Origin of the sequence: Pseudomonas sp. Irchel 3A18, from assembly GCF_900187465.1 — a bacterium.
GTDB classification, from domain to species: domain Bacteria; phylum Pseudomonadota; class Gammaproteobacteria; order Pseudomonadales; family Pseudomonadaceae; genus Aquipseudomonas; species Aquipseudomonas cichorii.
In genome coordinates this window covers 1-109,435 of the sequence record NZ_FYDI01000017.1, presented here as the reverse complement: position 1 = coordinate 109,435, position 109,435 = coordinate 1, and the positions used below count along the sequence as shown (strand labels likewise).

At 57.7% G+C, this 109,435-nt stretch carries 107 protein-coding genes and 1 pseudogene; 41 read left to right on the top strand and 67 right to left on the bottom strand.

Features of this window, described 5'->3' with window-relative positions:
• Positions 1-115: 115 nt before the first annotated feature.
• The 13 genes from CKW23_RS23235 to CKW23_RS23170 all read right to left on the bottom strand — a co-directional run bounded on the left by CKW23_RS23235 (position 116) and on the right by CKW23_RS23170 (position 15,093).
• The gene (locus tag CKW23_RS23235) at positions 116-349 is read right to left on the bottom strand and encodes an NAD(P)-dependent oxidoreductase (RefSeq protein WP_095068418.1); all 234 of its coding nucleotides are present in this window, start codon (positions 347-349) and stop codon (positions 116-118) included.
• On the bottom strand, positions 346-1,521 hold the full coding sequence (locus CKW23_RS23230) for a DegT/DnrJ/EryC1/StrS aminotransferase family protein (RefSeq protein ID WP_201019958.1): 1,176 nt from the start codon (positions 1,519-1,521) through the stop codon (positions 346-348). The genes CKW23_RS23235 and CKW23_RS23230 overlap by 4 nt, the downstream gene beginning before the upstream one ends.
• Positions 1,522-1,573: 52 nt before the next feature.
• A complete protein-coding gene (locus CKW23_RS23225) occupies positions 1,574-3,454 on the bottom strand; it encodes a glycosyltransferase family 2 protein (protein ID WP_081741919.1) in 1,881 nt (626 codons plus the stop codon).
• Positions 3,455-3,518: 64 nt separating this feature from the next.
• The gene (locus CKW23_RS23220) at positions 3,519-4,724 is read right to left on the bottom strand and encodes a DUF1501 domain-containing protein (protein ID WP_025259291.1); all 1,206 of its coding nucleotides are present in this window, start codon (positions 4,722-4,724) and stop codon (positions 3,519-3,521) included.
• Positions 4,725-4,738: 14 nt separating this feature from the next.
• Positions 4,739-6,661 carry a DUF1800 family protein gene (locus CKW23_RS23215; protein WP_025259292.1) on the bottom strand — a complete coding sequence of 641 codons (1,923 nt, stop codon included), beginning with the start codon at positions 6,659-6,661 and terminating at the stop codon, positions 4,739-4,741.
• Between the two features lie 637 nt (positions 6,662-7,298).
• Positions 7,299-8,447, bottom strand: coding sequence for an acetylornithine deacetylase (gene argE / locus CKW23_RS23205; RefSeq protein WP_095068415.1), 1,149 nt, complete (start codon positions 8,445-8,447; stop codon positions 7,299-7,301).
• Positions 8,444-9,121 carry a DUF1028 domain-containing protein gene (locus CKW23_RS23200; protein ID WP_095068413.1) on the bottom strand — a complete coding sequence of 226 codons (678 nt, stop codon included), beginning with the start codon at positions 9,119-9,121 and terminating at the stop codon, positions 8,444-8,446. The genes argE and CKW23_RS23200 overlap by 4 nt, the downstream gene beginning before the upstream one ends.
• A gap of 11 nt (positions 9,122-9,132) precedes the next feature.
• Entirely contained in the window at positions 9,133-9,549 is a 417-nt protein-coding gene (locus tag CKW23_RS23195; protein ID WP_025259295.1) for a RidA family protein, read from the bottom strand.
• 40 nt (positions 9,550-9,589) lie between these two features.
• A complete protein-coding gene (locus CKW23_RS23190) occupies positions 9,590-10,891 on the bottom strand; it encodes an NAD(P)/FAD-dependent oxidoreductase (protein WP_025259296.1) in 1,302 nt (433 codons plus the stop codon).
• 126 nt (positions 10,892-11,017) lie between these two features.
• Positions 11,018-11,749: a class II aldolase and adducin N-terminal domain-containing protein gene (locus CKW23_RS23185; protein ID WP_025259297.1), complete on the bottom strand. Its 732-nt coding sequence runs from the start codon at positions 11,747-11,749 to the stop codon at positions 11,018-11,020.
• 58 nt (positions 11,750-11,807) lie between these two features.
• Entirely contained in the window at positions 11,808-12,641 is an 834-nt protein-coding gene (locus tag CKW23_RS23180; protein WP_095068411.1) for a transporter substrate-binding domain-containing protein, read from the bottom strand.
• A gap of 27 nt (positions 12,642-12,668) precedes the next feature.
• On the bottom strand, positions 12,669-13,541 hold the full coding sequence (locus CKW23_RS23175; RefSeq protein ID WP_095068409.1) for a phytanoyl-CoA dioxygenase family protein: 873 nt from the start codon (positions 13,539-13,541) through the stop codon (positions 12,669-12,671).
• Between the two features lie 31 nt (positions 13,542-13,572).
• On the bottom strand, positions 13,573-15,093 hold the full coding sequence (locus tag CKW23_RS23170) for an amino acid ABC transporter permease/ATP-binding protein (RefSeq protein WP_025259300.1): 1,521 nt from the start codon (positions 15,091-15,093) through the stop codon (positions 13,573-13,575).
• 519 nt (positions 15,094-15,612) lie between these two features.
• Between CKW23_RS23170 and CKW23_RS23165 the strand changes: the two genes are divergently transcribed.
• Positions 15,613-16,506 carry a LysR family transcriptional regulator gene (locus CKW23_RS23165; RefSeq protein ID WP_256590479.1) on the top strand — a complete coding sequence of 298 codons (894 nt, stop codon included), beginning with the start codon at positions 15,613-15,615 and terminating at the stop codon, positions 16,504-16,506.
• A gap of 50 nt (positions 16,507-16,556) precedes the next feature.
• Here CKW23_RS23165 and CKW23_RS23160 read toward each other — a convergent pair whose 3' ends face one another.
• The 5 genes from CKW23_RS23160 to CKW23_RS23140 all read right to left on the bottom strand — a co-directional run bounded on the left by CKW23_RS23160 (position 16,557) and on the right by CKW23_RS23140 (position 24,046).
• The gene (locus CKW23_RS23160; protein ID WP_236249344.1) at positions 16,557-17,054 is read right to left on the bottom strand and encodes an N-acetylmuramoyl-L-alanine amidase; all 498 of its coding nucleotides are present in this window, start codon (positions 17,052-17,054) and stop codon (positions 16,557-16,559) included.
• A 105-nt stretch (positions 17,055-17,159) separates the two neighbouring features.
• Positions 17,160-18,836, bottom strand: a complete 1,677-nt coding sequence (gene acpA, locus CKW23_RS23155) for an acid phosphatase (RefSeq protein ID WP_095068405.1) — start codon at positions 18,834-18,836, stop codon at positions 17,160-17,162.
• A gap of 109 nt (positions 18,837-18,945) precedes the next feature.
• Entirely contained in the window at positions 18,946-19,698 is a 753-nt protein-coding gene (locus tag CKW23_RS23150; RefSeq protein WP_025259304.1) for an ABC transporter substrate-binding protein, read from the bottom strand.
• A 235-nt stretch (positions 19,699-19,933) separates the two neighbouring features.
• A complete protein-coding gene (locus CKW23_RS23145; RefSeq protein WP_025259305.1) occupies positions 19,934-21,091 on the bottom strand; it encodes an MFS transporter in 1,158 nt (385 codons plus the stop codon).
• Between the two features lie 39 nt (positions 21,092-21,130).
• Positions 21,131-24,046, bottom strand: coding sequence for an aldehyde dehydrogenase family protein (locus CKW23_RS23140; RefSeq protein WP_025259306.1), 2,916 nt, complete (start codon positions 24,044-24,046; stop codon positions 21,131-21,133).
• A 713-nt stretch (positions 24,047-24,759) separates the two neighbouring features.
• Between CKW23_RS23140 and dnaX the strand changes: the two genes are divergently transcribed.
• The 3 genes from dnaX (at position 24,760) to recR (ending at position 28,075) form a co-directional block, all read left to right on the top strand.
• Positions 24,760-26,883: a DNA polymerase III subunit gamma/tau gene (gene dnaX / locus CKW23_RS23135; protein ID WP_025259307.1), complete on the top strand. Its 2,124-nt coding sequence runs from the start codon at positions 24,760-24,762 to the stop codon at positions 26,881-26,883.
• Positions 26,884-26,944: 61 nt separating this feature from the next.
• Positions 26,945-27,271, top strand: coding sequence for a YbaB/EbfC family nucleoid-associated protein (locus tag CKW23_RS23130; protein WP_025259308.1), 327 nt, complete (start codon positions 26,945-26,947; stop codon positions 27,269-27,271).
• A gap of 201 nt (positions 27,272-27,472) precedes the next feature.
• Positions 27,473-28,075 (top strand): recombination mediator RecR, encoded by a 603-nt coding sequence (gene recR / locus CKW23_RS23125; protein WP_025259309.1) that lies wholly within the window; start codon positions 27,473-27,475, stop codon positions 28,073-28,075.
• A 59-nt stretch (positions 28,076-28,134) separates the two neighbouring features.
• Here recR and CKW23_RS23120 read toward each other — a convergent pair whose 3' ends face one another.
• Together CKW23_RS23120 and fnr are read right to left on the bottom strand one after the other, a co-directional pair.
• Positions 28,135-28,683 carry an adenine phosphoribosyltransferase gene (locus tag CKW23_RS23120; protein WP_025259310.1) on the bottom strand — a complete coding sequence of 183 codons (549 nt, stop codon included), beginning with the start codon at positions 28,681-28,683 and terminating at the stop codon, positions 28,135-28,137.
• 63 nt (positions 28,684-28,746) lie between these two features.
• Positions 28,747-29,481, bottom strand: a complete 735-nt coding sequence (gene fnr / locus CKW23_RS23115; RefSeq protein WP_095068403.1) for a fumarate/nitrate reduction transcriptional regulator Fnr — start codon at positions 29,479-29,481, stop codon at positions 28,747-28,749.
• 151 nt (positions 29,482-29,632) lie between these two features.
• On the opposite strand from fnr, the gene CKW23_RS23110 reads away from it, so the two are divergent.
• Entirely contained in the window at positions 29,633-30,097 is a 465-nt protein-coding gene (locus CKW23_RS23110) for a hypothetical protein (RefSeq protein ID WP_025259312.1), read from the top strand.
• Between the two features lie 4 nt (positions 30,098-30,101).
• Here CKW23_RS23110 and hemN read toward each other — a convergent pair whose 3' ends face one another.
• The 16 genes from hemN to ccoN (CKW23_RS23030) all read right to left on the bottom strand — a co-directional run bounded on the left by hemN (position 30,102) and on the right by ccoN (CKW23_RS23030) (position 44,795).
• Positions 30,102-31,484, bottom strand: a complete 1,383-nt coding sequence (hemN, locus tag CKW23_RS23105; protein ID WP_025259313.1) for an oxygen-independent coproporphyrinogen III oxidase — start codon at positions 31,482-31,484, stop codon at positions 30,102-30,104.
• Positions 31,485-31,602: 118 nt separating this feature from the next.
• On the bottom strand, positions 31,603-32,286 hold the full coding sequence (locus CKW23_RS23100; protein ID WP_025259314.1) for a sulfite exporter TauE/SafE family protein: 684 nt from the start codon (positions 32,284-32,286) through the stop codon (positions 31,603-31,605).
• Positions 32,279-32,500, bottom strand: a complete 222-nt coding sequence (gene ccoS, locus CKW23_RS23095; protein ID WP_025259315.1) for a cbb3-type cytochrome oxidase assembly protein CcoS — start codon at positions 32,498-32,500, stop codon at positions 32,279-32,281. Before ccoS ends, CKW23_RS23100 begins: the two co-directional genes overlap by 8 nt.
• Positions 32,479-34,944, bottom strand: coding sequence for a heavy metal translocating P-type ATPase (locus CKW23_RS23090; protein WP_095068401.1), 2,466 nt, complete (start codon positions 34,942-34,944; stop codon positions 32,479-32,481). The genes ccoS and CKW23_RS23090 overlap by 22 nt, the downstream gene beginning before the upstream one ends.
• 72 nt (positions 34,945-35,016) lie before the next feature.
• A complete protein-coding gene (locus CKW23_RS23085; protein WP_095068399.1) occupies positions 35,017-35,544 on the bottom strand; it encodes a FixH family protein in 528 nt (175 codons plus the stop codon).
• 12 nt (positions 35,545-35,556) lie between these two features.
• Positions 35,557-36,972: a cytochrome c oxidase accessory protein CcoG gene (gene ccoG, locus CKW23_RS23080; protein ID WP_095068397.1), complete on the bottom strand. Its 1,416-nt coding sequence runs from the start codon at positions 36,970-36,972 to the stop codon at positions 35,557-35,559.
• Positions 36,973-37,162: 190 nt separating this feature from the next.
• Positions 37,163-37,615, bottom strand: a complete 453-nt coding sequence (locus CKW23_RS23075) for a type II toxin-antitoxin system VapC family toxin (RefSeq protein WP_025259319.1) — start codon at positions 37,613-37,615, stop codon at positions 37,163-37,165.
• Positions 37,615-37,866 carry a type II toxin-antitoxin system Phd/YefM family antitoxin gene (locus CKW23_RS23070; protein ID WP_095068395.1) on the bottom strand — a complete coding sequence of 84 codons (252 nt, stop codon included), beginning with the start codon at positions 37,864-37,866 and terminating at the stop codon, positions 37,615-37,617. Before CKW23_RS23070 ends, CKW23_RS23075 begins: the two co-directional genes overlap by 1 nt.
• A gap of 146 nt (positions 37,867-38,012) precedes the next feature.
• On the bottom strand, positions 38,013-38,990 hold the full coding sequence (gene ccoP / locus CKW23_RS23065; protein WP_095068394.1) for a cytochrome-c oxidase, cbb3-type subunit III: 978 nt from the start codon (positions 38,988-38,990) through the stop codon (positions 38,013-38,015).
• Positions 38,987-39,181: a CcoQ/FixQ family Cbb3-type cytochrome c oxidase assembly chaperone gene (locus tag CKW23_RS23060; RefSeq protein ID WP_025259322.1), complete on the bottom strand. Its 195-nt coding sequence runs from the start codon at positions 39,179-39,181 to the stop codon at positions 38,987-38,989. The genes ccoP (CKW23_RS23065) and CKW23_RS23060 overlap by 4 nt, the downstream gene beginning before the upstream one ends.
• A 5-nt stretch (positions 39,182-39,186) precedes the next feature.
• Positions 39,187-39,795 (bottom strand): cytochrome-c oxidase, cbb3-type subunit II, encoded by a 609-nt coding sequence (gene ccoO / locus CKW23_RS23055; RefSeq protein WP_025259323.1) that lies wholly within the window; start codon positions 39,793-39,795, stop codon positions 39,187-39,189.
• Positions 39,795-41,237, bottom strand: a complete 1,443-nt coding sequence (gene ccoN, locus CKW23_RS23050) for a cytochrome-c oxidase, cbb3-type subunit I (protein WP_025259324.1) — start codon at positions 41,235-41,237, stop codon at positions 39,795-39,797. The genes ccoO (CKW23_RS23055) and ccoN (CKW23_RS23050) overlap by 1 nt, the downstream gene beginning before the upstream one ends.
• A gap of 360 nt (positions 41,238-41,597) precedes the next feature.
• Entirely contained in the window at positions 41,598-42,548 is a 951-nt protein-coding gene (gene ccoP / locus CKW23_RS23045; RefSeq protein WP_095068393.1) for a cytochrome-c oxidase, cbb3-type subunit III, read from the bottom strand.
• Entirely contained in the window at positions 42,545-42,748 is a 204-nt protein-coding gene (locus CKW23_RS23040; protein ID WP_095068392.1) for a cbb3-type cytochrome c oxidase subunit 3, read from the bottom strand. The genes ccoP (CKW23_RS23045) and CKW23_RS23040 overlap by 4 nt, the downstream gene beginning before the upstream one ends.
• Before the next feature lie 3 nt (positions 42,749-42,751).
• Entirely contained in the window at positions 42,752-43,360 is a 609-nt protein-coding gene (gene ccoO, locus CKW23_RS23035) for a cytochrome-c oxidase, cbb3-type subunit II (RefSeq protein WP_095068391.1), read from the bottom strand.
• 10 nt (positions 43,361-43,370) lie between these two features.
• A complete protein-coding gene (gene ccoN / locus CKW23_RS23030; RefSeq protein WP_095068390.1) occupies positions 43,371-44,795 on the bottom strand; it encodes a cytochrome-c oxidase, cbb3-type subunit I in 1,425 nt (474 codons plus the stop codon).
• Positions 44,796-44,885: 90 nt separating this feature from the next.
• Here ccoN (CKW23_RS23030) and CKW23_RS23025 point away from each other — a divergent pair, with 90 nt between their 5' ends.
• Complete coding sequence (locus tag CKW23_RS23025; RefSeq protein ID WP_025259329.1) at positions 44,886-45,572, top strand: alpha/beta family hydrolase; 687 nt, start codon at positions 44,886-44,888, stop codon at positions 45,570-45,572.
• Here the strand turns inward: CKW23_RS23025 and CKW23_RS23020 are convergent, their stop codons facing one another.
• The 3 genes from CKW23_RS23020 to CKW23_RS23010 form a co-directional block, all read right to left on the bottom strand.
• The gene (locus tag CKW23_RS23020) at positions 45,573-46,031 is read right to left on the bottom strand and encodes a hypothetical protein (RefSeq protein WP_025259330.1); all 459 of its coding nucleotides are present in this window, start codon (positions 46,029-46,031) and stop codon (positions 45,573-45,575) included.
• Positions 46,032-46,120: 89 nt separating this feature from the next.
• Positions 46,121-48,022, bottom strand: a complete 1,902-nt coding sequence (locus CKW23_RS23015; RefSeq protein WP_038399773.1) for a hypothetical protein — start codon at positions 48,020-48,022, stop codon at positions 46,121-46,123.
• Between the two features lie 43 nt (positions 48,023-48,065).
• Complete coding sequence (locus tag CKW23_RS23010; protein WP_218250573.1) at positions 48,066-49,943, bottom strand: hypothetical protein; 1,878 nt, start codon at positions 49,941-49,943, stop codon at positions 48,066-48,068.
• Between the two features lie 702 nt (positions 49,944-50,645).
• Between CKW23_RS23010 and CKW23_RS23005 the strand changes: the two genes are divergently transcribed.
• A complete protein-coding gene (locus CKW23_RS23005; protein ID WP_236250081.1) occupies positions 50,646-52,538 on the top strand; it encodes an autotransporter outer membrane beta-barrel domain-containing protein in 1,893 nt (630 codons plus the stop codon).
• Positions 52,539-52,586: 48 nt separating this feature from the next.
• On the opposite strand, the gene CKW23_RS23000 is transcribed toward CKW23_RS23005, so the two are convergent.
• The gene (locus CKW23_RS23000) at positions 52,587-53,054 is read right to left on the bottom strand and encodes a hypothetical protein (protein ID WP_025259334.1); all 468 of its coding nucleotides are present in this window, start codon (positions 53,052-53,054) and stop codon (positions 52,587-52,589) included.
• Between the two features lie 564 nt (positions 53,055-53,618).
• Here CKW23_RS23000 and CKW23_RS22995 point away from each other — a divergent pair.
• The gene (locus CKW23_RS22995) at positions 53,619-54,296 is read left to right on the top strand and encodes a hypothetical protein (protein WP_025259335.1); all 678 of its coding nucleotides are present in this window, start codon (positions 53,619-53,621) and stop codon (positions 54,294-54,296) included.
• 77 nt (positions 54,297-54,373) lie between these two features.
• On the opposite strand, the gene CKW23_RS22990 is transcribed toward CKW23_RS22995, so the two are convergent.
• The 3 genes from CKW23_RS22990 to acnA all read right to left on the bottom strand — a co-directional run bounded on the left by CKW23_RS22990 (position 54,374) and on the right by acnA (position 59,663).
• Positions 54,374-55,939 (bottom strand): PAS domain-containing methyl-accepting chemotaxis protein, encoded by a 1,566-nt coding sequence (locus CKW23_RS22990; protein WP_025259336.1) that lies wholly within the window; start codon positions 55,937-55,939, stop codon positions 54,374-54,376.
• A 108-nt stretch (positions 55,940-56,047) separates the two neighbouring features.
• Entirely contained in the window at positions 56,048-56,839 is a 792-nt protein-coding gene (locus CKW23_RS22985) for a CPBP family intramembrane glutamic endopeptidase (protein WP_025259337.1), read from the bottom strand.
• Between the two features lie 79 nt (positions 56,840-56,918).
• Complete coding sequence (gene acnA, locus CKW23_RS22980; protein WP_025259338.1) at positions 56,919-59,663, bottom strand: aconitate hydratase AcnA; 2,745 nt, start codon at positions 59,661-59,663, stop codon at positions 56,919-56,921.
• A gap of 147 nt (positions 59,664-59,810) precedes the next feature.
• On the opposite strand from acnA, the gene rlmM reads away from it, so the two are divergent.
• The 3 genes from rlmM to pdxB all read left to right on the top strand — a co-directional run bounded on the left by rlmM (position 59,811) and on the right by pdxB (position 62,408).
• Positions 59,811-60,893 carry a 23S rRNA (cytidine(2498)-2'-O)-methyltransferase RlmM gene (gene rlmM, locus CKW23_RS22975; protein WP_025259339.1) on the top strand — a complete coding sequence of 361 codons (1,083 nt, stop codon included), beginning with the start codon at positions 59,811-59,813 and terminating at the stop codon, positions 60,891-60,893.
• A gap of 54 nt (positions 60,894-60,947) precedes the next feature.
• Positions 60,948-61,202, top strand: coding sequence for a sulfurtransferase TusA (gene tusA / locus CKW23_RS22970; protein WP_025259340.1), 255 nt, complete (start codon positions 60,948-60,950; stop codon positions 61,200-61,202).
• A 66-nt stretch (positions 61,203-61,268) separates the two neighbouring features.
• Positions 61,269-62,408: a 4-phosphoerythronate dehydrogenase PdxB gene (gene pdxB, locus CKW23_RS22965; RefSeq protein ID WP_025259341.1), complete on the top strand. Its 1,140-nt coding sequence runs from the start codon at positions 61,269-61,271 to the stop codon at positions 62,406-62,408.
• 67 nt (positions 62,409-62,475) lie between these two features.
• Here the strand turns inward: pdxB and CKW23_RS26730 are convergent, their stop codons facing one another.
• On the bottom strand, positions 62,476-62,652 hold the full coding sequence (locus CKW23_RS26730; RefSeq protein ID WP_038399774.1) for a PA1571 family protein: 177 nt from the start codon (positions 62,650-62,652) through the stop codon (positions 62,476-62,478).
• Between the two features lie 199 nt (positions 62,653-62,851).
• On the opposite strand from CKW23_RS26730, the gene CKW23_RS22960 reads away from it, so the two are divergent.
• Positions 62,852-64,630, top strand: coding sequence for an ABC transporter transmembrane domain-containing protein (locus CKW23_RS22960; RefSeq protein WP_095068389.1), 1,779 nt, complete (start codon positions 62,852-62,854; stop codon positions 64,628-64,630).
• 43 nt (positions 64,631-64,673) lie between these two features.
• Here CKW23_RS22960 and CKW23_RS22955 read toward each other — a convergent pair whose 3' ends face one another.
• Entirely contained in the window at positions 64,674-64,955 is a 282-nt protein-coding gene (locus tag CKW23_RS22955) for a pyrimidine/purine nucleoside phosphorylase (protein ID WP_025259343.1), read from the bottom strand.
• Positions 64,956-65,038: 83 nt separating this feature from the next.
• Positions 65,039-65,581, bottom strand: coding sequence for an exonuclease domain-containing protein (locus CKW23_RS22950; RefSeq protein WP_025259344.1), 543 nt, complete (start codon positions 65,579-65,581; stop codon positions 65,039-65,041).
• A 300-nt stretch (positions 65,582-65,881) separates the two neighbouring features.
• Between CKW23_RS22950 and CKW23_RS22945 the strand changes: the two genes are divergently transcribed.
• Positions 65,882-66,685: a substrate-binding periplasmic protein gene (locus CKW23_RS22945; RefSeq protein WP_371856593.1), complete on the top strand. Its 804-nt coding sequence runs from the start codon at positions 65,882-65,884 to the stop codon at positions 66,683-66,685.
• A gap of 10 nt (positions 66,686-66,695) precedes the next feature.
• Here CKW23_RS22945 and CKW23_RS22940 read toward each other — a convergent pair whose 3' ends face one another.
• Positions 66,696-66,863 (bottom strand): DUF2897 family protein, encoded by a 168-nt coding sequence (locus CKW23_RS22940; RefSeq protein WP_038399776.1) that lies wholly within the window; start codon positions 66,861-66,863, stop codon positions 66,696-66,698.
• 112 nt (positions 66,864-66,975) lie between these two features.
• Positions 66,976-68,340: an ethanolamine permease gene (gene eat / locus CKW23_RS22935; protein WP_025259346.1), complete on the bottom strand. Its 1,365-nt coding sequence runs from the start codon at positions 68,338-68,340 to the stop codon at positions 66,976-66,978.
• A 290-nt stretch (positions 68,341-68,630) separates the two neighbouring features.
• Here eat and pyrF point away from each other — a divergent pair, with 290 nt between their 5' ends.
• Entirely contained in the window at positions 68,631-69,329 is a 699-nt protein-coding gene (pyrF, locus tag CKW23_RS22930; protein ID WP_025259347.1) for an orotidine-5'-phosphate decarboxylase, read from the top strand.
• A 51-nt stretch (positions 69,330-69,380) separates the two neighbouring features.
• Here pyrF and CKW23_RS22925 read toward each other — a convergent pair whose 3' ends face one another.
• Complete coding sequence (locus tag CKW23_RS22925; protein WP_025259348.1) at positions 69,381-70,385, bottom strand: NADP-dependent oxidoreductase; 1,005 nt, start codon at positions 70,383-70,385, stop codon at positions 69,381-69,383.
• 196 nt (positions 70,386-70,581) lie between these two features.
• Between CKW23_RS22925 and CKW23_RS22920 the strand changes: the two genes are divergently transcribed.
• From CKW23_RS22920 to CKW23_RS27310, 3 genes and pseudogenes are all read left to right on the top strand, one after another.
• Positions 70,582-71,517, top strand: coding sequence for an LD-carboxypeptidase (locus CKW23_RS22920; RefSeq protein ID WP_095068388.1), 936 nt, complete (start codon positions 70,582-70,584; stop codon positions 71,515-71,517).
• A 224-nt stretch (positions 71,518-71,741) separates the two neighbouring features.
• A pseudogene (locus CKW23_RS27315) lies at positions 71,742-72,854 on the top strand (HAMP domain-containing protein); the annotation flags it as partial.
• The gene (locus CKW23_RS27310) at positions 72,831-73,712 is read left to right on the top strand and encodes a methyl-accepting chemotaxis protein (protein WP_371856592.1); all 882 of its coding nucleotides are present in this window, start codon (positions 72,831-72,833) and stop codon (positions 73,710-73,712) included. The pseudogene CKW23_RS27315 and the gene CKW23_RS27310, both read left to right, overlap by 24 nt.
• A 2-nt stretch (positions 73,713-73,714) precedes the next feature.
• Here the strand turns inward: CKW23_RS27310 and CKW23_RS22910 are convergent, their stop codons facing one another.
• Positions 73,715-74,908 carry a benzoate/H(+) symporter BenE family transporter gene (locus tag CKW23_RS22910; RefSeq protein WP_025259351.1) on the bottom strand — a complete coding sequence of 398 codons (1,194 nt, stop codon included), beginning with the start codon at positions 74,906-74,908 and terminating at the stop codon, positions 73,715-73,717.
• A gap of 50 nt (positions 74,909-74,958) precedes the next feature.
• On the bottom strand, positions 74,959-75,414 hold the full coding sequence (locus CKW23_RS22905; RefSeq protein ID WP_025259352.1) for a MarR family winged helix-turn-helix transcriptional regulator: 456 nt from the start codon (positions 75,412-75,414) through the stop codon (positions 74,959-74,961).
• 82 nt (positions 75,415-75,496) lie between these two features.
• Between CKW23_RS22905 and CKW23_RS22900 the strand changes: the two genes are divergently transcribed.
• The 3 genes from CKW23_RS22900 to CKW23_RS22890 are packed head-to-tail and all read left to right on the top strand — an operon-like array spanning position 75,497 to position 77,716.
• A complete protein-coding gene (locus CKW23_RS22900) occupies positions 75,497-76,663 on the top strand; it encodes a PLP-dependent aminotransferase family protein (RefSeq protein ID WP_025259353.1) in 1,167 nt (388 codons plus the stop codon).
• A gap of 37 nt (positions 76,664-76,700) precedes the next feature.
• Positions 76,701-77,303, top strand: coding sequence for a glutathione S-transferase family protein (locus CKW23_RS22895; RefSeq protein WP_095068386.1), 603 nt, complete (start codon positions 76,701-76,703; stop codon positions 77,301-77,303).
• A gap of 59 nt (positions 77,304-77,362) precedes the next feature.
• The gene (locus CKW23_RS22890) at positions 77,363-77,716 is read left to right on the top strand and encodes a lysozyme inhibitor LprI family protein (protein ID WP_371856591.1); all 354 of its coding nucleotides are present in this window, start codon (positions 77,363-77,365) and stop codon (positions 77,714-77,716) included.
• Positions 77,717-77,734: 18 nt separating this feature from the next.
• On the opposite strand, the gene CKW23_RS22885 is transcribed toward CKW23_RS22890, so the two are convergent.
• Complete coding sequence (locus tag CKW23_RS22885) at positions 77,735-78,106, bottom strand: glutaredoxin (RefSeq protein WP_025259356.1); 372 nt, start codon at positions 78,104-78,106, stop codon at positions 77,735-77,737.
• A 71-nt stretch (positions 78,107-78,177) separates the two neighbouring features.
• Positions 78,178-78,723: a GTP cyclohydrolase I FolE gene (gene folE, locus CKW23_RS22880; protein ID WP_025259357.1), complete on the bottom strand. Its 546-nt coding sequence runs from the start codon at positions 78,721-78,723 to the stop codon at positions 78,178-78,180.
• A gap of 233 nt (positions 78,724-78,956) precedes the next feature.
• On the opposite strand from folE, the gene CKW23_RS22875 reads away from it, so the two are divergent.
• Complete coding sequence (locus CKW23_RS22875) at positions 78,957-79,139, top strand: hypothetical protein (protein WP_095068384.1); 183 nt, start codon at positions 78,957-78,959, stop codon at positions 79,137-79,139.
• 40 nt (positions 79,140-79,179) lie between these two features.
• On the opposite strand, the gene CKW23_RS22870 is transcribed toward CKW23_RS22875, so the two are convergent.
• The 3 genes from CKW23_RS22870 to CKW23_RS22860 form a co-directional block, all read right to left on the bottom strand.
• Positions 79,180-79,737, bottom strand: a complete 558-nt coding sequence (locus CKW23_RS22870) for a Smr/MutS family protein (RefSeq protein ID WP_025259358.1) — start codon at positions 79,735-79,737, stop codon at positions 79,180-79,182.
• Between the two features lie 45 nt (positions 79,738-79,782).
• Positions 79,783-80,103 (bottom strand): hypothetical protein, encoded by a 321-nt coding sequence (locus tag CKW23_RS22865; protein WP_025259359.1) that lies wholly within the window; start codon positions 80,101-80,103, stop codon positions 79,783-79,785.
• A 136-nt stretch (positions 80,104-80,239) separates the two neighbouring features.
• On the bottom strand, positions 80,240-80,830 hold the full coding sequence (locus tag CKW23_RS22860; RefSeq protein WP_025259360.1) for a cysteine hydrolase family protein: 591 nt from the start codon (positions 80,828-80,830) through the stop codon (positions 80,240-80,242).
• 201 nt (positions 80,831-81,031) lie between these two features.
• Here CKW23_RS22860 and prmB point away from each other — a divergent pair, with 201 nt between their 5' ends.
• Positions 81,032-81,940 carry a 50S ribosomal protein L3 N(5)-glutamine methyltransferase gene (gene prmB / locus CKW23_RS22855; protein WP_025259361.1) on the top strand — a complete coding sequence of 303 codons (909 nt, stop codon included), beginning with the start codon at positions 81,032-81,034 and terminating at the stop codon, positions 81,938-81,940.
• A 38-nt stretch (positions 81,941-81,978) separates the two neighbouring features.
• Here prmB and CKW23_RS22850 read toward each other — a convergent pair whose 3' ends face one another.
• Together CKW23_RS22850 and CKW23_RS22845 are read right to left on the bottom strand one after the other, a co-directional pair.
• Positions 81,979-82,779 carry a hypothetical protein gene (locus CKW23_RS22850; protein WP_025259362.1) on the bottom strand — a complete coding sequence of 267 codons (801 nt, stop codon included), beginning with the start codon at positions 82,777-82,779 and terminating at the stop codon, positions 81,979-81,981.
• Positions 82,780-82,894: 115 nt separating this feature from the next.
• The gene (locus tag CKW23_RS22845; protein ID WP_038399778.1) at positions 82,895-83,890 is read right to left on the bottom strand and encodes an alpha/beta hydrolase; all 996 of its coding nucleotides are present in this window, start codon (positions 83,888-83,890) and stop codon (positions 82,895-82,897) included.
• A gap of 143 nt (positions 83,891-84,033) precedes the next feature.
• On the opposite strand from CKW23_RS22845, the gene aroC reads away from it, so the two are divergent.
• From aroC to CKW23_RS22815, 6 genes are all read left to right on the top strand, one after another.
• Positions 84,034-85,125, top strand: coding sequence for a chorismate synthase (gene aroC / locus CKW23_RS22840; RefSeq protein ID WP_025259363.1), 1,092 nt, complete (start codon positions 84,034-84,036; stop codon positions 85,123-85,125).
• A 31-nt stretch (positions 85,126-85,156) separates the two neighbouring features.
• Positions 85,157-86,329, top strand: coding sequence for an MFS transporter (locus CKW23_RS22835; RefSeq protein WP_038399779.1), 1,173 nt, complete (start codon positions 85,157-85,159; stop codon positions 86,327-86,329).
• Positions 86,326-86,940: a methylthioribulose 1-phosphate dehydratase gene (locus CKW23_RS22830; RefSeq protein ID WP_025259365.1), complete on the top strand. Its 615-nt coding sequence runs from the start codon at positions 86,326-86,328 to the stop codon at positions 86,938-86,940. Before CKW23_RS22835 ends, CKW23_RS22830 begins: the two co-directional genes overlap by 4 nt.
• An 80-nt stretch (positions 86,941-87,020) precedes the next feature.
• Positions 87,021-87,566, top strand: coding sequence for an acireductone dioxygenase (locus tag CKW23_RS22825; protein WP_025259366.1), 546 nt, complete (start codon positions 87,021-87,023; stop codon positions 87,564-87,566).
• A gap of 68 nt (positions 87,567-87,634) precedes the next feature.
• The gene (mtnC, locus tag CKW23_RS22820) at positions 87,635-88,318 is read left to right on the top strand and encodes an acireductone synthase (protein ID WP_025259367.1); all 684 of its coding nucleotides are present in this window, start codon (positions 87,635-87,637) and stop codon (positions 88,316-88,318) included.
• A gap of 275 nt (positions 88,319-88,593) precedes the next feature.
• The gene (locus CKW23_RS22815) at positions 88,594-89,316 is read left to right on the top strand and encodes a LuxR family transcriptional regulator (RefSeq protein ID WP_025259368.1); all 723 of its coding nucleotides are present in this window, start codon (positions 88,594-88,596) and stop codon (positions 89,314-89,316) included.
• 99 nt (positions 89,317-89,415) lie between these two features.
• Here the strand turns inward: CKW23_RS22815 and CKW23_RS22810 are convergent, their stop codons facing one another.
• Complete coding sequence (locus CKW23_RS22810) at positions 89,416-89,694, bottom strand: DUF3509 domain-containing protein (RefSeq protein ID WP_025259369.1); 279 nt, start codon at positions 89,692-89,694, stop codon at positions 89,416-89,418.
• Between the two features lie 300 nt (positions 89,695-89,994).
• On the opposite strand from CKW23_RS22810, the gene CKW23_RS22805 reads away from it, so the two are divergent.
• Both CKW23_RS22805 and CKW23_RS22800 read left to right on the top strand, forming a co-directional pair.
• The gene (locus CKW23_RS22805; protein WP_025259370.1) at positions 89,995-90,525 is read left to right on the top strand and encodes an ankyrin repeat domain-containing protein; all 531 of its coding nucleotides are present in this window, start codon (positions 89,995-89,997) and stop codon (positions 90,523-90,525) included.
• 84 nt (positions 90,526-90,609) lie between these two features.
• Positions 90,610-91,134, top strand: coding sequence for a hypothetical protein (locus CKW23_RS22800; RefSeq protein ID WP_025259371.1), 525 nt, complete (start codon positions 90,610-90,612; stop codon positions 91,132-91,134).
• Here CKW23_RS22800 and CKW23_RS22795 read toward each other — a convergent pair.
• Positions 91,131-92,057 (bottom strand): ZIP family metal transporter, encoded by a 927-nt coding sequence (locus CKW23_RS22795; protein WP_025259372.1) that lies wholly within the window; start codon positions 92,055-92,057, stop codon positions 91,131-91,133. The two genes, CKW23_RS22800 and CKW23_RS22795, sit on opposite strands and share 4 nt — an antisense overlap.
• A gap of 128 nt (positions 92,058-92,185) precedes the next feature.
• Here CKW23_RS22795 and CKW23_RS22790 point away from each other — a divergent pair, with 128 nt between their 5' ends.
• The 8 genes from CKW23_RS22790 (at position 92,186) to CKW23_RS22755 (ending at position 100,439) form a co-directional block, all read left to right on the top strand.
• Positions 92,186-92,377, top strand: coding sequence for a PLDc N-terminal domain-containing protein (locus CKW23_RS22790; RefSeq protein ID WP_025259373.1), 192 nt, complete (start codon positions 92,186-92,188; stop codon positions 92,375-92,377).
• Positions 92,378-92,615: 238 nt separating this feature from the next.
• Entirely contained in the window at positions 92,616-93,476 is an 861-nt protein-coding gene (gene speE / locus CKW23_RS22785; RefSeq protein ID WP_025259374.1) for a polyamine aminopropyltransferase, read from the top strand.
• A 275-nt stretch (positions 93,477-93,751) separates the two neighbouring features.
• Positions 93,752-95,845, top strand: coding sequence for an LTA synthase family protein (locus CKW23_RS22780; RefSeq protein ID WP_095068383.1), 2,094 nt, complete (start codon positions 93,752-93,754; stop codon positions 95,843-95,845).
• 141 nt (positions 95,846-95,986) lie between these two features.
• Positions 95,987-96,223 (top strand): hypothetical protein, encoded by a 237-nt coding sequence (locus tag CKW23_RS22775; RefSeq protein WP_025259376.1) that lies wholly within the window; start codon positions 95,987-95,989, stop codon positions 96,221-96,223.
• Between the two features lie 244 nt (positions 96,224-96,467).
• Complete coding sequence (locus CKW23_RS22770; RefSeq protein ID WP_025259377.1) at positions 96,468-96,809, top strand: ribonuclease E inhibitor RraB; 342 nt, start codon at positions 96,468-96,470, stop codon at positions 96,807-96,809.
• Positions 96,810-97,266: 457 nt separating this feature from the next.
• Positions 97,267-98,676, top strand: coding sequence for a circularly permuted type 2 ATP-grasp protein (locus CKW23_RS22765; RefSeq protein ID WP_025259378.1), 1,410 nt, complete (start codon positions 97,267-97,269; stop codon positions 98,674-98,676).
• Between the two features lie 12 nt (positions 98,677-98,688).
• Complete coding sequence (locus CKW23_RS22760; protein ID WP_025259379.1) at positions 98,689-99,645, top strand: alpha-E domain-containing protein; 957 nt, start codon at positions 98,689-98,691, stop codon at positions 99,643-99,645.
• A complete protein-coding gene (locus tag CKW23_RS22755) occupies positions 99,642-100,439 on the top strand; it encodes a transglutaminase family protein (RefSeq protein WP_025259380.1) in 798 nt (265 codons plus the stop codon). Before CKW23_RS22760 ends, CKW23_RS22755 begins: the two co-directional genes overlap by 4 nt.
• Before the next feature lie 84 nt (positions 100,440-100,523).
• Here the strand turns inward: CKW23_RS22755 and CKW23_RS22750 are convergent, their stop codons facing one another.
• Positions 100,524-100,895, bottom strand: coding sequence for a rhodanese-like domain-containing protein (locus tag CKW23_RS22750; RefSeq protein ID WP_025259381.1), 372 nt, complete (start codon positions 100,893-100,895; stop codon positions 100,524-100,526).
• A 615-nt stretch (positions 100,896-101,510) separates the two neighbouring features.
• Here CKW23_RS22750 and CKW23_RS22745 point away from each other — a divergent pair.
• Entirely contained in the window at positions 101,511-102,239 is a 729-nt protein-coding gene (locus CKW23_RS22745) for an amidotransferase (protein ID WP_025259382.1), read from the top strand.
• A gap of 47 nt (positions 102,240-102,286) precedes the next feature.
• On the opposite strand, the gene CKW23_RS22740 is transcribed toward CKW23_RS22745, so the two are convergent.
• The 6 genes from CKW23_RS22740 to CKW23_RS22715 form a co-directional block, all read right to left on the bottom strand.
• On the bottom strand, positions 102,287-103,258 hold the full coding sequence (locus CKW23_RS22740) for a magnesium and cobalt transport protein CorA (protein ID WP_025259383.1): 972 nt from the start codon (positions 103,256-103,258) through the stop codon (positions 102,287-102,289).
• 109 nt (positions 103,259-103,367) lie between these two features.
• Positions 103,368-104,057 (bottom strand): crotonase/enoyl-CoA hydratase family protein, encoded by a 690-nt coding sequence (locus CKW23_RS22735; RefSeq protein WP_025259384.1) that lies wholly within the window; start codon positions 104,055-104,057, stop codon positions 103,368-103,370.
• A gap of 217 nt (positions 104,058-104,274) precedes the next feature.
• A complete protein-coding gene (locus CKW23_RS22730; RefSeq protein ID WP_025259385.1) occupies positions 104,275-104,955 on the bottom strand; it encodes a bifunctional 2-polyprenyl-6-hydroxyphenol methylase/3-demethylubiquinol 3-O-methyltransferase UbiG in 681 nt (226 codons plus the stop codon).
• A 30-nt stretch (positions 104,956-104,985) separates the two neighbouring features.
• Entirely contained in the window at positions 104,986-105,279 is a 294-nt protein-coding gene (locus CKW23_RS22725; protein ID WP_025259386.1) for a DUF6388 family protein, read from the bottom strand.
• 140 nt (positions 105,280-105,419) lie between these two features.
• Entirely contained in the window at positions 105,420-106,298 is an 879-nt protein-coding gene (locus CKW23_RS22720; RefSeq protein WP_025259387.1) for a manganese catalase family protein, read from the bottom strand.
• Between the two features lie 223 nt (positions 106,299-106,521).
• Positions 106,522-107,031: a ferritin-like domain-containing protein gene (locus CKW23_RS22715; protein WP_095068382.1), complete on the bottom strand. Its 510-nt coding sequence runs from the start codon at positions 107,029-107,031 to the stop codon at positions 106,522-106,524.
• Positions 107,032-107,289: 258 nt separating this feature from the next.
• Between CKW23_RS22715 and CKW23_RS22710 the strand changes: the two genes are divergently transcribed.
• Entirely contained in the window at positions 107,290-109,011 is a 1,722-nt protein-coding gene (locus tag CKW23_RS22710) for a ShlB/FhaC/HecB family hemolysin secretion/activation protein (RefSeq protein WP_177434670.1), read from the top strand.
• A 24-nt stretch (positions 109,012-109,035) separates the two neighbouring features.
• Positions 109,036-109,435, top strand: a 400-nt coding sequence (locus tag CKW23_RS22705; protein ID WP_143499005.1) for a filamentous hemagglutinin N-terminal domain-containing protein, incomplete at its 3' end; no start/stop codon positions are given.

The window sequence follows — 109,435 nt, the reverse complement described above, 5'->3', positions numbered from 1 at the left end:
GGCTTGATGGTCTTGAATCGGAACACTGCTGCTAAGCTTATCCACAATTGCTGGGGCAAAAATCAGCAATCCGTCCTGGGTCAATTTTCAATCGGCAGGGTGGGTCAGTTTTAAATCAGCGCCAACAGGCCAGGTCCACCACGGCATCGACATGCTCAAGCAGAGAGGCCTCTATTTCGCGTATATCTCCCCGGATTACCAGAGTTGACGAAAGCTCAAAATCACCATTGCGCCTTCCGAAAAAGAAACGGTCAAACGCGATGACTTCATAACCGCTTTTAACCAGAAGCTGGCATAAGACAATACCGATATAACCGCCAGCGCCTGCTACCAGGATTTTTTTACTCATGATGCGACCCCTTGATGATCCACCACTGGAAGTCCTGATAAATAAAGCGTGTATAGCAATGCGACTATCCGATCGCATTCGGCTTCGCTCATGTCGTTATAGATAGGCAGTGCCAGGACACTGCAGGCGAGTTCCTCTGTCAGTTTCAGATCGGTTTGCAGGGGGGAGGCATACGCCGGCATCAAGTGGCACGCTGGCGAGTAATACTTGCGAACCATCACATTGGCCGTTGCCATAGTGTGTTGTAGTTCATCCCGATTCATTCCATAGTGTTCGGGGTCTACGCGTACCGGGAGGTATTGCCAGACCGGTTCCTGTTCCCCTGTCGGCTGGCATACATTCAGGCCAGGTATGCCTTCCAAACCCTGAATCAGACGCGCAGCAGCTTGGCGTCGGCATTTGAGTTGCAACTCCAGAGATGGCAACTGAGCCAAGCCGACAATCGCATTGATTTCACTCATCTTCCCGTTGAGCCCTACATATAGGCATTCGCCCTGATCGCTTTGACCAAAGTTGCGAATTGCCGCTACGCGGCTCATCAGTTCAGCGTCATTAGTGCATACGCAACCGCCTTCCAGAGTGTTGAATGGCTTGGTCGCGTGAAAGCTGAAAATCTGCCCATCGCCGAATCCACCAATGCGCTGACCCTGATAAAGGCTGCCAAATGCCGGCGCGCTATCGATGAACAACCGCAGCCCGTTCTGTTTAGCAAGTTTCTCCAGAGACTTGTAGTCGTTGGCATAACCGTAGACATCCACTGCTAGAATGGCTCCAGTGTTTTCGGTTATTTTTCGTTCTATGTCGCTCAGATCCGCGAGGGGGCAATCGAGGCTCTGGATTTCTGCGAACACAGGGATGGCACCTGCAATAACAATGGCATGCACCGAGCCGACAAAGGTAAAGGAGGGAACGATGACTTCCTTGCCTTTGAGATCAGCGGCCATCAGCAGCGCGATCAACGCCTGTTCTCCGTTGCAGAACGCCAGAGTCGGTACCGATAGATAGTCGCTCAGTCGAGCTTCAAATGTTTTGAGTTGAGGACCTCCATTGGTGACGACGCCACTGTCCATGCTTGATTTGAAACGGGGGGCAAGAATTTCAAAAGGAGCAAAAGTGGGTCGTACTATTCCCAGGCGTTTATCGGTCTCAGGTTTCAGCGTATAGGGATTCATGGTCATGACTCCAGTTAATGGATATTAAGTGCAGAATTAATAACGGGAAGGGTCAGGTTCTTTGACGTACCGCGTCGTAAGCCTGAGTGCATACACTTATAAAGGCCGCGATCCCGATGCGGACGAAAAATAATGAAAGAAGTTGTACGCAGACCATCCAGGATGACATCGGAACAGCAAGTAGAATCAAACTGGACAGCGCGACACTTGACAGAATCCAGATCCATAGCAATTGGTCACGTGTTCTCGACCAGCGTCGAGCCCTGTCAGGCGCTGCATGTTTTGATACCAGTCCCTTGGTGCCCCAACTGATGTCACTGATATTTGCCAGTGAATAAGAAGTCATATAAAGGTTGAAGACGGGCAGCAGTACAAGATAGAGACCAAACCAGCGGCCGACCTGTCTCAGGTGTCCCCAGGATTGGGCGACGATGGCGATGATCACGAACAGGAGTGTGGCACCTATGAAGTAAAGGCTTTGCAATGTGCTTCCCCAGAGTGTCAATGCCCAGCCGGACACCATGACAATCCCCAAGGTACAGATAGCGGTGATATGCCACCGTTCCCCTCTGCGACTTCCGATATTAATTTGTCGACTGATGAGCAATACACTGGCCCATAACAACAGGAATCCCGTGGCTGCCCAATAGCCGTTCGATTCGGCGACGTGCGCGGCAGTACCGATTTTCGTGCTGGTGTAGGCAACGCCTGTAGCCATTAATACCGTAATAAACACAGGCATCATCAGTTGTGTTGCAAACTGCATCAGCCCCCAACACAATGACAGTAATACTCCAGGAATACGCTGTGTTGAGATGCTGTGCTGCTTCATCATTTTCGGTAGTTGTTTTGCCGAACTCAGGCGGGCCGCCACCGTGCTATTGATCCAGCGCCTGCGTTGCCTGATAAGTTCGCCAAAGTCAGGACACAAGTCCGTTTCTACCTGCGCCTGCGGGCAATAACGGACGGTACTGCTATGTTGTAGGTTCTTGACCAGCTCAAAACCCATGACTCGATCTTCGGCCAAGAACAAATTGCACTCGAGTAGTCCTTGGGGTTCCAACCCTCTTAAATACTCATCAATGGGGGCCCGCTCCTGACTTTCAGGCTCACAGAAACTCTCCCAGCGAATCAGGCTGCATTGTCCTGGGACCACCTCCAGATAGCGGCACAGATTACCTACGGGCCAATCGCTGACTTTTTCCCAGAGATAATCGGCGTATTGCCAGTTTTGCTGGAGGTTCATGTTTTCAGGCACAGGGGTCAGAATGCAGGTGGTTACCGCACCGCACTCAGGTTCGTCGTGCATGTGTTGCAATAAGTGCTTAAAACAATCTGGAGCGGGAATAGACCCTGCATCCAGTTGCATTGCGAAGCGTGCCTTGACCTTGCTGCCAATGCCCCAGAAGAACCAGGCATGGCTGTCGAGTTTGCTGGCATTATGCAGCTTGGTAGCCAGTAATACGGTGATCGATGCACTGGACTGCTCGCCGACCCAGTCTTTCCCACAACGTTCGAGTAACTCATTGGCAGGCAGGTTTTTGCCTTGAAGTATTATCCTGTTTTCAGCTTCTGCCAGTGCTTCATCCATTGGTTGACGCCGGGGGGAGAGCCCCAGACTTTCAAGCAGCAGGGTGGTCGAAGCATCTACGCAGTGCATACCATCAAGTACTATACACACCACGATCCTTGGGACCGGTGCGGCCATGTATCTGGCAAGTTGAATCTGATTGCGTGCCACCCCTGCCAGCGTGTCAGCCACGGCTTGGGCTTGTTCGTTGTAAAGCGTCAGGCACACCAGAATATCGGCATCAGTGGTGGGTAATTCGCCAGCGATAATAGTATTCTGGCTGCAGAACGTCTTGCGCTGGAAGTGTCTTTTCCAACGTTCCACTTCTTCATTATGTTGTGGCTCGACAGCGGTTAGTTGCATATGAGGTTCCTCGGTTTTACGCCGACGCTTATCAGGCGCGTGGGCAGAAATGGCACGATTAAGTTCAGAGTTTTATGCCCAGTGCCGCGATAGAATCGGGAGCGTTACTACTGGCCGACAGCCCCCAAAAGTTTTGAATGATAGAAGCGTAAATGGCACGAAAATCGGTGGTGAATTTTAGGTTTCCATCGCTATCAAGATCTTGCAGCGAACTTTGCTGCCCCCATAAGCCTCCCGATACACTGCCTCCGCATAGCAGCACTAAACCACTGGTGCCATGGTCGGTGCCTGCCGAGGCGTTTTCCTGTGGACGACGACCGAACTCGGAATGCACCAGAATCAGGCTGTCCTTCCATGCACTCATTTCCATAAGTCCCTTGCGCAATGACAGCAGCAGGGTTTGCACTTTACCGAGTAAGCGCTCATGTTCGCCGCGCAGACCCGAATGTAAGTCGAAGCCGGATAGACTGAGTTTGAACAAAGGGGCGTTGATGTCGTTTTCAATCAGCCATAACAGTAGCGCCGCCTGCATGTTTTGAGGTTCCGTATAACCATCCTTTGTGAACCACGCATTAAAACGATTAGGTGTTTTAATTTTGCGACGTATCCGTTCCCGCAGAGTTGCACTTTGATCCAGCAATTGTTCAAGGTGGTGTGCTGCCGGGTTCTGAGTTCCGAGGGTTGTCGATATCACAGGCCGTGTCTGCGCACTGAGAAACGATTTGCTGTCTTGCAAGGTCAAGACTTGGGCACCCCTGCTTTGCATCAGGTCCTGATTGCCCGAAAGAATGATGCCGTCAGCATCTTGAGCGCTCATGTGGATACGGTGGGTCGAGATCACTTGGCCAGCCCATCCGGAATGTTGACCTGCTTCCAGAGATCCCGATGCCCATATCGCCGCAGAGCCGAAATGAGACAAGTTGGGCTGCGGATAACCGACGTCCTGAACGATTGCCAGTTCTCCACGTTGGAAAACCTCGGCGATATCCTTCCATGCCGCATTCAAAGCCAGCTCTGTCGACAACGGAACGATGTCACGGTTGTTTAACGCCAGGTTGGGTCGATAGCGTTTGTAGAGAGGATCCGTGTAGGGAACCAAGGTGTTGAGCGAATCATTACCGCCAAACAACTCAATCACAATGAGTCGTTTGTGGGGGGGTAACTTCTGGTTTTCGGTTGCCGACAACGATAACGGTAATGCGATTCCCGCCATTCCCAAGGTCAGACTTTTTAACAACAGACGTCGAGAAAACAAACAAGAGTCAGACATTAAGCCCCCTTTAGCTATTTCAGGTTGTAGGCCGGGTCGAGAGTCAGTGCTTTGACTGCTTGTAGGCCGGACTCCAGCAATGGCAGTTCGATTCGTAATGGCGCGCTTGCCAACACTGAGTTGAAAGATATGTTTCCGGCTGATGTCTTGAGGTTTGGAATGCGTGCGGCAGCTATTGGAAGGCAAGGTGTTACACGGCACTGGAGCTGTTGTCGTCCGGTACCATATTCAAGGTTTGAGTTGAGTGGGGCATGGCGGTCTTCCAGAGTTGCCTGTTCTGCTTGAATGGGATGACTGACTTCGAACACCAGGCTCAGATTGCAGTAGAACGAGCCCAGCGGTGAGTCAGCCTGGCAACCTGAGCCGGCGGTAGTGGACCAGCGAGCTTTTTGGGGGGAAAAGCGATAACCATCCAGAGCTATCCAGTTGACGAAAAGATTACTGCCGGTACTTTGTACGTCCATAGTCACTGTTACTGTATGGATATTTTCAGGCAGCTCTTTGCGTGGAATACTCACCCATTCCCACATGGGTTTCAGGTTTCCAGGTTCATTTGAACTCAATTCATGTTGGGTATTAGCACCGAGTTTCGCTTCAAAGGTCTTGATGATCTGATTGTTGACCGACACTTTAAAGCGCACAGGTGTGGTGGTGTATTCGGACGCAAAGCGCACCTGCAAGGCGTCGGCTTGTGGACGCTGTTCAAGGGTTTGCACCGCTTGCCAGAGGCGCTGTATGACACGTTCTCGATCAGTGAGAGTCTTGCTGCTCAACCACTCCAGCCCACCACGCCAGCCCTCGACTGAGGGTGCCATGAACGGTGCTTGTCCCAGGGCAGCAGAGTAATCGACCAGAATCTGCTGATCCGGTAGTACCAGTTCAAATGTGCGAGCGAAACCTATCACCAGTTCCAGTGGGGACTTAAGCAGTACGCCGCGATTGCGTTCATCCCAAAAAGCCGGACTCAATAATAGATCCTGAAGCAGAGCCCGAATGTCATAGTCGCTGTCGCGCAGAACCTGAGCCAGACGCTCGACCTCCTGCGGAGCTGGAGTCAAGGAGACGAATTCGTTATAAAACCGTTGTGCCAGACGCTTGGCCGTTTGTGGTTGTTGGAGCAGGATATCGACCAACTCGTCCAGCTCTTTGTCACTGTTGCCATTTATAGTTTGGCCGAGCACACGTTTTTCGGCACGGTCTGCTGTCTTTTCATCAAACCGATAACGCCATTGTTGTTCAAACGCAACACCATGTCCGGCCAAGACTCGGGCTACTTGTCTTACGTCCTCTTGGCTGTAAGTGCCAATTCCCAATGTGAATAGTTCAAGGAGTTCGCGTCCCAGATTTTCATTAGGACGGTGCTTTGTATTATGAACATTATCTAATCCGCTTAGCATCATTGGGTCTTGCAGTACTTGACGTGTCAGGCTGCGAAAGTTGCGATTGCCTGTATCCCGGAATAGCATTAACTGTTCTAGGAATGGTGCGGTGATGTGGGTTTTGTCGAAGCGTGAAACAAAAAGGTTATGCCAAAACAGGGTCATTCGATCCGCGAAAGGTGAGGGCGTTACAACCATTTCCTGTAACCACCACGCTTGCAGTTGATTAATTTCGTTGATACGTAGAAATGTGGTTTCGCGATCTTGCCATCCCTCGGCCCAATAGTTTGGGTGGGGTTGGCGTGTGAAGGCTGGTGGTTGTGTCCATAATGGAGCATCCAGAGACTCAAGCAAGCGTTCTACTGCCTGTTCGCGACTCAAGTGCTGATAGAGTTCCCTGTCGGAAGGGCTGGCACCAAAGCCGGTGCGACCCAGCAGGTGGGTTGTTTCATCTGGCGTCAGTGCATGAGCATTGCAGGCTATGATTGAAAGCAGGGTCGACAGAGCGACGGAGAATTTTTGTCCCGAAAGTGCTTTTGGTATGGAGAAGAAAGACATGGTGTTCCCCTGCTGTCTGGGATCTGCTGACGGGGAACATGGTTAAACTTATCGCGGCTTACAACAACTCGGAACGGTTCCCTAGAGTACGTATTGCTTGTTTTTAGTCGAAGTTGAATTTGAAAAAAAAACGCTATCGGCTGGATTTTTCTCAAAAAATCAATTTGAAACAAGAGATTTCGTTCTTTTTATTTTTAATGAGGATCTGACGAAAAATCCCAAAGGTTATTGAGATATTGACTTCGCTTTACTTGAGGGGCTTAAGTATTTTTGGCTGGCTTGTTTGGGCCTTCTTCAAAGGGTGCGAAGTTAAGGTCGGCTAGTGAGAGGTTTGAGATTTTTGCACAAGCGGTACACTAGGTGGCTATTAAAAATGCAAAGCTACGGTGCGTGTTCATTTGCCAGAAAATATCATTGATAGACTCGGTAATGAGATCGCACGCAGACTTTTTCCTGTACGGGGTCTATAAAAATCCCGTCCGCCGAAGCATGGTGAATGTTAACGGTTTTGTTTGTCGTTGGTCCCTTAGCGATGATCCAGCGCTCTCCAAATTCGGCAACAGGCGAGGGCGTAGAGAGATAGATATTTGAGCCTGGCCATACCCATAACCCCTCACCCAAAAAGTTATTGATGACCTTAACGCTGTGCAAACACCAGCACTTGCCTCAGCATCTCATCACACGCCTCAAGCTGTTCAACACTGATGAACTCATCCGGCTTATGCCCTTGTTCCATACTCCCTGGCCCGCAGACCACAGCCGGGATTCCGGATTGGTCGAACAGTCCTCCTTCTGTGCCGAAGGCGACGGTGCCGAATACCCGGGAGCCGCAGAATTGTGCAATCAGTTCCGCTGCCTGGCTGTGCATGGCGGTGTCCAGCCCTGGGTAGCTCGACAGTTCGGTAAAGCGGATATCGCTTTGTCCGCTCACGGCGCGCATGGCCGGCAGCAGGTTGTGTCGGGCGTAGGTGTGCATGGCGCTGACGATCTGTTGCGGATCCAGGGTCGGGAGTGAGCGGACTTCAAAGTCGAAGTGGCACTGTGCGGGGACGATGTTCAAGGCGGTGCCTCCGCCGATCACGCCTGTCTGCACGGTGGAGAAGGGCGGGTCAAAACGCGGGTCCTGTGTATCGGCTTTTAATGCCTCCCCAAGACGACCCAGTTCGCAGATCAGCTTTGCGGCGTATTCGATGGCGTTGACGCCGCTGGGTGCATGGGCCGAATGGCAGGCGGCTCCGTGGACTTCGCAGCGCACGGCGACTTTGCCTTTGTGCCCAAGCACCGGTTTGAGCTCCGTGGGTTCGCCGATCACGCACAGCAGCGGTTTTACTGGGCGGGTATGGAGCGTTTCAAGCAATGAGCGCACGCCCAGGCAACCGATTTCTTCATCGTAGGACAGCGCAATGTGTACCGGCAGGCGCAGCGAAGCTTGTGCCAGCGCCGGGACCATTGCCAGCACGCAGGCAATGTAGCCTTTCATGTCGGCCGTGCCGCGACCGTAAAGTCTGCCGCCATTTTCGCTCAGCTCGAACGGCGGGAAGGTCCAGGCCTGGCCGTCCACTGGCACGACATCGGTATGCCCGGACAAGACGATGCCCGGCACGTCGGCCGGGCCGATTGTGGCAAACAGATTGGCTTTGGTTTTCTGCGCGTTGTATATCAGTTCGCAGGCGACCCCGAAGCTGTCGAGGTAATCACGAACAAAATCGATCAGGGCCAGGTTGGACAGTCGGCTGGTGGTGTCGAAAGCCACCAGTTGCGCCAGCAGCTCGCGACTGGTGTTCATCGCTCATCTCCCGGTACGCCGTAGCCCGGTGCGCTGGCCGGGTTCAGGGCGCGATCGATGTAGTCCTGCATTTGTGGCTGGTAGGCCTGCCACAGCATATTCAGCGCTTCGATGGGGTCGTGGTCTGTCCAGTCCACGCGCAGGTCGATGATGGGCCAGGAAGGTTCGCCCACCACTTTCAGAGCTGCCGAATGTACCGGTCCGGCTTCGCCGCCTGCTGTCAGGCCTGCGCGCATGGCTTGCAGCAGGCGCTCGGCCAGGGGGCCGTTGCTTTGCTCGAACGTCTGGATCATGGCGTCTATGACCGACGGGCTCGCGAGCATATTGCCGGCCACCACGCACTGTTCTCCGCTGCGTGCGTTGTGGATTCCCAGTGTTTTGCTGCCGCTGAAGTGCGCGGTTCGTCCCAGGTGGTCGATGGCCGTGATCTGCCGATAGTCGCTGAAGACGTTACCTGCCAGAGCCTCTTCCAGTGCCTCGGCTGGCGACAGGTCCTGATCCATGAGGTCCAGTGTGCGAGGCCCCAGCGCTGGCAAGGTGATGTTCTGCGAGGACACTGCTCCGACGCCCGCGCTCAACCAGGGGCAACGTGCGCCCACGGCAATGCTCGATGAGCTGATGGCGATGCCCAGTTGGCCGGTTTCTGCGCAACGTGCAGCAATGGAAAAGGTCATGGCGGCAGTCCTTATTCGGGGATAACGGCGATCACGTCGATTTCCATCAGCCATTGCGGCTGTCCCAATGCCGACACCACCAGGCCGGTGGAGATGGGGAACACCCCTTTGAGCCATTTGCCCACTTCGTGATAGACCGGTTCGCGGTAGCGCGGGTCGATGATGTAGGTGGTGGTCTTGACGATGTGCGACAGGTCGCTGCCTGCTTCTTCCAGCAGTTGCTTGACGTTTTTCATCGCCTGATTCGCCTGTGCGGCGGGGTCGCCGAGGCCGATCAGGTTGCCGTCGAAATCGGTGCCGACCTGGCCGCGCACGTACACGGTGTTGCCGGCACGCACGGCCTGGCACAGGTCGTTGTTCAGGCTTTGGTTGGGGTAGGTGTCCTTGGTGTTGAACATGCGGATGCGAGTGTGAGTCGGGGTGCTCATGTGAAACTCCTGGGGAGCGATTCGCGCTCCTGTAAAGTGATCAGCCGTTGACGTTGCGCAACTGGACGACAGGGGAGGGCATGACACGTTTGCCCTGGTCGTACGATCGGTATTTGTGTTGAGTGGCGATCTGGTCAGCCACATGTTTGGCGTCGTGCCACACGCCCCAGATAAAGGCGGAACCGCGTCGCGATAGCCACGGCAGGCCGACGAAGTACAGGCCTTGCTCGCTGGACACGCCACGTTGATGGCGAGGTTTGCCCTTGGCGTCGAAGGCATCGAGTTGCAGCCAGCTGTAATCCTGGGAATAGCCCGTGGCCCAGATGATCGAGGTGACACCGGCGGTGGCCAGGTCCAGTTCCTGCAACGGGTGAGTGATGCAGTCGGCATCGGCCACGCGCTCGCGGGCCGAGGGCTCCAGTGGCAGGTCCAGGCCGTTGCGCTGCGCATAGGCATCGGCGGCATCGAGCAGTGACAGGTAGTTCTCGTCACCTCGGTCGAGGTTGTCGACGAGGTCGTTCTGGAAGCGCACCTTGCCATCGGCAAAGCTTTCGGTCAGGCCGGTCAGGGTCATGCCGGCCTGTGCCAGACGACGGAAGTCCACGGTGTAACCGCCACGCGCACCGCTGACCGCAATGGTCACGTGTTCCTTGCCGGGCTGTACGGTTTCGCTGTCCCACAGGCCCAGCACGCCCAGCCACCAGCAGAAGTCTCGGCCACGGTAGGCGCGTGGCGGACGGTCGTGGGGGCCGACCGACAGGTAGACCTGACGGCCAGCGAGCAGCAGTTCTTCGGCGATCTGTACGCCGGAAGAGCCAGCGCCGACTACCAGCACTGCGCCCTCCGGCAGTTGTTGGGGGTTGAAGTAGTGGGCCGAGTGAATCTGGTGCAGGGCGTCATCCTTGGGAGCAATCGCCGGGATGACGGGCTTCTGGAACGGGCCGGTCGCCGATACCAGGTGGTTGACCACGTAGGTGCCTGCGCTGGTTTCGACGGTGAAGCCTGCGCGTTGCCGGTTTCGGGTAACGCGCTTGACCTCTACGCCGGTCTTGATGGGCGCATCGAATTTGCGTGCATAGCGCTCGAAGTAATCGGCGACCTGTTCCTTGCCGGCGAACCCATCCGGGTCCATGTCGAATTCAAGGCCTGGAAAGCGGTCATGCCAGGCCGGGCCGTTGGCGACCAGCGAATCCCAGCGGCCACTGCGCCAGGCTTCTGCAACGCGGTGTTTTTCCAGTACCAGATGCTCGATGCCAAGGCGGCTCAAGTGCTCGCTCATGGCTATGCCAGCCTGGCCCGCGCCCACGACGAGTGTGTCGATTTCTGTGATTTTCTCGGTCATCCTGGCCTCCTTCAACAGGCCGTTTTCGACGTGTTGGTGCCGTAAAAAAGTAGCGAAACGTCAGGGCGCAGGCGCAAAGAGTCCTACGGCATCCGCAGACGTGTATCGAGTCAGTAACGGGTGTTGTCAGTCGACCAGCGAAGGGTCCTGCTGAATCATCAGCAGCTTCATTTCTTCAAAATGCTGGTGAGAGAAATCGGTGATTTTTTCCCAGTCACGGGCGGTTTTCTCCGCGACGTCGTCTGGCAGAATTTTCAGCGGCTGGCCTGTGGACCATGCCGTTACCAGAATCTGGCAGGCGCGCTCCAGGGTCCAGATATCGTCGAAGGCCTCGCCTACGGTTGGGGCAATGACGATCACGCCATGGTTGCCCATCAGCAGACGGTTCTTGCCTTCCAGCAAGCCGGTCAGGCGTGCGCCTTCGGCTGTGGTGTCGGCCATGCCGCCGTAAAGTTCGTCCACGGCTACGCGGTTGAAGTAGCGGGCGGTGTTCTGGTCGATTGCCGGAATGTGCGGCTTGGCCAGGCACGCCACGGCGGTGGTGTAGACCGGGTGCAAGTGCAACACCACGCGGGCATCCGGCAGGCGCTGGTGGATCTGCCCATGGATGGACCAGGCGGTGGCATCTACATCGGGCCGGTGGGCGGCTTCGGCATCATCGGCATCCAGCAGCAACAGGTCGCTGGCGCGCAGCCGCGAGAAATGTTTCCACTTGGGGTTGAGCAGAAACTTTTTGCCGTCGGCTGACAGGGCGGCGCTGAAATGGTTGGCAACGGCTTCGTGCATGCCCAGGTGGGCGATGATGCGAAAGGTCGCCGCCAGGTCGATGCGCGTCTGTTCTTCGAAGTTGAGGGCCATGGTTATTGCACTCCGGTAGAACGTGCCCGCAGTGACTGCCGGGCACGTTCATGGGCTATCAGGGTTTTGGCATCAGCGTGGCGATGTCGTCGGCAGTCGGGGCCTGGAACTTGTATTTCTCCAGCAATGCGGCGTATTCCGGGGTCTTGCTGTATTTCTCAAGGCCTTCGATCAGGGCGTTCTTGACCACATCGTTGCCCTTTTTCACGCCGAAGCCGTTGAGCACCGGGTAGATCAGGGTTTCAGAGGAGATCACCACCCGGTTGCCGAGTTTCTCCACCACGCCGCGAGCCACGGCCGCGTCGGTGATCTGTGCTTCAACCGCGTGGGCCAGCATGGACTGGGTCGTTTGCGGGTCGGTGCCGTATTCGCTGATCGCGATAGGTGGCAGGCCGTTTTTCACGCAGTACTCGGTGGAGAGTTTCTGCAGTTGTTGCAGCCAGGAGGTTGCTGCCATGGAGCCGATCTTGTGGCCACAGAAGTCTTCCGGGGTCTTGGGCTGATAGGCGCTGCCCTTGACCGCCAGGATGGACTCGCCGCTTTTGAGGTAGGGAATCATGTCGATGACTTTCAGGCGGTCGGCGGTGATGTACATCGACGAGTTGGTGATATCGAATTTGCCGCCCTGCAGGCCACCGATCAGGTTGGGAAAGCGGGTGTCGATGTTCTCTGCCGTCATCCCCATCACTTTCGCCAGCCCGTCGAGAAACTCGATGTCGAAGCCGGCTGGTTTGTTCTTGTCCATGTATTCATAGGGGAAGAACGTCATGTCGGAACCGGCGATGATCTTGCCCGGCTGCTGGAAAGCCGAGGCCATCGATGCGGACATGGCAAGCGCAGCGCCCAATACAGCCAGCGCAACGGGACGAACAATCAGGCTTGAAAGCTTCATGGGTATTCCTCGCAGAGTGGGTAGGGTTCAGGCAGTGGCGACGTCGTTTCCGGCTTGCTGCACGAAAAACGAAGCGCCCTTGGGTTTCTGTGGCAGGCGAATGTGGTGCACGGTGCTGCGAATCAGGCCGCTTTCCTCGCCCGCCACCATCAAGCCGGTGTGCTCGCTGGGCAGCGGGTTTTCACCGAAGGGCAAGGCGTCTTCGGCGGCATAGACGCTGATGAACAGGGTGCGTGGGAATTCGGTTTCATTGGGGCTTGAGGCGTGCAGCAAGCGGGTGTGCATGAAGCACACCGAGCCCGACGGGCCATAGCAGGCGACCGGTTGCTGGCAGTGCTCTTCAATGACGGTTTCTTCAACCGCACCGGTAAAGCGGCCGTTCTGCCAATGGGACCAGAGCTCTCCCTTGTGGCTGCCCGGCACTACGTTGAGCGGGCCGTTTTCCGGGGTCACGTCGCTGACCATCAGCAGGGCTGTCACCAGGTCGTCGTTGCTGTGTGGCGTGAACAGGAAGTCTTGATGCCACTTCACCTGCGTGGCGGTGTGAGGCAGTTTGGAGTTGATCTTGCTGTGATGAAAACGGGTGCCGCTGCCGCCGATCAGTTGCGCGGCAATGGTTGCCATGCGCGATTGAAATGCCGTCTGGTAGTACGCCTGCGAGATTTCCGTGGGTGAGGTCACGCGGCGCAGCGACGGGTGATCGGGGCGATGGTCGCTTTCCAGATCGAAACGTGGTCGACCATCCAGGGTCTGCCCCCAGGCCTTGTCCTGGCTGCGGCTGTTCTCTACCCACTGGTCGAAGTCTTGCTGTAGCGCGGCCACTTCATGGGCGTTCAGCACGTTTTCCACCACGAGAAAGCCCTGTTCGTGAAACTGGTCTATCTGCCATTGCTCGATCATGTTCTTTTCCCATCAAACAAAACGTTAAGGTTCAAGCCAACGAGACATCTTTCAGAAAAGCTTCAACACGCGGGTGCTGGCCGTTGCGCAGCGCCTGTGGGTTGTCGTCGCACACCACGCGGCCCTTCTCCATGAACACGATGCGATCGGAGACCTTGAAGGCGAAGTTCATCTCATGGGTCACGATGACCATGGTGATGCCCTCTTGCGCCAGGGTTTCGATGACCTGCAGCACCTCGTTGACCTTTTCCGGGTCCAGTGCCGAAGTGGGTTCGTCGAACAGCATGATTTGCGGACGCATCATCAAGGCACGGGCAATCGCCACTCGTTGCTGCTGGCCGCCGGACAACTGATGCGGGTATTTCCAGGTGTGTTCCAGCATGCCGACCTTGTGCAGCAGCTCGTAGGCCTGTTGCTTGAGCTCATTTGTCGGGGCCAGGCGGTGGTAACGCGGGGCCAGTAGCAGGTTGTCGAGCACGGTCAGGTGCGGGAACAGGTTGAAGCTCTGGAACACCATGCCGATCTTCATGCGGTGCTCGGTGTGTTCCACGTAACGCGGTTTCTGTGCGCCCTGGCGGGTCAGGTGAATGAAGGGCTGGCCATTGACCTTGATGTCGCCGTTATCAATCTGCTCAAGACCGTTGAGCAGGCGGATCAATGTGGTCTTGCCCGAGCCCGACGGCCCGATTACCGACACCACTTCACCGGGCTGGATCTGCAGGTTGACGGCCCCCAGCACTTCGATGTCGTTGTAAGCCTTGTGCAGCCGGGTCGCCTGGAGTGCAGGGCCTTCGAAGTCTGAGACGGGGCGGTCAATGGCGGCGCGCTGTTGGGTAGCGAGCTTGAGCATGTCGGCGTCCGGTTCGCGCACGACCTTGCGCTGCGTCACGTCCAGGTAGCGTTCAAGGCGTTTGAGCAGGAAGTCGAACACAGTAACGATCAGCACGTAGTAGAAGGCCACTGCCGCCATGGTTTCCATGACCAGGAAGTTCTGCGAGTAGAGGCGCTGGCCTACCATCAGGATCTCGGTCAGGGAGATCACCGACACCAGCGAGCTGAGTTTGACGATGGAGATGTATTCGTTGGTCAGCGACGGCAGCGCGACACGAAGCGCCTGGGGAATCACGATCCGCCATTGAGTGCCGACAAAGCTCAGCCCCAAGGCTCTGGCCGCTTCACTTTGCCCTTTGGCGATGGAGAGCAGGCCGCCGCGATGGATTTCTGCGACGTAAGCGGTTTCGCATATCACCAGGGCGATGAGGCCTGCCCAGAACGGGTTGGCCAGCACGGCCGAGGTGGCTGGCACGACCTGCGGCAAGTTATAAATGAATATCAGCAGGACCAGTAAAGGCAAACTACGAAATAGCCAGATATAGGCCCGGGCTGGCAAGTTGATCAGGGGCTGGGATGATTGTTTGGCCAGCGCCAGAACAAACCCCAGAACAATACTTATTACCCACGTCAATACACTGAGCTGAATGACGGTCCAGCTCGCCCTCCAGAACTCGGTATCGCTGAGCAGACTAAACATGTATTTCCAGTCAAACGTCATCGTCAGTTCGCTCGGCAAGTGAATAGTGATGGGCGACGTCCTGTCGAAGTTGATAGTGAACGCTCTCTGTTCTCCCTTCTGTGGCCATCATGATTGATGCCAAGTCCACTCGCCAAATAGTAAGTTTTGGCCCATAGCATAGGAAAATCCTAAGCAGATACTAGGCTGATAATGACAAGCGCCTCAGGGCTCTGAAGTTCGGAGCCTGAATAGCGGATTTTATGCATCTGAAGTGCGCACTTTTAGGGCGGTCAATCAAGCGCTCGGGCACGACTGCGCGCATTCAGTGCGCCGTCTGTCGTGCTGCGAGGCCCGTCATTACTGGGGTTTATCAGCGCGTAGCAGGCTGGGTTATCGGTAACAGGCGATGTGATTAATGAATTGACGCAAAACCTGGCCGCTGGCATGGTCTTCGCTAGGGTATAGGTAAAAGCTATTCAGGCAATGCGGTACAAAGCGGGGTAAGCAGTGACTCACTTTACATTGAAACAGCTCAAGTATTTTGTCACTGCAGTTGAAATGGACAGTATTGCCGAAGCCTCGCGACAGTTGCATATTTCTCAGCCTTCCATTTCAGTGGCTATCAAGAATCTCGAAGAGGCATTTGAACAGCCTTTGTTTGTACGCCACCATGCGCAAGGTGTTTCCCTGACGTCAGGTGGCGGGAAAGTATATGAGAAAGCTAAAGAACTCTTGCGACTTTCCGAAGAACTTGAACAGAACTCGCGCGCGGATAACAAACATGTCCGTGGCACTATCGCTATTGGTTGCTTTGAATCGGCTGCGCCACTTTATATGCCCCGGCTGGTTGCAGGTTTCAAGCGTTTATACCCCGATGTCACTATTCAACTGTGTGATGGCGAGCAACACGAATTGATGCACGGGCTGCACCGTGGCCGTTTCGATCTGGCGTTTCTGTACGATCTTGAGCTGGGCGCCACCATCAATAAAGAAGAGTTGAACGCGCCGCACAAGCCTTATGCACTGCTGCCGGCAGCTCATCCTCTGGCACAGAAAAAAACCGTCACGCTGCACGAGCTGAGCCAGGAGCCGATGATCCTGCTGGATGCCGTACCCAGCAGAACCTACTTCATCGATATCTTTACGGAAAAGGGCTATTCGCCCGTGGTTGCGTACAGTTCACCGTCGATTGAAATGGTGCGCTGCATGGTCGGCCAGGGGTTGGGTTTTTCGGTATTGGTCACTCGGCCCTGCACCAATATGACTTACGACGGCGAGCTACTGGCCCAACTGGATATTGAAGATGATATGCCAGCGTCGACGCTGGTCATGGCCTATCTGCGCAACAACCAGCCAACACGCGCTACCCGGCTGTTTATGGATTATTGCCGCACTGTCGAGCTGGCCCCGCCTGCCAATGTTGCAGCGAGGGTGATCGAACCCTGTGCATGAGGCAAGCAAGTGCTTGCCTCATGCAGCGGTAAGAGCTTTGCACTGATTGCTTAACGCGCGTCAGCTCGACTCGCCCACCATTCGCCTACATCAAACGAAGGGCACGCCTTGATGAACTCGTCAGGCGTGATCTTGCCGTCGCCATTGCGATCCGGCGACAGGTCGCGGTGGCCGAGGATGCGTGCAGCGGGGTAGCGGCCCTTGAGTTGCTGTAACAGGGTTTCCAGGGTCGCAAACTGTGCGGGGGTGAAGTTGTTTTCCGGTTTGTTGCCGGCATCGACGCCGCCTGCCAGGCAAACACCGATGGAGTTGCTGTTATGGCCACGTACATGGGCGCCGATGGTGCTTTCTGCGCGTCCGGTTTCCAGTTCGCCATTGCGGCGGATGACGTAGTGATAGCCCACGGTGTCGAAGCCGCGCTGGATATGCCATTGGGTGATTTCACGCACGCCGATGTCTGCCGTGGCGCGAGTGGCGGAGCAATGGACGACGATGAGGTCGGTACTGGTCCGATCCTTGAGGGTCGAAGGGGTTGAGGTCTGGTTCATGGGCTGCATTCCTTGCAAGGTGATTGGAGCCTTGTAAGGAATACGAGAGCGACATCTGTCTCAAGTCAGCCGCTGCGTACAGCGGCTGACAGGCTTTTCGGTCATTCAGGTGGGAAATTGCAGCGCATTGGTCAGGTCGCCCATGGGTGCCTGGCCACGGGCTGCCATGGCGTCGTCGCGACGCTTGAGGCCATCGAGCTTTTCCAGGCCATGAATGCGGGTGATCAGGCGCAGGATCGAGGCGGTGTCGTAGACGGTGTGGTCCACGGTGCCTTTACGGGCAAAGGGCGAGACGACGATTGCCGGGATGCGTGTGCCGGGGCCGAAGCGGTCACCTTTGGGGGGCGCGACGTGGTCCCACCAGCCGCCGTTTTCGTCCACGGTGATGACGATCACCATGTTTTCCCACTGCGGGCTGTTGCGCAGCACTTTGATGACCCGGTCGATATGCCGGTCGCCGGAAGCGACGTCGGCGTAACCGGCGTGCAGGTTCAGGTTGCCCTGTGGTTTGTAGAAGGTCACGGCCGGCAGATTGCCGGCTTCGGCATCGGCCAGGAACCTGTTGGTGCTCGACTCATCGCCAAGACCGCCATCGCGCAGGCGCTTCTTGCGCTCGGCCGGGTTTTGCGGGCCTTGTTGCTTGAAGTAGTTGAACGGCTGATGGTGGTACTGGAAGTTGGGGATTTTCGGGATGCCGGTGGAGTCCTTGAATTCGTCCAGCGTGACTTGCCAGGCACCTGCATACCAGGCCCATTCGACGTCTTTCTTCGACAGCTTGTCGCCGATGTGGTCGTGGATCTGGGGCACCAGCACGTTGGCCAGGTCCGGTTTGGAGTAATCCGGGTTCTGCGGATCGCGCAGCCAGGTCGGCCAGTAGGGCGGGGCGAGGGTGTTGACCGCGTAGCCGTCTGGCGTGAGCGCGCTTGGGCCGAATTGTGGCGGACCCTCCAGGGCGCTGGCCGGGGATTTATCCAGTGGCTTGAGGCGCGGGTCCAGCGGGTCGTCGCTTTGCAGGGTGGCGATCTGGGCCTTGGCGGCAGAGTTGGCGGCGTCCGGGTAGAACGGCGCGGTAGCCGAAATCAGGTACTGGTGGTTGAGGAACGATCCGCCGAAAGCGCCCTGGAAGAAGTTGTCACAGAGCACGAACTCCTTGGCGACGTCCCACAGGCGCAGCGAATACTGGCTTTGCGGGTAAACCCCCATGGTCAGCCCGCCCGCATCGGCCCAGGCCACGAAGCGGTCGTTCTTGCCTTCGTTGATTTGCATCTGGTTCTGATAGAACACGTGCCACAGGTCGCGAGTGACAAGGCTCAAGGGCAGGTCTTCGCCACTCGGGCCTTTGAGCGGGAAGGGCGCGTTGTGCAGGTTTTCCTGATATTGCACGCCAGCGGCGTAGGTGACGCCATCGACCGTCTGCGGCCCGAGCTGCAAGACGCCGCCCCAGGCCGGCGGCAGGGTCTTGAGTAAAGAGCCGTCGCGGTCGTGTTGCTGGTAGTCGGCAGGCTTGAGGGCCGAGAGTGGTTTTTCGACGCCGGGGAAGTCAGCGAACAGGTTATTGAAGCTGCGGTTCTCGGCGTAGATGACGACGACGGTCTTGATGTGGTGCTTGAGTGCCTTGTCCAGCTCGGTGCCGGTCAGGCGTCTTTCAGTGCCAGAGGCGTTTTTTTCGCTGGCTGTGGCGTAACCGCTGAGGGTGACGCCTGCGCCCAGCGCCGCCATTCCTCCCAGAAAACGGCGACGGCTGGGGTTGGTTTGTGAGTCGTCGTCTGGTTTGTTGCTCATGCGGATTACCTGCTCGCTTTAATTGTTACTAAAGATTTCCGAGAGCGTATCGAGGCTATATGACGATATTGCTACAGGAGTGCGTGCCGGGAGTAGGTGCGGCGATTCTTCATGGAGCGGGAGCTGTTGTGTACCGATCGATGATCCGCTGGATCTCTCCCGAGGCCTTCATGCGCGCCAGGGTGTCGAGGATTTCCTGCGCGGGGATGTCCGGGTCATTGCGCACGATGCAGCCGGTTTCCTGTTCGCTGATCCTTGAAACGGTCTTGAGGCGTTTGTGGTCGGGCAGGTCGCGGTTGATCCAGTCCATGACCAGTTGGCTGGCAATCGCGTAGTGATAGCGACCGGCGATGAGTTTGCGCAATGCATGTTCCTGGCTGCGTGCGTCTTCGCGAACCAGTTTGTGGTTGGCGAACAGATGATCCATGGTCGGGTAGCTGTACCCCAGCACGGTACCGATGGTTTCGTGATCGAACTGATTGGGGTAAGGGCCTGCCGCGGTTTCGGCTGATGCGATCAGCAGGTCGCGCTGATACATGAACGGCAGGCTCCACAGATAATCCCCCGACAGCTCCGGCACCCAGGCCTTGGCGGTGTAGCAGCGCACATCCACTTCGCCGTGCTCCAGCGCTGGCTGAACGCGCAGACGTGGCAGCACGTGGTACTCGGCGGTTCGGCCTAACTGATGCGTCAGGCTCTGCATGATGTCGAACAGGATGCCGGAAGTGGGCTGGTGGTTTTCGATACGGATCAAGGGCATCGACCAGCTTTCGGCCACGGAAAAACGCAGCGTGGGGTCGGCGGCGCTGATCAATGGGCTGAACAGAAATGAAATGCACAACAGAATCGGGTTTCGACGCATGGGGGGCCCCAGCCACAGCCGCACTATGCGGCTTTTAAAAGACCGTATACAGAGTACCCTTGCACTTCATTCGTTCAGCTCGTGGTTGTGCATCCGCTAGTGAAATCCATGACTATCCTGACGGCTCTGAGGGAATGTAGCCGCGTTTTGCGGATAACGCTCTTAACAGGCGTTTTTACATGCTATGTCTACTCCTTCCCCCGGTGTGTCCATGTCCTGGAGCCCGGTCTGAACCTCAACCCAGCGCCTTGACCCGCATCGTTCTCCTGAGCATCGGTAATGTGAACAACACCAGCAGCACAGCCGCCGCCGACAGTGCCAGGGGCAGGCCGTGAGCACTGGTGGTCATCGCTGCGCCGCTGACCAGTGGTCCAAGCAGGCTGCCTACCCCCCACAAAAAGCCGGCGCTGGCATTCGCTGTGACCAGATCCTGACCTTTGAAGCCTTCGCCGATCAGAATGATTGCCAAGGTGTAAACCCCGCCTGCAACGGCCCCGAGTACGATCAGGCTTGGCCAGAGTAGCAAGGGATGGTTCATCAGCCATGGCAGGCACGCCCCGATGGTCAGAGACAGAACTCCGCACCCCAGATAGACCAGAGGCCGGGCAATTTTGTCTGATAGCCAGCCCAGCGGAAACTGCAGAGCGGCATCGCCGAGCAGTATTACCGTCACCATCAGTGCTGCGAGTTTGATGGTGTAACCGTGTTCGGCGGCATAAACCGGAAACATCGACAGGATCACGCTATCGAAGAACGAGAAGAAGATGATGCCCATGCAGAGCGCCGGTGCAACTTGAATGAAGCCCAGCACCGAGAAGGTCTTGCTTTCCGAGTGTCCGTGCCAGATCACTTGTCGGGGCAAGGTGAAGCTGATCGTCCCCAGTGCCAGAATATTCCCGAGCACCACCACACCGATTACCTGTAGTCCTGCGGTGCCAAACATGGCCACCATGCCTGGTCCCATCACCTGAAAGATCGTGAAGCAGGTGGTGTAGATCGCAACGATCCTTCCTCGATGGGAGTCCTCGGCGATTTCATTGACCCAGGATTCTCCGATAATGATGATGAGCCCTGCGGCCACGCCCATCACCAGCCTGGCCAGAGCCAGGCCGTAGAGCGTCGATGCGAATACCTCGATGGCTGCAACGCTGAGGGCCGATAGCGCGAAGCACCCCATATAGATGTGTCTTCGGCTCAAGCGCTGGCTGACCCAGTCCACCATAAAGGCCGACAATATGATGCCGGCCGCTGGCAGTGCAGACATCACACCGATATGAACGCTCGAAGCCTGTGCCTGATAAAGGCGCAGTGCAACCACTGGCACGGTCGAACCGATAGTCAGGCCGACGATGGAAACTCCCAGTATCAGAGCCGCCAACAGTACTTTATTCATCAGTCATACCCCGGGCCTGCTGTCGTCCAGACAACCCATTCATGCTCCAGCCGCCACAAGATGTTCGTGGATGTCACGTTGCGGTAACGTCGGTTTGGCAATCCGGACACCGTTCACGTAGAGGCAGGACGCCGCAACCCCGTGACCGCCGTAGGGGTTATAGCCTTTCTCCACCACATGCAGGTCGGTGTTTTTGAGTACGGTTTGCGTATCATGTTTTCCGCGTGCAACCAGCTCATCGATATAGTGGCTGCTGCCAAACAGTGACACGTACATTGAATTGGGCGAATAGAGCGGGTGTTCGAAGTAGCTCGCCAGTTCTGCGTCTTCGTCATAAGGTTGAACGAAGAATACCGGGGCAAAGAACTCTTTGTAATTGCCTCCCAGAGACAACGGTCGTTCAAACACGGTAGGACGTATCAATCCACTGATCGGGTTGATTTCACCTCCGTATGTGCAGTGCTCCCGATACTCCTTGAACATCTTTACCACTTTCAGGGTGTGATCAGGATCGCTGTTAGGTCCCACAATATTCTCTTTGCAGGCGTAATCCCCCACATGTCCCTCGCATTTGGACAACTCTTCACGCAAGCGATGAATGAATTCGGCATGGATATCTCGGTGTACCAGAATGCTGTTGGGACCTGCGCAATCCTGCCCCTGATTGTAAAGCACCACTCGCAGGGCACTTTCGATGGCGGTGTCGATCGAGGCATCGGCAGCCACTACCAGTGGGTTATGGCCCGCTCCGTTGAGAATGAACAAGGTGCGCTTGAGGTAAGACTTGCGCACCTTGGTCGCGTTTTCCGGTGTGCCGGTAAAGATCACCGCATCAGAGATAGCCGCAGTCTGGCTGACGAATGTCTCTTTATCTGCGAAAGAGATGTTCAGGTTCGGGAAAAAGCGCGCCAACTGCAGGGGTTCCAACAACTTTTTATAGTGCGAGTGCATGGCGGTAGGCGGTCGAAGCCAGGCTTCATCAGCCATCAATGAAGGAACGATGCCAAAGCATGTCGTTGCATAGATCGGTTGGTTGAGTGGCAGATAACTTGTGACGCAATGCACCTTGCGCTCAAAGAACGGGCTATTGAGTTCCAGGTTCTCCAGAAGCTCGACACAACGTTCGATTTCATCCACCGCTACGTTGTAGCACTCGAACCCTGAAAGGCTCTCGGCAATCGCTTCTTTATTGTCTCGAAGATGCTGTGCAAAGGCTGCAGCACGTGCCTTGACTTCCAGAAAATCGATGGCCTCCAGAACTCGTCCGCTGCCTGATGCAGGCACAAGAAGGGCCGAGCGCTGGATGTCATGCGACTCGGTAATGGCTTGATTGACTTGCGTACTCATGGTTTCACTCTCCCTGTGATTAATTGCCTGTTCGATCCGTGATTCGAGTTCCATACAAAAAGCCTGCACGCCCATGCGAGTGATGTATTCCTCCAGCCGTGGTCCGCTTTCCTCACCGAACAGGCAGGCATAGAGCATCCGATAAGCCATGTCGTGACTGGGGGCGCCAACCTGATCAAAGAGGTGTGTAAGGGGTGTATCCGCCATGGATTTGTGATGCAGTGACAGTTGTTTGAATTGTTCTGACAGTCGATACAGGAGTGATTCGGCGTACTCATTGATCAGGCGTGGCTTGAAGCGCGGGGCAATCCGTTCCTGATAGTAGGTAAACGCTTTCTGTATAACGTGGGTGAAGGTTTCATCCGCGAGAATGTCCTGCCGGATTTTTTCGTGCTTGAGCAGGTAATGGTAAGCCGCGTCAATATCACCGGGATGGCAGGCGGTCAGGATGTTCAGTATCCGCTGGTAGGTGGAGAGACGTTTGCGATGAGTCGGTTGGCGGTGGAAATAAGCAACCGGGTTGTCATTGTCTCCTGCTACCAGTCGTGCATGGTCGGCACAGTAATTGTCATACGCTTTGATCGACACCTGTGGGTGAAAACGGGTCGTGCGGTAAGGGTTGCTGAACATGAAATGCTGCAACGCTTCTTCAGGCATGTACTTGCTGACTTGTTCCAGCGAGAAACCGTTGCCTTTGCTTTTGGATATTTTCTTGCCGGCAATATCGGTAAAGAGCCCGTACTTCATCAGGATCGGAGCTTGTACTTCCAGAACTGCGCAGATATCACGCACGGTATTCGCGGAGTCCGTCAGGTCCTCGCCATGCATTTCAAAAGAGATATTGCGGTGAATCAGGCGCATTGCCCAATCGGCTTTCCATTGTAATTTGCAGTGTCCGTCCAATACCGACGTGGTGATATCTTCGCCAATTGGCTCATCGGTGTAGTATTCCTGAGAGGTAATACTGTACTCCTCGCCGGGTCTATTGATCAGCAGATCCGGGGGAATCCGGTACGTTATCTCTCCTCGCTGAAGATCCACGTTCCGGACGACCAGATGCTCAATGATCCGCCCGGAAAATCGCGACATGGGCATGAACATGCTGTAGCTCTTTCTGCGGGTGATCCCCAGACGTGATGCCACCACCTGATTGATCGACTCCATTCGAGCGAGAAACTGTCGAATGGTCGAGTTGTAGTAGCCGGACCGATAAAGGGTACTGTTTTCTAACAGTTGATAATCCAGCCCATAGGGGGCCAGTGCATGATCAAGTCGGGCGTTGATACCTGCCGACAGACTTCTCGCGTTCTCGAACGGGTCGGGAATATCGCACAATGGCAATCCCAGGCAGCTCTGTAGAGCCTGTGGCTGAGCAAAGGTCGCAGGCACTTTCCTCAGGGCGTCCATATCGTCGGAAATAATAAGAAGCCGGGTTTCCTTGCCGGAGATTCGTTCAAAGGCTGTTCTGACGATGCTGACGCGCAGCACCTCACACAAGGTTCCGATATGCGGCAGTCCGGAGGGGCCAAACCCCGCGCCGAAGGCAACGGTTTCGTTGTTATCGGCAGTTCTTTCCTGAATTTGTCGAGCAAGACTTTTCCACCACATGCAATGAACTTCCTGTTTGATGCAATTAACCGTCCCCCGCAGGACGTGATGTAAAAAGCGATGAAGTCATCGCTGATAGGCACGGCAAAGCCCTGAGTCGCTATCGGAAGGTTGTAAGACCCGAATGGCGAGTGGGTGTTTTTCAGAGGGGAGGCGAGAAGGTAAAGGCAAAAAGAATGCAGCGACGACTGTTCGTAACCTGGCCATCCAGCCAGGCCATGTCCTTGTGGGCGTGCATCAGATATAACGACGGGTTCACTATGGAAAGCGACATGAGAGATATCAATAGTCAGATAATTGCCCATACGTCTATGCCATATGGGCAGTATTCAATTACAGGCAGATAACCGTAAACCTGAACAACCTGTTGTCTGCCAACCCTTGTAAAATGCAGCGTCCTGATCTGGTATTGATGCTTATCGTGAGTGCTCTCTTCTTGAGGGCTTACGATAAGTTGTCCGAGCTTACGCCAGCCTTTTATTGAAATTCAATCCCTGCACGCCAGGAAACTTTCAACCAGTGACTAATTCATCTTGCCCCCCCTTGTGAGCGCGTTCTTTATTCGTCTCTGCATCACGCGCAAGGCAGGTGCGCGTTTTCAGACCTGGGTGAGAAACGCCGTACGAGCCAGATAACCCATGAGACCAGATGCAATTTTGCTCTTGCTCCGCTAGCATTAGCGGTCTTCCGCTTCCCAGTTGCGACGGTTTTCAATGAGTTATCAGGTTCTTGCACGTAAATGGCGTCCGCGCTCGTTCCGCGAAATGGTCGGCCAGACCCATGTGCTGAAGGCCCTGATCAATGCGCTGGACAGCCAGCGGCTGCACCATGCCTATCTGTTCACCGGCACCCGTGGCGTCGGCAAGACGACCATTGCGCGGATCATCGCCAAGTGCCTGAACTGTGAAACCGGCATTACTTCAACGCCTTGCGGTACCTGTTCGGTCTGTCAGGAAATCGACGAGGGCCGTTTTGTCGACCTGATCGAGATCGACGCCGCCAGCCGGACCAAGGTCGAGGACACCCGCGAGTTGCTGGATAACGTCCAGTACGCACCGAGCCGCGGGCGCTTCAAGGTCTACCTGATCGACGAAGTGCACATGCTCTCCAGCCACTCGTTCAATGCGTTGCTCAAGACCCTCGAAGAGCCACCGCCTTACGTCAAGTTCATCCTGGCGACCACCGACCCGCAAAAGCTGCCAGCCACGATTCTGTCGCGCTGCCTGCAGTTCTCGCTGAAGAACATGACCCCCGAGCGTGTGGTCGAACACTTGAGCCATGTGCTGGGTGTCGAGAATGTGCCGTTCGAGGACGACGCACTCTGGCTGTTGGGCCGTGCGGCTGATGGTTCGATGCGTGACGCCATGAGCCTGACCGATCAGGCCATTGCTTTCGGCGAAGGCAAGGTCATGGCCGCCGATGTGCGTGCCATGCTGGGCACACTGGACCATGGTCAGGTGTTCGATGTGCTGACGGCCTTGCTGGAAGGCGATGCACGCGGGCTGCTGGAGGCCGTGCGTCACTTGGCCGAGCAAGGGCCTGACTGGAATGGCGTGCTGTCGGAGATTCTCAACGTCCTGCACCGTGTGGCAATTGCCCAGGCGCTGCCCGAGGGTGTCGACAACGGTCACGGTGACCGTGATCGCGTACTGGCTCTGGCACAGGCGCTGCCTGCCGAAGATGTACAGTTTTATTACCAGATGGGCCTGATTGGACGTCGCGATCTTCCTCTGGCGCCGGACCCGCGCGGCGGCTTTGAAATGGTGCTGCTGCGCATGCTGGCCTTCCGTCCTGCCGAGAGCGCCGATGCGCCGAGACAGCCGCTAAAGCCAGTGGGGATCAACCAGGCCGCAGTTGATTCCCGACCTCCGGTGGCAGTTGCCACTGCCGTTGCCCCGGTTGCTCCCGTCACGCCCGCTGCTGCGCCCGCACCGGTTGTCGCGCCTGCGCCTGTCGTTGAAAAGCCTGCGCCCGAGCCCGTGCAGCCGCCTGTTCAAGAGGCTGCGCCGGTCGAAGAAATCGATCTGCCATGGATTGAGTCCAAGGCCCCTGTTGCCGAGCCGGTGCCTGAGCCTGTCGCTGAGCCAGAGCCAGAACCCGTGCTTGAAACCGTGGCCGAGCAGCCCGAGCTGACGCCAATGCCCACGCCCGAGCCGGCCAGCCCGGTGCCGGACGCGCCGCAGGTCCAGCAGCCCGAGCCGGTGGCTGAGCAGCAGGTGACACCGGGCATGCTTGAGGCCATTCCGGATTCGGCCTATATGTCGGCCCCCATGGATCGCGACGACGAGCCGCCTGCGGATGACGACTATGTAGAGCCGGATATCGACATCGATCCTGCTTCCTATAGCTATCTCGATGAGCTGGCCCACGAAAGTGTCACCGAAGCCGAGGCATCGGAGCCCGAGCCAGAACCCGCTGCGATGCCGGCCACGGGCCTTGCGCTGCAATGGCTGGAAATGTTCCCGCAGTTGCCCATTTCGGGCATGACAGGCAGCATCGCCGCCAACTGCACACTGATCAAGGCCGAAGGCGATAACTGGCTGCTGCACCTGGACCCTGCCCACAGCGCCTTGTTCAACTCGACTCAGCAGCGTCGCCTCAATGATGCGTTGAACCAGTTCCATGGCCGCACGATCAATTTGAGTATCGAGCTGATCAAGCCCGAGCAGGAAACCCCTGCCCAGGCGGCGTCTCGCTTGCGTGCCGAGCGTCAGCGTCAGGCCGAGGCTTCGATTCATGCCGATCCGTTCATCCAGCAGATGTTGCAACAGTTTGGCGCAGTGATTCGGGAGGATACGATCAAACCCGTGGACGCTCCCGTAGCGCAGGCTCATTAACTGACGGCTCGACGCTTGTGGCGTCGCGCAAACGAACCATCCATTTTCGAGGAGATATCCCATGATGAAAGGTGGCATGGCTGGCCTGATGAAGCAGGCCCAGCAAATGCAGGAAAAAATGGCCAAGATGCAGGAAGAACTGGCCAACGCGGAAGTGACCGGCCAGTCGGGCGCAGGCCTGGTGAGCGTGGTGATGACCGGTCGTCATGACGTCAAGCGCATCACTCTGGATGACAGCCTGATGCAGGAAGACAAGGAAGTGCTGGAAGACCTGGTTGCCGCTGCCGTCAACGACGCCGTGCGCAAGATCGAACAGGCCAGCCAGGAAAAGACCGCCAGCATGACCGCAGGCATGCAACTGCCGCCGGGCATGAAGCTGCCTTTCTAAGGCCTGTTCTCTGCACCGATCAATGCCAGGCCCAGTGCCTGGCATTTTTTTGCCCTGCTTTTCGCGAATGAATTCGCTCCTGCCGTGGGAGCGAATTCATTCGCGAAGAGGCACGGGACGGCATCTGTGGCAGGTATGGTTGACGCTCATTGCAAGGCGCGGGTATAAACCGCGTCTTGTGTTTTCGTCGGACCTTTCTCCATGAGCTTCAGCCCCCTGATTCGCCAATTGATCGATGCCTTTCGCGTCCTGCCGGGTGTCGGTCAGAAAACCGCTCAACGCATGGCGCTGCAGCTGCTGGAGCGGGACCGCAGCGGTGGCTCGCGCCTCGCACTGGCATTGAGCCAGGCCATGGAAGGTGTCGGTCACTGCCGTTCATGCCGTACCCTCACTGAAGAAGATTTATGCCCGCAATGCGCCGACCCTCGTCGCGACGACACGCTGCTGTGCGTGGTCGAAGGGCCGACGGATGTCTATGCGGTGGAGCAGACGGGCTATCGCGGGCGTTACTTCGTGCTCAAGGGCCACTTGTCGCCACTCGATGGGCTCGGGCCTGAGGCGATTGGCATTCCGCAATTGCTGGAGCGCATCAACGAGCAGGGCACTTTCACTGAGGTCATTCTGGCCACCAACCCGACGGTGGAAGGTGAAGCCACAGCGCATTACATTGCCCAGTTGCTCAACGACAAAGGCCTGATTGCCTCACGCATCGCCCATGGCGTGCCCTTGGGGGGCGAGCTGGATCTGGTGGATGGCGGGACACTGGCGCATTCGTTTGCAGGGCGTAAGCCGATAGCGTTGTGAGGTTTTTCGCGAATGAATTCGCTCCCACAGTAGGAGTGAATCCATTCGCGAACAGGCAATTACTGCTCGTTCAACGCAAAGCTGGTCAGGCAGAACGTCGGGATATTCATGTCGACCAGACGCTGAGAACCGCCCAGTTCCGGCAGGTCTATGATGGCTGCGGCTTCGTGAATGTGCGCGCCCATGCGGCGGATCAGGTTGGCCGCTGCAATCAGGGTGCCGCCTGTGGCGATCAGGTCATCGAACATCACCACCGAGTCGCCATCGCACAGGCTGTCGGCATGCACTTCCAGATAGGCTTCGCCGTATTCGGTCTGGTAGCCCTCGGACAGCACGTCTGCCGGTAGCTTGCCCTGTTTGCGGAACAGGATCAGCGGCTTGTTCAGCTCATAGGCCACGACCGAACCGATCAGAAAGCCACGCGCATCCATGACACCGACATGGCTGAAGTCGGCGTCGATGTAACGCTGCACGAAGCTGTCGATCACCAGGCGGGTCGCCTTGGGTGACTGGAAGAGCGGGGTGATGTCGCGAAAGACCACGCCTGGCTTGGGGAAGTCCACGACTGGGCGAATCAGGGATTTGAAGCTCAATTCATCGAAAATCATTACATATGATCCGGGGGCAAGGTTGGCCGGTAGTTTAAGCCGACCCGCTCCGGATCGCACGTTTCAACTTTCCATTGCCCCGCCAGCCAGGGCACAGAGCTGGATCGGGTCCAGAATATGGATCTCCTTGCCTTCGGCCGCAATCAGCTGATTTTGCTGGAAACGGGTGAATACGCGGGATACGGTTTCCACGGCCAGACCCAGGTGATTGCCGATTTCGTTGCGGGACATGCTCAGGCGGAACTGGTTGGCCGAAAAGCCTCGTGCCCGGAAGCGTGCCGACAGGTTGATCAGGAAGGTCGCAATACGCTCGTCGGCGGTCTTTTTCGACAACAGCAGCATCATTTGCTGGTCATCGCGTATCTCGCGGCTCATGACGCGCATCAGTTGCCGACGCAGTTGCGGGAGCTTTACGGACAGTTCGTCGAGACGCTCGAAAGGGATTTCACAGACCGACGTGGTTTCCAGGGCCTGGGCTGAAACCGGGTAAGCCTCGGAGTCCATCCCGGACATGCCGACCAGTTCGCTGGGCAGGTGGAAGCCGGTGAGCTGTTCTTCACCGCCGTCACTGATATTGAAGGTTTTCAGGGCGCCGGAACGTACGGCATAGACCGAAGAGAAGGTATCGCCCTGGCGAAACAGGAATTCGCCTTTCTTCAGCGGGCGGCCACGCTTGACGATTTCGTCGAGGGCATCCATGTCTTCCAGGTTCAACGACAGCGGCAGACAGAGCGGCGCGAGGCTACAGTCCCTGCAATGGGCCTGGGTATGAGCACGCACTTTGACCGGCTCGGACATCACTTAATTCCTTGTGGGAAATCACACATAGGTCGTAAGGGTAACTCACGCACTGTGGCTTAGACCAGTGCGCGAAGTGTTCTCGGGTATCAAGGTTGTGTTGAATGTGTCGATAAACTTACACAGCTCTAACCTTTAAGCAGGTCTTCTCATGTCGTTGTCAGGTCCGATCATCGGCTCCATCAATATTCACACTCCTGCGGTTCAAACACCGGTCGCTCCCGTTCAGTCCGAAACTGCGGCGCCTGTGAAAGAAACGAAGGGCATTGAGGTGAATCTGTCGAGTGCAGGCAAGGCTGCGGCGTCTTCGTCGTCGAAAAACTCGGATATCGAACAGAGCGGTCTTCCTGAGTCGGTCCAGAAAATTCTCAAGGCTATTCGCGAACTGCAAAAGAAAATCGCGGAAACCATGGAGAAGATCCAGGAAGTGCTCAACGACAAGACTCTGAGTTACGACGAACGCCAGACCCGTGCCACTGCACTGCAAACGGTGCTGGGCATGTTGCAGCGGCAGGTGAGCAACTCCACCGCTGACATGGCCAATCTCATGAACCAGATGCAGGCCAGCGATGCCGACAAGGTCAAGGCCGGGGTTCTGGTCATGGCCAAGATGTAAGGGTTCATATCACCCGTGAAAACCGCTGACGGTTCTGCTGGTTCAGATAGCTATCGAACACCATGCACACCGAACGCACCAGCAGACGACCGGCCGGCAGGACATTGATGCCGGTTGCGGTCAGCTCGATCAGCCCGTCCTGGGCCATCTCGGTCAGTTGCGGCCAAAGCCCCTCGAAATAAACTCTGAAATCGATGTTGAAGGCGTGTTCGATCTCGTTGAAATCAAGGTCGAAATGGCAGATCAGTTGCTGGATCAGGGCACGTCTGATCCGGTCATCCTCTGTGCAGACCAGGCCCCGCTTGGTTGCCAGTTGGTCGCTGGCCAGCAGCCCTTGATAGTCGTTCAAGTCACTGCTGTTCTGGCAATACAGGTCGCCGATCTGGCTGATCGCCGAGACGCCCAGGCCAATCAGGTCGCAATGGCCGTGGGTGGTGTAGCCCTGGAAATTGCGCTGCAGGGTCAGTTCTTCCTGGGCAACGGCCAGTTCGTCATCGGGCAGCGCGAAGTGGTCCATGCCTATGTAGCGATAACCGGCCTTGGTCAGTTGCTCGATGGTGCGCTCCAGCATCAGCAGCTTGGTTTCCGGGCTGGGCAGATCGGCGTTGTCGATGCGCCGCTGGGGCATGAAGCGTTCGGGCAGGTGGGCGTAGTTGAAGACCGACAAGCGATCGGGTTGCAGGCTGATGATTTCGTTGACGGTATGGGTGAAAGCGTCGAGGGTCTGTTTGGGCAGCCCGTAGATCAGGTCGATATTCACCGAACGAAATTGCAGGGTGCGTGCGGCTTCGACGATGGCGCGGGTTTCTTCCAGGCTTTGCAGGCGATTGACGGCACGCTGGACGGCCGGGTCCAGGTCCTGCACTCCCAGGCTGACACGGTTGAAACCCAGTTCGCGCAACAGGCCCATGGTAGACCAGTCGGCTTCCCGCGGGTCGATTTCGATGCCGTAGTCGCCTGAGTCGTCATCGAGCAGGTTGAAGTGGGTGCGCAGTTTCGTCATCAACTGGCGCAGTTCGTCGTGGCTGAGGAAGGTCGGCGTACCGCCACCGAAGTGCAATTGCTCGACCACCTGACCAGGGGCGAGGTGGCTGGCCAGCATCTGGATTTCCTGTTCAAGCCGCTGCAAGTAGGCCTGGGCACGACCCCGATCCTTGGTGACCACTTTATTGCAGGCGCAGTAGTAGCAAATGTTCGCGCAGAACGGGATATGAACGTACAGCGACAAGGGCCGCACGGCCTTGCGGCTGTCACGCAGGGCGTGAAGCAGGTCGAAGGCGCCGACTTGTGTGTGAAATTGCACTGCGGTCGGGTAGGACGTGTAGCGCGGTCCTGCCAGGTCGTAGCGGCGGATCAGATCTGAGTCCCAACGAATGGCGTCGAGCATGCGGGCATTCCCCCGGATAGGCTGGCAATGCGAGTGAGTCTACGGAGCTGTCTGTGGGCGGGTGTTGATGTGCGTCAAATACGCGCGCAGGGTGATCACAGGACTCTGTGTGTGCCGCTCAGTGCCCCATGAGCCAGTGCTGATGCGGGCCGGGCAGGGTCCACAGGCCGAACAGGATCACCAGCAGGCCACCGGCCATGCGGATACCGCGTTTGCGCAGCAGAGTCGTGGTGCGCTCGGCGGCCAGCCCGGTGGCGAGCAGCACGGGCCAGGTCCCCAGGCCGAAGGCGAGCATGAGCAAGGCGCTGTTCATGGCATTGCCCTGGCTGGCCGCCCACAGCAAGGTGCTGTAGACCAGCCCGCAAGGCAGCCAGCCCCACAGTGCGCCCAGCAGCAAGGCGCGTGGCAGGCTCGATACCGGTAGCAGGCGGGTTGCAACGGGTTGAATATGGCGCCAAAGGCCGCGCCCCAGGCTTTCGATGCGGGTCAGGCCGCTCCACCAACCCGCGAGGTACAGGCCCATGGCAATCAGCAGCAGGGCGGCGATGACCCGCATCGCCATGGCCAGCGGGCTGTTGGCCACGGCCCAGCCTGCCAGCCCGAGCAACAGGCCGGCGCAGGCATAGCTGAAGATGCGTCCCAGGTTGTAGGCCAGCAGCAGGCGAAAACGGCGGCTGCGTTGTTCTTTGGGAATGGCCAGGGTCAAGGCGCCCATCAGGCCGCCACACATGCCCAGGCAATGACCACCGCCCAGCAGGCCGAGAATCAGGGCGGACAGCAGCAGGGGAACGAGTTCAGGCATCGGGCTTTGTCTCGTCCTGCTTCAACGGCGTGCTCTTGCGCACGGCCTCATCCTGGGCGGCTTGATGGTTGGGGTCCTGATCGTCGAACAGAATGCTGTGGGCCGGACCTTCCATGTCGTCGTATTGCCCGCTGTCCACCGCCCAGAAAAACACATAGATCGCGATGGCGACCAGCAGCAGCGCTGCGGGGATCATGATGTAGAGCGCGGGCATAAAGCCTCCGGAACCGGCTGTCGAATGACGGACGCAGGCGCCTTGGTCGTGGGCAGACGGGTCAGGCGCAAGGCGTTGAGCACAACCGTCAGTGAACTGATGGACATGCCGACCGCCGCCCAGACAGGTGTGATCCAGCCCAGTGCCGCGAACGGCAGCATGAGGCCATTGTACAGCCCGGCCCACAGCAGGTTTTCGATAATCACCCGGCGAGTGCGTCGCGCCAGACTGAAGGCTTGCACCAGCACCTGCAAGCGATTGGACAGCAGCACCGCGTCGGCGCTGGTTTTCGCCAGATCCGTGGCCGAGCCCATGGCGATGCTGATATCGGCGGCGGCCAGCACTGGCACGTCATTGACGCCATCACCCAGCATCAGCACCTTGCGTCCCTGTTTGTGCAGTTTTTGCAGCATGACCAGTTTGTCGTCCGGGCGCAGGCCGCCGTGGGCTTCGTCGATGCCCAGGTCAGCGGCAACGCTGGCAACCATGGGGGAGGTGTCGCCGGACAGCAGCAGGGTTTTCCAGCCCCGAGCCTTGCAGGCCTGCACAAGCTGGCTGGCATCCTCGCGCAGTCGGTCATCCAGAACCAGCCATGCCAGCGGCGCTTGGGTATCGCCCAGCAGCAACCATTGGCCCGCTTCATCAGGCATGGCCGGAATCTCGCTGGCGCTCAGGGCGCAGACGAATCCCGGTTGGCCAATGCGCAGTCGATAGCTGCCGACGGTACCTTCCAGACCAAGGCCCGGTGTGCTGTGAACGTCTTCTGCGGCAAGTGGTGCGCGTCCGAATGCCCGGGCGATGGGGTGTTCCGAGCGGTTTTCCAGGGCGGCGGCCAGACTCAGGCAGGTATCGGCATCCAACTCGCCAAGGGGTTTGATGCTGCGCAGGGTGAGTCGGCCTTCGGTCAGTGTGCCGGTCTTGTCGAAAATCACCGTGTCGATCTGGTTCAGGCCTTCGAGCACATGACCGCGGGTCAGCAGCAGGCCGACTGTGTGCAAGGTGCCAGTAGCGGCGGTCAGGGCGGTCGGGGTTGCCAGTGACAGGGCGCAGGGGCAGGTGGCGACCAGCATCGCCAGGACAATCCAGAAGGCGCGGGCCGAATCGATCTGCCACCAGCACAGGCCGATGACGGCGGCGGCGATCAGTGAACCGAGCAGGAACCATTGGGCTGCGCGGTCGGCGATTTCTGCCAGCCGGGGTTTTTCCGTCTGGGCGCGCTCCAGCAGGCGCACGATGGCCGAGAGGCGGGTTTCATGGCCCAGCGCCTGGACATGAATCGTGAGCGCGCTTTCGACATTGAGCGTGCCTGCGGTCACGCTGTCGCCTGTGCTGCGCGGTTGCGGCAGGTATTCGCCGGTCAGCAGCGATTCATCGACGCTGGACTGGCCTTCCAGCACCTTGCCGTCTGCCGGGATGATTGCGCCTGGGTGTACCAGAATCCGGTCGTTCAGATGCAGTTCGCTGAGCAGGATGCGTTGGGTCTGGCCGTTATCGTCCAGCCGCAGGCAGGAGGCGGGCAGCAGGTTGATCAGTTGGGCGGTGGCGGCGGCAGTACGTTCCCGCGCACGCCGCTCCAGATAGCGACCCGCCAGCAGAAACAACGCAAACATGCCGGCCGCATCAAAATACAGCTCGCCGGTGCCGGTGATGGCCGTCCAGATGCCAGCCAGATAGGCGCCGCCTATGGCCAGCGACACGGACACATCCATGGTCAGGTGGCGAGTACGCAGGTCGCGCAGGGCTCCCCGAAAGAAGGGCGCGCAACTGTAGAAAATGATGGGGGTGGTCAGGAACAGCGCGACCCAGCGCAGAATGGTGTGCATCTCGGGGCTGAGGTCGATATTGAATTCCGGCCATGTGGCCATAGTCGCCATCATCGCCTGGAACCACAGCAGCCCCGCGACACCCAGTTGGCGCAAGGCCAGTCGGTTTTCTCTGGTCAGTTGCTCGGTGGCGCGATCAGGCTGGTAAGGGTGAGCGGCGTAGCCGATGTTGCGCAGTTCGCTCAGCAACTGGCTCAGTGGAAACTGGCTGTCAGCCCAGCGCACATGCAGGCGGTGGCTGGACAGATTGAGCTGCGCCTCGGCGACGGCGGGCAGGCTGCGCAGATGACGCTCGATCAGCCAGCCACAGGCCGCGCAACTGATGCCCTCCATCAGCAGCGTGGTTTCGGACAGCTCGCCTTCATGGCGCACGAAGGGTGCCTGCACATCGGGGCGGTCATACAGTGCCAGCTCATCCGCCAGTTGCGCAGGAAGGCTCTCGGGGTTGATCGAGGTGTCGCTGCGGTGGCGGTAGTAACTTTCCAGCCCTCCGGCGACGATGGCCAGCGCTACGGCCTGGCATCCCGGGCAGCATAGTTCGCGGGTTTCCCCGAGCACCACGGCAGTGAAGCGACTGCCCGCCGGCACCGGCAGCGCGCAGTGGTAGCAGGGTGTGGTCATGGTCTTTTAAGTGTTGCCAAGTCAGTTTGGTACCTGGGGAGGCAACTGCCATGCGTCCGATCTGCTCCCACCTCAATTCTTCCCTTGCAACGGTTCATCGCCCAGGTTCAGCGATGCAGTGTGGTTGACCTGCTCCTCCTCGAACAGACGCCAGGTCTGGCCGTTTTCGGTACCCAGCAGTTCAACGAAGCGACGGCCTTCGATCCTGTCCTGCAACTGGCCGATGTACCGGCCGGCTTCGGTCGGGCTGCGGGTCAGGAAGATACGACGGTCCTTGTCCGGCTGGGTCGGGGAGATCAGGTTCAGTTCCAGGCGCTCGGGCTGGCTGTTGCCGCTCAGGTGCAGCTCGGCTTCACCGGTCAGGTCGTCCAGATGGATGCTGGCGCGCACCTTTAGGGTCTGGGCCAGCAGTTCGCGGTTGAGCGAGCGGTTGATGCCTTTGCCAGCTTCGTAATAGTTGTCGTTGACCAGATTGTCCGGGTTATTCACGGCAATGGTCACCATGGACAGGCTCAGGGTCACCGAGCAGGCCAGGATGCCGATGATGATCCATGGCCAGCGGTGTCTGTACCAAGGACTTGAAGCGAGTGCGACTGACATGGCGGGTGTCCCTTAGCGTATTTGTGGGCCGATGAACCGGCTCCTGGCTTCGACATGGGTGTCACTGTTGTCGATGTCCTTGAGGATGAATGTCACCTCGTTGGTGCTCGACGGCATTTTCTCGGGCGCGCTGGACAGCTCTACCGCAATGCTGAGGATATCGCCTGCCGCCACCTTGAGTTCACGTCGGCCCTGCAGTTTCAGATCCGGCAGGCCGGTCGCATCGAGGATATAGGTGTGGTCGACCTGATCCTTGTTCATTACCTTCAGGCTGTAGACGTTTTCGATGCGGCCTTCGGCGTTTTCGCGGTACAGCACGCGGTCCTTGCTGACATCGAAACCCACCAGCGAGCGCATGAAGAAGGCGCTGGTCAGGAAGCCGATCATCAGCAGCAGAACCAGGGCATAGCCAATCAGGCGTGGACGCAGTTTGTGGGTGACCTGACCTGACAGGTTGTGCTCGGTGGTGTAGCTGATAAGGCCACGCGGGTAACTCATCTTGTCCATGATGGTATCGCAGGCATCGATGCAGGCCGCGCAGCCGATGCATTCGATCTGCAACCCTTCGCGGATGTCGATGCCGGTCGGGCAGACCTGAACGCACATGGTGCAATCGATGCAGTCGCCCAGGCCTTGGGCCTTGTAGTCCACATCTTTCTTGCGCGGCCCACGGCTTTCCCCACGACGCGGGTCGTAGGAAACGATCAGGGTATCCTTGTCGAACATGACGCTCTGGAAGCGTGCATACGGGCACATGTGAACGCACACCTGCTCGCGCAGCCAGCCTGCATTGCCGTAAGTGGCCAGGGTAAAGAAGCCGATCCAGAAATACGCCCAGCCATCGGCTTGCCCGGTGAACAGTTCGATCGTCAGGTCGCGTATGGGGGAGAAGTAGCCGACGAAGGTCAGGCCGGTCACGAAGCCGATCAGCAGCCAGAGGCTGTGCTTGGCGAACTTGCGCCCGAACTTGCTGGCGCTCATGGGGGCCTTGTCGAGTTTGATGCGCTGGTTACGGTCGCCTTCGGTGACCTTTTCACACCACATGAAAATCCAGGTCCAGACGCTTTGCGGGCAGGTATAGCCGCACCAGATTCGCCCGGCATAAACCGTGATGAAGAACAGGCCGAAGGCGCTGACGATCAGGATGCCTGACAGGAGGATGAAGTCCTGAGGCCAGAAGGTTGCGCCAAAGATGTAGAACTTGCGCTCCGGCAGGTTCCACCACACGGCCTGATGTCCGCCCCAGTTCAGCCAGACCGTGCCGAAATACACCATGAACAGGGCCAGCCCGCCCAGCATTCGCAGGTTGCGAAACCGGCCTTTGAACGCACGGGTATAGATGTTTTCCCGCGCTGCGTAGAGGTCAACGGTATTGCCGTCATTGTTGGGTGGCGGGGTGATGTTCTGTACGGGAATCCGGTTGTTCATTGGGGCGTCCCACGGCAGTGGAAAAATGCCACAGCCAGTACGTGCCGACTGAGGTCAAGAGCAGTTTCTTATGGCGTCCATGATACGCCTGCCCTTATACCCCAAGGCTGCGACCTTTGGTCGCGTTGGGTTCCTTCAGCGGTTCGTGTAAGTGACCTGGATCAATTGACAGGGTAATTAAAGTTGCCGGTCAGCGGGGTGCCGTTCGGTAAGGTGCCAGTTCTTCGTGCAACTGGCTGGCCCAGGGGTTGAGCACCGGGACGCCACAATGCTGGAAATCGTTGGTGTTGCGGGTCACCACTTTCATGCCATGAACCAGGGCGGTGGCTGCAATCAGTGCATCGCATTCGCTGCGCGGATCGGGAATGTGCAGCCGGGCACAGCGCTTGGCCACGGCGGTGTCCACGGCCAGGATTCGTCCGGCGAAAGCTTTCAATACGTGATGCTCCAGCCATGTGCGCAGCGCCGCGCCCTGGATGGGGTCACGGCGTTCGATGCGCAATATGCCTGTTTCCAGCTCCATGATCGTGATGGCCGAAATAAACAGGCTGGCGGCCGCCTGATCGTTTGCCCATCGGACCACATTCGTATCTGCGTTGCGCTTTCTGAGTTCGGATACCACATTGGTATCGAGCAGGAACATCAGGACAGGTCCACAGAGCGAGGCGTGAGATCGGGCCGTTGAAGCTCGAAATCGATATCCATGTCTTCAGGCATGATCAGCATGTCGACGATGCTGGCAGAGCTGCCGGTCAGTTTTCGATAGTCTTCGATGGAGAGCAGGACATGGGCAGGGCGACCTCTGTCGGTGATGAATACCGGCCCGTCGTTCGCAGCCTTCTTGGCTCCGCTGGTGTCCTGATTGAATTCGCGGCTTGAAAGCGTTGTCGTCATGAAGGTGACCTCCTGGAAGATGTAGATATGTTTCTATATTGCTGGCCCAAGCAGTCTAGTCGTGTAGAAACATGACTACAACAGAAATGTATTGTCCAAATGCAACAGCCCCGCGGGTTGAGGGCGGGGCTGTCTTGTCGAGCCGGTCACTGAGGTTCGGCGGGTTTTTCCTGGCGTGACAGGCTGTAGACATAAGCAGCCAGCAGGTGAACCTTGTCATTGCCCTGCGTTGCTTCCTGGGCTGGCATCTGGCCCTGACGCCCGTAGCGGATGGTCTGTTGCAGTTGCGCAAAGCTTGATCCGTAGATGAATGCGCTCGGGTGGGTGAGGTCTGGCGCGCCGAGCACTTGCATGCCTTTACCTTCCGGACCGTGGCAGGCTAAGCAATTGGTCGCAAATATCTTCTGTCCTGCCACCGGGTCGGCCTTGGCGTCCTCGGGCAGTTTTCGGCCGTCGAGCCGGGTCAGGATGTAAGCCGAAACGTCACGCACGCCTTGCTCGCCCACCACGTCACCCCATGCCGGCATCACCGCATGACGACCTTTGAGGATGGAGGTCTTGATGGTCTGCGGGTCGCCGCCCCAGCGCCAGTCGGCGTCGGTGAGGTTGGGGAAGCCGTAGGCGCCCTTGGCATCCGAGCCGTGGCAGACCGAGCAGTTGGAGGCGAAAAGACGACCGCCCATTTTCAGGGCCTGTGGGTCTTTGGCGACGTCCTCGATGGGCATCGCCGCGTATTTGGCGAACAGCGGCCCGAAACGGTTCTCGGCGCGGGCGATTTCCTTTTCCCATTCATGGACGCCGGTCCAGCCTTGCTGGCCATCCGAAAACTGGCGCTGTTTTTCGTTGTCCGCATAGGTGTAACCGGGCAGCAGGCCTTTCCAGTTGCCCAGGCCCGGATACAGCGCCAGATAGCCCAGAGCGAACACGATGGTGCCCACGAATAGCATGAACCACCAGCGAGGCAGCGGGTTGTCGTATTCCTCGATGCCGTCGAAGGAGTGGCCTACGGTTTCTTCGGTCTCATCATTGCGCTGGCCTTTGCGGGTGGCCAGCAGCAGCCAGGTCAGGGCGAAAATGGTACCCAGGGTCAGGACCGTTACATACAGGCTCCAGAACGTGGTCATTCTTTGTTGCTCCCGGAATCGCTGGCTTGCTGCTTGAGCTGTTCGATGGCTTGCGGGTCGTCTGCGAACGGCAGCAGGGTCGCGTCGTCGAACTCAGCCTTGCGCCTCGGGCTGAAGACCCACAGTGCCAGCCCGATGAAAGCCACCATCACCACCAGTGTGCCCAGGCCTCGAATCATTCCGATATCCATTGTGCTCACCGTTTGCTCTTGATGATGGTGCCCAGGCCTTGCAGGTAGGCCACCAGTGCGTCCATTTCGGTCTTGCCTTTCACGGCGGCCTCGGCACCCGCGATGTCTGCATCGGTATAGGGCGTGCCGAGGGCGCGCAGGACTTCCATCTTTTTGGCGGTTTCCTTGCCATCGAGTTTTTTCTCGACCAGGAAGGGGTAAGCCGGCATTTTCGATTCGGGCACCACATTGCGCGGGTTGTACAAGTGAGCGCGATGCCAGTCATCCGAGTAGCGTCCACCGACGCGGGCCAGGTCCGGACCGGTACGCTTGGAGCCCCACAGGAACGGGTGATCCCAGACGCTTTCGCCCGCCACCGAATAATGACCATAGCGCTCGGTTTCGGCGCGAAACGGGCGGATCATCTGCGAATGGCAACCCACACAGCCGTTGGCGATATACACGTCGCGGCCTTCGAGTTCCAGGGCGGTGCGCGGTTTCATGCCTTCGACCGGCTTGTTGGTCACGTCCTGAAAGAACAGCGGCACGATCTGGGTCAGGCCGCCGATGCTCACGGCAATGACCATGAAGAAGGCCAGCAGGCCAATGTTCTTTTCGAGTACTTCATGTTTCATCAGTGAGCTCCCACGACAGCGATCCGGGCTGCGGCTTCGGCTTCTTTCGGATCGGAGGCCCGGACGGTACGCCATACGTTCCAGGCCATCAGCAACATGCCGCTGGCGAAGATCGCACCGCCGATCATGCGCACGACATAGCCCGGATGGCTGGCCTGTAGCGCTTCGGCGAAGGCGTACGTGAGTGTGCCGTCGTCATTGATCGCCCGCCACATCAGGCCCTGGGTAATGCCGTTGACCCACATGGATGCGATGTAGAGCACCGTGCCGATGGTGGCGAGCCAGAAGTGGGCGTTGATCAGGCCGATGCTGTGCATCTGCTGACGACCGAAGACTTTCGGAATCATGTGATAGACAGCGCCGATGGAGATCATGGCGACCCAGCCCAAAGCACCGGCGTGGACGTGGCCGATGGTCCAGTCCGTGTAATGCGACAGCGAGTTCACCGTCTTGATGGCCATCATCGGACCTTCAAAGGTGGACATGCCGTAGAACGCCAGGGATACCACCAGGAAACGCAGGATCGGGTCGGTGCGCAACTTATGCCAGGCACCGGAGAGGGTCATCATGCCGTTGATCATGCCGCCCCAGCTCGGGGCCAGCAGAATGATCGACATCACCATGCCCAGCGACTGTGCCCAGTCCGGCAGGGCGGTGTAATGCAGGTGGTGCGGACCGGCCCAGATGTACAGGGTGATCAGCGCCCAGAAGTGCACGATGGACAAACGATACGAATAGATCGGCCGCTCGGCCTGCTTGGGCACGAAGTAATACATCATCCCCAGAAAGCCCGTAGTCAGAAAGAAGCCCACCGCGTTGTGGCCGTACCACCACTGGATCATGGCGTCGGTCGCACCCGCGTACGCCGAGTAGGATTTGAACAGGCTCACCGGCAACGAGATATGGTTGACGATGTGCAGCATGGCGGTCACCAGAATAAAGGCGCCGTAGAACCAGTTGCCGACATAGATGTGTTTGGTATTACGTCGGGCGATGGTGCCGAAGAACACTACGGCGTAGGTGACCCAGACAATGGCCAGCAGAATAGCAATCGGCCATTCGAGTTCGGCGTATTCCTTGGTGGTGGTGTAACCCATGGGCAGGGTGATGATTGCGCTGACGATCACCGCTTGCCAGCCCCAGAAGGTGAAAGCGGCCAGGCCATCTGAAATCAGCCGTGTCTGGCAGGTTCGCTGCACCACGTAATAAGAAGTGGAAAACAGTGCGCAGCCACCGAAAGCGAAGATCACAAGGTTAGTGTGCAGCGGTCGCAGGCGCCCGAATGTGGTCCATTCCATATCAAGATTCAGGCTTGGCCAGACCAGCTGCGCGGCAATGAAAACGCCGAGCCCCATGCCGACGATCCCCCAGACTACCGTCATGATGGCGAACTGGCGTACCACCTTGTAGTTATAAGCGGTCGGGCTGATTGCTGTGCTCATTTGCAGAGTTCCACGGTGCAGTATTTATGGATATTCAGAAGGCCACGAACTTGCCCTCGGCAGAGGCCGGGCAAGTATTTGCACTGAAACGATGGCCCTTTGAGGCAGGTTCCAGAAACACCGGAACACAGCCGACGCAGACCGAAAAAGGCGGGATGGACAGGTCGATGACACATGCCGACAAATGCGCGAAGCATTCACTTCCCATGACCTGTGGCCAGCTAATGCCAGTCCACTGCGGGCAAGCTTAGTCGTGAAAGGCGGGCATGGGAAGCCGAGAGAGAGAGGGCTGCAAGGAGGTGAGAGAATTCCGCACCCCGTTGCAGGGTGCGGAATTCAGTGGTGCTCCGGGAGGCGTTGTTACTGTGACTGCTTTTCCCTGCGCTCGAGTTGATCAGGACTCTGAGAAAGGCTGTACACATACGCGGCCAGCAATTGCACTTTGTCATTACCCAGCAAATTGGCCTGAGCAGGCATATGACCCTGTCGACCCAGTCTGATGGTCTGTTGCAGCTGTGCAAGGCTGGTCCCGTAAATAAAACCGCCCGGTTGCGTAAGGTTCGGGGCGCCCATAGCTTCGACGCCTTTACCTGCAGCACCATGACACGCTACGCAGGTCGAGCTGAATATTTGCTGTCCGGCAGACAGATTGGCCGTGTCATCGGCCGGCAGCGGCAGACCGGCCAGAGAGTGGCGAACATAGGCTGCGACGTTCTTGACGCCTTCTTCACCGATGACCTGACCCCAGCCCGGCATGGCGGCGACCCGGCCCAGCATGATGCTGTTCTTGATAGTGTCGACATTGCCGCCCCAGCGCCAGTTGGTGTCGGTGAGGTTCGGGAAGCCATAGGCACCCTTGGCATCCGAGCCGTGGCAGACCGAACAGTTGGAGGCGAACAGGCGGCCGCCCATTTTGAGTGCCTGCGGGTCCTTGGCGACTTCCTCTACCGGCATGGCGGCGAATCTGGCAAAGATGGGACCGAATCGGGCGTCGGCCCGGTCCATTTCCTTTTCCCATTCATGGGCGCCGGTCCAGCCGTTTTCGTAACCGGGCAGGATGCCTTTCCAGTTGCCCAGGCCCGGGTAGAGGATCAGATAGCCGACCGCGAACACCAGAGTGCCCGCGAAGAGCATGAACCACCATTGCGGCAACGGATTGTCGTATTCCTCGATGCCGTCGAAGCTGTGGCCCATGGTCTGGTCGGTGCTGCCCTTGGTTTCGCCTTTGCGTGTGCCGATCAACAGCCAGGTCAGCCCGATCAGGCTGCCGAGGGTCAGCACGCAGATATAGGTGCTCCAGAAGGTGGTCATGGCTGGTTACTCCGCACGACAGGTTGCTCCATTTCAGGTTTCGCGTCAGTGCCTGTTGCTTGAGGCTCGTCGGCAAAGGGCGCCATGCGAGCCTCGGCGAAATCCGGGTTGCGTTTGCTGCTGGACACCCACAGGGACATCCCGATGAAGGCGATCGCCACGATCAAGGTGCCGAGGCCGCGCAAGTCTTGAATATCCATGGCTCACCTCTTGCTCTTGATGGAAGTGCCGAGCACTTGCAGGTAGGCCACCAGTGCGTCCATTTCGGTCTTGCCCTTGAGGCTGGCAACTGCACCGGAGATATCGGCATCGGTATAAGGCACACCCAGGGTGTGCATGGCGCGAATCTTGGCTTCGGTATGGCTGCTGTCCACTTGCTGGGTGACCAGCCACGGGTAAGCAGGCATTTTCGATTCCGGCACGACGTTGCGCGGGTTGTACAGATGGGCGCGGTGCCAGTCATCCGAGTAGCGTGCGCCCACCCGGGCCAGGTCCGGACCGGTGCGCTTGGAGCCCCACAGGAACGGGTGATCCCAGACGCTTTCGCCCGCCACCGAGTAGTGACCATAACGCTCGGTCTCGGCACGGAACGGACGGATCATCTGCGAGTGGCAACCGACGCAGCCTTCACGGATATAGATGTCGCGGCCTTCGAGTTGCAGGGCGGTGTAGGGCTTCATGCCTTCGACCGGCTTGTTGGTCACGTCCTGGAAGAACAGCGGCACGATCTGGGTCAGGCCCCCGATACTGACGGCCAGTACCATCAGGATCATCAGCAGCGTGACGTTCTTTTCGATCACTTCATGTTTCATGGTCAGTTCCTCAGGCCATCTGCGCGGCAGCGGTGGCTTCGGCCGGGCTATAGGCCCGCACGGTGCGCCAGGTGTTGTAGGCCATCAGCAACATGCCGACGAAGAAGATGGCGCCTCCGGCCAGGCGGACGATGAAGCCTGGATGGCTGGCCTGCAGTGCTTCGACGAAGGAGTAGGTGAGGGTGCCGTCCTCGTTCACGGCGCGCCACATCAGGCCTTGAGTGATGCCGTTGACCCACATCGAGGCGATGTACAACACCGTGCCGATGGTGGCGAGCCAGAAGTGCGCGTTGATCAGGCCGATGCTGTGCATCTGCTGGCGACCGAAGACTTTCGGAATCATGTGATACAGCGCACCGATGGAAATCATCGCCACCCAGCCAAGGGCGCCGGCGTGGACGTGCCCGATGGTCCAGTCGGTGTAGTGGGACAGGGCGTTGACGGTCTTGATGGCCATCATCGGACCCTCGAAGGTCGACATGCCGTAGAACGCCAGGGACACCACCAGAAAGCGCAGGATCGGGTCGCTGCGCAACTTATGCCAGGCGCCTGAGAGGGTCATCATGCCGTTGATCATGCCGCCCCAGCTCGGGGCCAGGAGAATCAGCGACATAACCATGCCTAGCGACTGCGCCCAGTCCGGCAGGGCGGTGTAATGCAGGTGGTGCGGACCGGCCCAGATGTACAGGGTGATCAGTGCCCAGAAATGCACGATGGACAGGCGATAGGAATAGACCGGACGTTCGGCCTGCTTGGGCACGAAGTAATACATCATCCCCAGAAAGCCCGCCGTCAGGAAAAAACCTACCGCGTTGTGCCCGTACCACCACTGCACCATCGCATCGGTTGCACCGGCGTACAGCGAGTAGGACTTGGTCAGGCTGACCGGAATTTCCAGGTTGTTGACGATGTGCAGCAGCGCTACGGTCAGGATGAAACCGCCGAAAAACCAGTTGCCGACATAGATGTGTTTGGTGGTGCGCTTGGCCACGGTGCCGAAGAACACGATTGCATAGGCGACCCAGACCACGGCGATCAGGATGTCGATCGGCCATTCCAGTTCGGCGTACTCTTTTGAGGTCGTAAAACCCAGGGGCAGGCTGATAGCGGCCAGGACGATTACCAGTTGCCATCCCCAGAACGTGAAGGCAGCCAGTTTCGGCAGAAAAAGTCGGGTCTGGCAGGTGCGCTGCACAGAGTAGTAAGAGCTGGCGAACAGTGCGCAACCACCAAAGGCGAAGATGACCGCGTTGGTATGAAGTGGACGCAAGCGACCAAAGCTTGTCCACGGCAGGTTGAAGTTGAGCTCAGGCCAAACCAGTTGGGCGGCCAGAAAAACGCCGAGGCCCATCCCGACAATTCCCCAGATCACCGTCATAATGGCGAACTGGCGAACCACCTGATAGTTATAGGCGGTACTGTTAGTTGTGTTCATTTAGGTGTGTATCCCATCCAGCTTGGTCGGGGCCATTACGCACGGTTATAGCTCCGGGTTATTGGCAGACTCATCAGAAGCGAGGCAAGCATGGGCATTGGGCAAGAGGCCGGTATTGACAGGGATCAATGCGTACAACTGGCACGGGACAACGGCTGGCTCTGGACGGCGGCGCAGCCGGGAACGGGGGATGGCAAGGCAACGCTGATTCTGGCCCATGGTGCCGGTGCGCCCATGGACAGCGATTTCATGAATGACATGGCTGCACACCTTGCTGCACAGGGCGTCAGCGTCATGCGCTTCGAGTTTCCCTACATGGCTCAGCGACGACTCACGGGGGGTAAACGTCCGCCCAATCCACAGGCTCAGTTACTCGATTGCTGGCGTCAGGTGCATGAGCGTGTGCGACCTCATGTCGCTGGGCGTCTGGCCATCGGTGGTAAGTCCATGGGCGGGAGAATGGCCAGTCTGATCGCCGATGAATTGCAGGTCGATGCGCTGGTGTGCCTTGGTTATCCGTTCTATGCCGTGGGCAAACCCGAAAAGCCTCGGGTGGCGCACCTTGCCGATCTGCATACGCGGGCTCTGATCATTCAGGGCGAGCGCGATGCGCTGGGTGATCGCGAAACGGTGCAGGGTTATGAATTGTCGGCGTCGATCAATGTGCATTGGCTGCCGACCGCCAACCATGATCTCAAGCCCTTGAAAGTGTCAGGGTTGAGCCACGAGCAATGTCTGGTGGAATCGGCTCGGCAGATTGCAGGGTTTCTGGCCTGATCAAGTGCAGTACACATCGAAACAGCCTTCCGTGACCTCGAAATCAACCGCCGAGATACTGAAACTGAACACCCCTTGCAGACGCTGGTTTTGCCGGTCGACCTCGATCAGGGTGAAAGTACCGTCCTGAAAGTGCGCAGAGTGATAAATGACGCTCTGCCAGTGCGGGCTCTCGTTGTAGACCACTTTGATGCGCTCATTGCCCGGCAGGTTGTAAGTGCCGGGTTCCAGGTCCTTGTCGAAGAACAGGCCGATGCTGGTCCGCTTGTGGCCGACCTTGCCGTCGGCGATGATTTTCCAGATCCAGTGGCTGGGTGCCTGTGAAAGCTCCGGGCGCAGGGTCAATCTGCCCAGCAGGGATGAAACCAGTAGCGGTTGCCTGTTGACACAGACCTTGAAGCTGCCTTCGCAAGAGGGCGGGCGCACGAAGCGTCTGGAGGGAATGACGGGGTGGCGCATGGTCTGGCTCTTGAAACGTGACGCGCATGGAGAGATAAAAAGAGGGCGTTACGCTGTCAGGTAACGCCCTGAATGTTTCAGCTATGCCCTTATCGGATAGCGACGCCAAGACTGGCATTATGATGCAGCAATTTGAAGTCTGCGCCTGTGACCAGATTTTTCACGTAGTACCATTTCCAGCCCACGATGTTGGTCAGGGCAACCGTGCTGGACCAGTAATTGCCATTGCCCATCGGCCAGCTTCTGCCGTAGGTGCTGTGGATTTCCTTGAGCTCATAGATGGAAGGGATACGCGCGCCTTGTGCCTCGGCTGCAGCCGCCATCTTTGTGAAGGAACCTGCGCCAATACCCAGGCAATGAATCACGCCGGTAACGGTGACCTGATAGCTTTTCATGGCCCCCAGGCTGTCCGTGACCGAAATGATTGCCGTGCCTTTGCCTCGTGCCGAAGTCAGGCCGTTGCCGTCCACCTTGGCTACCAGCGGATCACTTGAGCGATAGGTGTAAGGCGCCTGCCCGCCGCTGGCCGTGCGCTGGACGGTCGTGTCTGACGGCATGGCCGGCAGCAGATCGGGATAACCCGGCAACAGATAGACCTTGCCTTTGAGGACCACCGGTGAGGTATCGAACTCCAGTTCCTTGCTGATCTTCAGCCACAGCGTCGAAGACAGGGCCGCTGTACCTGAGCGGGTGACGGTGTAGGTGACGGTCGCTGCATCGCTGGCCACGATCAGGGCTTTGGCGATGGTGAATTGCAGCTCGGTATTGCCGCCCACAATCTGTGAGGGTGTGTCGTAAGCCGTTGCACCTCGCCAGTTGACCACCACGCTATCGCCGGGGCTCATGCCTGTGTAGGACACACGAACGGTTGCACCGGAGTCCGGGATTCTTGAGGGAATCACCACACCATCGGCACCGACGGTGTCCATGGTGGGAGCCGGCAGCTCTATGCGCGCATCAAGAACCTTCAGAGCCAGGGTTGCGGATTGTTGCACCGTGCCGTTGAGGCGGTTGACGGTATAAGACACCGCGACGGTCTGGCCGGCATTGGCATTGACCAGCGCTGCTGCAAACACAAGCTCCTGGACTTTGCCCACATCGGCAGCCGTGATGATCTTCTCTCTGATATCGCTGCCTTTTGGCCCTTGCCACTGCGCCGTGATCCGCTCGCCTGCGGCAAGGTTGGCGCTGGTGCCGATCTGTACAGTGGCCCCATTGATCGTATTGGCCGGGTCGAGGACGTCGCCATTGGCTTCCTTTACGATCGGGACGGGCAGTACCGGCAGTACCGATAGCTGCAGCTTGACGAGCCTGGCTTGCGAGTTCATGGACAGATTGCCCGCCTGATCGGTCACCGTGTAGTAGACCGGTGCCTCGATATCGCCAATGGTTTCCAGGAACGACCTGACGAAATCCACATTCACCCGCTGCAGCCCCATATCGTCCTTGTTGACCATGGTGATTGGGCCGGGAACCTCATTCCAGTAAGTGCGAATGACATCGCCTTCCTTCATGCCGTTGTAACTGGCAATGCTGCCTCTGAGCACGTTATGCACGTTTTCCAGCTCATCGGAAGTCAGCCCGTCGTCAACGAAGGCGGGGAACAGGATGGGGCCTAACTGTGGATTGCCGGGGGCGGTTCGGTCGATTTCAAGGCGTGTTGCCTTGGATGTGTCCATTACTTGGCTTTCCGGGTTCGCCGTTTCATAGGCAACCTCGTGTACACCTTCGGTCAGCAGAGCAACAGGGATCTCAAGTGTTAACTCATCGCCTGGCAGATGACTGTCCAGAATCGGTTTCTTGGGGCCAACTGTCATGTCATTCCATAGCAGTTGGTAGGTATAGCCTGGCCGTGCACCTTCCCAAACCTTGAGCTTTACAATAACGGGCCTGTCGAGAAATTCGATGGGCAACACTCCGTTTTCGAGTGCGGCAGGAATTTCCGGTGCTTCAAGCTCTCCTGTTCTACGAGGAGATATAGACGTATTCATATTTACTTCCTTTATTTTATAGCGTGCGGATGGCTCACGATACTTATTGGAAAGGAGGAATCGGGCAGGTCGGTTGAACCGAATCGAGCATGTTCACCGGCGCACGTGTAACTTTTGAAGTAACAGCACTCTGATTACTGCCCGCTGGCGGTTCAACGCGGAAACTGGCCTCTGCAAAACCGGTGCAGAGAATACGAAGGTTACGGTCGGGGACCGTGAAGGTATAACCGTTCGCTACATCATTTTTATCCAGTGTCCGGTCGGCGGTATAGTTCGATGCATCAATCGGGTTATTGTTTTTATCAAAACCCTTGAAGGTCAAGAACAGTGTCTGGCCTTCGTCGATATTGATATAAGGCGCAATGTGCAGGTCTGCCCCATTGGGGTTGAGAATCGGGGCAATGAAACCCACGTCATTAAGTTTGAAGGGCGGGCCATCAAGACCTTCAGAGCCACCCGGAAGTTCTTCCTTGGACCTGACCGTCACAAGTTGCACCGGGCACTTTACAGGGTTGGGATTCCCGGCACGTGTCACCGTGTAATGCACAGGAATTTCCGCACCGGTTCCTTGTGCCCTCATGATTGCATTATCGATCGGAACAAGAAGGTCCCGTGCGGCAGCGATATCCGTTGCCCTGATTTGATACCATTGGAGCTTTTGTTGATCTCCCCAGAACAGATTCAGGTTATCGCTGATAGCAAAGCCGGTATTCCACTTCACGACCCCCAGGGCATTGAGTTCATAGTCTTCTTCGTCAATGAAGTTGTCCGTGGTGTTGGGGCTTTCCACGCTGGTGCCCTGGACGATAAAGGTTTCCAGCGGTGTTGGAACCGGCAGCGTCAGGAAAACATCAATGGTACTGCTCAGGGAAGTACCTGCCAGGTCCAGTTGACGTGTAACTTCGTAGAAGACTTGCACGCTGCCCACAGGGTTTTGATTGAGTGTCTCGTAGGGAATACGTAACGAAAGCACAATGTCTTCGTTCTCGTTACCCGGTGGAAGAGCGACCGGAACCAGTGGATTATTCTGCCCCCAGAACAACCTGATCATGTCAAAAGGGCTGGCACCCGGATACTTGGGAATATCCACCTGAACGCCTGCCTGCGCTTCTGCATAATCGATCAGGGTTCCTACTCCGGGGTCGATGATCGGAGCCGGGAAGTTGGCCGGAATATCCTGCAGCTTGAGGGTTATGGGCACAGGATTTGAGTCGATGGACGCGTTGCCTGCCCGGTCGAAAACCTTGTATTTGACCAGTTGTTCCGTTTCTCCCAGGCTTTCCAGAAAGGCACGGGTAAAGGTAATCGCAACCCTGTCCAGGCCCATGTCATCTTCAGTGACGGTGGCTTGCGGGCCAATAGTCGTGCCCCAGTAAGTCTGGACCACATCATGCTTTGCCATGCCGGTGTAGCCGGCAATCTGAACGTCCAGCTTCCCGCCCAGTTGCGCAAGTTCGGCCGCGGTCAACCCATTCTGTACTTCCGGGGGAAACAGGATGGCGCTGAGTTCCGGTTTTCCGGGAGCGGTCAGGTCAATCACCAGATTGAATATATTGGATTCGTTTCTGACCTGACTCTCTGGGTTAAATGTCTGGTACTGCAGGGTATGTGTCCCTTCGGTCAATAGACCGACAGGAATTTCCAGCGTCAGAGGATCGCCAGGTCGGTGAGTACCCAGAATCGGTTTTTCGGGGCCTACTGTTTCTCCGTCCCAATGGAGTGAATAGGTGTAACCCGGTTGAGCGCCTGCCCATACCTCCAGATCTACAATGACCGGTTTAGTCAATTCGGATATTGGTAAAAGCCCGGGCGTATCTTCGTCATGAAAAGCGACGGCTACATCCGGAGCTTTCAGGCTATCATCTTGTTCACGAGCGTTTTTGTCAGCAATGATGATGGGGAGTTGCGGTTGATGTTGCATGCTTGTTTCCTTGAAATAATTTTAAAATAAGCCCTGTAGGCGTTTTCGTATCAGGGACAATCTGCCAGCTGAAAAGATGATATTGGCCAATGGATTCTCTAGCTGCGGAACTGACGTAATCGATTTTTTTGGTGTTCGTCAATGGGGGTGGTAGATATTTTTACGGTGTTAAAGGTTTTTTCTGGTTGTGAACTAGAGGCTGTAGGAAATTCTGTAGGATAAATGTTTTGTGTGTTTGGGAATGCTCCTACTTTTGTGCTTGGGTGTTCCGGGTTTTTAGATGCGGTCTGATAAGTAACTCTCCTGCTTCCATATTCGGGAGTATGAAAGGTGCTTTATAGAAAAAGTGTGGAAGAAAAGAAAAAGGTCTTGTCTACGGTTGTGTTTCTGGGGGCGATGGCTGCGCTGGAAGTTATAGCTGATGACGAGGTTGTCTGGGTGAATGTTGCAGGCCATGGGGCCATGGCTACTATTCCGGTAGATGGTCGAGAGGAAACGGTAGATTCCTCCACGCCCGTTCATTCTTATTCTGTAAACCGTAATGGGCTACTGAATGTTCTGAGTGGTGGTGTGGCAGATCATGTACTGGTTGATAACTCCAGGTTGGTGGTCAACTACGGAACAGTGAATAGTGGCGTCGATGCCACTGACAGTCGGATTACTCTGGATCATGCAATTGTCAGAAATGATAAGGGTGTCGGCATGTCACTCGGAACCCGAGAGATAGGTGTCAATCCGGGAACCTGGGCCAAGATAGACGACAGCGATATATCCGGCCTCGGCTATGGCATAGGCTTGAGCCAGCTAAGTCGGCTTGAAATGAGTAATACCAGGGTCTATGGCGCGGTTTCGGCCGATGGCAGGTACGCGGAAGGGCTGCTCGTGTCAGGAGGCGATGCGGTCATTACGGGATCAAGCCATATTCGCGGTGATAGAAATGGCATCAGAATCATTGAGGGGGTGTTTATCCCTGGTAATGGCAATGCCGGTGTCACCAGCACTGCTGTGATCGATCATTCGATCATCGAAGGAATCAATGGCGCAGCGATCAGGATCGACAAGTCGGATCAGTTTGGTGCGATCGTCGATATAGCCGTCCAGAATGGCTCAACCCTGCTTTCCGGCAACGGTAACCTTCTGGAGGTCGCTGACCGCAGTACGGCTAATTTCAAGGTCGACAACAGCAACCTTACCGGCAATTTGATTGCCGATGACAGCAGCACCTTGAACGTCACCTTGCAGAATCAGGCACAGCTCACAGGCGACATCATCAATGGCAATAGCCTGGCTGTTGATTCTGGTGCCCACTGGCAAATGGTCGGTGACAACTCGGTCGAGTCACTGAGCATGGACCGCGGTGGCGTGAGTTTTGGCGAGGACGGGTTTCATACCTTGTCGTTGGGCGAGCTGTCCGGGAATGGTTTCTTTGGTATGCGAGTCGATCTGGACAACGGTGTCGGGGATCTGCTCGAGGTGAACGGACAGGCCAATGGCGAGTTCGGGTTGCGGGTCCACAACACCGGAGTCGAGGTGGTATCGCCTGATATGGAGCCCTTGAAGGTCGTACATACCGAAGGTGGCAATGCCCAGTTCAGTCTGATCGGCGGTCGGGTCGACCTTGGGGCGTATTCCTATCTGCTGGAGCAGCAGGGCAACGACTGGTTCATTGTTGGCAGCAACAAGACCATCAGCCCTTCAACCAGTGCCGCTCTGGCGCTGTTCAATGCTGCGCCGGTTATCTGGATGAGCGAGTTGTCGACCTTGCGCAGCCGCATGGGCGAGGTGCGTGCCAGCGGCCAGGGAGGCGGATGGATGCGTGCCTATGGCAATCGCTTCAATGCCACCACCAGTGATGGTGTCGAGTATCAGCACAAGCATCAGGGTTTGTCGCTGGGGGCCGATGCGCCGCTTGAGGTCAGCCATGGTCAGTTATTGCTGGGTGTCATGGGTGGCTATAGCACCTCCGATCTGGACCTGAATCGTGGCACTACGGGCAAGGTCAGCAGCTACTATGTCGGCGCCTATGGCACCTGGCTGCTGGATGACGGGTACTACCTGGACGGTGTACTCAAGTTCAACAGCTTCCGTAACAAGTCCGATGTCGCCATGAGTGATGCCAGCAAAGCCAAGGGGGATTACACCAATACGGGAGTCGGTGCATCGGTGGAGTTCGGACGGCATATCGCGCTGGCCGATGATTACTTCCTGGAGCCTTTCGCCCAACTGGCCAGTGTTGTCATTCAGGGCGATCAGTACCGCATGGACAATGGCTTGCAGGCGAAGAACAGCGATACCCAATCGGTTCTGGGCAAGGTCGGCAGTTCGGTGGGACGTAATATCGCGCTTAGGGATGGCGGCGTGCTGCAGCCTTACTTGCGTGTCGCGGTGGCTCAGGAGTTTTCCCGCAGCAATGACGTCAAGGTCAACGACTCGCGCTTCGATAACAACCTGTTCGGTTCACGCGCCGAGCTGGGGGCGGGTGTTTCGGTTTCACTGTCAGAGCGGCTGCAACTGCACACTGATTTCGATTACATGAAAGGCAAGCATGTCGAGCAACCCTGGGGAGCCAACGTAGGATTGCGACTCTCGTTCTGAGTGTTCCCCGTCAATCGAGCCCCGGTGAGCGATCACCGGGGGCTTTTTTCATTTGCCCGGGTGACGACGTTTCATGCTGCGTTTGCGGCGGCGCTGTCTGGACGTGAGCGGCGCATGCTTGTTGACCATCACGCGCAGAACAGGCGAGGTGCCGATCAAATGGCTGGCGCGGTGTATTTCATAATAAATATCCACGGGGCCGTATTGGGGGTGGGGAATCAGGTTGTAGGTAATGCACAGGATCCGCACGACCGTGCTGCTACCCAAAGGATGAAGCAGTGGCGTTGAGGATTGATGCAGGCCCCAGTGGAAGACGAGGAGGTCTTCACGCTGCATCAGGGGCGAGTAGGGGATATGAATGGATATACCGGCATGAATCTGTTCGCAGGTAATCGCATCCGTATTGATGCCCGGCACTATCGGTGCCTTGAGGCTGGACGATATATCAGGTTGTCCCGGCAAGGCTGTTGTTTTATGGGTGGGGGGCAGTATGTCGTCTTGAGTCGGTTTGTCCATGGGGGTGCCTGTATGAAAGTTTTAATGTTCGGGATAAGGTCGCTGTGGTGTATGGCCATTAAAAATACAGGCAGAAATTTGGTCAAACGGGTGGCCTGGTTGATGCCGGAGTAGGGTCTTTGATGATGTGCTGTTACAAATAAAGTTTCAGAGCAGACGGGGCGCCGGTAGTGGCGCGTAATAGAGAGTGACGTGTGGCTTCAAGAAAGCGCATGCTTGAAATTATTTGAAATAAGTTGCGATTGCAATTAGAGGGTTATTGTGAATTTTGATCGCTTTTTAAGATGCATGGAAACTACATACATCTCTATCAGAAAAGCCCTTCTAAAATATTTTATGGCTGTAAATTCAAATGAATTTATGCTCCTCGTTTCAATGCTTGAATGCGTGTGGTTTTTGAGGGGCGGCACAAGGCTCAGGTTGCTTCAGGCGCTCAGACTCAAGGGTTTCGTATGCCGGTCGTGGCCGGGAGTATGAAAAAATAGTTGGGCATGCAGCGAACTCTTTGAAGAAAACAGCATCATATCAATGTGCCACTTCGGCATCTCGCATGGAACTTGGATCATGGCTGGTTTCTTCAAAATCCCTCGTGCTGTTTCCCGTGTTCGCGTTCTTGCTTTATTGATTACCGGCCTGGCGTTTTCACAGGCCAACGCAGCGGTTGAGATCAATCCTTCCCGTGCCAGCAGTACCGATAATATCGTGACCAGCTTTACCGATTACGGAAGAGGAACTGCCTTGCGTAATTCGGATTTTACAGTGGGTAATATTCAGGAGATAAGGACGGGCACGAACAGTAATACCCGTGAACTGGAAAGTTTGAAGAAGATTGTCGAGGAGCAGGCCAAGGCCATTGAAGAACTCAAGCGCAATAGCAAGACTTCTGCTTCAAGCAGTAGCTCCAGTGATAGCGAAATTTCCACTCTCAAACGCAAAGTTGATGAGCAGAGTCGCAGCATCGATAAGTTTGAGGGGCAGGTGAATGACTTGAAACGTAGTTCAGGATCAAGTAGCAGCTCCAGCTCCAGTGAACTGTCCAGCCTCAAGAGCAAGGTCGATGAGCAGGGGCGCGACGTGGCCAGGCTTGAGGGGCAGGTGAATGACTTGAAGCGTAGCTCTGGGTCAAGTAGCAGCTCCAGCTCAAGTGAGCTGTCCAGCCTCAAGCGCGATCTCAGCAGTCAGCAGAGTGAGTTGAGTAATGTGAAGCGCTCCCTCGATGACCTTTCCCGCAAAGTGAAATAAGGTCGCACTGTTTCAATCTTCGTAAAAAAGCCCCGGTCAATCAGCATTGACCGGGGCTTGTCTGTTGCCGTGCGGGCTTAACGATTGAAGCGCTCAACCAGCGAGTATTGCGAGTTGGCCGTATCGGTCAGCTCGGAGCTGAGCACTGCCGAGCGATGGGCCTCATCGGAGGTCTGGTCGGCCAGCTCGGCAATGGTGGAGATGTTGCGGCTGATCTCTTCGGCGACCGAGCTTTGCTGCTCTGTGGCGGTAGCGATCTGGGTGGCCATCTCGGTGATGTTGGCGACCGCTTCGCTGATGCCCACCAATGCCTCGTCTGCTTCCAGCACCCGCGCAACGCCTTCCTCGGCCTGACGGTGGCCGGAGTTCATGGTCTGCACGGCATTGTTGGCCGTCTGTTGCAGTTTGGCGATCAGGCCATGGATCTGTCCGGTGGACTCCGTGGTGCGCTGTGCCAGTTGACGCACTTCATCGGCAACCACGGCAAAGCCACGACCCATCTCTCCGGCGCGTGCAGCCTCGATGGCAGCGTTGAGGGCCAGCAGGTTGGTCTGGTCGGCGATGCCTTTGATCACGTCTACCACGCCACCGATTTCATCGCTGTCCTTGGCCAGTTGGGTGACGGTCAGACCGGTTTCGCCCACGGAAGTGGACAGGCGCTGAATCGCCTCGCGGGTTTCGCCAGCGATATCCCGGCCACGGCGGGTCAACTGGTTGGCCTGCTGGCTGGCATCGGCCGCGCGCTGGACGTGGCTGGCGACTTGTTGAGTGGTGGTAGCCATCTGGTTGATGGCGGTTGCCACTTGTTCGGTTTCGACCCGTTGGCGCTCAAGCCCTGAAGAGCTGGCATTGGCCAACGAGTTGGATTTGCGTGCCTGGGTGTTCAGGTGTTCGGCGGTGTCCTGCAGGCGGGTCAGGCAGGTTTTCATCCGCGCTTCCTGGCTGAGGATCGACATTTCCAGACGCGCTTGCGGGCCTCGGCTGTCGGTGTACATCTGCGCGATCAGCGGGTCCGAAGTGGTCTGTTCGGCCAGGCGCAACAGGCGTTTGATGCCACGCTGCTGCCAGGTCAGGCCCAGCAGGCCCAGCGGCACAGACAATGCCGCGGCGAGAATGAAGCCCCAGTGGGAGTTGAGCCAGGCGCCGATCATGAAGCTCAACTGGCTGACCAGGATGAACGGCAGCCAGTCCTGCAGCACCGGCAGCCATTTGTCGCGACCCGGAATGGCCGACTTGCCCTTGTTGATACGTGCGTACAGCGCTTCGGCGCGCTTGATCTGCTCGGCGGTCGGTTTGACACGCACGGACTCGAAACCCACCACCTGCCTGTTCTCGAACATCGGCGTCACATAGGCGTTGACCCAGTAATGATCGCCATTCTTGCAGCGGTTCTTGACGATGCCCATCCACGGCTGGCCACTTTTCAGAGTGGTCCACATGTGCTCGAAAACGGCGGAGGGGACATCCGGGTGGCGAACCAGATTATGCGGCGCCTTGATCAACTCATCGTGACTGAACCCCGAGACTTCCTGGAAGATCTCGTTGCAGTAGGTGATCACACCTTTGGTATCGGTGGTGGAAATCAACCGCTGTTCAGCAGGGAATGTCCGTTCACGTTGAGTGACTGGCTGGTTGTTACGCATGGCTTTCGGTCCTTCGATCCAATAGGCTTCGGAGAGTTATCGGCAAACGAGTCTGTAAATTGAGCTTTGCAGGTAAATCAGCAGAGAATCATTGCCATGTATCAATGCTTATCGATCCAGCATCGGATAGGTGAACAGCCCGAAATGAATCAGGTTCAACCCGAAGTGGCTGATGACGGCGGCTTGCAGGCCACCGAAACGATAGGCAATGCCATAACCCACACCGGCCAGACTCGCGAGCAATACCCATTGCCATCCCGAGCCGAAATGGGCGAGCCCGAACAGTATGGCAGCGATACCGATGGCAAGCGTGCTGCCCAGCCATGTTTTGTTAAAGATTTGTTGCAGTGCGCCTTGCAGATAGGCACGGAAGAACAATTCTTCGGTGATTGTCACCAGTAACAGATTGTTCAGTAACCAGAGCGTGCCATGCTCCGGCCATTTCGCCGCCCAGCCGGTGACGCCAAGGGCAACTGCGGTGGCCATGCACAGTACGGTAGTTGCGATCAGGCTCAGGGCCGCCACTTTCATTGAGCGTGCAAGGGCCACTGACGTCAGGATCCATGGGCAGAACAACAGCACCCAGAAACCAATCAGCGGCTTATCCAGATTCAGGGACATGGAGAAGGGCGCCGCTTCAGGACTGAAGCGAACCGCGTCGAACACTTTGGCGCTGTTGAAACCGGGCAACAGATGAGCGGCCAGGGCAAGGCCCGTGACAATGAACGCGCCATGCCCGAGCCCGCGGACCCACCTGTGGCCCGACTGCCTGATACAAAATCCCGCGATCAGCAGCAGGCCGACTGCCAAGGCAGCCGGCCACTGAAGCTGGCCGTAGAACAGCGCAATGGCGTACCCGAGGCCGAGCAGACAGAAAAACACCCGGTACTCTGGGGCCATGGAGAATCTCCTGAAGCAAAAGCGGAGATTCTATGGCGTTATACCGCCCGGTAGGAGCGAATTCATTCGCGAATCACCCTCACGACGCAATCAACTGCCTCAACACATAATGCAGAATCCCTCCTGATTTGAAGTACTCCACTTCGTTGAGCGTGTCGATCCGGCACAGTACCTCCAAGTCTTCCTTGCTGCCGTCTTCACGGGTGATCTTGAGCGTCAGGCTCATGCCAGGTCGCACCTCGGCATCGGTCAGCCCGTTGACTTCCATTGTCTCCTTGCCAGTGAGGTTCAGGGATTTGCGGTTCTGGCCATTCTTGAACTGCAGGGGCAAGACACCCATGCCGACCAGATTGGAGCGATGGATCCGCTCGAAACTTTCGGCGATAACGGCTTTTACGCCCAGCAGGTTGGTGCCCTTTGCGGCCCAGTCGCGGCTTGAACCGGTGCCATATTCCTGGCCTGCAATAATCACCAGTGGCGTGCCCTCTGCCTGATAGCGCATGGCGGCGTCATAGATAGCCAGTTTTTCGCCGCTGGGCACATGCAGGGTATTGCCGCCTTCCTCGCCGCCCAGCATTTCGTTGCGGATGCGGATATTGGCAAAGGTGCCGCGCATCATCACTTCATGATTGCCACGGCGTGATCCGTAGGAGTTGAAGTCCTTGGGCTCTACACCCTGATCGCGCAAGTAGCGTCCTGCCGGGCTGTCAGTCTTGATATTGCCTGCCGGAGAAATATGGTCGGTGGTCACCGAGTCCCCCAGCAATGCCAGAATCCGCGCGCCTTGAATATCCTCGATCACCGGCAAGGGACCTGCGATGTCGGCAAAGAACGGTGGATGCTGGATATAGGTAGAGTCCTGCTGCCAGACATAAGTGGCTGCCTGCGGTACTTCGATGGCCTGCCACTGCTCGTCACCGGCGAAGACCTCGGCGTATTCCTTGTGGAACATGCCGGTATTGACGCTTTGCACGGCTTTGGCGATTTCCTGCTGGCTGGGCCAGATATCACGCAGGTAGACCGGTTTGCCGTCCGAGCCTTCACCCAGGGGTTCGCTACTGATATCGATACGCACTGTACCCGCCAGGGCATAGGCCACGACCAGAGGTGGCGATGCCAGCCAGTTGGTCTTTACCAGTGGGTGAACCCGGCCCTCGAAATTGCGGTTGCCGGACAATACCGAGGCCACGGTGAGGTCCGCGTTCTGGATGGCGTTTTCGATGGGCGCCAGCAGCGGCCCGGAGTTACCGATGCACGTGGTGCAGCCATAGCCCACCAGATCGAAGCCCAGCGCGTCCAGATATTGGGTCAGGCCCGCAGCCTTGTAGTAGTCGGTGACCACCTTGGAGCCGGGAGCCAGAGAGCTTTTCACCCATGGTTTGCGCTTCAGGCCTTTTTCCACGGCCTTTTTCGCCACCAGCCCGGCAGCCATCATGACGCTGGGGTTGGAGGTGTTGGTGCAGGAGGTAATGGCGGCGATGACCACTGCGCCATTTTTCAGCCGGTGAGTCTGGCCATCGTGCTCATACTCGGCCTCACCACTGACCTGCCCGGCATTGCCCACCGCTACGCCACCACCGCCTTCGCTTTCCAGGCGACCTTCTTCAGTGCGGGCAGGCTTGACCTGCAGGCCGAGAAAATCATCGAAGGCCTGTGGGACGGCGGGCAGATCGACTCGATCCTGTGGACGTTTCGGTCCGGCCAGACTGGCTTGCACAGTACCCATGTCCAGCTCCAGGCTGTCGGTGAACACCGGTTCCTTGCCCGGCAGTCGCCAAAGACCCTGGGCCTTGCAATAGGCTTCCACCAGTTTCACCGTGGTATCCGGACGGCCGGAAAGGCGCAGGTAATCCAGTGTCACATCGTCCACCGGGAAGAAACCGCAGGTTGCGCCATATTCGGGGGCCATATTGGCAATGGTCGCCCGGTCGGCCAGCGGCAGATCCGCCAGCCCGTCGCCATAGAACTCGACGAACTTGCCGACCACGCCTTTCTTGCGCAGCATCTGGGTGACAGTCAGCACCAGATCCGTCGCAGTGATGCCTTCCTTCAGCTTGCCGGTCAGCTTGAAGCCGATCACTTCCGGGATCAGCATCGACACCGGCTGGCCGAGCATGGCCGCTTCGGCTTCGATCCCGCCCACGCCCCAGCCTAATACGCCCAGGCCGTTGATCATGGTGGTGTGGGAGTCAGTGCCCACCAGTGTGTCGGGGAAGGCATAAGTGCGGCCATCCTCTTCCTTGGTCCAGACCGTGCGGCCCAGGTATTCCAGATTCACTTGATGGCAGATGCCGGTGCCTGGCGGGACCACGCTGAAGTTATCGAAGGCGCTCTGACCCCAGCGCAGGAAGGCATAGCGCTCACCGTTGCGTTGCATTTCGATTTCGACGTTGTCGCCGAAGGCGTCGGAATCGCCAAATCGGTCCACCATGACCGAGTGGTCGATGACCAGGTCGACCGGCGACAGCGGATTGATCCGCTGGGGGTCGCCACCGGCCTTGGCCACGGCTGCACGCATGGCCGCCAGATCCACCACGGCCGGCACGCCGGTAAAGTCCTGCATCAGAACCCTGGCAGGGCGGTATTGAATCTCGCGGTCCGAGCGGCGTTCGGTCAGCCAGGCGGCAAGAGCCTTGAGGTCGTCACCGGTGACGGTCTTGTCGTCTTCCCAGCGCAGCAGGTTTTCCAGCAGAACCTTGAGCGACATGGGCAGTTTGTCCAGGTCGCCCAGTGATTTTGCAGCTTCCGGCAGGCTGAAGTAATGGTAGGTCTGGTTGTCGATTTCGAGTGTTTTCAGGCTTTTCAGGCTATCCAGGGAGGGCATGAATGACTCCTTTTCGAGTGATGCAAGCGGTACTGGCTCCATGCAACAGGTCGGGAGCCCAGCATTCTGTGGACTGTCGAGCCGCGCCAGTGGTTCCTGATTGGGCTATCATGCGCGGCTTTCAAGTCTGCGGGGCCGGGAGTCACCATGAATACGCTGTTTATGCATTGCCGACCGGGTTTTGAAAGCGAGGTCTGTTCGGAGATATCCGATCATGCTGCGCGCCTGAATGTGGCCGGTTATGCCAAGGCCAAGCCCGATACGGCATGTGCCGAGTTCATCTGTACCGAAGAGGACGGCGCCCAGCGCCTGATGAGCGGTCAGCGTTTTGAGCGGTTGATCTTCCCGCGACAATGGGCTCGGGGAGTCTTTCTCGATTTGCCTGAAACCGATCGCATCAGCGTGATTCTGGCTCACATGGCGAGTTTTCCGGTCTGCGGCAGTGTGTGGCTGGAGGTGGTGGACACCAACGACGGCAAGGAACTGTCGAACTTCTGCAAGAAATTCGAGGCTCCGTTGCGCAAGGCCCTGACTCAGGCGGGCAAGCTGGTGGACGATCCGCGCAAGCCGCGTCTGTTGCTGACGTTCAAGAGTGGTCGCGAGGTGTTTCTGGGGCTGGCCGAGGCTGATAACTCGGCGATGTGGCCCATGGGCATTCCACGCCTGAAATTTCCCCGGGAAGCGCCGAGCCGTTCGACCTTGAAACTCGAGGAGGCCTGGCATCACTTCATTCCACGCCAGGAGTGGGACGAGCGCCTGTCCAGCGACATGACCGGCGTAGACCTTGGGGCGGCGCCGGGTGGCTGGACGTATCAACTGGTACGTCGCGGCATGCTGGTCACTGCCATCGATAACGGCCCCATGGCTGAAAGCCTCATGGAAACCGGTCTGGTGCAGCATTTGATGGCTGACGGCTTCACCTACAAGCCTCGGCAGACCGTGGACTGGATGGTTTGCGACATTGTCGAAAAGCCGGCCCGCAACGCTGCTTTGCTGGAAACCTGGCTGGGGGAGGGCCTGTGTCGTGAGGCGGTGGTCAACCTCAAGCTGCCCATGAAGCAGCGCTACGCTGAGGTGCGCCGCTTGCTGGATCGTATCGAGGAAGGTTTTCAGGCGCGTGGCGTCAGGGTTTCGATTGGCTGCAAACAGCTGTATCACGACCGCGAGGAAGTGACCTGTCACCTGCGCAGACTGGACGTTGCCAAGGCAAGCCGACCGCGCAAGGGCTGATTGGCCTGATTGAATGAATTGAGCGACAATTGCCGCCAGTTTCTGGAGTGCCTCATGTCTGAACCCATCGAAAACCAGCCCGTTGATGCAACCCTGGATGCCAGCGGGCTCAATTGTCCGGAACCTGTGATGATGTTGCATCAGAAGGTTCGCGACCTGCATGCCGGTGGCCTGCTCAAGGTGATTGCCACGGACCCTTCGACCCGGCGCGACATTCCCAAATTCTGTGTGTTTCTCGGCCATGAACTGGTCGAACAACAGACCGATGGCGGGACTTTTCTCTACTGGATTCGCAAGAAACAGGAATGAGGCAGGTTTTGCCTGCCCCAACCGTGTTTCACTACGGGTTATCCCTCCGTTACCAGAGAGTCTTTCATGCGCATTGTCGCTGACGAAAATATCCCGCTGCTTGATGCCTTTTTCGCTCATTTTGGCGAGATACGCCGTCTGCCGGGACGCTCCATCGATCGGGCGGCAGTTGCCGATGCCGATATCCTGCTCGTGCGTTCAGTGACCAGCGTCGACCGCGGGATGCTCGAAGGCAGTTCGGTGCGTTTCGTCGGGACTTGCACCATTGGCACGGATCATCTGGATCTGGAGTATTTCCAGCAAGCGGGCATCCAGTGGTCCAGTGCGCCGGGCTGCAATGCCCGAGGCGTTGTGGACTACGTGCTGGGCAGCCTGCTGACCTTGGCTGAAATCGAAGGCGCAGACCTCAGGCAGCGAACCTATGGCGTAGTCGGCGCAGGTCAGGTGGGTGGTCGCCTGATCAAGGTGCTCAAGGCGCTGGGCTGGAATGTGCTGGTCTGCGATCCGCCCAAGGCAGCAGAAGGCGGCGAGTACGTCAGCCTTGACGAGATCGTTGCCCGTTGTGATGTCATCAGCCTGCATACGCCGTTGACCAGAAACGGCGAGCAGCCCACCTGGCATCTGTTCGACGAGTCGCGTCTGCGTCAGCTCAGGCAAGGCGCCTGGCTGATCAATGCCAGCCGTGGCGCGGTGATCGATAACCTCGCGCTGCATGACGTCCTGCTGGCGCGTGAAGACCTGCAGGCGGTACTCGATGTCTGGGAAGGCGAGCCTCAGGTCAATGTGCCGCTGGCGGACCTGTGTGTGATCGGCACGCCACATATCGCAGGCTACAGCCTCGATGGCAGACAGCGTGGAACCGCGCAGATCTATCAGGCGCTCTGTGCTTTTCTCGATCAGCCGGCAACCATTCTGCTGGACGACCTGCTGCCGCGTCCCTGGCTGGCGCAAGTCAGTCTGGATGGACAAACCGATCCGGTCTGGGCGCTGAATATGCTGTGCAGGGGCGTTTATGATCCGCGCCGCGACGATGCGGATTTTCGTCGCAGTCTGGTGAATGATACTGCCAGTCAGCGTCTGGCCTTTGATGCTCTGCGCAAGCATTACCCGCCACGTCGGGAAATCGAAGGTTTGAAAGTGCGATTGGAAGGGGAGTCAGAGGTGTTGAGGCAGATGGTTCTGGCCCTGGGTGCATCGCTGGTCTGAGCTGGCGTGCGAATGGCTGGCAGAAAAAACCCGACACGGAGGTCGGGTTCTGAAAAGGGGGTGATGCTCAGTTCTGTTTTTCAGGCGTGACCCAGGATTTTTCGCATTCCTGACAGGCGGCCTGAACCATCTCTTCGGTAATGACGATTTCACGCCCGTCCTTGTCGAGCACTGCGCCCCCTACTGAAAGGTTGGGGGTGGCTCGTACGACCTGGACTTGATTGCTCCCTTCTTGCGCGTTCATAGTCTTTCTCCTTGATCAGGTGTTACCTCTAAACTACCCGCGTTTGATGACCGTGCAGTGACAGTTCCAGTCGCAAGCTGAGCCCCAGTGCAACAGAAATGATATAAAACTGCCAGTTTTTGCTTAGAACGATCCCTTCTAGAAAACCGGTGAGGTGTCATAACGCCGGTTTTCCTGCTTCAGACACAGGTTCATGCTTATGCCTTCGGTGTTTTCCATTGCTCAAAGACCTGCCATTCGTCTGGCCCTGAGTTTTATCTCTCCCTATCGTTGGCATGCTCTGGGGGCACTGCTGGCTTTGGTCATTACAGCAGGCCTCATGCTGTTCATGGGGCAGGGCATCAAGATGATCGTGGATCATGGGTTCATGACCGGTTCCGCCGAGCAGCTTGAGCGATCGATCGGTTTTTTCCTGCTGGTGACGGTCGGTCTATCCATTGGCACTTTTACCCGTTTCTACCTGGTGTCGTGGATTGGTGAGCGAGTCGTGGCGGATTTGCGCAATCGCGTGTTCGAGCACCTGATCAATCTGCATCCGGCGTTCTACGAAAATAACCGCAGCTCGGAAATCCAGTCGCGGCTGACGGCCGATACCACCTTGCTGCAATCGGTGGTGGGGTCGTCTCTGTCGATATTCCTGCGCAGTGCGCTGATGGTGATTGGCGGCATCATTCTCTTGTTCATCACCAATCCCAAGCTGACCAGTATCGTGGTGCTGACCTTGCCGCTGGTGATTGTGCCGATCCTGGTATTCGGTCGCCGGGTGCGTCGCCTGTCCCGGGAAACCCAGGATCGTGTGGCCGACGTGGGCAGCTATGTCGCCGAGGCGCTCAGGCAGATCAAGACGGTTCAGGCCTATAACCATCAGGAGCATGACAAGGCGCATTTTTCCCAAACGGTCGAAAAGGCCTTTGGCACCGCCCGCAAATATATTCTGCAGCGATCCTGGCTGATTACCGTGGTGATTTCCCTGGTGCTGGGGGCTGTCGGCGTGATCCTCTGGGTTGGCGGGATGGACGTGATCAAAGGCACCATCACCAGCGGCGAGCTATCCGCCTTTGTGTTCTATGCGCTTCTGGTCGGCACTTCCTTTGGCTCGCTGAGCGAGGTGATCGGCGAATTGCAGCGCGGCGTGGGGGCGGCTGAACGTATCAGCGAACTGCTTCAGGTCCGCAGCGAAATCACACCGCCAGCCAGCGGCCTTCTTGGCCTGCCGGCCAGAGTCAGTGGCCGTCTGGAGCTGGAGAACGTGAGTTTCGCCTACCCGTCCCGACTGGATCACAAGGCAATCGATAACTTGACCCTGAGCATCGCAGCCGGTGAAACCATCGCGCTGGTCGGGCCATCCGGGGCCGGCAAGTCAACGCTGTTCGATCTGCTGCTGCGCTTCTACGACCCTCAGCAGGGGCGTATTCTGATTGAGGGTGTGCCCATCCTGCAGCTTGACCCTCACGATTTGCGTCGCAACTTTGCCCTTGTCTCACAGACGCCTGCCCTGTTCTTTGGCAGCGTTGAAGACAACATTCGCTATGGCAACTCCAGTGCCAGCGCTGAACAGGTCGAGGCTGCTGCACGTATTGCCCATGCCCATGAATTCATCATGCAGATGGCTGACGGTTACCAGACTCACCTGGGTGATGGCGGCCTCGGGTTGTCCGGCGGGCAGAGGCAGCGTCTGGCCATTGCCCGGGCATTGCTGGTCGATGCGCCGATTCTGCTGCTGGACGAAGCCACCAGTGCGCTGGATGCGCAAAGTGAGCATCTTATCCAGCAAGCTCTGCCAAGCCTGATGAAAGGCCGTACCACCCTGGTGATCGCGCACCGACTGGCCACGGTACAGAATGCCGACCGTATTGTGGTGATTGAGCAGGGGCGTCTGGTGGCGGTGGGAACTCATCGGCAACTGATAGCCAGCAATCCGCTGTACGCACGTCTGGCGGCGCTTCAGTTCAATGCGCAGATGGAAGAGCGGGTTTGAGTCTGTGGCAGGCTGCGTGTCTGGCACGCAGCCCTGGCTTCAATCAGCGGTATTCGCACAGGTAAGCAGTGTCCACGCTCACCTTCAGCTGAAACTTGCTGTTGGCCGGTACATTGAACTGGCTGCCGCTGCTGAAGGTTTCCCAGTCAGTGCTGTCCGGCAGCTTGACGATCAGTTCGCCGGAAATCACGTGCATGATTTCACGTTGCGCTGTGCCGAACTCATATTCGCCCGCTGCCATCACGCCAATGGTGGCCTGGCCTTCCGTCTGACTGAACGCGATGGATTTGACTGTGCCGTCGAAGTACTCATTGACCTTGAACATGCGAGATTCCTTGATAAAAGGGCTGAAAAGGGTCGAATAGTATGCCCAAGGTATCCAGCATCGTCACTTGGCAATCCTGATATTCAATTGGGAATAATCAACGGTAACAGTCTGGCAGTATTGCGGGCATCAACCAGTGCCCGATGCTGCTGGCCGCTGAACTGCATGCCTGCCAGTTGCAGTGCACTGTTGAGCCCGGGGGCGCGTTGTAATTGACGGGCCTCGGCGAAGCGCTGTTTGAGGTTTACATAAGGCAGCTCGTTCAGGGCACTTTCCAGTCGATGCTCGCGCCACTGTTCCTCCAGTTGTTTGCGGTCGTAATCTCCCCAACTGGCCCAGCCGACAATGCGTGCCTGATGATGGCTCAACCAGCGCTCGAACTGGGGCCATACATTGCTCAGGGATGCCGCGCTGTCGATATTGCTCTGGCTGATATGGGTCAGTTCCCGACAGAAGTGCGTCAGCAAGGGGCGGCGCGCGGGGCGTACGAAGCGTTCAAAGTGGTCCAGCTCGCGCCCATCCTGATTCACCAGCGTTGCACCGATCTCGATGATTTCCATTTCTGCGACCGGCCATCCGCCTTCTTCGGTGGTAGCCTCCAGGTCGATCACCAGCCAATGCGGCATTATGAAGCTCCCATCCAACAGTTTTAGTGAGTCCAGAGTAGCCATATTCATCTGGCTATGCTCGATAAGGTTTTACTGCTCCGTTGCCGATACATCAATCGACCGTTGAATACTTCAAGGGTGCCTTGTCTTTTGTCGCATTCGCCCTTGGACTTTTCAGGTGATGTGCGACTTATTCCGAATCATGGATTTGGGAGTTGTTTAAACTGCTGAAAGCGCATAGCGTGTGGCGTTTTTGACCGATACCTTTTCATGAAGACGCGCGCAGTAATAACCGATGTGTTGTTGCGTAAGGGAGCGATGCTGATCGTCTCGCTCCTGGTGAGCTGGCAGGTCCAGGCCGCTCAGGTCGTGCAAGTGGCGGCCGTGCATTTTCCGCCCTATATGATTCGCCCTGAAAGAGGCAACGATACCGGGCTTCTGCCCAAGCTCATCGAGGCCTTGAATGCCAGTCAGCGGGACTATGAGTTCGTGGTGGTGCCGACTTCCGTGCAGCGTCGCTTCCGGGACTTTGCCCAGGGCCGTTTCGATATCGCCATTTTTGAAAACCCCGACTGGGGCTGGAAACATGTCGCCTATGACAAGGTGGACATGGGGCTTGAGGATGCCGAAGTCTTTGTGGCGCGCCGGGTCGAAGGGCGTCAGCAGAGTTACTTCGATGATCTTTCGGACAAGCGTCTGGCCCTGTTCAGCGGTTATCACTATGGATTTGCCAACTTCAATGCAGACCAGAAGTATCTGAGTGAAAACTTCAATGCCACTTCGACCTATTCCCATGACAGCAATCTATTGATGGTGATACGCGGGCGTGTGGATATCGCGCCGGTAACGCGCTCCTATCTGGTGGACTTCATGGCACATAACCCTGGCGAGGCCGAACAGTTTCTGGTTTCCGAGCGGGTCGATCAGCTTTATCGGCAATATGCACTGTTGCGGCCGGGCGGCAGCATCAGCGCTACGAAGTTTGATCAGCTGTTACAGCAATTGCGGGATAACGGGGAATTCGCAAGGATCTTCGAGCCCTTGCACATCAAGGTCCTCGCCGTGCCTCCTTACTCGGCTGCATCTGCGGACACTGCAGTGAGCAAGAAGGTCGGAAGGTAGGCAACCGGGATCATCGATCCTTGGCTTCCTTGGCATCCATTTCGGCATTGCGTTCATGAATACGCTTGAGCTGCTCTTCGGTCAGAGGCAGCTTTTGCGCTGTGTCGCGCAGTAACATCAGGCCGCCGACGATGGAGCCAATTGCAACGATCAGAATCAACCAGGCATACCAGGGCATAGCACTCTCCTTGTAGTCATACCGGTTTGAGCAAGAGGCTGCTCAATGGTTCAAGTGTATGCGCTCTGGGAAGGCCGCGTGAAACCATGAGGGTTTACGCGGCCTTTTGTTTTTACGAGCCGGTCAGCATGGCGTCGGCAGGCGCGTTGGCACGCGACCGGGCGGTAAGGCTGAAGTAGATGAAGCCCACGGCCATGAAGCAGAGGAAGATGAAACCGATCAGCGGATTGAACCAGGCCATTGCCAGCAGGCATACCACGGCCAGGGTCAGGGCGATGCCCGGAACGATCGGGTAGCCCGGCGCACGGAAACTGCGCTCCAGCAGGGGTTCAGTCTTGCGCAGCTTGAACAGGCTGAGCATGCTCATGATGTACATCACGATTGCGCCGAAGACCGCCATGGTGATCATGGCCGCGGTCAGGGTCATGCCGCTCAGATTGATCAGGCCGTCACTGTAGATGGCAGCAATGCCGATCAGTCCACCGGCGATGATGGCCCGGTGCGGGGTCTGGAAGCGCGAGAGCTTGGCCAGCGAAGCGGGCAGGTAACCGGCACGCGCCAGGGCAAAGAACTGACGCGAGTAGCCCAGAATGATCCCGTGGAAGCTGGCGACCAGACCGAACAGACCGATCCAGACCAGCATGTGCAGCCAGCCGGAGTTATCGCCGACTACAGCCTTCATGGCCTGTGGCAGCGGGTCGTTGATGTTGGACAGGGTGCGCCAGTCGCCAACGCCGCCTGCAAACAGCATGACGCCGATGGCCAGCACGACCAGCGTCAGAATGCCGCTGACGTAGGCTTTGGGAATGGTCCGTTTCGGGTCCTTGGCTTCTTCGGCGGCCATGGCTGCACCTTCAATGGCCAGGAAGAACCAGATGGCGAATGGAATCGCGGCGAACATACCGGCAATCGCACCCGGGCCGAAGGTGCTGGAACCTGCCCAGCCATGCAGTGCGAAGTTGCTGAAGCTGAAAGCCGGAGCCACAACGCCCATGAATACCAGCAGCTCGGCCACGGCCAGTACACAGACAACCAGCTCGAAGGTTGCTGCCAGTTTCACGCCCAGAATATTGAGGGTCATGAACACGATATAGGCTCCGACCGCCGCATGCTTGGGGTCCAGCCCAGGGTATTGCACGTTCAGGTAGGCACCGATTGCCAGGGCAATGGCCGGGGGCGCAAAGACGAATTCGATCAGCGTCGCCATACCGGCGATCAGGCCGCCTTTCTCACCGAATGCGCGGCGGCTATAGGCAAATGGACCGCCCGCGTGTGGAATGGCGGTGGTCAGCTCGGTGAAGCTGAAGATGAAGCAGGTGTACATCGTTGCGACCATCAAGGCCGTGACCAGAAAACCGAGGGTTCCGGCTACGCCCCAGCCGTAGCTCCAGCCGAAGTATTCGCCTGAAATCACCAGCCCGACCGCGATCCCCCACAGGTGCAGCGTGCCCAGCGTTGGCTTGAGTTGTTGACTCATGTATTTCTCCCTGATGCCTCGAAAATCGTTGAAATATCTTTTTGCTTGCTCTTTTTATGTTTTCGTTTGCAGGCTCCGTGCCAGTGCATGAATCGTCGTCGTATTGCTTCAAATGGGGTCGTTTGCAGAACGGCACGGGTTTCAGGTGCTTTCATGGGGACCGGTTTGGTGCATCCGGCCATGGAGGTGAACACTGCAAGTGCGTATTGGCTTTTTTAAAGTCCGGGTCCCGTCCGCCAGCAGGTTCGGCTACAATGCGCGCCGATTTCGACTTACCTGAGAACACGCTCATGTCCGCCTGCCAGACTCCTGTCATCGTCGCCCTGGATTTTCCAACCCGTGACGCCGCCTTGCGGCTGGCTGACCAGCTCGATCCAAAACTGTGCCGGGTGAAGGTCGGCAAGGAGCTGTTCACCAGTTGTGCTTCGGATATCGTCGAGACCCTGCGTAACAAGGGCTTCGATGTGTTTCTGGACCTCAAATTTCACGACATCCCCAACACCACTGCCATGGCCGTCAAGGCTGCAGCGGAAATGGGCGTCTGGATGGTGAACGTGCATTGCTCCGGCGGTCTGCGCATGATGTCGGCCTGCCGTGAGGTGCTTGATAAGCGCACCGGTCCTCAACCGCTGTTGATCGGCGTGACCGTGCTGACCAGCATGGAACGTGAAGATCTGGCGGGCATCGGTCTGGATATCGACCCACAGGTTCAAGTGCTGCGTCTGGCAGCCCTGGCTGAAAAAGCCGGCATGGACGGCCTGGTGTGTTCGGCTCTGGAGGCCCAGGCGCTGAAGGCCGCTCACCCGTCCCTGCAACTGGTCACTCCTGGCATTCGTCCGGCAGGCAGCGCACAGGACGATCAACGTCGCATCCTGACACCGCGTCAGGCTCTGGACGCCGGTTCCGACTATCTGGTGATCGGCCGTCCGATCAGTCAGGCTGCCGATCCGGCCCAGGCCCTGGCGGCTGTGGTTGCCGAACTGGCGTGATACCGGGTTTCGCGAATGGGCAGATCTGTGCCCATTCGCGATAACGTGCTGTCAGACCTTCAACACCAGCTTGCCGAAGTTCTCGCCACTGAAGAGCTTGAGCAGGGTTTCCGGAAAGGTTTCCAGGCCTTCAACCACATCTTCGCGGCTCTTGAGCTTGCCTTCGGCAATCCAGCCCGCCATTTCCTGACCGGCTTCTGCGAAACGCGAGGCGTAGTCCAGCACCACAAAGCCTTCCATGCGCGCACGGTTGACCAGCAGCGACAGGTAGTTGCTCGGGCCCTTGATCGGTGACGTGTTGTTGTACTGGCTGATTGCGCCACAGATCACGACCCGGGCTCGCGGTGCCAGACGGCTGAGCACGGCATCCAGAATGTCGCCACCCACGTTATCGAAATACACGTCCACGCCTTTGGGGCACTCGCGTTTCAGGCCGGCAAGGACGTCTTCGCTCTTGTAGTCGATAACACCGTCGAAACCCAGTTCCTCGGTCAGCGAACGGCACTTTTCCTGGCCGCCAGCGATGCCGATGACACGGCAACCCTTGAGCTTGGCGATTTGCCCGGCCACGCTGCCCACGGCACCGGCGGCGCCGGAGATCACCACGGTATCGCCGCTTTTCGGTGCGCCGACATCCAGCAGTGCGAAGTAGGCGGTCATGCCGGTCATGCCCAGTGCGGACAGGTAGCGGGGCAGCGGGGCGAGTTTCGGGTCGACCTTGTAGAAGCCTCTGGGCTCGCCGACGAAGTAATCCTGCACACCCAGCGAGCCTTGCACGTAATCGCCTGCCGCGAACTGCGGGTTCTTCGATTCGATCACTTCACCCACGCCCAGAGCGCGCATCACATGGCCCAGCTCAACCGGCGGAATGTAGGATTTGCCCTCGTTCATCCAGCCACGCATGGCCGGGTCGAGTGAGAGGTACTGGTTGCGTACCAGAATCTGTCCGTCTGCCACTTCTGCGACCGGCACTTCCTGATACGTGAAGTTCTCTCTGCCGGGTTGGCCAACAGGTCGTTTGGCGAGCAGAAACTGGCGATTGGAAAGGGTGGTCATGACAGGTCCTCGATTTGAGTGAGAAGGCTGATTGAAGCTGTTGATGCGCTTTCAGGCAAGCAACGGTCACGCAGCGAATGCGGTTCCATCCAGCCGGATGATGCCTCTGGCCAGTCGTTACCAAAGGTGTTTGTGACTTGAGTCACCTGCATCAGTGCTCTACATTGCCGGTTCATTGAAAGTCTGGATTACCGCAATGTCTGCCACGAATCTGCCAACCCTTTATCCCCGCGTGCTGCGTGAAGGCGACGCCGTTGCCCTGGTGTCGCCTGCCGGCCCTGTGGTTGCTTCCAGGGTCGAGGCTGCAGTGCAGGTGCTGGATGGGTGGGGATTGAAACCGCGGGTTTATCCGCATGCATTGGGCAAGCATTCCTTTTATGCCGGTACTGACGAAGATCGCATTGCGGATCTGAACAGCGCACTGGCCGACCCGCAAATCCGTGCAGTGATCTGCAATCGTGGCGGTTACGGCACCCAGCGCATTCTTGGGCAACTCGATTACGAATCCGTTCGGCGCGACCCGAAACTGGTCACGGGCTTTTCCGACATCACGGCCCTGCACGGCGCGCTGTGGACGCATGTGGGGCTTGCAACCATCCACGGCCCGGTGGCGACACAATTGGAGCGGGGCGGCCTGCTCACCAGCAGCATGCGTCACGTATTGATGAGCACCGAGCCGGTGCTGCTCAAGGCCGACCCCGCCGCTGCGACCGGCAGCGTGCGCACTCGGGGCAGTGCCAAGGGTTTGTTGCTCGGCGGTAATCTGAGCATGCTCAGCACCTGTATCGGTACGCCTTACATGCCCGACCTGACAGGCGCTATCCTGCTGATCGAGGATGTTGGCGAATCAGCCTATCGCGTCGATCGTCTGCTGACTCACCTGGGCAATTGCGGCATTCTGCAGCGTCTGGCGGGCATCGCGGCGGGCGACTTCAGTGTGCCTGCCCATGCCGCAGGTTCGATCAGCCCGGCCCATGTGTTGCAGGAGCGGTTGGGCAATCTGGGGATTCCGGTCCTGGGCGGTTTGCCAGTGGGCCATGGGGACGTCAATCAGGCCGTTCCTCTGGGAACCGAGGCGATTCTCGACGCGGATGCCGGGACCTTGCTGGTATCCGCCGCTGCCCGTTCCTGAAGCACGAATCTCCTTCATTGCATCGCGTTTCCCCCCGCAGGCGGAGGATCTGGCCGCCTGTGGCCGGGGCGACCATTCTGAAAGCGACGTCTGCGTAGCTCTTTGCCATTATTGCTGAGCCACAGGCTTGCGCTTGATTCGACCCGTTGCGAATGTGCATGGATATTGAATGGCCTCGTGAGTGGATCATTCAAGGCGAATGATTCGGACGGGGATTGAACGCTATGATCTTAGCCATACAAAGACGCTTCGCCAATCTCGGTATGGCGAAGAAGCTGGGCTTTGGTTTTACCCTGGTGTTGCTGTTGACGGCTCTGGTGGCAGCCATTGGTGTCTGGTCGCTGAAAAACATCAGTCTGCATTTCGATGGCCTGAAGCAGATGTCCTCCCTCAACAGCGGCTTGCTTCGTGTACGTCTGCTGGAGCAGGAATATGCGCTGCACAGTGACCCCAAGGTCGTTGAGCAGATTCACGCCAGAATCGATGACTTAAACACCCTTGCGCAATCGCTGCAGGAGCAGTCGCCAGCCAGCGCAGCCATGCTGTCTCAGGTGCAACAGGCGCTGGGTGCCTATCGCACCTCTTTCGATGAGTTCGTCGATATCAGTCAAAGCAAGGACCTGGCGCTGGAAATGGCCAGTTGGTCGGTGTCCAGCGTCTCCAACAACCTTGAAGTGCTCCAGGCGGGTCTTGCCGATGATGGGGCCTGGACGCTGAAGGATACCCAGGGCCAGCAAGGTGTGGAGTTCGTCGAGCAGTCCGGCAAGGTCAGTCAGGTGTCGAGGCTGATGCAGCAAGCCATGGACGAGGCCCGTATCCGTCTGGACAAGAGTCGCAGGACGGGCTCCGGCGATGCTCCGAAAACCGGGACCATCGAACAGGCCGAGCAGGCCAGGGTGCTGGCCGAAGAGCTCAAGTCACAGGTCAAGGATGAGGGCTACCTGACGGTGTTGGCTGAAGTCGGCACGCATATCGTCAGCTTCACCGAAAAGCTCAATGAGTACACCGGGCTATTGGCCAGAGAAGCACAGGTTTCCCGTCTGTTGGCGACCAATGCCCGGCAAGTGGTCGAGCTTGTCAACCAGGCGGCGGCTGCCGAGGATCAGTCCGTGCAGGCTCAACTCACGGCCAATACCCTGCAGATTATCGGCTCGTCGGTGGTGGCCTTGCTGGTGGGGTTTATTGTTTCCTGGCTGATTACCCGCTTGATTGTCGGCCCGCTACGCAGTGTTATCGACCTGGCGCAACGCATTGCGGCAGGCGATTTGAGCGGCAGTGTGCAGGTTCGGCGGCACGATGAAATCGGTCAGTTGATGCTTGCCATGCAGCAGATGGGCGAGGGCTTGAGCCGTATTGTCAGTGGTTTGCAGTCAGGCATCGAGCAACTGTCGAACTCGGCGCAGTCCTTGTCGAGCGTTACTGAGCAGACCAACCTGGAAGTCGGTTCTCAAAAGGAAGAAACCGAACAGGTCGCTACCGCAATGAATCAGATGACCGCCACTGTCCATGATGTGGCGCGTAATGCCGAAGAGGCTGCACTGGCCGCGCAAACCGCTGATGAAAAGGTGGGCGGTGGGCAGACGGTGGTGCGTCAGAGCATGCAGCGCATCGAGCAACTGGCTGGTTCATCGCAGTCTGCCAGCCAGAGTATCCAGAACCTGAGCGCCGAGATTCAGAACATCGGCCAGATCTTGAACGTGATCAAAAGCGTTGCCGAACAAACCAACCTGCTGGCGCTCAATGCTGCCATCGAGGCGGCCCGGGCGGGTGAGCAGGGGCGTGGTTTTGCGGTGGTGGCCGATGAGGTCCGTGCCCTTGCCAAGCGTACGCAGCAATCAACCCAAGAGATCGAAAACCTGGTGTTCAGGCTGCAAAGTGGCGCGCAGGCGTCGGTTGAACAGATTCAGAGCAGTGGCGAGCTGGTGAAGCTGGCAGTCAGTGATGTGCTGCAAACCGAAAGCGCGTTGGGTGCTATTGCCGAAGCGGTGTCGATGATTCAGCAGATGAACCAGCAGATCGCTGCGGCCGCCGAACAGCAAAGCTCGGTGGCCGAAGAGATCAACCGCAGTGTGACAAGCATCCGTGCCAGCGCCGATCACTCGGCCCTGGCCATGCAGGACAACGCAGCGTCCAGTCTTGAACTGGCTTCACTGGGCGTGGAGCTGAAGGGGATGGTCGGGCATTTCAGGCTCTGATTTCATGCGCCCTTGCGCACATTGAGGATCAGCAGCGTCAGGACCCCGGCGACGATGCCCCAGAGTGCCGAGCCAATGGAAAACAGGGTCAGCCCTGATGCGGTGACCATGAAGGTGATGAGCGCCGCTTCCCGTTCCCTGGGTTCGTTCATGGCCACGGTCAGGCCGTTGATGAGCGAACCGAACAGCGCCAGTGCGGCAATCGAGAGCACCAGTTCCTTGGGAAAGGCCGCGAACAGTGCGGCCAGCGTCGCGCCGAAGATTCCGGCGACGCCATAGAAAACCCCGCACCAGACCGCTGCCGTATAGCGCTTGCTCTTGTCTTCATGGGCATTGGGGCTGGTGCAGATGGCGGCACTGATTGCCGCGAGGTTGAGCCCGTGGCAGCCAAAAGGTGCGGTCAGCAGCGAGGTGATGCCCGTTGCCGTGATCAGCGGTGAAGAGGGCGTGTGATAGCCATCGGCGCGCAGTACGGCAATGCCCGGCATGTTCTGGGAGGTCATCGCTACCACGAATAACGGAATGCTGATGCTGATGGTCGCTGCCAGTGAGAACGACGGTGTCGTCCAGACTGGCGTGGCCACTTCCAGAGTAACGTCATTGAAATTCAGCAACCCCAACAGGCTGGCGGCTGCGATGCCCACCACCAGTGACGCCAGTACTGAATAGCGCGGCGAGACTCGCTTGATCAGCAGGTAAGTGAAAAACATGGCCAGAACCAGGCTGGTTCGATGCTGGACGGCGATGAAGATGTCGCTGCCGATCTTGAACAGAATCCCGGCCAGCAATGCCGCGGCCAGCGAGGCGGGCAGGCGCTTGACCAGACGCTCGAAGCTGCCGGTCATGCCGCAGATGATCACCAGGATCGAGCAGGTGATGAATGCGCCGATGGCCTCCGGATACCCCACGCCACCCAGTGTGGTAATCAGCAATGCGGCGCCGGGAGTTGACCATGCCACGCTGATGGGCGTGCGATAGCGCAACGACAGGCCGATGCTGCACACCGCCATGCCGATGAACATCGACAAGAGCCAGGACGACATCTGGCCATTGCTGAGGCCTGCGGTCTGCCCGGCCTGGAGCATCAGTACCAGCGAGCTGGTGCAGCCGGTCATCATCGCGATGAAGCCGGCGACCACGGCCGAAGGCGATGAGTCTGCCAATGGGCGCAGTGGTGCCTTGAGGGTCTCGTTCATGCAGGGCTTTCCTTGAGCGGGCAGTTTGTGCGGTGTCGTTATTTTTGTATTCAGCGATCGATTGCGCCGGGCCGGAGCGTTTGCCCCAGCGCCTGGTTGACGGTCAGCCAGCCATCCACTGCCGCCTGACCTGCCTCAGCGAATACCCGTTGCAAGAGCTTCACCTGTTCGTGGCGCAGCGCCTGTTCGAACCTGATCCCTTCTTCAGTGAGCACCAGCAGGCGTTTGCGTTTGTCGGTGTCGGGCGTCGTGCTCTGTACCAGTTCCATGGCAATCAACTGGCGCAGTGGCACATTGAGCGCCTGTTTGCTGACGCCCAGTACCGTGAGCAGTTCTTTCACGCTTTGGTCGGGGTAGCGGGCGATGAAAAACACGATGCGCTGATGAACGCGGCTGAGCCCGCGCCGGGCCAGCATTTCATCGGCTTTGGCAGTAAATGCCTGATAGCCGAAAAAGAAGGCTTCCATGGCGATTTGCTGATTGGCAGGATTTTTAAGGTCAAGCATGTTGACGTATCCGGGCTTGGCGTCGTAATTTGAGTCAACAAGTTTGACGTATTTCCCTTTGACTCGGCTACAGGTAGTTGCCATGGCTTTCTCCGAACGCGTTACCCGCCTGAAAAGTTCATTGATTCGCGAAATCCTGGCTGCGGCACAGCGGCCTGAAGTGATGTCCTTTGCCGGTGGCTTGCCGGCCGAGTGCATGCTGCCAAAAGTGGAGTGGGCCGATATGCCCCTGACACTGGGGCAATACGGCATGAGCGAAGGCGAGCCTGAACTGCGCGAAGCCCTGGCTGCCGAGGCGCGGGCGCTGGGTGTTCCTTGTGAGGCCAGTCAGGTGCTGGTGGTCAGCGGTTCGCAGCAGACTCTGGACCTGGCCGCCAAGCTGTACATCGACAAAGGCACTGAAGTCCTGCTGGAAGCGCCGACCTATCTGGCGGCACTGCAAATCTTCCAGCTGTTCGGCGCCGATTGCCTGACGGTGCCGCTGCAGGCCGAAGGGCCGGACCTGATTGCCCTGCGCCAGCGTCTGGAGCAGCACAAGCCTGCGTTCGCCTACCTGATTCCGACTTTCCAGAATCCCTCGGCAGTGCGTTACAGCGAAGCCAGCCGCGATGCGGTCGCGGCCTTGCTCGATGAGTTCGGCGTGACGCTGATCGAAGACGAGCCCTATCGCGAACTGACTTTCGATGGTGGCAACGCGAAACCCATTGTCGCGCGCCTCAATAAGGCCAGCTGGATCTATACCGGAACCGTTTCCAAGACCTTGTTGCCGGGGTTGCGTGTCGGTTACCTGATTGCCAGCCCGGACCTGTTTCCGCATCTGCTGCGCCTGAAACAGTCGGCCGACCTGCACACCAACCGGATCGGTCAATGGCAGGCCTTGCAGTGGATCGGCACTGAACACTATCGTGAGCATCTGGCCGAGCTGCGCGAGTTCTACCGGCAGCGACGCAACGCATTCGAGGCGGCCTTGCAGGAGCATTTTGCCGATCTGGCCGACTGGAACAGCCCGCAAGGCGGGTTGTTCTTCTGGCTGACACTCAAGCAGAAGCTCGATACCCGCACCTTGCTGGATGCCGCCTTGTCTCAGGACGTGACGTTCATGCCGGGCGAACCGTTCTTCGCGGACCCCGACGTCAATCACGGGTATCTGCGGCTGAACTTCAGTCACATTGATCCGGCGCGTCTGGATGAGGGCCTGAAACGCCTGGCAGCAGTAATCCGCAAGGCCGTCACACGGCAAGCGGCCTGATCGATCCAGTACCGGGAATTGCAGAGGGAGCAGGGCGATGTACAAGGTTTACGGCGATTACAACTCAGGCAACTGCTACAAGATCAAACTGATGCTCAGCCTGTTGGGCAGCGAGTATCAATGGGTGCCCGTGGATATTCTCAAGGGCGAAACCGGGACCCCGGCGTTCCTGGAAAAGAACCCCAATGGCAAGATTCCGGTGCTTGAGCTCAGTGACGGCACCTGCCTGTGGGAGTCCAATGCGATTCTCAATTTCCTGGCCGATGGCAGTGCCTACCTGCCCGCTGAGCCGCGGCTGCGCACGCAGGTGCTGCAATGGCAGTTCTTCGAGCAGTACAGCCATGAGCCCGCGATTGCCGTGGCACGTTTCATTCAGTTCTATCTGGGGCTGCCTGAAGAGCGTCTGCATGAGTACCGCTCCCTGCAGAAATCCGGCTATCGCGCACTGGCGGTGATGGAGCAGCAGCTCAAGCGCACGCCGTTCCTGGTGGGCGACCATTTCTCCATCGCCGATATCACGCTGTATGCCTACACTCACGTGGCCCATCAGGGCGGTTTCGATCTGACACCGTACCCCGGCATTCAGCAATGGCTGGAGCGAGTCAAGGAGCAGCCCGGTTACGTGGGCATGCTGGATTGATCGGGCGCAAGAGAGGAGAGAGTTCCGTGAAATATTCCATCGCCGCCCTGGCCGCCGTCATGGCGCTGGGGATCGGTTGTTCGGCGCAGGCTCAGAATTGCAATGCCAATCAGACCAGCATGAATCAATGCGCGAGCAAGGATCTGTCCGCGCTCGATACGGAATTGAACCGCCAGTACAAGGCGCAGATGAGCTGGCTGAAAGACTCGGCCAGGAAGCAGGCGCTCAAGGACGCACAAGTCAAATGGATCGCCTTCCGCGACGCCGACTGTCTGTATCGGGTGGGAAAGGCCGAGGATTCCGGTTCGATCTGGCCTTTGCTGCAATCGCAGTGTCTGGCCGAGCATACCCGGGTGCGCGTGAAGGAATTGAAGGCGTATGTGGCGTGTCGCGAAGAAGGCTGCCCGCGCTGAGGCGGGCAGCCAGCAGCTTCAGATGTGACTGAAACGCTGATCCAGGTAGCCGATGATGGCCTTGGATTCATAAAGCCAGGTGGTCGTGTCGCCTTCCTGAATGCGCAGGCAGGGAACCTTGATCCTGCCGCCTTCGTTGAGCAGCGTCTGGCGATCGTTCTCGTTGTTCTTCGCATCCCGCAGGGCGACCGGAACATTGAGGCGGCGCAGGGTGCGGCGGGTCTTCACGCAGAACGGGCAGGCATGGAACTGATACAGGGTCAGATTCCGAGCGGCCTGATCGACGGCTGCCTGAGCCTGAGGCTCGCGTTTCTTCCGGGCCGGGCGGGTCAGGAAATCAGCGACGATGACGAGCTGGCCAAGGCCAACCCTGAGGGCTTTCATAAGCACGGTCAAACCTCTTGCGTGGCAGGCATTCAGGGGGCAAGTCCGCGCCAACAGGTAGCGCGGACGGCTGCACCTTACTTGATAAGGCTGAGGAATTCGCTGCGGGTGGCTGCGTTTTCACGGAACTCGCCCAGCATCACCGAAGTGATCATCGAGGAATTCTGTTTTTCCACGCCGCGCATCATCATGCACATGTGCTGGGCTTCGATGACCACTGCAACGCCCATGGCACCGGTAACTTCCTGGATGGCCGAGGCGATCTGGCGGCTCAGGTTTTCCTGGATCTGCAGGCGACGAGCGTACATGTCGACGATACGCGCCACTTTCGACAGGCCCAGGACCTTGCCGTTGGGGATGTAGGCTACATGCGCCTTGCCAATGAACGGCAGCAGGTGGTGCTCGCACAGCGAGTACAGTTCGATGTCCCTGACCATTACCATTTCGCTGGCGTCGGAGCTGAACAGCGCGCCGTTGGTCACTTCTTCGAGAGTCTGTTCATAACCACGACACAGGTACTGCATGGCTTTGGCTGCACGCTTGGGTGTGTCCAGCAGGCCTTCGCGCGAAACATCTTCGCCCAACTGACTCAATATGGCGGTGTAATTCTGTTCCAGTGTCACAGGAGTGTGTTTCCGTGTGGGTTTCGATAACGCGAAGGCACGGCCCTCGCCAAAGTCGCACATAATAACTTACACGTGCGGGCAGGTGTATGGCCGCTGCGCAAATCGGCGCATGAAGTCTGTTTGTAACGTTTTTCTTACTCTTTGGCTACCCGATTGCTACCCACTTCCCTCGTTGTCTGCGGTCAGAAGCAGCAGTAGTCAATCCCTGCGTTCTGAGAGAGTAAATCCGGATGTTGAGTCGAGTAGCAAAAATAGCGACGGTGATCGTCGTTCTGGCTTCGGTTTCGGGCTGCTGGCCGTTCTGGCCAGGCCCTGGTGGCCACGGTGGTGGAGGCGGCGGGCATCATCAGGGTGGTGGCGGCCCTGGCGGGCCGGGTGGTCCAAGCTTTGGTCCCGGTGGCGGCCCTCGCTGACGATCCGGTTCCGGGCAGTATCTGGACTGCCCGGCAACCCTCATTCGTCGCGGCCTTCCATCATGGTGCGTTTGAGCATGACGTAAACCGCGCCAGCGCCACCATGTTTGGCCATGCATGAGCAGAAGCCCAGCACTTGCGGGTGTTGACGCAGCCAGGTGTTGACGTGGCTCTTGATCATCGGGCGCTTGCCATCCAGACGCACAGCCTTGCCGTGAGTGACGCGCACGCAGCGGATTTCCAGCTTCGTGGCTTCGGCAAGAAACTCCCACAGGGTTTCCCTGGCCACTTCCACGCTCATGCCGTGCAGGTCCAGGCTGCCTTCAAAACTGATCTGGCCAAGCTTGAGCTTGCGCATCTGGCCTTCCTGCACGCCATCGCGAGACCAGTTCAATACATCTTCCGGACCGACGTCGATCACGAACTGATCGGACAGCCCGTCGACCGTAACCGAGTCGGTGCGCACTGTAGCTGACTGGCGCAGTCTGGCCAGCAGCTTGCGGTCGGTCTTTGGTTTACCGACATCGGCATGTTCGTGCTTGATGGGCTTGACGCCACGCGTCTCGTTTCTGAACAGGGAAAAATCGTCGTCTTGCATGGGGCCTCCGCGAAGGAGGCTAGTTTAACCCTGCCGCGCAACACGTCAGTCGTGTTTTTTCATCAGGTGTGCGGACATGCTCAATCCTTTTGCCCGGCGTCGACGTCGACGGCAGACTCGCCATAACCAGATGCCCAGATACAGCACCACAAGTCCCAGGCCGGCAATCACTGCCGCCCCCCCGGGTGTTGCATCCAGGTCGCCCAGTGCCTGGGGATGGCCGATCAGGCCGGAGGCACCTGCCATTATCAGCAATACGCCCAGAGTGACCAGCAAGGTGGCAATCGCGGTGCCGAAACGCGTGCGCCAATTGCCCGGGCCTCTGGGGCGCAAGCGACGTGCATCGAAACCGTCGGATATTTTCATGCCGATTTCCTCAGTGGTTATCGGCGCTATGACCCGGATGACGGGGTGTTGTTCCCCGTTGTGGCGAGAGAAGAGAGGTGAAAGGGATGGGCGGTTATGTGAAGTGATTCACACAACCACTCAGGTCGCCTGTTGTTCAGATCAGGTCTTTGGTCAGCGCCAGAGTGGCGAAGTTGTCTGCCATGATTGCCATTTCCGTGCGGTGTACGTCATGGGCGCTGACGTCGCCATTGGGGCCGGGCAGGTTGCGGGTGGCGCAGGCATCGTCCACCAGGGTGCAGCGATAGCCATAATCCTTGGTCGCACGCACGGTGGTGCTGATACTCGAATGGCTCATGAAACCGCAGATGATCAGGTCCAGATGACCCAGGCTCTGCAGCAGTTCATGCAGGCCGGTGCCGTTGAAGGCATTGGGCAGGCGTTTCTCCACCAGGTGTTCGTCGCCTTGAGGGACCAGTTCCGGGACCAGTTGGCCGCGCTCGCCTTGTGGATCGAACAGACCGCCCACGGTGCCGAGGTGACGTACGTGCACGATAGGGCATTTCACGGCGCGGGCTTTTGCCACCAGTTGGCCGATATTGTCCAGGGCTTCATGGATGCCTGTCAGGGCCAGAGGACCGCTGAGGTACTCTTTCTGGGCGTCGATGATAATCAGCGTGGCATTGCTCAGATTGGCCGGTGCATGAACACGGCCGCTGAGTTGAAACATGGTCTTTAAAGATGACATCCAGAGGGCTCCTTCGAGTGGGGCTTTTGCGTCATTGTCCTCTGGCTGAGCGATTCTGTGAATCTCAACAATCGCAGGCCCCGGTTTTGTTGGGCTGCAGGGCATTTTGTCGCGGCGCGGGATGGCGGTTTGCCTTGATGAAGGTCGGCTAATGGGGGAGACTTGCGAGTCTGCCAGATCGTTTTTTCCAGGAGCTTGTCCATGATCACCTCTCGTTTGCGCACCGTGCGTGACCATATCCGTTGGGCCGTCAGCCGCTTTCACGAGGAAGACGTGTTTTTCGGGCACGGGACCGACAACGCTTGGGACGAAGCGCGGCAACTGGTGCTCGGCGCCTTGCACCTGCCCTGGGAAATTGCCGACAGCTATCTGGATTGCCGCCTCGAAGTCGAGGAAATCTCCGAGTTGCAACGCCTGATCAAGCGCCGCATCGATGATCGCGTTCCGACGCCCTACCTGCTGGGCGAAGCATGGTTCTGCGGCATGTCGTTCATTGTCGACGATCGCGTACTGATTCCACGTTCACCGATTGCCGAATTGATCGAAGACCGTTTCGCGCCCTGGCTGGCCAGTGAGCCTGCCCGCATTCTGGACCTGTGCACTGGCTCTGGCTGCATCGGCATTGCCTGCGCCGACGAGTTCCCGCAAGCCGAAGTGGTATTGGCTGACCTTTCGTTCGAGGCCCTTGAAGTGGCCAACCAGAACATCGAGCGCCACGCCATGGACGATCGCGTCTATACCGTGCAGGGCGATGGTTTCGACGGCCTGCCGGGGCAGCGTTTCGACCTGATCGTGTCCAACCCGCCGTATGTCGATGCCGAAGATTTTGCCGACATGCCCCATGAATACCAGCACGAGCCTGAGCTTGCCCTGGCCTGCGGCAACGACGGTCTGAATCTGGTGCGCCGCATGCTGAGCGAGGCCGCCGATCACCTGACCGAAAAAGGGTTGTTGATTGTCGAGGTGGGCAACAGCCAGGTGCATGTCCAGGCGCTGTATCCGGAAGTGGATTTCGCCTGGCTGGACTTCCAGCGCGGTGGGCATGGGGTGTTCATGCTGACTGCCGAACAGTGCCGCGAACATCAGGCACTGTTTGCTTCAAAGGTCTGAAGCGGCATGAGCGGGGCTTCATGCCCCGCTTTCACAACTTAACGATGTGTCGCAATCCAGATCAGCAGTCCCGCCTGAAACACAGCAAAAGTCACCAGGCAAGCGATGGTAAAGCGCAGGCTGCTGTCTTCGCGCTTGTACTTGTTGACCCGGTCTTCATGGGCACGAATCACGACTTCCTGCTCGGTCAGATTCTTCTCGGCCTTTTCCAGCATCTGCGATGCTTCGAGGATTTCGATGATCTGCACCTTGTCATTGTTCCAGGTGCTGTGCAGGTTGCCGACGTGAACGTCCTTGATGCTGCCTTTCATATGCTGCGCATCGGCATAGATAACTTCAAAACCCAGGGTGCGCAGAAAGTGATCGCGGCGCAGGCGGGTGTCTTCGTTCAGGCCGTCCTTGCTTGCCAGCGCGACGCCTTCGATCTTGTAGGATGACCACTTCTTTTGTGCCCAGTGAACCGCATGGGCAATCAGGAAGCGTCCAAGACCGCGGTTCCAGGGCTCTATCTGCAACCCCGACTCCGGGCCGAAGCGCACCATATGTTTCTGGTGATCGACCCAGATATCCAGGTTGTTCTGTTCCTTGCGTACCCGCTGCCCCGGCAACTGGATATTGATGCGCAGCAGGCTCAGTTCCTTGCTGTGGCGTTCGGCACGGCCGAACTGCACGAAACGCAGCGGCCGTCCGCCGGTTGCACGGTCGGTCGGCAACGGCGAAAGGCGAAGCATCTGGAAGCTTTCGGGCACCACGTCTTCCCAGGGCTGGGGCGGCAGCGCTTCGGCTTCGGGTTTTTCAGGGGCTTCGGCTTTTTCGGTCACGGTATTTGTATCAGTCATTCACGATGATCCTGTCCATGGCCTTGTGCAGCAAACACAATGCCAGCACACCCCTATCGGCAGGTTTTCCCAAGTCTGAAGGGGCGGGTGGTTTTGTTGACGTCAAATCTTTCGTTCAATCTGCGGGTAACGCACCGATAAAGCGCAGGATGTGCGCCGAAAGCTCGCTCGACAGTGGCAGGGTCGGGTTTCTGTAGGATTGCAGTTGTTTTTCCAGATCGTCGGGGACGATGCGCAATACGTGATTCATGCCGTCGATCAGTGCCAGTTCTGCATCGGGCCGGGCTTTTTTCAGGATCAGGGCATCACCGACGCTGACCTGGATATCGTTGCGTCCCTGAATGATCAGCGCTGGCATTTGCAGCTTGCCGAACGCGGCAGCCGGGTCCTGACGGAACAGCGATATCAGATAGGGCTGCACACTGGGCCTGAATACGACTTCCAGATCTTCTGGCACCTTGTCGTCGGTCTTGCCTGCCTTCAGTTCATCAAGCAACTGATTGCTGCGTTGCAAAAGCGCTGGCGGCAAGCGCTCGCGAAACTGTTCACGCAGCACCTGATCCACCGGACGACCCGTGCCAGCGACGGAAATCACCGCACGCGCACCTGCCTTTTCAGCCGCCAGCGACGCAACCAGCGCGCCTTCGCTATGGCCCAGCAGAATCAAGGAGCCAAGACGCGGGTTGGCCTTGAGCTTTTGCGCCCAGGACTGGACATCGGCGACATAGCCTTCGACGCTCAGGTCGCGTTCATTCGGGGTTGCAGCCTTGCTGGCCGCGACGCCGCGCTTGTCATAGCGCACGCTGGCAATATTGTTCTTGGCCAGGATTATGGCCAGACGCTTCATGCTGTCGTTGCGTCCGCCTTCGGGGTTATTGCCGTCACGATCGGTCGGGCCGGAGCCGGCAATGATCAACACCACGGGCACGGGTTTTGTGGATTGTGGTAGCAGAAGGGTGCCGAACAGTTTTCCATTGTTCGTGTCGACACTGATCGGGCGTTGCACGACGGTGGGGGATGCTGCGTTGGCCACGCCTGCCAGCATGCACAGTGCCAGGGCCAGCATGCGCAGGGCGTTCAGGGCTCGAATCGGGGGAGTGCCAGGTAGCATCGTAAGGCCATCATTGGTTCAGGTTTCGCTTTGACGCGCGCCGTTGCATAAGGTTCGAGGATGAACTGCGCGTTCAGCCTGCGTATACTGGCGTGCTTGATTGATTCGATCTGGTTTTTTGGCTGATTTCTCGGAGCGCCCGCATGTCCGGCAATACTTTCGGCAAGCTGTTCACTGTCACCACCGCCGGCGAAAGCCATGGCCCGGCGTTGGTCGCTATCGTCGACGGCTGCCCGCCGGGGTTCGAGCTGTCCCTGGAAGACTTGCAGCGTGATCTGGATCGTCGCAAGCCCGGTACCAGTCGTCACACGACCCAGCGCCAGGAAGCCGATGAGGTGGAAATCCTCTCTGGTGTGTTCGAGGGCAAGACCACCGGCGCGTCCATCGGCCTGCTGATCCGCAATACCGACCAGAAGTCCAAGGATTACTCGGCGATCAAGGACCTTTTTCGTCCGGCCCATGCCGACTACACCTACCACCACAAGTACGGCATCCGCGACTATCGCGGCGGCGGTCGCAGTTCGGCGCGTGAAACCGCCATGCGTGTGGCAGCCGGCGCAATCGCCAAGAAGTACCTGGCGACCCAGGGCATCGTCATTCGTGGCTACATGAGCCAGCTTGGCCCGATCCAGATTCCGTTCAAGACCTGGGATTCGGTCGAGCAGAACGCCTTTTTCTGCCCGGACCCGGACAAGGTGCCTGAACTGGAAGCCTACATGGACCAGTTGCGTCGCGACCAGGATTCGGTAGGCGCAAAGATCACCGTGGTGGCCGAAGGCGTGAAACCGGGTCTGGGCGAGCCGATCTTCGACCGTCTGGACGCCGAACTGGCCCATGCGCTGATGAGCATCAACGCCGTCAAAGGCGTGGAAATCGGCGCAGGTTTTGACTGTGTGGCCCAGCGCGGCACCGAGCATCGCGACGAACTGACGCCGGAAGGCTTCCTGTCCAATCAGGCGGGCGGCATTCTGGGTGGCATTTCTTCCGGCCAGCCGATCATTGCGCATCTGGCGCTCAAGCCGACCTCCAGCATTACTACGCCGGGTCGCTCCATCGATGTCGATGGCAATCCGGTTGAGCTCATCACCAAGGGTCGTCATGACCCTTGCGTGGGCATTCGCGCCACGCCTATTGCCGAAGCGATGATGGCCATCGTGCTGCTGGATCACCTGTTGCGTCATCGCGGGCAAAACGCTGACGTAAACGTCGATACGCCTGTATTGGGCCAGCTGTAATGAGCGGTGCCACTGCGGTCACTGATCGTGGATGACTGACGTGGCGCCACTGCCTGCCGGGCAGCTTCCTTATTGGCGGCTGTCGGGTTTTTACATTTTCTACTTTGCCTTGCTGGGCTCGGCGGCTCCCTTTCTGTCGCTGTATTTCCACCATCTGGGGTTTTCCAGTGCGCGGATTGGCGAACTGGTCGCCATCCCGATGCTGACGCGCTGCATCGCGCCCAATCTATGGGGCTGGCTGGGTGATCATACGGGCCAGCGGCTGTTGATCGTGCGCCTGGGTGCGCTCTGCACCTTGCTGGCGTTCTCGCTGATTCTGGTCGACAAGAGCTACGCCTGGCTGGCCATGGTCATGGTGCTGTACTCGTTCTTCTGGCATGCCATCCTGCCGCAGTTTGAAGTCATCACCCTGGCGCATCTGTGCGATCAGCCTTCGCGCTACAGCCAGATCCGGGTCTGGGGCTCGGTGGGCTTTATCCTGGCAGTGGTCGCGCTCGGAAGTGTGTTCGAGCAGTTCAGTCTGGACCTGTTTCCCCATATGCTGCTGATCATCATGGCCGGTATCGCGATCAGCAGTTGGTGGGTGCCCAATGCGCAGCCGCGGGTTTCGGCACAGCCACTGGATGCTGGCGGTTTTATCAGGCAACTGACCCGTCCCAGCGTGCTGGTCTTTTATGTCTGTGTGGCCTTGATGCAGCTCAGCCATGGGCCGTATTACACCTTCCTGACCTTGCATCTGGAGCAGTTGGGTTACAGTCGCGGTGTGATCGGCATGCTCTGGGCAGTGGGGGTCGTGGCCGAAGTCCTGATGTTCATGGGTATGAGCCGCATACTGCAGCGTTTTTCTGTGCGTCAGGTGCTGATGGCGAGCTTTCTGCTGGCCTCGCTGCGCTGGTTGCTGCTGGGCAGTTTTGCCGATCATCTGCTGGCGCTGCTGGTTATCCAGCTCATGCACGCAGCAACCTTTGGCAGTTTTCACGCGGCTGCCATCCATTTCGTGCAACGTAGCTTCGGTTCGCGCCAGCAAGGTCAGGGGCAGGCGTTGTATGCCGCCCTGTCCGGAGTGGGCGGCGCGCTGGGAGCGTTGTACTCCGGTTACAGCTGGAATGCGCTCGGGCCGTTCTGGACATTTGCCATCGCCAGCCTTGCGGCATTGGCGGCAGCCGTCATGATTGCGACACCAAAGAAAGAGGAGGGTGCATGACCCGCGAACAACTCAGCCTGGAAATCATCGAAGCCGGGCGTTTCCTGTATGGACGCGGCTGGTCGCCAGCCACCAGCAGCAACTATTCCGTGCGCCTGTCCGCCACCGAAGCGCTGTTGACGGTGTCCGGCAAGCACAAGGGCCAGCTGGGCATCGATGATGTTCTGGCTACCGACCTGGCCGGCAACAGCCTTGAGCCCGGCAAGAAGCCTTCCGCCGAAACCCTGCTGCACACCCAGCTTTACAGTTGCAAGCCTGAAGTGGGCGCGGTGCTGCATACGCACTCGGTCAATGCGACCGTCCTGTCACGGCTGACCGACGCCGATCATCTGGTGTTCGAGGATTACGAGCTGCAAAAGGCTTTTGCCGGCGTGGTCACCCATGAATCCCGGGTGGTGGTGCCGATCTTCGATAACGATCAGGATATTGCTCGCCTGGCCTCGAAGGTTCAGCCTTGGCTGGACGCTCATCCCGACTGTGCCGGTTACCTGATTCGCGGGCACGGCCTGTATACCTGGGGAGCGAAGATGAATGATGCGCTGCGTCAGATCGAAGCTTTCGAGTTTCTGTTCGAGTGCGAGCTGAAAACCCGTACGGTCCTGAATCGTTGACCTTTTAACCGTTAATCAGGAAACCCAGCCTGAACGGCCTGTAAAAGCCGGGGGCCTGTTTCCAGCCGAGGAATTACGCCATGAGCTGCCTGTCCGTTTACCACGTTTCCAGCCCTGAAGTGCCCAACAAGGTCCTGACCCACCTGGAAGATATCGCGTCGACCCTGGCCGAGCACGGTGTCGCTTTCGACCGCTGGCAGGCATCTGCACCGATTACGCCGGGCGCCAGTCAGGAAGAAGTGATCAGCGCCTATCGCACCCAGATCGACAAGCTGATGACCGAGCGCGGTTATGTCACTGTCGATGTGGTCAGCCTCAACAGTGACCACCCGCAAAAGGCTGAACTGCGCGCCAAGTTTCTTGAAGAGCATCGCCATGGCGAAGACGAAGTGCGTTTCTTTGTCGCCGGGCGTGGCCTGTTTACCCTGCATATCGATGATTACGTCTATGCCGTGCTCTGCGAAAAGAACGACCTGATCTCGGTGCCCGCCGGAACCCGGCACTGGTTCGACATGGGCGAAAACCCGCATTTCGTCGCGATTCGCCTGTTCAACAACCCGGAAGGCTGGGTAGCGAACTTCACCGGAGAAGATATCGCCGGCCGTTTTCCGCGGCTGGATGACTGATCAATTACACATTGCAGGAGCGCACCCGGCCGTGCGCCCAATGTTTCAAACACAGGAGCCCGTCCCAGATGTCCATCAAAGTTATCCTTACGGATATCGAAGGCACCACCAGTGCAGTGAGCTTCGTGTTCGATGTGCTGTTCCCGTTCGCTGCCAAGCATTTGCCCGATTTTGTCCATCAGCAGGCGGACAAACCTTCGGTGGCCGCCCAGTTGCAGGCCGTGCGCCAGGAAAGCAACGAGCCTGATGCGGATGTCGAGCGGGTTATCGAAATCCTCCTCGACTGGATTGCCCAGGACCGCAAGGCCACGCCACTGAAGGCCTTGCAGGGCATGGTCTGGGAGCAGGGCTATAACGCCGGGCAACTCAAGGGGCATGTCTACCCGGATGCCGTCGAAGCCCTCAAGCGCTGGTATGAGGAGGGTTATAAACTTTACGTTTATTCCTCCGGCTCGATTCAGGCTCAGCAACTGATTTTCGGGTGTTCAGAGGCGGGCGATCTGTCTGGCTTGTTCAGTGGTTATTTCGACACCACGTCCGGCCCCAAGCGCGAAGAGCAATCCTATCGCACCATCACCACCGCCATCGGCTGCCCGGCCGAAGAGATTCTGTTTCTGTCGGACATCGTCGAAGAACTTGATGCCGCCCGAGCAGCAGGCATGGCGACATGCGGTCTGGTACGCGCTGGCGGCGAACTGCCGGGGCATGTATCCGTGACGGATTTCGCCGCGATTGCTCCCCAAAAGTTTTAAGCAATAATACCCATTGTTCTTCGCGAATGAATTCGCTCCCACTTCAGGGAGCGAAGGCGCCAATAAACTCGCTTCTGCACCCTCATTCTTTGCTGATCTGTCATCCCCGTCTTGCTTTCAGGTAGGCTCGTGCCTGTCTGCTTGTGCATAAATCCTGTTTGTTTTAGCCCTCGATTTTAAACGCAATTATTCGTGTAATTTCTGGCGGCCATTCCCCCTGATTGATCAAAAACAGCAACTGTGCATACCGAGGGGGCGCAACAGGAGCGGCAGCGATGTGCAGTGCCAGGACAGTAAATACAACGATGGGTTTATTGATACAGCAGATGGTCAGCAGTATTGCCGAGGACGATGGTCAGGTGGCTATCGAAAATGCACTTCAGTGGCTCAGGCAGGAGTGCCGGTGTGAGCGGGCAATGTTCTATCAGTTCAAGGGCCCGTTATTGCTGACGTTCATCACTTCCAATGTCGAGGATGTCTGGGGAGATATCTATCGAAACCATCGCATGCTGACGGAAGATCCGGTTATTCGTTGTTATCGCAATACACAGGGCTTTGTCGATTGGCGCGAGGCGTTCAAGCAGTATCAGGCGCCTGATTGCTACAACGCCGCGGTTGAGGCCTGCCAATTGCTGCCGGCCTTGTCCTACGGGTACTCCAGCCATTGTCGGGGTGTCAGTGGTGTGACTTCGGTATGTACCTTGAGCGCGATGCAGCGTGCCACTACCACCGAGGACCGATACCTGCTGAGCAGTCTGGTCCCTGTGCTTCATACGGTCGGCAGGGGAACCCGATTCCGTTCCCATGGCCTTACTGTGAAGGAGCTGGAAATCCTGCAGTGGGCACGTGATGGCAAGACGGCCTGGGAAATTGCCTTGATCCGCGAGGTGTCCGAGGCCACGATCAAATATCACTTCAAGATGATCTACAGCAAGCTCGGGGTCGCCAATCGGGCTCAGGCCGTGGGGGAGGCTCTGTGTCGAGGCCTGATCAAATGAGCAAAAAAAACCGCGAGAACAAGAATGTTGTCGCGGATAACAAGGGAGGAGGTTGCCGCCGATTGCAGTCGGCGGCTGGATGCAGGAGGAAGCGTGTGATCAGCGGGTGTGATAGGTCGGCAGGTCAAAACGTTGCTGGCTTTGCAGCATCGTGATGGCAGGCAAATCACTGGCCTGGGCTGCCAGGTCACGGCGAATCGCGCTGATGACCCACTCAAGCTGAACAGGCGTGTGCAGTTGTGCGTAAGAGATGGAACGGCGGATCTGTTTGCCTTCGTTATCGCGCAAGGACAGGAGCACACCACCGTCAGGACGAGGCTGAGTGGTCACGGTGTAGCTGGAGAATACGGATGCGAATTTTTCTTGGATAAAAGACATGTCTAGCGGCTCCATTGCTCACGGGATAACAAACCTGCAAGTACTGTTGCAGCGTCCATGCCAGCGTTTGCGTTTTATTAAAATCCTTTAAAATCAATGGCTTGAAAATATGATGTTTTTCATCTTTCGTGCAATTTGCATGAATGGCCATCGTGCATCCTGCATTTTGCTGGTTGTGGCCACCGTGGATGCAGGCGGGAATATTTTCCTATGAGACGCATAGCTTGACCTGTGGCCCTCATCTGACAAGACTTGGGCTCATTGTATCGAGCGCCATTAGTGGCATTGAGGGAGAAACCTATGACCGATCCAGGCACCCATGCCCCGAAAACCATGACGGATGATGAAGCCGCCGAGTTCGCCGAGCAGGTTTTCGAAGTCGCCCGGCAAGGTGATGCACTGATGTTGAGTCGGCTGCTGGAGAAGGGGCTGCCTGTCAATCTGCGCAATCACAAGGGCGATACACTGCTGATGCTCGCCAGTTACTACGGCCAGCAGGAAGCCGTGCGTGTGCTGCTTGAACACAAGGCCGACCCGCACATCCGTAATGACAATGGCCAGAGCCCGATTGCCGGTGCTGCGTTCAAGGGTGATCTTGCGGTCGTCAAACTTCTTGTCGAGTCGGGTGCGGATGTGGAGGGTGCTTCGGCGGACGGTCGGACTGCCCTGATGATGGCTGCGATGTTCAACCGTAGCGAAATCGTCGATTACCTGATCGGAAAGGGTGCCAACCCCCATGCCCGCGACGCCAAGGGCGTCAACGCCCTGGCGGCTGCCCAGGCGATGGGCGCAACGGAAACCGCCGCTCAGTTGAGCAAACTGATGGTTTAGCGCGCTGATCCTGAATCGATAGAGGTGTGCAGCGTTTCCCGTTATCCTGCGCGCCTCGTTTTTGCCTCTATCAGGATCTCCCCCATGAAAGACTCCCTCATTGAATTAATCAGCAAAATCAGTTCGGGCTGCATGGGGGAAGACGAGATCGCAGGCATCGCCGCCGAAGCCGCTCAGGCTTACGCGGACCCCGAAGCCTTTCTGGCAGCCAATCCGGATATCAACTACGACGATACGTTTCCCATTCCTCTGGGCGAGTGGGTAGTGGTCGGTAGCTTGCCGGAAACCGTGCTGTTCCAGGCGGACACTTACATGGATCTGTTCGAGCAGATCGTGCAGTCGTTCGGCAAGGATGTATCTTTCAACATCAAGCCAAAGCAACTGGCCAAGGTGGAGGCTTTGACCGCCCTCAACCGTATCCAGATCCAGCTCAGCAGCATGAACAAGGAAATGGGCGGCTACGTGCTTGTGGATTTCAGCCAGCCGCTGGACGACGAACTTCAGGCGGTGCTGGTCTACGGCTGTGATGAGGCGCGAGTGCTGGAGCTGGCGGCTACTGTCGGCATCCATGCTGCATCGTCATTGCAGGCGCTCAAAGCCAACGCCTAACCCAGGGCTGTATCCAGGAACATCATGACCCCGAAGCCCAGCATCAGGCCCAGTGTGGCTGAGGTCTGGTGACCATTGCGGTGGGTTTCCGGGATGACTTCGTGGGACACCACGAAAATCATCGCACCTGCTGCCAGACCAAGGCTCAGCGGGTAGGCAATCGCAAAACCGCTGGAAATCCCCAGGCCGACCAGCGAGCCCAGGGGCTCCATCAGGCCTGAGCCGATTGCCACCAGCATGGCCTTGAATGCCGAAAGGCCGGTTGCCCGTAACGCCAGGGCAATTGCCAGACCTTCGGGAATATCCTGGATGGCAATGGCGGTGGTCAGTGGCATGCCCACATTCATGTCGCCGCCGGCAAAGCTGACGCCAATGGCCATGCCTTCCGGCAGGTTGTGCAGGGTGATTGCCAGCACGAACAGCCAGACCCTGTTGATACGGTCGGAATCAGGTCCCTGTCGACCGACGCTTTCGTGCTCATGGGGTGTGAATCGGTCCAGGCCGAGCATCAACAGCACCCCAAGTCCCAGGCCCGAAACCACGGTGGCAGCCGCGAGCGGGCCATTGCCGGTAATCTCCCGGGCTGCGGCCAGCCCCGGCAAAATCAGCGAAAAGGAGCTGGCGGCCAGCATCATTCCGGCAGCAAAACCGAGCATGATGTCCTGGGTTCGCTGGCTGATGTTGCGGAAGGCGACAGCCATGACCGCACCCAGCGCCGTGGCCCCGAAACCTGCCGAGCCGCCGATCAGGGCGTAGGTCAGATTGCTCTGATTGGTCCCGAAGAAGGCGTTATAGAGACTGGCGGCCCCCAGGCCCAGCACGATGATCAGCGCCAGGATAAATCCCAGGCTTACCAGCGGGCTGGTCTGCAGTTGAGCCGACCATGTCGCCCAGAGTGTGCGGGGTTGAAGGGGTGTTTGCATGGAGGACGACCTGTCTGGAAACATGATTCAAAGGATAGCGGACTCAGTTTCCGAGCATGAAAATATGCGGTTGGTTCAATGGAGCTGACTATTCTCTATTCCGTCATTACTCAATCGGGAACACCATCATGGGCTCCACTTTCAATAGCCTGATCGGCTTGATCATTCTTGCTCTGGATATCTGGGCCATCATCAATGTACTGAAAAGCAGTGCCAGCACCGGGGCGAAAATCCTCTGGATACTGCTGATCCTGTTGCTGCCGGTATTGGGGCTGATCATCTGGGCCATTGCCGGACCGCGGGGCAATGTTCGTATCTGAGGTAGCGGCTTTATCTGCTGTAGGAGCGGATTCATCCGCGAAACCTTCCAGACGATACATATACGGGGGCTTTCGCGAATGAATTCGCTACTACATGCCTGTATTACCTTCTACGGACCATCAAGTTTGCGGTCATGCAGTGATGAGGTTCGACCTGTCATCTTTCGCAACGTAGAATGCGCGCCTTTCTTGTGGGCGGTCGGCCGTCCTGTCATCAGTCTTTAGCGGGAGCTTACCCATGAGCGATTATCAGGAAACGTTATACGAAGGCTATGGCCAACGCTTTCGTATGGAAAAAATGCTGCACGAAGTCCGTACGGAACATCAGCATCTGGTGATTTTCCAGAACCCGCGCATGGGGCGGGTCATGGCGCTGGATGGCGTGATCCAGACCACCGAAGCCGATGAGTTCATCTACCACGAGATGCTGACCCATGTGCCGATCCTGGCTCATGGAGCTGCCAAGCGTGTACTGATCATTGGTGGCGGTGACGGCGGCATGCTGCGCGAAGTCGCCAAGCACTTGAGCGTCGAGCACATCACCATGGTCGAGATCGACGCCACCGTAGTGGAAATGTGCAAGGAGTTCCTGCCCAACCACTCCAGCGGTGCCTTCGAGGACTCGCGTCTGAATCTGGTGATCGATGACGGCATGCGTTTCGTCGCGACCACCGAAGAGAAGTTCGATGTGATCATTTCCGACTCCACCGACCCGATCGGGCCGGGTGAAGTGCTGTTCTCGGAAAACTTCTATCAGGCCTGCCATCGCTGCCTGAACGAAAACGGCATCCTGGTTACCCAGAACGGCACACCGTTCATGCAATTGAGCGGCGTGCAGACGACTGCTGGCCGTATGAATGGCCTGTTCGCGGACTGGCATTTCTATCAGGCGGCAATCCCCACCTACATCGGTGGCGCGATGACCTTCGCCTGGGGTTCTACCAATACCACCTATCGCAAGCTGCCACTGGAAACCCTGCGCCAGCGCTTTGCCGGCAGCGGTATTGTTACTCGCTATTACAACCCGGAAATCCACATCGGCGCGTTCGCCTTGCCGCAGTACGTGCTGCAGGCAGTGAGCAAACCCAGCAACGACTGAGGTTTTTCTACCACAGGCATGATCTGAGTCCCTCAAGGTCATGCCAGCAGGGGCAGTTATCACAGTACGGTGTCTGGTGCTTGCCAGGTGCCGTACAACAAATTTTTCACACCCGCTTGTCGAAAATGGCGCGCGATCATTCAGGGCCTCGTCCTGACAAGCGCTAAAAACACGGCAATCACGTAATATCTGCCCCCCATGCGCTGCCTCCTGTTTCGGGTCGGCAGGTATCGCATATCCGACTCAACTCCTGAATCCACCGGATCCTGACAAAAATGGCTAACACGGACGCCCAGATTCATCGGCAAGCTTTGTCCCGTCTGCAACACCCAACCGTCAAATCACACCTGGCCTACATCCTGCTCAGCGGCCTGACCCTGATGGTGATGTACACTCTGCTGCGTATCGGGTTGCTGGTCTACAACCGTGAAATGATTGGCGAGACGCCAGCGTCGACCTTTATCGAAGCGTTGTTCAACGGCATGCGTTTCGACCTGCGCCTGACGATCTATCTGCTCATTCCTCTGATGCTGTCGCTGTTCAGTGTCCGTGCCATGGCTGCACGGGGTTTCTTCCGGTTCTGGCTGACCCTGGTCGGCAGCATCACGCTGTTCCTCGGCCTGATGGAAATGGACTTCTATCGTGAGTTCCACCAGCGCCTGAACGGTCTGGTGTTCCAGTACGTGAAGGAAGATCCGAAGACCGTCCTGAGCATGCTCTGGTACGGCTTCCCGGTGGTTCGTTATCTGCTGGCGTGGGCACTGGTTACCTGGTTGTTGAGCCTGGTGTTCAAGGGCATCGATCGCGTGACTCGTCCGCGTCGCGAATTCAGCGTTGGCAGTGGCAGCAATCGCTCGATTGCGCCCTGGTACATGCGCGTCGGTGTGTTCTTCGTCGTGCTGGTCATTGCTGTCATTTCTGCCCGTGGCACCTTGCGTCAAGGCCCGCCACTGCGTTGGGGCGATGCTTACACCACCGAATCGAACTTCGCCAACCAGTTGGGCCTCAACGGCACGCTGACGCTGATCACGGCCGCGAAAAGCCGCATGTCCGAAGATCGCGACAATATCTGGAAAGCCACCTTGCCTCAGTCTGAGGCACAGCAGGTCGTGCGCGACATGCTGCTGACCAGCCATGACCAGTTGATCGATCCGAACATTGCGGCAGTACGTCGCGATTTCACGCCGCCCGTTGAAAACACGCTGCCAATCCGCAACGTTGTGGTCATCCTGATGGAAAGCTTCGCAGGCCACTCGGTCGGCGCTCTGGGCGATAAAGCCAACATCACCCCTTACTTCGACAAACTGTCCAAGGAAGGTCTGCTGTTCGATCACTTCTTCTCCAACGGCACCCACACCCACCAGGGCATGTTCGCTACCATGGCGTGCTTCCCGAACCTGCCGGGCTTCGAGTACCTGATGCAGACGCCAGAAGGCAGCCACAAACTGTCGGGCCTGCCGCAACTGCTCAGCACCGGGCGCAACTACGACGATGTCTATGTCTACAACGGCAACTTTGCCTGGGACAACCAGTCGGGTTTCTTCAGCAACCAGGGCATGACCAACTTTGTCGGTCGTGAAGACTTCGTCAACCCGGTGTTCTCCGACCCGACCTGGGGTGTTTCCGACCAGGACATGTTCGACCGTGGCGCCGAGGAGCTCAAAGCCCGCCAGAACGGCAAGCCGTTCTATGCCTTGCTGCAAACCCTGTCCAACCACACGCCTTACGCCTTGCCGGAAAACCTGCCGGTGGAGCGCGTGACAGGCCATGGTTCGCTGGACGAGCATTTGACCGCCATGCGTTATTCCGACTGGGCACTGGGACAATTCTTCGAGAAGGCCAAGAAAGAGCCTTACTTCAAGAACACCCTGTTCGTAGTGCTGGGTGACCATGGTTTTGGCAACAAGATGCAACTGACCGAAATGGACCTGGGCCGCTTCAACGTGCCATTGCTTCTGATCGGGCCGGGCGTGCAGGAGAAGTTCGGCCAGCGCAGCAGCATCGTGGGTACCCAGGTCGATGTGGTGCCGACCATCATGGGCCGTCTGGGCGGTCAGACCCGCAACCAGTGCTGGGGACGCGATCTGCTGAACCTGCCTGAAGGCGACAAGGGCTTTGGTGTGATCAAGCCGTCGGGCAGCGAGCAGGTGGTCGCCATCATCCATGGCAACCGTATCCTGATCGAACCTACGGAAATGCCTGCCAAGGTCATGACCTACACCCTGGGTGCAAACCCGCATGCCGAAGTGGTGCCCGATGCTCCGGACACGGCCGAGCTCAAGCAGAAGCTGGAAAGCTTCCTGCAGACCGCTACCAAGAGTCTTCTGGATAACACCGCCGGTGTAGAGGCCAGCAAGAACCGTAACTGATACCGCTGGCTACACAAGGAAAGGCCCTCTGCATCCGATGCGAGGGCCTTTCTTTTTGCCTGCATTTTTCTGGAACGAATGCCGCAGCAAAAAGGTCAAGATCATGTAAGCCAGCGTTCTGGCTTCGTTCGGGAGGTATTGATGAAACAGTGGGTCATTTCGTATCTCGATAAAGATGGCGTGCAGCAGCGCCATGATATTGATTCACCGGAACGCCCAAGCGAGGAGGTTGCGGCACGTCTTCTGCGTCCGATTCTGTTTCCGGTCACGGATGAGCTGGATCTCAATGATCTTGAAGGACGCACCGAGGAGCCGACAGTCAAAACCCTCAAGGACCACAACAGTGTGCAGATTATTTCCATTACAGAAGTAATCTGACTCATTTGCGCCTGCAAAGACTTGTTGTGTCAGGCACTTGGCAGCAGGCCCTAGTTGGGTCTACTCTGCAAACGAGGCTGATCCGTCAGCCTTCCAATGTCGAAACCGGGTTGCTACAGATCCGGTCTGGTCAGCTTCATGCTTGATTCCCCACTGCGGATTAACTGTCGTGTGGCGACCACCAGTCAGGTGGTCGTTCTGGAAGAGTTGAAACTCTATCTATCGTTGCATAGGAGGACGTTTCATGAGCACAGCCTATCAAGAGGACATCAGCAGTCATGTACTGCGCCGCATGAAAGAAGGCGGTTTTGATTTTGCACGTACCTATCCTATCGAGTTCTACGCCGTCTTCCCGGATGAGGAACGGGCGCGGCAGGCTGCAGGACAATTTCGTGGTGAGTCCATCAATACCCAGATTAATGTGCGTGACGACGGTGCGTGGCACTTGCAATTGAGCAAGGTGATGTATGCCACCTATGACGGCATCGGCGACTTCGAGCATGACTTCCAGAACGTGATCTCGCCGATGGACGGTGAGGTTGAAGGATGGGGCGTCACAGCGGAGGTCAGAAGACTGCACGCATGAATCATCTGTCTGTTAGTAACACGACCGGTCAATTGCGGAGTATGCCGCCATTGGCCGGTCGTGCTTTTGGCCGCCGGAAAAGGAACGGATGCAGCCGATGGGCAAAAAAAAGCCACTCGATGGAGTGGCTTGAAGGGAAGTCCGGTTAGAAAAGCGCCAGGGCGCAAACTCCAGAAAAAAAATCGAGACAGGCAATCGGGCCTTTGTTTGCTCGGTTACTGGCGATTATGGCGAACTAATATCCCCCAATGAAATCAACACTGACTATGCTGGTGATAGATTTCGCGATTGCCTGACGCTTCCGAATGAGGCGTAGGAGAAATGGTCATGGCATTTATTGCACAGGAATGGTGCGTTGAATGTCTGTTGTTTGCGTAAATCATTGATATCAAAGCGTTTATGCCGATGGCACGGGCCTTGCGAAGGCCTGTAGGTCCATGGTGACAAGGAGTACGGCATGATCCGCACCTTTTATGACGAGATGTACGACGCTGGCGGCCAGGTCCGCCCGCATTACCGGGAATTTGCCCGCTGGTTGGGTGACACGCCCCCTGAGCTTCTGGCTCAGCGTCGGCGTGAAGCCGACCTGTTGTTTCATCGCGCCGGGATCACGTTCACGCTCTATGGTGACGAGCAGGGGACCGAAAGGCTGATCCCCTTCGATACGATTCCGCGCAGCATTCCGGCCAGTGAGTGGCGGGTTGTGGAGCGCGGCTGCATTCAGCGCGTCAAGGCGCTGAACATGTTTCTTGCGGACCTGTACCACGATCAACGGATCATCAAGGCGGGGATCATTCCTGCCGAGCAGGTTCTGGCCAACGAGCAATATCAGTTGGCAATGCAAGGCCTGAATCTGCATCGCGATCTGTATTCGCACATTTCCGGGGTCGACCTGGTACGCGACGGCGATGGCACGTATTACGTGCTTGAAGACAACCTGCGTACCCCGAGCGGCGTGAGCTACATGCTCGAAGACCGCAAGATGATGATGCGCCTGTTCCCGGAGCTGTTCGCCGCGCAACGCATCGCCCCCATCGATCACTACCCGAACCTGTTGCTCGACACGCTCAAGAGTTCGAGTCATCTGGACAATCCGAGCGTGGTGGTCCTGACGCCGGGTCGTTTCAACAGCGCCTTTTTCGAGCACGCCTTTCTGGCGCGTGAGATGGGGGTCGAACTGGTGGAAGGTGCTGATCTTTTCGTGCGCGATGATCGCGTCTTCATGCGCACCACCGACGGTCCCAAAGCCGTTGATGTGATCTACCGCCGTCTGGACGATGCCTTCCTGGATCCGCTGGCCTTCAACCCGGATTCGATGCTCGGTGTGCCGGGCCTGCTGTCGGCCTACCGTTCCGGCAATGTGGTTCTGGCAAATGCCATCGGGACTGGAGTTGCGGACGACAAGTCGATCTATCCCTATGTGACGGACATGATCCGTTTCTATCTGGATGAAGAGCCGATCCTCAAGAACGTGCCGACCTGGCAGTGCCGCAAGCCCGAAGAGCTGTCCCATGTGCTGGCCAATCTGGGTGATCTGGTGGTCAAGGAAACCCAGGGTTCCGGCGGTTACGGGATGCTGGTCGGCCCTGCAGCGACCGCTGCGGAAATCGAAGCCTTCCGTGCCCGTCTCAAAGCCAAGCCACACGCATATATCGCCCAACCGACCTTGTCCCTGTCGACCTGTCCGACCTTCGTCGAGAAAGGCATCGCCCCGCGACATATCGACTTGCGCCCATTTGTCCTTTCCGGTCGCGAAACCCGCGTCGTGCCTGGCGGGCTTACCCGAGTAGCGTTGCGTGAAGGCTCGCTGGTGGTGAACTCGTCGCAGGGTGGTGGAACCAAGGACACTTGGGTGGTCGAGGATTAAGGATGCCTGCCAATGCTAAGTAGAACTGCCTCGGATCTTTTCTGGATGTCGCGTTACCTGGAGCGAGCGGAGAACCTCGCCCGAATGATGGACGTGAGTTATTCGCTGTCATTGATGCCTCAGGACGGGCGCGGTGGGCTGGACGAAATTGCCATGCCACTGCTGATTACCGGAACCCTGGATACCTATGTGGAGCGCCATGGCGCACTGCATGCCGAACGCATGCTGCATTTCTTCGCCCTGGATGCCAGCAACCCGGCCAGCATCTATAGCTGCCTTGGCGCGGCACGTGCCAGTGCCCATGCGGTGCGCGGGCGAATTACCGCGGACATGTGGGAAAACATCAACTCCACCTGGCTGGAGATTCGCGGGATCGCCGAGCAAGGATTGGCGCGCTATGGCATGAGCCATTTCTGCGAATGGGTGAAAGAGCGTTCCCATTTGTTCCGGGGCGCGACCTACGGCACCATCATGCGTAACGATGCGTTCCGTTTCATTCGTCTGGGGACCTTTATCGAGCGTGCCGACAACACCCTGCGCATGCTCGATGCCCGTTACGAAATGCTGGAATTGCGTGGGCCGCAGGCCAATGCGGCGGCTGACAACTCCGCCGCCGGTTACTACCAGTGGAGCGCCTTGTTGCGCGCCTTGTCGTCTTTCGAAGCTTACACCGAGCTGTACCGGGATGCGCCAGGGGCGCGTCAAGTCGCCGAGCTGTTGCTGCTGCGCGCTGACATACCGCGCTCCTTGCGTGCCTGCCTGGAAGCACTGGACCAGATTCTGTCCAGCCTGCCGGGATCCAATGGCCGTCCTGCGCAGCGCATGGCCGCCGAAATGGACGCACGCCTGCGCTATACCAGCATCGACGAGATACTGGGCGAAGGCCTGCATGAGTGGCTGAACGAGTTCATTCCCTTGGTGGCCCAGCTGGGTGATGCCATCCACACTTCATACCTGGAGGCTGCATGAGACTTTCCATTAGCCACGAGACCACCTATCACTATGATGATCAGGTTCGGGCCAGCATCCAGTACCTGCGTCTGACGCCTCATGACAGCGAGCGCCAACAGATCCTGAGTTGGCAATTGAGCCTGCCGCGACCGGTGCGTGCGCAGATCGATCCGTTCGGCAATATCCTGCACGTGCTGACTCTGGACGAGCCCCATGAGTCGATCATCATCGGTGCCCGCGGGCAGGTGGAAATCGACGAAACCCGTGAGGCCGAACATGAAAGCCAGTCGGCGCTGCCATTTCTGCGTTTCACCCGCCTGACCGAAGCGGACGAAGCGATACGGGCATTCGCCACGAAGGAAAGCAGCAAGCGTACTGATCGCACGGGCTTGATCGATCTGATGCAGGCGCTGAATCAACACATCGTATACACGCCGGGCGCGACTGAGGTCGACACCAGCGCGGCCCAGGCATTTGCCGGTCGTTCAGGTGTCTGCCAGGACCACACCCATGCATTCCTGGCCTGCGCCCGCAGTCTTGGTGTGCCCGCGCGTTATGTCTCTGGTTACCTGTACAGCGAAGACAAGGATCATCTGTCCAGCCATGCCTGGGCCGAAGCCTGGATCGACGATGGCTGGTACAGCTTCGACGTTACCAACACGCTTGCGATTCCGGCACGCCATCTCAAGCTGGCGGTAGGCCTGGATTATCTGGATGCCTGCCCGGTACGCGGCATGCGCCGTGGCGGTGGTTACGAACAGATGCACGCCAAGGTGTCAGTCTCGACGCAGGTTCAGGTGCAGCACCAGTAATTCCTGTACCGCTTGTGGGAGCGAATAAATTCGCTCCTACAAGTTTGTGTACCTTAACTGATCGGCACTACTCCTACAGGTGGTTTACTCCGCCGGATCATCGGTAATGTCATAGAGCGCATTATGCAGCTCTTCATAATTGCCGCCGTTGATGACACTGAAGTAACCGGCTTGTCTGAGTTTGTCCTGGGCTCTGCTCGCCTTTTCGTTCGAGCTGCTGAAGATGACGAAAACAGAGTTGCGGTCGGCGAGCACCTGTTTCAGTTGATTGACCAGGCGAGCATCCTCGACCCGAACCGCATTGAGCACGGTGCCAGCGTCGTACTCGGTCTGGCTGCGCACATCCACTGCCAGTTTCCCTTCCTTCAAGGCCGCCACAGCAACGGCCTGCTCGACCTCACCTGCCTGCGCCGTGAAGCTGCAAGCCAGAATTCCCAGTGCTATCCATTGACGCATAAACCTGTCTCCCATCATTTGACAGGAAGATTGGCACAGATATGAGCGCTTCGGTAGCGCACGCCGGATCAGCCGAACAACCGGTTCAGATTGGGCAGGATCAAGATAAGAGTGGTTGCAAATACAATAAGCCCCGCCTGACGTATCTTTGAATGCTTGAACATGGCTGACTGCCTTTTGTTGTTATTCCTGAGCGACAAAAGCTCACCGAATTCATCAAGTCCGAAATCGGGCAGCTGGCAAAGGTGGTGCTGATGAACGGGTGGTCTCGGCCATATCGCCGCAGACCTGACGCTGGATGTATTTTTATCGCGCCTTCCTGTTACAGATTTAACCTTAGAGGCCCCATTGTCTGTGGCTTAGAACTATTAGGTATTTATATATCTTAATTTATGACTAAAGGTTATTTAGACGTTGCTGATAACATGGTCAGGCCTTGGCTAGAGGCTTTGAGGGCAGATCATTAGCCTTCTACCGTTCGTCTGGCCGAGGTGTGTCCTGCTCGCTATACCGTGTGGGGGGCCATACCGATACTGGCTTCTTGCTTTGGTCGTGCCATTCAGGGCAGGCTTTGCCCGTGCGCTATTGCCTTTTTACTGTTTCAGGTCCTTTTTTATGTCGTTACGCATCTGCATTCTGGAAACCGACATCCTGCGCCCGGAGTTGGTTGAGCAATATCAGGGGTATGGGCGGATGTTCGAGTTATTGTTTGCGCGCCAACCCTTTGCCGTACAGCTCAGTGTCTACAACGTGGTGCAGGGCATTTATCCACCCGAAGACGAACGTTTCGATGCCTATCTGGTGACCGGCAGCAAGGCCGACTCGTTTGGCAGCGATCCCTGGATTCAGACGCTCAAGGTCTACCTGCTCAAGCTGTACGAGCGGGGCGACAAACTGTTGGGGATCTGCTTCGGGCACCAGTTGCTGGCGCTGTTGCTGGGTGGCAAGACCGAGCGCGCCAGCCAGGGCTGGGGAGTGGGCATTCATCATTATCAACTGGCTGACCCGCAACCCTGGATGGCACCGGCCATCGACAAGCTGACGCTGTTGATCAGCCACCAGGATCAGGTCACGGTATTACCGGAAAATGCGACGGTGATCGCTTCCAGCGATTTCTGCCCGTACGCGGCTTATCACATCAATCATCAGGTCCTGTGTTTCCAGGGGCACCCCGAATTCATTCACGAGTTTTCCCGCTCCTTGCTGGACCTGCGCCAGCAAGCGTTGGGTGAGCAGGTTTATCGCAAGGGGCTGGACAGCCTGGACCATGAACACCACGGCGCAACCGTGGCTGAGTGGATCACGCGCTTTGTGGCGCACAAGCCGGATTCGAGCGTGGCTTGAAGCTTGATGGCTCCCGGCGCCGCACTGGCATCGGGAGCTTTTGCCGGTTACAGCCAGCCCGAGCGCTTGAAGCTGGTGAACAAGGCTGCGCAGCCTCCAACGATCACCCCCAGCACCGCGAAATAGCCGTAGTGCCATGTCAGCTCCGGCATGTTCTCGAAGTTCATCCCGTAGATGCCGGCGACAGCAGTCGGAAACGCCAGGATTGCCGCCCAGGCCGCGAACTTGCGCTGCACGATGCTTTGTCGCGATGACTCCAGCAACAGACCGATCTCGATGGTCTGGCTGGCGATGTCCCGCAGATTGCCCAGGTCTTCCATTTGCCGTTTGACGTGAATCTCAACGTCGCGAAAGTACGGACGCATGTTCTTGTCGATGAAGGGAAAGCTCAGTTTCTGAAGCTCTTCGCCGACTTCCACCATGGGCGACACGTAGCGGCGCAGACGAAGAAGATCCCGGCGCAGGCTGTGAATGCGATGGATGTAGGCTTCATTCAGGATGCCGCCGAGTACGCTTTGCTCCAGCTCTTCCAGCTCGGCATGGATGGCTTCTGTCACCGGTTGGTAACTCTCGGTCACGAAGTCCAGCAGGGCGTAGAGCACGAAGTCTTCGCCATGCTCCAGCAGCAGCGGCCTGGCTTCACAGCGCTGGCGCACAATCCCATAGGATTTTGAGTGGCCGTTGCGCGAGGTGATGATGTAGCCCTTACCCGCGAAAATATGGGTTTCGATGAACTGCAGTCTGCCGTTTTCCCGCACCGGCGCGTAGGTGACGATAAACAGTGCATCGCCGAAGGTTTCCAGTTTGGGGCGGCTGTGGACTTCCAGCGCATCCTCGATAGCCAGTTCGTGCAGGTTGAATTGCTCTTTGAGGCTTTCCAGTTCTTGCGGGGTGGGCTGCTCCAGCCCGATCCAGACAAAGTGATCCGGCTTGGCTGCCCAGGCTGCGCCTTCTTCAAGGGTGATATTGCTGACTTTCTTGCCTTTGCTGTAAACCGCTGCTGCAACAACTCGGCCCATATCGTTTCGCTTCTTGTTCAAGGAGTGGCTGTGATGCAAAAAGGATTGCGTCATGGCTCAACACGATAAAGCCCGCGTTGGCGGGCTTCATGGCTGTCGAGCGCAAGGCTTAGAGCGAAAGCTGCTTGTCGAGTTCTATGGCGGCATCCAATGTATCGAGCAGCGCTTTTCTGACCTTGAGCTTGGTTTTTCTGTGGGCGTTCATATTGATCTTCTTCAGTTGCAGGGCCGCGGTGCGGGCGGTTTCCTGCAACTCGTCGATGCTGACCACCTTGTCCAGAAAGCCCGCGTTCAGTGCGCCTTGGGGGTCGAACATCTCGGCGTTGATCACCGAACGATGAAACGCGGACTTGCGCAGACGGTCACGTGCCAGCTCGATGCCCACATGGTGCATGGTCATGCCGATCTGTACTTCATTGAGGCCGATATTGAAGGGACCTTCGACCCCGATCCGGTAATCGGCGGACAGCAACAGGAATGCACCCTTGGCCACGGCATGGCCCGGGCAGGCGACAATGATGGGGAAGGGGTGCGCCAGCATGCGTCGCGCCAGTGTCGAACCACGGGATACCAGGTCGATGGCCGCTTCGGCGCTGGAGGTCATGACCTTGAGGTCATAACCGCCCGAGAGAATACCCGGTTGCCCTGTGACGATCACCACGGCACGATCTGTCTCGGCCTGATCCAGCGCGGCATTGAATGCGGCGATCACATCCGGCGAGATGGCGTTGACCTTGCCGTTGTTGAGGGTCAGCGTGGCAATACCATCTTCAAGCTGGTACGAGATCAGATCGCTCATGGCGCAATTCCTTCTTGTTGAGATGCGCAGACGTTACTCAGCTCAAACCATCAGGTAAAGCGCTGACTGATCGGTCATGAACGGATTGTGAGGTCACCCACGAAGCAAACCGGTAGGAGTGAATTCATTCGCGAAGCGTCATTCGAGGCGATAGATTCTCTTCGGATGTACGGGCACCTTCGCGAATGAGTTCGCTACCAAGAAAAAACCATTTAATTCATGATGTTACGTCTTGTTGGATAAGAGGCGATCTTGCCGTAAACAATGCCACTTTCCCCGTGACCTCCACCGTCACGTCCTTGAAATGCAAGGCCAGGGCATTGCGCAGGCTGGCAACGCTGTCACTGCGATTACCAAAGATGCCTTTCTTGTTATAGACATCCATCAGCTTGCGACCAAACCCGTTGTGCCCGGCTTCGTCGCCCAGAATGGTTGCGCCGAACAGCACACCGTCATCTTTCAGGCGAGTCTTGAGGTTGGCGAAAACCTGGGCCTTGTCGCTCATGGTTCCGGGCAGGCAGTGCAGCAGATAGAACAGAGAGATCGAGTCAAACCCTGTCTCATGCCCGGGTTCAAACGGCTTGAACACATCGTGGCGGATCACCCGGATGCCCGGCCGCCCGAAGCGCTGGCGTGCGGCTTCCAGGCTGCTGCTGTTGAGGTCCAGCAAGGTGACTTCGGTACTGATGGGCAGATTGGCATTGGCCAGGTAATAGCCGGTGCCGACGCCTACATCCAGATGGCGTGCGCCGACATGGCGATTGAAGAACGGCTGCAATACCTGAGTCGTCGAGCACTGCCAGGCAAAACGATTGGAAACCCCCAGGACCCACCAGTCATAAAGTTTCAGGGTCAGGGGAGAGTAAACGGCTGCGCCCGCTTCGGAAGAATGGTTCATGGCACTTCTATTCCTTGTACAGGCCCGGGATTACTGTTCGATTTCGTTCAGTTCGCAATACTCGTCCCAGTCCATGCCCAAGGCTTCGGCCACCTGTGCGTGGGCTTCAAGGCGCATGCTCTTGAGCTGTTCCGGGGATTCTGCAATCAATTGCAAAGCCAGTTCCCAGGGTTCGATACCCTGATCCTCGGCTTCATCCTCAAAGGCCCATTGCGCCTGCTGCTTCTGTTCTTCGGGGCTGAGGTTCTTGATTTCATCCTGCAAGGTCGGATGGGTCGAGAGGTATTTCGCCAGGGCGGCTTCGTTCCACTCCAGTGCATTCATGCCGGGTTTCCTCAAACTCATGGGGTAGCCAGGCCTGCCGGGGGAGGCAGGTCTGGCGAGATCGCGAGATTGTGAGGGAACATTTCAAACGCTGCCAGTGCTGGCACTGCTGAATACATCGTGCCACAAGCAGGAAGCCGTCATTTGTCTGACATGAAACCTGATCCCAGCTCCGCTCCTGTAAGTGGATCGGCATCCGGGTCGGACTTGGTGCGTTCCTTCATCATGTTCAGGGTCAGCACATCCTCTTCATCGAGCGCCACTGAGGCAGTGCCATCGCCTCCGTCAACGGCAGGTTGAGGGTTTTCTACATACTCGAACTCTTCATCACTGTTCCATGGCCCGCGAAGGTTCGGTTCGCCACTGGACATGCTGAAGTAGGTGCGGGTGAATTCCGGCATGCCGGGCAGTTTGCCCTGCGGGAAGTTTGGCTGGATCGAGTGCAGCGCTTTTTCGAAGGACTTCTGGTGGGCGATCTCGCGGGTCATCAGGAAGCCCAGCGCCTCCTTGATGCCAGGGTCGTCGACGACATTCAGCAGCCTTTCGTAAACGATCTTGGCCCGGGCTTCGGCGGCAATGTTGGAGCGGAAGTCGGCGGTGGGTTCGGTGATAGTGTCGATGTAGGCCGCGGTCCATGGAACGCCCGCAGAGTTGACCAGCGGAGCGCCGCCACCATAAAGCACGCTGGTGATATGCGAGTCGTTACCCGCACCATGGATGCTGCGATACAGTTCACCTTCTTCCTGCACGCCTTCGGCCATCTGTCCTTTCGCGCCGCGGTTGAGCATGACGATGATCGAGCCCACGACCTCAAGGTGGCTCAGCTCTTCCGTGGCAATGTCCATCAACAGGTCCTTGCGACCCGGATCCTCTTCGGCCAGGGCTTGCGTGAAGTAACGGGTCGCTGCTGCCAGTTCACCCTGGGCGCCACCGAACTGCTCCAGCAGAAGATTGGCAAGACCGGGATTGGGCTCGGCGACACGGACGGTGTACTGAAGTCTTTTGTTGTGTAAAAACATTGTGCGTTCCTCAATACTCAGGTTTGTGCGCGTTTGCCACTTCGGGCAATGGCGCAGACATAAGTTTCGAGAAGGCCTGAAGACTAAAGATTCTTTGTTTATTCGTTTACTGCGATGAGCGGAATCAGGCGAATAGTTCAAGGCGACTGATGAACTGTCGTTTCAGATTAAACGAGGGCTGCGCAAAAGGTGCATAGCCGCCTGAGCGGCTACGCCCTTACGTTTACTTCTTGGCTTCGAGATCGGGGTTTCTGGAGCGAGCCAAAAAGGCTGCCGTGATTTCAGGAAGGTGTTCAAGCAGCCATTTCGCCATGGCTTCTTCCTGCTGAAGCGTTTCCTCGCAGGCCCTTTGGGTTTCAGGATCTCCCGCCACCTTCGCAGCTTCGATCAATACCGTGTAAGCCGCGATTTCCACGTTCTCGAACACGTATCCCGACATCGCACCTTTCACGACCTCATCGCTCATCATCGAGCCACCTACCGCCTGACCGAACGCCATGACCTTGCCAGTCAGATCCTTCAGGGTGGAAGGGCTTTCGTCATACCGGGAAAGGCATTCACTGATACGTTGTTGCTGACCTCGTGTCTCTTCGATGTGCTGCTCGATGCGCCTTTTGAGGCTTTGGTAATGTTCCAGGCGCTCAGCCTGTGCGGTGAGCATCTTTTCAGCCTGCTGCTCCATTGCATGGGCATCACGCAGCCAATCGATAAGGTTTTCCTGTGGGGTAGCCATGTGTTCGTCCTCGTTGTGACGTTAATGGGGATACGCACGGATGAGCCATTCGACGACTGCGGATTTCCATCTTTTCCGTGCCGGGCAATGCCCGCATTCGGTAGAGCCGGGGAGGGTGACGGGGTTCGCGGTATTTGTTGGCCGTCCGTCATTAATGACAGGGCAAAAAAGGGGTGTAGAAAATCTGATACACGGCAGGTACAAAAAATTGACGCCATGATGATGTCAATCTACAATCGCGCCGAATTTGATATCAATATGATATTGCAGGGACGCACCGTGTACTCCTACGCCTCCAGAACAGCTTTGCTTGTTCTCTTCGCTGTCACTCCCCTTGTTTCCCTGGCTGCCCCGACCCCCGGTGAGCAGGATCTGATCCGCGACCGTCAGGACCGATTGCTCGAAGAGCAGCGCCGCCGTCTGGAAGAGCTCAAGGATTTACCCGGCGCTCAGCCAGCCCCCCAAGCCCCCGAGGCTCCGGTCGATACGCGCTGTTTCAGAATTGACGTCATCGAACTCAAGGGCGCCGATTCATTGTCGGCCGGTGAGCGCGAAACCCTGCTCAAGCCCTTTCTGGGCGAATGCCTGGGTGTTGCCCAGCTCAACGATGTACTCAAGGCCGTCACCGATCACTACATCGACAAGGGATGGGTCACGACCCGTGCCTACCTGCCGCAGCAGGATCTGTCCAAGGGCCATCTCGAAGTCCTCGTCGTAGAAGGCAAGATGGAAAACCTGCGCAGTGGTGAGGGCAGCGGCCTGACCCCGCGTGAGCTGGCCATGACCTTTCCAGGCAGTGAAGGCGGCGTACTGAACCTGCGCGAGATCGAGCAGATGGTTGATCAGCTCAATCGCCTGCCGTCCAACAAGGCGCAGATGGAGCTGACACCGGGCCAGGCCGTCGGCGGCAGTGACGTATTGGTCAATAACACCCCGCAGAAACCCTGGCGAGCGAACCTGTCGCGCAATAACGAAGGCCAGCGCAGCACGGGTAAACAGCAGTGGAACGCCGGTCTGGAATGGGACAGCCCGTTGGGCCTGGCGGATCAGTTGAGTCTGCGCGGCGGTCACGATGGCATCAGCGATCACCAGAAAACCTCCAGAAACCACATGTTGGCCTACAGCCTGCCGTGGGGTTGGTGGACGTTGAGTTATACCTACAGCGAAAGCGAATATCGCTCGCTGGCCCAGGCCAACGGCTTCAATTTCAAGCAGACCGGTGACAGCCAGAATCATCAGTTGCGCATCGAGCGTGTGATCCATCGCGATTCTGTGAGCAAGACTTCCCTCAGTACCGGGCTGGCCTATCTGCGCACCAACAATTACATCGAAGACAGCAAGCTGGCCTTGAGCAGCAATCGCCTGAGCGAAGCCCAGTTCGGTATCAACCATGGGCGTCGGATCGGTTCTGCGTTCGTCAACCTCGATCTGGGCATGCAACAAGGCACCGGCGCTTTCGATGCCCAGGACAATGGTCATCCAGGCCCCGGCGAAGCCGATGCCCGCTATCGCAAATACACCGGCACCCTGAGCTACCTGCAACCCTTTCAGCTCTGGGGCGAAAACTTCAGCTTCACCAGCCTGGCCACCGGCCAGCGCAGCGAGGATGTCCTGTTCAGTCCGCAACGGATGAGCCTGGGTGGATCCTCCTCGGTACGTGGTTACAAGGACCAGTTTCTGTCCGGCGACAGTGGCGGTTACTGGCGCAACGAATTGCGTCTGACGCGCCCGGTGACTCTGGACTGGCTGCACCCTGTGTTCAGCGAGTATGGCGCGGCGGCCGGTTACGACCAGGGCGTGATCCGCAATGACCGCTACAACGGCGAAGCGCACGGTCGCCTGTCCAGCAACTCGTTTGAAGCCTTTACCCGTGGCCAGCATGTGGCGCTCAGCGTGACCTTTGCGCACTCCCTGGAACGCCCGGCTGACCAGATCGAGCGCGAAGCGCCGGTCTACCTGCGCATGGATTTCTTCCTCTAAACCCGTTTTTTCGAGACCGCCCACATGGACGTCCGCCAACTGGCTTTTCTTGCCCGTCAGCCTTCTGCTGCCCTGAAAGAACGTGAACACTTCTGGGGCCTGCCCAAACGCGGCATTGCGCTGATCCTGGCCAATGCCATGTTCTGGCAGCCGATGTGGGCACAGGCCGACGGGATTGTGGTCAGTGGGGCGGGGACCGGTCTGGCGCAGGCGGGCAATGGCGTACCGATCGTCAATATCGCGACGCCCAATGCCACGGGGCTGTCGCACAACCAGTTCCAGCAGTACAACGTCGATGCTCAGGGCCTGATCCTCAACAACATTGCCCAGCAGACCGGCGCGACCCAACTGGGCGGGATCATCGTCGGCAACCCGAACATGAACAACGGGGTGGCGGCGCAGGTCATCCTCAACGAAGTGGTGG

What these genes read in the sequence shown, in the direction of transcription:
- CKW23_RS23235 (WP_095068418.1), bottom strand. Translation starts at nt 349, where the DNA reads ATGAGTAAAAAAATCCTGGTAGCAGGCGCTGGCGGTTATATCGGTATT.
- CKW23_RS23230 (WP_201019958.1), bottom strand. Translation starts at nt 1,521, where the DNA reads ATGAATCCCTATACGCTGAAACCTGAGACCGATAAACGCCTGGGAATA.
- CKW23_RS23225 (WP_081741919.1), bottom strand. Translation starts at nt 3,454, where the DNA reads ATGCAACTAACCGCTGTCGAGCCACAACATAATGAAGAAGTGGAACGT.
- CKW23_RS23220 (WP_025259291.1), bottom strand. Translation starts at nt 4,724, where the DNA reads ATGTCTGACTCTTGTTTGTTTTCTCGACGTCTGTTGTTAAAAAGTCTG.
- CKW23_RS23215 (WP_025259292.1), bottom strand. Translation starts at nt 6,661, where the DNA reads ATGTCTTTCTTCTCCATACCAAAAGCACTTTCGGGACAAAAATTCTCC.
- argE (WP_095068415.1), bottom strand. Translation starts at nt 8,447, where the DNA reads ATGAACACCAGTCGCGAGCTGCTGGCGCAACTGGTGGCTTTCGACACC.
- CKW23_RS23200 (WP_095068413.1), bottom strand. Translation starts at nt 9,121, where the DNA reads ATGACCTTTTCCATTGCTGCACGTTGCGCAGAAACCGGCCAACTGGGC.
- CKW23_RS23195 (WP_025259295.1), bottom strand. Translation starts at nt 9,549, where the DNA reads ATGAGCACCCCGACTCACACTCGCATCCGCATGTTCAACACCAAGGAC.
- CKW23_RS23190 (WP_025259296.1), bottom strand. Translation starts at nt 10,891, where the DNA reads ATGACCGAGAAAATCACAGAAATCGACACACTCGTCGTGGGCGCGGGC.
- CKW23_RS23185 (WP_025259297.1), bottom strand. Translation starts at nt 11,749, where the DNA reads ATGGCCCTCAACTTCGAAGAACAGACGCGCATCGACCTGGCGGCGACC.
- CKW23_RS23180 (WP_095068411.1), bottom strand. Translation starts at nt 12,641, where the DNA reads ATGAAGCTTTCAAGCCTGATTGTTCGTCCCGTTGCGCTGGCTGTATTG.
- CKW23_RS23175 (WP_095068409.1), bottom strand. Translation starts at nt 13,541, where the DNA reads ATGATCGAGCAATGGCAGATAGACCAGTTTCACGAACAGGGCTTTCTC.
- CKW23_RS23170 (WP_025259300.1), bottom strand. Translation starts at nt 15,093, where the DNA reads ATGACGTTTGACTGGAAATACATGTTTAGTCTGCTCAGCGATACCGAG.
- CKW23_RS23165 (WP_256590479.1), top strand. Translation starts at nt 15,613, where the DNA reads ATGGACAGTATTGCCGAAGCCTCGCGACAGTTGCATATTTCTCAGCCT.
- CKW23_RS23160 (WP_236249344.1), bottom strand. Translation starts at nt 17,054, where the DNA reads ATGAACCAGACCTCAACCCCTTCGACCCTCAAGGATCGGACCAGTACC.
- acpA (WP_095068405.1), bottom strand. Translation starts at nt 18,836, where the DNA reads ATGAGCAACAAACCAGACGACGACTCACAAACCAACCCCAGCCGTCGC.
- CKW23_RS23150 (WP_025259304.1), bottom strand. Translation starts at nt 19,698, where the DNA reads ATGCGTCGAAACCCGATTCTGTTGTGCATTTCATTTCTGTTCAGCCCA.
- CKW23_RS23145 (WP_025259305.1), bottom strand. Translation starts at nt 21,091, where the DNA reads ATGAATAAAGTACTGTTGGCGGCTCTGATACTGGGAGTTTCCATCGTC.
- CKW23_RS23140 (WP_025259306.1), bottom strand. Translation starts at nt 24,046, where the DNA reads ATGTGGTGGAAAAGTCTTGCTCGACAAATTCAGGAAAGAACTGCCGAT.
- dnaX (WP_025259307.1), top strand. Translation starts at nt 24,760, where the DNA reads ATGAGTTATCAGGTTCTTGCACGTAAATGGCGTCCGCGCTCGTTCCGC.
- CKW23_RS23130 (WP_025259308.1), top strand. Translation starts at nt 26,945, where the DNA reads ATGATGAAAGGTGGCATGGCTGGCCTGATGAAGCAGGCCCAGCAAATG.
- recR (WP_025259309.1), top strand. Translation starts at nt 27,473, where the DNA reads ATGAGCTTCAGCCCCCTGATTCGCCAATTGATCGATGCCTTTCGCGTC.
- CKW23_RS23120 (WP_025259310.1), bottom strand. Translation starts at nt 28,683, where the DNA reads ATGATTTTCGATGAATTGAGCTTCAAATCCCTGATTCGCCCAGTCGTG.
- fnr (WP_095068403.1), bottom strand. Translation starts at nt 29,481, where the DNA reads ATGTCCGAGCCGGTCAAAGTGCGTGCTCATACCCAGGCCCATTGCAGG.
- CKW23_RS23110 (WP_025259312.1), top strand. Translation starts at nt 29,633, where the DNA reads ATGTCGTTGTCAGGTCCGATCATCGGCTCCATCAATATTCACACTCCT.
- hemN (WP_025259313.1), bottom strand. Translation starts at nt 31,484, where the DNA reads ATGCTCGACGCCATTCGTTGGGACTCAGATCTGATCCGCCGCTACGAC.
- CKW23_RS23100 (WP_025259314.1), bottom strand. Translation starts at nt 32,286, where the DNA reads ATGCCTGAACTCGTTCCCCTGCTGCTGTCCGCCCTGATTCTCGGCCTG.
- ccoS (WP_025259315.1), bottom strand. Translation starts at nt 32,500, where the DNA reads ATGCCCGCGCTCTACATCATGATCCCCGCAGCGCTGCTGCTGGTCGCC.
- CKW23_RS23090 (WP_095068401.1), bottom strand. Translation starts at nt 34,944, where the DNA reads ATGACCACACCCTGCTACCACTGCGCGCTGCCGGTGCCGGCGGGCAGT.
- CKW23_RS23085 (WP_095068399.1), bottom strand. Translation starts at nt 35,544, where the DNA reads ATGTCAGTCGCACTCGCTTCAAGTCCTTGGTACAGACACCGCTGGCCA.
- ccoG (WP_095068397.1), bottom strand. Translation starts at nt 36,972, where the DNA reads ATGAACAACCGGATTCCCGTACAGAACATCACCCCGCCACCCAACAAT.
- CKW23_RS23075 (WP_025259319.1), bottom strand. Translation starts at nt 37,615, where the DNA reads ATGTTCCTGCTCGATACCAATGTGGTATCCGAACTCAGAAAGCGCAAC.
- CKW23_RS23070 (WP_095068395.1), bottom strand. Translation starts at nt 37,866, where the DNA reads ATGACGACAACGCTTTCAAGCCGCGAATTCAATCAGGACACCAGCGGA.
- ccoP (WP_095068394.1), bottom strand. Translation starts at nt 38,990, where the DNA reads ATGACCACGTTCTGGAGCCTGTATGTAACGGTCCTGACCCTGGGTACC.
- CKW23_RS23060 (WP_025259322.1), bottom strand. Translation starts at nt 39,181, where the DNA reads ATGGATATCGGAATGATTCGAGGCCTGGGCACACTGGTGGTGATGGTG.
- ccoO (WP_025259323.1), bottom strand. Translation starts at nt 39,795, where the DNA reads ATGAAACATGAAGTACTCGAAAAGAACATTGGCCTGCTGGCCTTCTTC.
- ccoN (WP_025259324.1), bottom strand. Translation starts at nt 41,237, where the DNA reads ATGAGCACAGCAATCAGCCCGACCGCTTATAACTACAAGGTGGTACGC.
- ccoP (WP_095068393.1), bottom strand. Translation starts at nt 42,548, where the DNA reads ATGACCACCTTCTGGAGCACCTATATCTGCGTGCTGACCCTCGGCAGC.
- CKW23_RS23040 (WP_095068392.1), bottom strand. Translation starts at nt 42,748, where the DNA reads ATGGATATTCAAGACTTGCGCGGCCTCGGCACCTTGATCGTGGCGATC.
- ccoO (WP_095068391.1), bottom strand. Translation starts at nt 43,360, where the DNA reads ATGAAACATGAAGTGATCGAAAAGAACGTCACGCTGCTGATGATCCTG.
- ccoN (WP_095068390.1), bottom strand. Translation starts at nt 44,795, where the DNA reads ATGAACACAACTAACAGTACCGCCTATAACTATCAGGTGGTTCGCCAG.
- CKW23_RS23025 (WP_025259329.1), top strand. Translation starts at nt 44,886, where the DNA reads ATGGGCATTGGGCAAGAGGCCGGTATTGACAGGGATCAATGCGTACAA.
- CKW23_RS23020 (WP_025259330.1), bottom strand. Translation starts at nt 46,031, where the DNA reads ATGCGCCACCCCGTCATTCCCTCCAGACGCTTCGTGCGCCCGCCCTCT.
- CKW23_RS23015 (WP_038399773.1), bottom strand. Translation starts at nt 48,022, where the DNA reads ATGAATACGTCTATATCTCCTCGTAGAACAGGAGAGCTTGAAGCACCG.
- CKW23_RS23010 (WP_218250573.1), bottom strand. Translation starts at nt 49,943, where the DNA reads ATGCAACATCAACCGCAACTCCCCATCATCATTGCTGACAAAAACGCT.
- CKW23_RS23005 (WP_236250081.1), top strand. Translation starts at nt 50,646, where the DNA reads ATGTCACTCGGAACCCGAGAGATAGGTGTCAATCCGGGAACCTGGGCC.
- CKW23_RS23000 (WP_025259334.1), bottom strand. Translation starts at nt 53,054, where the DNA reads ATGGACAAACCGACTCAAGACGACATACTGCCCCCCACCCATAAAACA.
- CKW23_RS22995 (WP_025259335.1), top strand. Translation starts at nt 53,619, where the DNA reads ATGGCTGGTTTCTTCAAAATCCCTCGTGCTGTTTCCCGTGTTCGCGTT.
- CKW23_RS22990 (WP_025259336.1), bottom strand. Translation starts at nt 55,939, where the DNA reads ATGCGTAACAACCAGCCAGTCACTCAACGTGAACGGACATTCCCTGCT.
- CKW23_RS22985 (WP_025259337.1), bottom strand. Translation starts at nt 56,839, where the DNA reads ATGGCCCCAGAGTACCGGGTGTTTTTCTGTCTGCTCGGCCTCGGGTAC.
- acnA (WP_025259338.1), bottom strand. Translation starts at nt 59,663, where the DNA reads ATGCCCTCCCTGGATAGCCTGAAAAGCCTGAAAACACTCGAAATCGAC.
- rlmM (WP_025259339.1), top strand. Translation starts at nt 59,811, where the DNA reads ATGAATACGCTGTTTATGCATTGCCGACCGGGTTTTGAAAGCGAGGTC.
- tusA (WP_025259340.1), top strand. Translation starts at nt 60,948, where the DNA reads ATGTCTGAACCCATCGAAAACCAGCCCGTTGATGCAACCCTGGATGCC.
- pdxB (WP_025259341.1), top strand. Translation starts at nt 61,269, where the DNA reads ATGCGCATTGTCGCTGACGAAAATATCCCGCTGCTTGATGCCTTTTTC.
- CKW23_RS26730 (WP_038399774.1), bottom strand. Translation starts at nt 62,652, where the DNA reads ATGAACGCGCAAGAAGGGAGCAATCAAGTCCAGGTCGTACGAGCCACC.
- CKW23_RS22960 (WP_095068389.1), top strand. Translation starts at nt 62,852, where the DNA reads ATGCCTTCGGTGTTTTCCATTGCTCAAAGACCTGCCATTCGTCTGGCC.
- CKW23_RS22955 (WP_025259343.1), bottom strand. Translation starts at nt 64,955, where the DNA reads ATGTTCAAGGTCAATGAGTACTTCGACGGCACAGTCAAATCCATCGCG.
- CKW23_RS22950 (WP_025259344.1), bottom strand. Translation starts at nt 65,581, where the DNA reads ATGCCGCATTGGCTGGTGATCGACCTGGAGGCTACCACCGAAGAAGGC.
- CKW23_RS22945 (WP_371856593.1), top strand. Translation starts at nt 65,882, where the DNA reads ATGCTGATCGTCTCGCTCCTGGTGAGCTGGCAGGTCCAGGCCGCTCAG.
- CKW23_RS22940 (WP_038399776.1), bottom strand. Translation starts at nt 66,863, where the DNA reads ATGCCCTGGTATGCCTGGTTGATTCTGATCGTTGCAATTGGCTCCATC.
- eat (WP_025259346.1), bottom strand. Translation starts at nt 68,340, where the DNA reads ATGAGTCAACAACTCAAGCCAACGCTGGGCACGCTGCACCTGTGGGGG.
- pyrF (WP_025259347.1), top strand. Translation starts at nt 68,631, where the DNA reads ATGTCCGCCTGCCAGACTCCTGTCATCGTCGCCCTGGATTTTCCAACC.
- CKW23_RS22925 (WP_025259348.1), bottom strand. Translation starts at nt 70,385, where the DNA reads ATGACCACCCTTTCCAATCGCCAGTTTCTGCTCGCCAAACGACCTGTT.
- CKW23_RS22920 (WP_095068388.1), top strand. Translation starts at nt 70,582, where the DNA reads ATGTCTGCCACGAATCTGCCAACCCTTTATCCCCGCGTGCTGCGTGAA.
- CKW23_RS27310 (WP_371856592.1), top strand. Translation starts at nt 72,831, where the DNA reads ATGCTTGCCATGCAGCAGATGGGCGAGGGCTTGAGCCGTATTGTCAGT.
- CKW23_RS22910 (WP_025259351.1), bottom strand. Translation starts at nt 74,908, where the DNA reads ATGAACGAGACCCTCAAGGCACCACTGCGCCCATTGGCAGACTCATCG.
- CKW23_RS22905 (WP_025259352.1), bottom strand. Translation starts at nt 75,414, where the DNA reads ATGCTTGACCTTAAAAATCCTGCCAATCAGCAAATCGCCATGGAAGCC.
- CKW23_RS22900 (WP_025259353.1), top strand. Translation starts at nt 75,497, where the DNA reads ATGGCTTTCTCCGAACGCGTTACCCGCCTGAAAAGTTCATTGATTCGC.
- CKW23_RS22895 (WP_095068386.1), top strand. Translation starts at nt 76,701, where the DNA reads ATGTACAAGGTTTACGGCGATTACAACTCAGGCAACTGCTACAAGATC.
- CKW23_RS22890 (WP_371856591.1), top strand. Translation starts at nt 77,363, where the DNA reads ATGGCGCTGGGGATCGGTTGTTCGGCGCAGGCTCAGAATTGCAATGCC.
- CKW23_RS22875 (WP_095068384.1), top strand. Translation starts at nt 78,957, where the DNA reads ATGTTGAGTCGAGTAGCAAAAATAGCGACGGTGATCGTCGTTCTGGCT.
- CKW23_RS22870 (WP_025259358.1), bottom strand. Translation starts at nt 79,737, where the DNA reads ATGCAAGACGACGATTTTTCCCTGTTCAGAAACGAGACGCGTGGCGTC.
- CKW23_RS22865 (WP_025259359.1), bottom strand. Translation starts at nt 80,103, where the DNA reads ATGAAAATATCCGACGGTTTCGATGCACGTCGCTTGCGCCCCAGAGGC.
- CKW23_RS22860 (WP_025259360.1), bottom strand. Translation starts at nt 80,830, where the DNA reads ATGTCATCTTTAAAGACCATGTTTCAACTCAGCGGCCGTGTTCATGCA.
- prmB (WP_025259361.1), top strand. Translation starts at nt 81,032, where the DNA reads ATGATCACCTCTCGTTTGCGCACCGTGCGTGACCATATCCGTTGGGCC.
- CKW23_RS22850 (WP_025259362.1), bottom strand. Translation starts at nt 82,779, where the DNA reads ATGACTGATACAAATACCGTGACCGAAAAAGCCGAAGCCCCTGAAAAA.
- CKW23_RS22845 (WP_038399778.1), bottom strand. Translation starts at nt 83,890, where the DNA reads ATGCTACCTGGCACTCCCCCGATTCGAGCCCTGAACGCCCTGCGCATG.
- aroC (WP_025259363.1), top strand. Translation starts at nt 84,034, where the DNA reads ATGTCCGGCAATACTTTCGGCAAGCTGTTCACTGTCACCACCGCCGGC.
- CKW23_RS22835 (WP_038399779.1), top strand. Translation starts at nt 85,157, where the DNA reads ATGACTGACGTGGCGCCACTGCCTGCCGGGCAGCTTCCTTATTGGCGG.
- CKW23_RS22830 (WP_025259365.1), top strand. Translation starts at nt 86,326, where the DNA reads ATGACCCGCGAACAACTCAGCCTGGAAATCATCGAAGCCGGGCGTTTC.
- CKW23_RS22825 (WP_025259366.1), top strand. Translation starts at nt 87,021, where the DNA reads ATGAGCTGCCTGTCCGTTTACCACGTTTCCAGCCCTGAAGTGCCCAAC.
- mtnC (WP_025259367.1), top strand. Translation starts at nt 87,635, where the DNA reads ATGTCCATCAAAGTTATCCTTACGGATATCGAAGGCACCACCAGTGCA.
- CKW23_RS22815 (WP_025259368.1), top strand. Translation starts at nt 88,594, where the DNA reads ATGTGCAGTGCCAGGACAGTAAATACAACGATGGGTTTATTGATACAG.
- CKW23_RS22810 (WP_025259369.1), bottom strand. Translation starts at nt 89,694, where the DNA reads ATGTCTTTTATCCAAGAAAAATTCGCATCCGTATTCTCCAGCTACACC.
- CKW23_RS22805 (WP_025259370.1), top strand. Translation starts at nt 89,995, where the DNA reads ATGACCGATCCAGGCACCCATGCCCCGAAAACCATGACGGATGATGAA.
- CKW23_RS22800 (WP_025259371.1), top strand. Translation starts at nt 90,610, where the DNA reads ATGAAAGACTCCCTCATTGAATTAATCAGCAAAATCAGTTCGGGCTGC.
- CKW23_RS22795 (WP_025259372.1), bottom strand. Translation starts at nt 92,057, where the DNA reads ATGCAAACACCCCTTCAACCCCGCACACTCTGGGCGACATGGTCGGCT.
- CKW23_RS22790 (WP_025259373.1), top strand. Translation starts at nt 92,186, where the DNA reads ATGGGCTCCACTTTCAATAGCCTGATCGGCTTGATCATTCTTGCTCTG.
- speE (WP_025259374.1), top strand. Translation starts at nt 92,616, where the DNA reads ATGAGCGATTATCAGGAAACGTTATACGAAGGCTATGGCCAACGCTTT.
- CKW23_RS22780 (WP_095068383.1), top strand. Translation starts at nt 93,752, where the DNA reads ATGGCTAACACGGACGCCCAGATTCATCGGCAAGCTTTGTCCCGTCTG.
- CKW23_RS22775 (WP_025259376.1), top strand. Translation starts at nt 95,987, where the DNA reads ATGAAACAGTGGGTCATTTCGTATCTCGATAAAGATGGCGTGCAGCAG.
- CKW23_RS22770 (WP_025259377.1), top strand. Translation starts at nt 96,468, where the DNA reads ATGAGCACAGCCTATCAAGAGGACATCAGCAGTCATGTACTGCGCCGC.
- CKW23_RS22765 (WP_025259378.1), top strand. Translation starts at nt 97,267, where the DNA reads ATGATCCGCACCTTTTATGACGAGATGTACGACGCTGGCGGCCAGGTC.
- CKW23_RS22760 (WP_025259379.1), top strand. Translation starts at nt 98,689, where the DNA reads ATGCTAAGTAGAACTGCCTCGGATCTTTTCTGGATGTCGCGTTACCTG.
- CKW23_RS22755 (WP_025259380.1), top strand. Translation starts at nt 99,642, where the DNA reads ATGAGACTTTCCATTAGCCACGAGACCACCTATCACTATGATGATCAG.
- CKW23_RS22750 (WP_025259381.1), bottom strand. Translation starts at nt 100,895, where the DNA reads ATGCGTCAATGGATAGCACTGGGAATTCTGGCTTGCAGCTTCACGGCG.
- CKW23_RS22745 (WP_025259382.1), top strand. Translation starts at nt 101,511, where the DNA reads ATGTCGTTACGCATCTGCATTCTGGAAACCGACATCCTGCGCCCGGAG.
- CKW23_RS22740 (WP_025259383.1), bottom strand. Translation starts at nt 103,258, where the DNA reads ATGGGCCGAGTTGTTGCAGCAGCGGTTTACAGCAAAGGCAAGAAAGTC.
- CKW23_RS22735 (WP_025259384.1), bottom strand. Translation starts at nt 104,057, where the DNA reads ATGAGCGATCTGATCTCGTACCAGCTTGAAGATGGTATTGCCACGCTG.
- CKW23_RS22730 (WP_025259385.1), bottom strand. Translation starts at nt 104,955, where the DNA reads ATGAACCATTCTTCCGAAGCGGGCGCAGCCGTTTACTCTCCCCTGACC.
- CKW23_RS22725 (WP_025259386.1), bottom strand. Translation starts at nt 105,279, where the DNA reads ATGAATGCACTGGAGTGGAACGAAGCCGCCCTGGCGAAATACCTCTCG.
- CKW23_RS22720 (WP_025259387.1), bottom strand. Translation starts at nt 106,298, where the DNA reads ATGTTTTTACACAACAAAAGACTTCAGTACACCGTCCGTGTCGCCGAG.
- CKW23_RS22715 (WP_095068382.1), bottom strand. Translation starts at nt 107,031, where the DNA reads ATGGCTACCCCACAGGAAAACCTTATCGATTGGCTGCGTGATGCCCAT.
- CKW23_RS22710 (WP_177434670.1), top strand. Translation starts at nt 107,290, where the DNA reads ATGATATTGCAGGGACGCACCGTGTACTCCTACGCCTCCAGAACAGCT.